The sequence below is a fragment of the Peribacillus sp. NPDC097895 genome (assembly GCF_050277555.1).
Lineage (GTDB): Bacteria > Bacillota > Bacilli > Bacillales > DSM-1321 > Peribacillus.
In genome coordinates this window covers 922742-1003893 of sequence record NZ_JBNNSH010000002.1, presented here as the reverse complement: position 1 = coordinate 1003893, position 81152 = coordinate 922742, and the positions used below count along the sequence as shown (strand labels likewise).

At 36.7% G+C, this 81152-nt stretch carries 71 protein-coding genes, 16 tRNA genes, 1 rRNA gene, 7 pseudogenes and 1 riboswitch (1 of these 96 cut by a window edge); of the genes and pseudogenes, 74 read left to right on the top strand and 21 right to left on the bottom strand.

Annotation, left to right across the window (positions count from 1 at the left end; genetic code table 11):
- The 17 genes from rrf to ACQKMH_RS16190 form a co-directional block, all read left to right on the top strand.
- Positions 1–104 (top strand): 5S ribosomal RNA (gene rrf / locus ACQKMH_RS16270); the annotation flags it as partial.
- 9 nt (positions 105–113) lie between these two features.
- Positions 114–188: transfer RNA gene (locus tag ACQKMH_RS16265), tRNA-Asn, on the top strand.
- A 5-nt stretch (positions 189–193) separates the two neighbouring features.
- Positions 194–285 (top strand) — tRNA-Ser (locus ACQKMH_RS16260).
- Positions 286–295: 10 nt separating this feature from the next.
- A tRNA-Glu gene (locus ACQKMH_RS16255) sits at positions 296–370 on the top strand.
- Positions 371–385: 15 nt separating this feature from the next.
- A tRNA-Val gene (locus tag ACQKMH_RS16250) sits at positions 386–461 on the top strand.
- Between the two features lie 104 nt (positions 462–565).
- Positions 566–639: transfer RNA gene (locus ACQKMH_RS16245), tRNA-Met, on the top strand.
- Between the two features lie 5 nt (positions 640–644).
- Positions 645–720 (top strand) — tRNA-Asp (locus ACQKMH_RS16240).
- A 12-nt stretch (positions 721–732) separates the two neighbouring features.
- A tRNA-Phe gene (locus ACQKMH_RS16235) sits at positions 733–808 on the top strand.
- Positions 809–815: 7 nt separating this feature from the next.
- A tRNA-Thr gene (locus tag ACQKMH_RS16230) sits at positions 816–891 on the top strand.
- Between the two features lie 16 nt (positions 892–907).
- A tRNA-Tyr gene (locus ACQKMH_RS16225) sits at positions 908–991 on the top strand.
- A 6-nt stretch (positions 992–997) separates the two neighbouring features.
- A tRNA-Trp gene (locus ACQKMH_RS16220) sits at positions 998–1071 on the top strand.
- Between the two features lie 17 nt (positions 1072–1088).
- Positions 1089–1164, top strand: a tRNA-His gene (locus ACQKMH_RS16215).
- 37 nt (positions 1165–1201) lie between these two features.
- Positions 1202–1276: transfer RNA gene (locus ACQKMH_RS16210), tRNA-Gln, on the top strand.
- Between the two features lie 3 nt (positions 1277–1279).
- Positions 1280–1354 (top strand) — tRNA-Gly (locus tag ACQKMH_RS16205).
- 8 nt (positions 1355–1362) lie between these two features.
- A tRNA-Cys gene (locus ACQKMH_RS16200) sits at positions 1363–1436 on the top strand.
- 8 nt (positions 1437–1444) lie between these two features.
- A tRNA-Leu gene (locus ACQKMH_RS16195) sits at positions 1445–1525 on the top strand.
- Positions 1526–1688: 163 nt separating this feature from the next.
- A complete protein-coding gene (locus tag ACQKMH_RS16190; protein ID WP_427588481.1) occupies positions 1689–2642 on the top strand; it encodes a tyrosine-type recombinase/integrase in 954 nt (317 codons plus the stop codon).
- Positions 2643–2964: 322 nt separating this feature from the next.
- On the opposite strand, the gene ACQKMH_RS16185 is transcribed toward ACQKMH_RS16190, so the two are convergent.
- Positions 2965–4155 carry a hypothetical protein gene (locus tag ACQKMH_RS16185; protein WP_427588480.1) on the bottom strand — a complete coding sequence of 397 codons (1191 nt, stop codon included), beginning with the start codon at positions 4153–4155 and terminating at the stop codon, positions 2965–2967.
- Positions 4156–5125: 970 nt separating this feature from the next.
- Between ACQKMH_RS16185 and ACQKMH_RS16180 the strand changes: the two genes are divergently transcribed.
- The 6 genes from ACQKMH_RS16180 (at position 5126) to ACQKMH_RS16155 (ending at position 12326) form a co-directional block, all read left to right on the top strand.
- Entirely contained in the window at positions 5126–6271 is a 1146-nt protein-coding gene (locus ACQKMH_RS16180; protein ID WP_427588479.1) for a hypothetical protein, read from the top strand.
- Between the two features lie 461 nt (positions 6272–6732).
- A complete protein-coding gene (locus ACQKMH_RS16175; protein ID WP_427588478.1) occupies positions 6733–8220 on the top strand; it encodes an HNH endonuclease in 1488 nt (495 codons plus the stop codon).
- A 489-nt stretch (positions 8221–8709) separates the two neighbouring features.
- Positions 8710–9612: a retron St85 family effector protein gene (locus tag ACQKMH_RS16170; protein WP_427588477.1), complete on the top strand. Its 903-nt coding sequence runs from the start codon at positions 8710–8712 to the stop codon at positions 9610–9612.
- 185 nt (positions 9613–9797) lie between these two features.
- Positions 9798–10964 carry a retron St85 family RNA-directed DNA polymerase gene (locus tag ACQKMH_RS16165; RefSeq protein ID WP_427588476.1) on the top strand — a complete coding sequence of 389 codons (1167 nt, stop codon included), beginning with the start codon at positions 9798–9800 and terminating at the stop codon, positions 10962–10964.
- Between the two features lie 209 nt (positions 10965–11173).
- Positions 11174–11258 (top strand) — tRNA-Leu (locus ACQKMH_RS16160).
- Between the two features lie 651 nt (positions 11259–11909).
- Complete coding sequence (locus tag ACQKMH_RS16155; protein ID WP_427588475.1) at positions 11910–12326, top strand: hypothetical protein; 417 nt, start codon at positions 11910–11912, stop codon at positions 12324–12326.
- Between the two features lie 703 nt (positions 12327–13029).
- Here the strand turns inward: ACQKMH_RS16155 and ACQKMH_RS16150 are convergent.
- The 5 genes from ACQKMH_RS16150 to ACQKMH_RS16130 all read right to left on the bottom strand — a co-directional run bounded on the left by ACQKMH_RS16150 (position 13030) and on the right by ACQKMH_RS16130 (position 14258).
- Positions 13030–13347, bottom strand: coding sequence for a hypothetical protein (locus ACQKMH_RS16150; protein WP_427588474.1), 318 nt, complete (start codon positions 13345–13347; stop codon positions 13030–13032).
- 62 nt (positions 13348–13409) lie between these two features.
- Positions 13410–13613 (bottom strand): hypothetical protein, encoded by a 204-nt coding sequence (locus ACQKMH_RS16145; protein ID WP_427588473.1) that lies wholly within the window; start codon positions 13611–13613, stop codon positions 13410–13412.
- A 78-nt stretch (positions 13614–13691) separates the two neighbouring features.
- On the bottom strand, positions 13692–13901 hold the full coding sequence (locus tag ACQKMH_RS16140; RefSeq protein WP_427588472.1) for a DNA-binding protein: 210 nt from the start codon (positions 13899–13901) through the stop codon (positions 13692–13694).
- Positions 13902–13932: 31 nt separating this feature from the next.
- Complete coding sequence (locus tag ACQKMH_RS16135) at positions 13933–14100, bottom strand: hypothetical protein (protein ID WP_427588471.1); 168 nt, start codon at positions 14098–14100, stop codon at positions 13933–13935.
- Complete coding sequence (locus ACQKMH_RS16130; RefSeq protein WP_427588470.1) at positions 14097–14258, bottom strand: hypothetical protein; 162 nt, start codon at positions 14256–14258, stop codon at positions 14097–14099. Before ACQKMH_RS16130 ends, ACQKMH_RS16135 begins: the two co-directional genes overlap by 4 nt.
- A gap of 295 nt (positions 14259–14553) precedes the next feature.
- Between ACQKMH_RS16130 and glsA the strand changes: the two genes are divergently transcribed.
- Positions 14554–15495: a glutaminase A gene (glsA, locus tag ACQKMH_RS16125; protein WP_427588538.1), complete on the top strand. Its 942-nt coding sequence runs from the start codon at positions 14554–14556 to the stop codon at positions 15493–15495.
- Between the two features lie 57 nt (positions 15496–15552).
- Here the strand turns inward: glsA and ACQKMH_RS16120 are convergent, their stop codons facing one another.
- Both ACQKMH_RS16120 and ACQKMH_RS16115 read right to left on the bottom strand, forming a co-directional pair.
- Complete coding sequence (locus ACQKMH_RS16120; RefSeq protein ID WP_427588469.1) at positions 15553–15747, bottom strand: hypothetical protein; 195 nt, start codon at positions 15745–15747, stop codon at positions 15553–15555.
- Positions 15744–16314, bottom strand: a pseudogene (locus tag ACQKMH_RS16115) (tyrosine-type recombinase/integrase). Before ACQKMH_RS16115 ends, ACQKMH_RS16120 begins: the two are co-directional and overlap by 4 nt.
- 207 nt (positions 16315–16521) lie before the next feature.
- Between ACQKMH_RS16115 and ACQKMH_RS16110 the strand changes: the two are divergent.
- The 3 genes from ACQKMH_RS16110 to clpP all read left to right on the top strand — a co-directional run bounded on the left by ACQKMH_RS16110 (position 16522) and on the right by clpP (position 18308).
- Positions 16522–16656 carry a hypothetical protein gene (locus tag ACQKMH_RS16110; RefSeq protein ID WP_427588468.1) on the top strand — a complete coding sequence of 45 codons (135 nt, stop codon included), beginning with the start codon at positions 16522–16524 and terminating at the stop codon, positions 16654–16656.
- A gap of 326 nt (positions 16657–16982) precedes the next feature.
- On the top strand, positions 16983–17693 hold the full coding sequence (locus tag ACQKMH_RS16105) for a sigma-70 family RNA polymerase sigma factor (RefSeq protein ID WP_427588467.1): 711 nt from the start codon (positions 16983–16985) through the stop codon (positions 17691–17693).
- A 30-nt stretch (positions 17694–17723) separates the two neighbouring features.
- Positions 17724–18308, top strand: a complete 585-nt coding sequence (gene clpP, locus ACQKMH_RS16100; protein WP_034305312.1) for an ATP-dependent Clp endopeptidase proteolytic subunit ClpP — start codon at positions 17724–17726, stop codon at positions 18306–18308.
- Between the two features lie 180 nt (positions 18309–18488).
- Here clpP and ACQKMH_RS16095 read toward each other — a convergent pair whose 3' ends face one another.
- The gene (locus tag ACQKMH_RS16095) at positions 18489–19658 is read right to left on the bottom strand and encodes an ATP-binding protein (RefSeq protein WP_427588466.1); all 1170 of its coding nucleotides are present in this window, start codon (positions 19656–19658) and stop codon (positions 18489–18491) included.
- A gap of 419 nt (positions 19659–20077) precedes the next feature.
- On the opposite strand from ACQKMH_RS16095, the gene ACQKMH_RS16090 reads away from it, so the two are divergent.
- Positions 20078–21010, top strand: coding sequence for a glycerophosphodiester phosphodiesterase (locus tag ACQKMH_RS16090; protein WP_427588465.1), 933 nt, complete (start codon positions 20078–20080; stop codon positions 21008–21010).
- A 223-nt stretch (positions 21011–21233) separates the two neighbouring features.
- Positions 21234–21332, top strand: a pseudogene (locus ACQKMH_RS16085) (DDE-type integrase/transposase/recombinase); the annotation flags it as partial.
- Positions 21333–21337: 5 nt separating this feature from the next.
- On the opposite strand, the pseudogene ACQKMH_RS16080 reads toward ACQKMH_RS16085, so the two are convergent.
- A pseudogene (locus tag ACQKMH_RS16080) lies at positions 21338–21482 on the bottom strand (IS6 family transposase); the annotation flags it as partial.
- A 397-nt stretch (positions 21483–21879) separates the two neighbouring features.
- Between ACQKMH_RS16080 and ACQKMH_RS16075 the strand changes: the two are divergent.
- From ACQKMH_RS16075 to ACQKMH_RS16030, 10 genes and pseudogenes are all read left to right on the top strand, one after another.
- A complete protein-coding gene (locus ACQKMH_RS16075) occupies positions 21880–23169 on the top strand; it encodes an extracellular solute-binding protein (RefSeq protein ID WP_427588464.1) in 1290 nt (429 codons plus the stop codon).
- Positions 23170–23228: 59 nt separating this feature from the next.
- The gene (locus ACQKMH_RS16070) at positions 23229–24179 is read left to right on the top strand and encodes a carbohydrate ABC transporter permease (RefSeq protein ID WP_427588463.1); all 951 of its coding nucleotides are present in this window, start codon (positions 23229–23231) and stop codon (positions 24177–24179) included.
- Positions 24180–25007, top strand: a complete 828-nt coding sequence (locus ACQKMH_RS16065) for a carbohydrate ABC transporter permease (protein ID WP_376105225.1) — start codon at positions 24180–24182, stop codon at positions 25005–25007. It begins immediately after the preceding gene.
- Between the two features lie 36 nt (positions 25008–25043).
- A complete protein-coding gene (locus ACQKMH_RS16060) occupies positions 25044–25691 on the top strand; it encodes a ThuA domain-containing protein (protein WP_427588462.1) in 648 nt (215 codons plus the stop codon).
- A gap of 57 nt (positions 25692–25748) precedes the next feature.
- Positions 25749–26876: a Gfo/Idh/MocA family protein gene (locus ACQKMH_RS16055; protein WP_427588461.1), complete on the top strand. Its 1128-nt coding sequence runs from the start codon at positions 25749–25751 to the stop codon at positions 26874–26876.
- Positions 26877–26914: 38 nt separating this feature from the next.
- Positions 26915–27876, top strand: a pseudogene (locus ACQKMH_RS16050) (sugar phosphate isomerase/epimerase family protein).
- Entirely contained in the window at positions 27864–29039 is a 1176-nt protein-coding gene (locus tag ACQKMH_RS16045; protein ID WP_427588460.1) for a Gfo/Idh/MocA family protein, read from the top strand. Before ACQKMH_RS16050 ends, ACQKMH_RS16045 begins: the two are co-directional and overlap by 13 nt.
- 39 nt (positions 29040–29078) lie before the next feature.
- Positions 29079–29246, top strand: coding sequence for a hypothetical protein (locus tag ACQKMH_RS16040; RefSeq protein WP_427588459.1), 168 nt, complete (start codon positions 29079–29081; stop codon positions 29244–29246).
- Positions 29243–29584 carry a hypothetical protein gene (locus ACQKMH_RS16035; protein ID WP_427588458.1) on the top strand — a complete coding sequence of 114 codons (342 nt, stop codon included), beginning with the start codon at positions 29243–29245 and terminating at the stop codon, positions 29582–29584. The genes ACQKMH_RS16040 and ACQKMH_RS16035 overlap by 4 nt, the downstream gene beginning before the upstream one ends.
- Before the next feature lie 140 nt (positions 29585–29724).
- Positions 29725–29853, top strand: a complete 129-nt coding sequence (locus tag ACQKMH_RS16030) for a hypothetical protein (protein ID WP_427588457.1) — start codon at positions 29725–29727, stop codon at positions 29851–29853.
- A 236-nt stretch (positions 29854–30089) separates the two neighbouring features.
- Here the strand turns inward: ACQKMH_RS16030 and ACQKMH_RS16025 are convergent, their stop codons facing one another.
- Complete coding sequence (locus ACQKMH_RS16025; RefSeq protein WP_427588456.1) at positions 30090–31265, bottom strand: ROK family protein; 1176 nt, start codon at positions 31263–31265, stop codon at positions 30090–30092.
- A gap of 417 nt (positions 31266–31682) precedes the next feature.
- On the opposite strand from ACQKMH_RS16025, the gene xylB reads away from it, so the two are divergent.
- From xylB to ACQKMH_RS15995, 6 genes and pseudogenes are all read left to right on the top strand, one after another.
- Positions 31683–33182, top strand: coding sequence for a xylulokinase (gene xylB / locus ACQKMH_RS16020; RefSeq protein ID WP_427588537.1), 1500 nt, complete (start codon positions 31683–31685; stop codon positions 33180–33182).
- Between the two features lie 33 nt (positions 33183–33215).
- The gene (locus tag ACQKMH_RS16015) at positions 33216–34325 is read left to right on the top strand and encodes an ABC transporter ATP-binding protein (RefSeq protein ID WP_427588455.1); all 1110 of its coding nucleotides are present in this window, start codon (positions 33216–33218) and stop codon (positions 34323–34325) included.
- 180 nt (positions 34326–34505) lie between these two features.
- Positions 34506–35834, top strand: coding sequence for a xylose isomerase (xylA, locus tag ACQKMH_RS16010; protein ID WP_427588454.1), 1329 nt, complete (start codon positions 34506–34508; stop codon positions 35832–35834).
- Between the two features lie 277 nt (positions 35835–36111).
- Positions 36112–37524 carry an MFS transporter gene (locus ACQKMH_RS16005; protein WP_427588453.1) on the top strand — a complete coding sequence of 471 codons (1413 nt, stop codon included), beginning with the start codon at positions 36112–36114 and terminating at the stop codon, positions 37522–37524.
- Positions 37525–37569: 45 nt separating this feature from the next.
- Entirely contained in the window at positions 37570–39171 is a 1602-nt protein-coding gene (gene xynB, locus ACQKMH_RS16000; protein ID WP_427588452.1) for a xylan 1,4-beta-xylosidase, read from the top strand.
- Positions 39172–39200: 29 nt separating this feature from the next.
- A pseudogene (locus ACQKMH_RS15995) lies at positions 39201–39598 on the top strand (DDE-type integrase/transposase/recombinase); the annotation flags it as partial.
- Positions 39599–39806: 208 nt separating this feature from the next.
- Here ACQKMH_RS15995 and ACQKMH_RS15990 read toward each other — a convergent pair.
- On the bottom strand, positions 39807–41276 hold the full coding sequence (locus tag ACQKMH_RS15990; RefSeq protein ID WP_427588536.1) for a GntP family permease: 1470 nt from the start codon (positions 41274–41276) through the stop codon (positions 39807–39809).
- 276 nt (positions 41277–41552) lie between these two features.
- Positions 41553–43541 carry a YjhG/YagF family D-xylonate dehydratase gene (locus ACQKMH_RS15985; protein ID WP_427588451.1) on the bottom strand — a complete coding sequence of 663 codons (1989 nt, stop codon included), beginning with the start codon at positions 43539–43541 and terminating at the stop codon, positions 41553–41555.
- Positions 43542–44065: 524 nt separating this feature from the next.
- On the opposite strand from ACQKMH_RS15985, the gene ACQKMH_RS15980 reads away from it, so the two are divergent.
- The 10 genes and pseudogenes from ACQKMH_RS15980 to ACQKMH_RS15935 form a co-directional block, all read left to right on the top strand.
- A complete protein-coding gene (locus ACQKMH_RS15980; RefSeq protein ID WP_427588450.1) occupies positions 44066–44833 on the top strand; it encodes an IclR family transcriptional regulator in 768 nt (255 codons plus the stop codon).
- Between the two features lie 74 nt (positions 44834–44907).
- Positions 44908–45801: a fumarylacetoacetate hydrolase family protein gene (locus ACQKMH_RS15975; protein ID WP_427588449.1), complete on the top strand. Its 894-nt coding sequence runs from the start codon at positions 44908–44910 to the stop codon at positions 45799–45801.
- 172 nt (positions 45802–45973) lie between these two features.
- Entirely contained in the window at positions 45974–47440 is a 1467-nt protein-coding gene (gene gucD / locus ACQKMH_RS15970; RefSeq protein ID WP_427588448.1) for an alpha-ketoglutaric semialdehyde dehydrogenase GucD, read from the top strand.
- A 475-nt stretch (positions 47441–47915) separates the two neighbouring features.
- Positions 47916–49313 (top strand): MFS transporter, encoded by a 1398-nt coding sequence (locus ACQKMH_RS15965; protein ID WP_427588447.1) that lies wholly within the window; start codon positions 47916–47918, stop codon positions 49311–49313.
- A gap of 131 nt (positions 49314–49444) precedes the next feature.
- A complete protein-coding gene (locus tag ACQKMH_RS15960) occupies positions 49445–51058 on the top strand; it encodes a glycoside hydrolase family 43 protein (RefSeq protein WP_427588446.1) in 1614 nt (537 codons plus the stop codon).
- A 977-nt stretch (positions 51059–52035) separates the two neighbouring features.
- A complete protein-coding gene (locus tag ACQKMH_RS15955; RefSeq protein ID WP_427588535.1) occupies positions 52036–52695 on the top strand; it encodes a GntR family transcriptional regulator in 660 nt (219 codons plus the stop codon).
- 853 nt (positions 52696–53548) lie between these two features.
- Positions 53549–54835, top strand: coding sequence for an MFS transporter (locus ACQKMH_RS15950; protein ID WP_427588445.1), 1287 nt, complete (start codon positions 53549–53551; stop codon positions 54833–54835).
- A gap of 342 nt (positions 54836–55177) precedes the next feature.
- Positions 55178–56713 carry an MFS transporter gene (locus ACQKMH_RS15945; protein ID WP_427588444.1) on the top strand — a complete coding sequence of 512 codons (1536 nt, stop codon included), beginning with the start codon at positions 55178–55180 and terminating at the stop codon, positions 56711–56713.
- Between the two features lie 17 nt (positions 56714–56730).
- Positions 56731–58140, top strand: a complete 1410-nt coding sequence (gene uxaC / locus ACQKMH_RS15940; protein WP_427588443.1) for a glucuronate isomerase — start codon at positions 56731–56733, stop codon at positions 58138–58140.
- Between the two features lie 386 nt (positions 58141–58526).
- Positions 58527–59084 (top strand): annotated as a pseudogene (locus ACQKMH_RS15935) (IS6 family transposase); the annotation flags it as partial.
- A 42-nt stretch (positions 59085–59126) separates the two neighbouring features.
- On the opposite strand, the gene ACQKMH_RS15930 reads toward ACQKMH_RS15935, so the two are convergent.
- Complete coding sequence (locus ACQKMH_RS15930; RefSeq protein ID WP_427588442.1) at positions 59127–59381, bottom strand: helix-turn-helix domain-containing protein; 255 nt, start codon at positions 59379–59381, stop codon at positions 59127–59129.
- Between the two features lie 97 nt (positions 59382–59478).
- On the opposite strand from ACQKMH_RS15930, the gene ACQKMH_RS15925 reads away from it, so the two are divergent.
- From ACQKMH_RS15925 to ACQKMH_RS15905, 5 genes are all read left to right on the top strand, one after another.
- Positions 59479–59931 (top strand): hypothetical protein, encoded by a 453-nt coding sequence (locus tag ACQKMH_RS15925; RefSeq protein ID WP_427588441.1) that lies wholly within the window; start codon positions 59479–59481, stop codon positions 59929–59931.
- Positions 59932–60200: 269 nt separating this feature from the next.
- Entirely contained in the window at positions 60201–60734 is a 534-nt protein-coding gene (locus ACQKMH_RS15920) for a histidine phosphatase family protein (protein ID WP_427588440.1), read from the top strand.
- 171 nt (positions 60735–60905) lie between these two features.
- Positions 60906–61694, top strand: a complete 789-nt coding sequence (locus tag ACQKMH_RS15915) for an HAD family hydrolase (RefSeq protein ID WP_427588439.1) — start codon at positions 60906–60908, stop codon at positions 61692–61694.
- Between the two features lie 115 nt (positions 61695–61809).
- Positions 61810–61925, top strand: a riboswitch (TPP riboswitch).
- A gap of 136 nt (positions 61926–62061) precedes the next feature.
- Positions 62062–63843, top strand: coding sequence for a phosphomethylpyrimidine synthase ThiC (thiC, locus tag ACQKMH_RS15910; RefSeq protein WP_427588438.1), 1782 nt, complete (start codon positions 62062–62064; stop codon positions 63841–63843).
- A gap of 22 nt (positions 63844–63865) precedes the next feature.
- Positions 63866–64036 (top strand): hypothetical protein, encoded by a 171-nt coding sequence (locus ACQKMH_RS15905; RefSeq protein WP_427588437.1) that lies wholly within the window; start codon positions 63866–63868, stop codon positions 64034–64036.
- A 146-nt stretch (positions 64037–64182) separates the two neighbouring features.
- Here ACQKMH_RS15905 and ACQKMH_RS15900 read toward each other — a convergent pair whose 3' ends face one another.
- The 4 genes from ACQKMH_RS15900 to ACQKMH_RS15885 all read right to left on the bottom strand — a co-directional run bounded on the left by ACQKMH_RS15900 (position 64183) and on the right by ACQKMH_RS15885 (position 65975).
- Positions 64183–64548 (bottom strand): carboxymuconolactone decarboxylase family protein, encoded by a 366-nt coding sequence (locus ACQKMH_RS15900; protein ID WP_427588436.1) that lies wholly within the window; start codon positions 64546–64548, stop codon positions 64183–64185.
- Between the two features lie 102 nt (positions 64549–64650).
- Complete coding sequence (locus ACQKMH_RS15895) at positions 64651–65097, bottom strand: cytochrome c oxidase assembly protein (RefSeq protein WP_427588435.1); 447 nt, start codon at positions 65095–65097, stop codon at positions 64651–64653.
- On the bottom strand, positions 65039–65467 hold the full coding sequence (locus ACQKMH_RS15890) for a cytochrome c oxidase assembly protein (protein ID WP_427588434.1): 429 nt from the start codon (positions 65465–65467) through the stop codon (positions 65039–65041). Before ACQKMH_RS15890 ends, ACQKMH_RS15895 begins: the two co-directional genes overlap by 59 nt.
- Position 65468: 1 nt before the next feature.
- Positions 65469–65975, bottom strand: coding sequence for a DUF2243 domain-containing protein (locus tag ACQKMH_RS15885; protein ID WP_427588433.1), 507 nt, complete (start codon positions 65973–65975; stop codon positions 65469–65471).
- Positions 65976–66455: 480 nt separating this feature from the next.
- Between ACQKMH_RS15885 and ACQKMH_RS15880 the strand changes: the two genes are divergently transcribed.
- The 7 genes and pseudogenes from ACQKMH_RS15880 (at position 66456) to ACQKMH_RS15850 (ending at position 71119) form a co-directional block, all read left to right on the top strand.
- Positions 66456–66731, top strand: coding sequence for a zinc-binding dehydrogenase (locus tag ACQKMH_RS15880; RefSeq protein WP_427588534.1), 276 nt, complete (start codon positions 66456–66458; stop codon positions 66729–66731).
- 221 nt (positions 66732–66952) lie between these two features.
- Entirely contained in the window at positions 66953–67720 is a 768-nt protein-coding gene (locus tag ACQKMH_RS15875; RefSeq protein ID WP_427588432.1) for an arylamine N-acetyltransferase family protein, read from the top strand.
- 233 nt (positions 67721–67953) lie between these two features.
- On the top strand, positions 67954–68190 hold the full coding sequence (locus ACQKMH_RS15870; RefSeq protein WP_427588431.1) for a hypothetical protein: 237 nt from the start codon (positions 67954–67956) through the stop codon (positions 68188–68190).
- Between the two features lie 67 nt (positions 68191–68257).
- Positions 68258–68884, top strand: coding sequence for a hypothetical protein (locus ACQKMH_RS15865; RefSeq protein WP_427588430.1), 627 nt, complete (start codon positions 68258–68260; stop codon positions 68882–68884).
- A gap of 603 nt (positions 68885–69487) precedes the next feature.
- A pseudogene (locus ACQKMH_RS15860) lies at positions 69488–69580 on the top strand (hypothetical protein); the annotation flags it as partial.
- Between the two features lie 262 nt (positions 69581–69842).
- Positions 69843–70400 carry a YdhK family protein gene (locus ACQKMH_RS15855; protein WP_427588429.1) on the top strand — a complete coding sequence of 186 codons (558 nt, stop codon included), beginning with the start codon at positions 69843–69845 and terminating at the stop codon, positions 70398–70400.
- A 236-nt stretch (positions 70401–70636) separates the two neighbouring features.
- Positions 70637–71119 carry a GNAT family N-acetyltransferase gene (locus ACQKMH_RS15850; protein ID WP_427588428.1) on the top strand — a complete coding sequence of 161 codons (483 nt, stop codon included), beginning with the start codon at positions 70637–70639 and terminating at the stop codon, positions 71117–71119.
- 388 nt (positions 71120–71507) lie between these two features.
- Here ACQKMH_RS15850 and ACQKMH_RS15845 read toward each other — a convergent pair whose 3' ends face one another.
- The gene (locus ACQKMH_RS15845; protein WP_427588427.1) at positions 71508–72362 is read right to left on the bottom strand and encodes a DUF4915 domain-containing protein; all 855 of its coding nucleotides are present in this window, start codon (positions 72360–72362) and stop codon (positions 71508–71510) included.
- 497 nt (positions 72363–72859) lie between these two features.
- On the opposite strand from ACQKMH_RS15845, the gene ACQKMH_RS15840 reads away from it, so the two are divergent.
- The 6 genes from ACQKMH_RS15840 to ACQKMH_RS15815 all read left to right on the top strand — a co-directional run bounded on the left by ACQKMH_RS15840 (position 72860) and on the right by ACQKMH_RS15815 (position 78174).
- Positions 72860–74044 carry a glycosyltransferase family 4 protein gene (locus tag ACQKMH_RS15840; RefSeq protein WP_427588426.1) on the top strand — a complete coding sequence of 395 codons (1185 nt, stop codon included), beginning with the start codon at positions 72860–72862 and terminating at the stop codon, positions 74042–74044.
- A 20-nt stretch (positions 74045–74064) separates the two neighbouring features.
- Positions 74065–74388: a hypothetical protein gene (locus ACQKMH_RS15835; RefSeq protein WP_427588425.1), complete on the top strand. Its 324-nt coding sequence runs from the start codon at positions 74065–74067 to the stop codon at positions 74386–74388.
- A 38-nt stretch (positions 74389–74426) separates the two neighbouring features.
- Positions 74427–76217, top strand: coding sequence for a hypothetical protein (locus tag ACQKMH_RS15830; protein WP_427588424.1), 1791 nt, complete (start codon positions 74427–74429; stop codon positions 76215–76217).
- 371 nt (positions 76218–76588) lie between these two features.
- Positions 76589–77074 (top strand): PaaI family thioesterase, encoded by a 486-nt coding sequence (locus tag ACQKMH_RS15825; protein ID WP_427588533.1) that lies wholly within the window; start codon positions 76589–76591, stop codon positions 77072–77074.
- Between the two features lie 225 nt (positions 77075–77299).
- Positions 77300–77755, top strand: a complete 456-nt coding sequence (locus ACQKMH_RS15820; RefSeq protein WP_427588423.1) for a LytTR family DNA-binding domain-containing protein — start codon at positions 77300–77302, stop codon at positions 77753–77755.
- Positions 77752–78174, top strand: a complete 423-nt coding sequence (locus ACQKMH_RS15815; RefSeq protein WP_427588422.1) for a DUF3021 domain-containing protein — start codon at positions 77752–77754, stop codon at positions 78172–78174. The genes ACQKMH_RS15820 and ACQKMH_RS15815 overlap by 4 nt, the downstream gene beginning before the upstream one ends.
- 192 nt (positions 78175–78366) lie before the next feature.
- Here ACQKMH_RS15815 and ACQKMH_RS15810 read toward each other — a convergent pair whose 3' ends face one another.
- Together ACQKMH_RS15810 and ACQKMH_RS15805 are read right to left on the bottom strand one after the other, a co-directional pair.
- Complete coding sequence (locus tag ACQKMH_RS15810; RefSeq protein WP_427588421.1) at positions 78367–79725, bottom strand: MFS transporter; 1359 nt, start codon at positions 79723–79725, stop codon at positions 78367–78369.
- 329 nt (positions 79726–80054) lie between these two features.
- A complete protein-coding gene (locus tag ACQKMH_RS15805; protein ID WP_427588420.1) occupies positions 80055–80849 on the bottom strand; it encodes an IclR family transcriptional regulator in 795 nt (264 codons plus the stop codon).
- A 265-nt stretch (positions 80850–81114) separates the two neighbouring features.
- Between ACQKMH_RS15805 and ACQKMH_RS15800 the strand changes: the two genes are divergently transcribed.
- Positions 81115–81152, top strand: the beginning of a protein-coding gene (locus ACQKMH_RS15800) for a lyase family protein (RefSeq protein WP_427588532.1). Its footprint extends 1315 nt past the window's final position; only the first 38 of its 1353 coding nucleotides appear in the window; the start codon lies at positions 81115–81117; the stop codon falls past the right edge of the window.

Genomic DNA, 81152 nt, shown 5'->3' with positions numbered 1-81152 from the left:
AGCGAAGAGGTCACACCCGTTCCCATTCCGAACACGGCAGTTAAGCTCTTCAGCGCCGATGGTAGTTGGGGGTTTCCCCCTGTGAGAGTAGGACGTCGCCAAGCTTGTATTGTTCCGCAGTAGCTCAGTGGTAGAGCATTCGGCTGTTAACCGAACGGTCGTAGGTTCGAGTCCTACCTGCGGAGCCATTATTGGAGAGCTGTCCGAGTGGCCGAAGGAGCACGATTGGAAATCGTGTAGACGGGTAACCCTGTCTCAAGGGTTCAAATCCCTTGCTCTCCGCCATTTTATACCTGGCCCGTTGGTCAAGCGGTTAAGACACCGCCCTTTCACGGCGGTAACACGGGTTCGAATCCCGTACGGGTCACCATTAAGACAACATAGTGGAGGATTAGCTCAGCTGGGAGAGCATCTGCCTTACAAGCAGAGGGTCGGCGGTTCGATCCCGTCATCCTCCACCATTTTTCAACAAGAACAAGTTGTTTCTACATAATGGGTTGGATTATTCATCCTATTGAAACGTTAAACACGAAAACTTGATTCCTAATAGCAACATTATTAACGTCGCGGGGTGGAGCAGTCCGGTAGCTCGTCGGGCTCATAACCCGAAGGTCGCAGGTTCAAATCCTGTCCCCGCAATCTATGGTCCCGTGGTGTAGCGGTTAACATGCCTGCCTGTCACGCAGGAGATCGCGGGTTCGATTCCCGTCGGGACCGCCATTTTCATTGTTTGGCTCAGTAGCTCAGTCGGTAGAGCAAAGGACTGAAAATCCTTGTGTCGGCGGTTCGATTCCGTCCTGAGCCACCATAGTAGTGCCGGTGTAGCTCAACTGGTAGAGCAACTGACTTGTAATCAGTAGGTTGGGGGTTCAAGTCCTCTTGCCGGCACCATGTTTCATCCATATGCGGAGGGGTAGCGAAGTGGCTAAACGCGGCGGACTGTAAATCCGCTCCTTAGGGTTCGGCAGTTCGAATCTGCCCCCCTCCACCATCTTATAGGGGTATAGTTTAAAGGTAGAACAGAGGTCTCCAAAACCTCCAGTGTGGGTTCGAGTCCTACTACCCCTGCCAATTTTAATCTTATAATGGCGGTTGTGGCGAAGTGGTTAACGCACCTGATTGTGGTTCAGGCATTCGTGGGTTCGATTCCCATCAGTCGCCCCATTTTTCAATAAATGTGATATAATGAATACAACGTTAATGGGCTATAGCCAAGCGGTAAGGCAACGGATTTTGATTCCGTCATGCGAAGGTTCGATCCCTTCTAGCCCAGCCATATGCGAAAGTAGTTCAGTGGTAGAATACAACCTTGCCAAGGTTGGGGTCGCGGGTTCGAATCCCGTCTTTCGCTCCAAAAACGTTGGCGGCATAGCCAAGCGGTAAGGCAGAGGTCTGCAAAACCTTTACCACCGGTTCGATTCCGGTTGCCGCCTCCAACATACATGCCGGTGTGGCGGAATTGGCAGACGCGCACGACTCAAAATCGTGTTCCTCTGGAGTGCCGGTTCGACCCCGGCCACCGGTATCAATCTAAAGGGTTTAACCCTTATAAGTCAATGCTTTGAGACAATCTCAGCATTGGCTTTTTTTGTGTTTAATTGACTAAAGCAGAATGCTAATCGTGTGGACAACAACTTCGATTATTAAATGCCTTTAAGAGTACAAATATCTTAAAGGGAGTGTATGTAATGGCTAAGATTCGTGAATGGCAAAAAGGGAGTAATGAGAAAACTGTTAAAGAGTTATATGAGGACTTTCAGTTAGAAAACAGAGTGAAAAATTTATCTGTTATGACAATAAGGTTTTATGAGCAAAACCTAATTCATTTCCTTCGTTATTTAGAGGAAATAGGTATAGAACAGGTAAGTGAAATTGAAAAAAGGTTGGTCGATAAGTTTATTCTATCTTTAAAGAAAAGGGAACTAAAGGCAACAACGATTAACACCTATATGAGGGCTACAAGAGCATTTCTTTATTTTGCTATGAAAGAGGGATTTCTTAGTCAATTTGATATTAGTCTTATTAAAGCAGATAAAGAACAAAAAGAACCTTATACAGAAGAAGAGATATTGAAATTGATTAAGAAGCCTGAAATAAGAGGATGTGGCTTCGTAGAGCATAGAAATTGGGTGTTAGTAAATTACCTATTGGAAACAGGAAACAGGTTAAACACAATTCTTAGTTTAAAAGTAGAAGACCTTGATTTAGAAAATGGTATGGTGGTTCTGACAACGACTAAGAACAGAAAGGCTCAATTCAATCCAATCAGTGAGTACATCATTAAAATATTAACCGAATATCTTCGAATGTACAGATTCAAAAAGGATGATTTTCTATTTATCAATGAATTAGGAGAACAGATGACAAGGAACTCTATTCAACATGCTATTGCTCGTTATAATAAGCGTAGAGGTGTCAGTAAAAGATCCATACATGCTTTTAGGCATACATTTGCAAAACATTATGTAACGAGCGGTGGAGATGCTTTTAAGCTCCAACGCTTACTTGGTCACTCTACATTGGATGTTACTTTAAACTATGTTAATTTGTACTCTGAGGATTTGAAAAATGGATATGAAAAGCATAGTATATTGGCCAAGTATTCTGAAAGTCCAAGAAAGAAGAGAGGGCGAAGAGTCTAAAGATTTCCCTTACACTATTTTACAGCACTAAAACGCAAAGAAATGCACTCATTATCGGATGAGTGTGTTTCTTAATAGGGGGCGTGGATATCACCAGAAACGGGGGAATATTTCTCAATAAAGCTAGTAGTACAGTAACCCTCGCAATCTAACCTTATTTTCATCATTAGATTTTATTCTCTTGCGGTTGCTACTCAGTTCCCCGCTCCTTCCTAGACATTCAAAAACGGAACATCAAAACCCTTTCGCATTTAAGAAAGGGTTTTAATACTATTTAACTTCTTCATTTGTCAATGGAATAACTTCAACACTTATGTATGTATTAAGCTGATTTATTTGCTTCTTGTCCTTCTTCAATTTGTAATATTCTCCTTCCATTATCGATAGCTTCTGTATAAGAATTGCTCGTCTGCAACTGAATTATTTCATTATCTTTCACATTTGCTAAATCATAAAATGTTAAAAGTTTCTCCCACATTGGTACATATTCTCCCAATACCTTATGTTGCTTAATCAAATCATGGTCACTATTATTTTTATGTTCTTGTCTATCTATGGCACGTTTTACTGCATGTTCACCATATAAACCTTTGAAATCATTTATCATCATAGCAATGTTGATTTCACTTAATCCATAACAGAATACCAACTCATCTTTTTCAATCAGTTTGTCAAAATATCTTTCTATATCTTTATCAGCAACCTGCACAACTGCTCCATGAGCTTCATATAAATACTTGAAGCCAAGTTCTTTTTGAAGGCGTTTATTATATTCCTTCCAATACTCCTGTACCTTTTTATCATTTTGTTTCCAGGTATCTTTTAAACTAATAACATATTTTGTTGCCACATCACGTTTTAAATCACCAACAGCAATAAATTCATTATCTGTTAATGGTCTATGATTCTCACTACCTATAACACAACCATACCATTCAACCTTATGCATAATAATTTTTTTATCTGCTAATTTTCTAAGTACAGATTTAATGTTATCTTTTAACGTGTTTAATTCTGTTTTAACAAAGTGGTCCAACATAACAATATCATCATCTATAAAAGTATCATTATACTTTTCTTTTAATTCATCATGACAATTTGTCTTCACCACATTGTTGTAGTATGAGACTGTAAATCTTCTATCAACCAATCCTGTTACTACTATCAATTGATTTAATGACATTGGTTTTGGCTTGTTTTTCAAGATGTAATCCAAGACAAGTGAATTGATTTCATATTCATATGGTGTTTTTGCACCGTTGTTTTTACGACCATCTTTCTTTGCTTGTTTTTCTTCATATTCTCCTTCACACGTAAATATTCTGTCAGCACCCTTACCTTCAGCTGTTACAGATTCAAAGTAGCACTCCATTTCACTAATTAATTGTTTTGTATATTTACCATCAATACTTCCTTTTTTCTTCTTACTACTTTCTTTCTTGCCATTGAATTGCTTAATCATAGCATCACTTCCAAATTCCATAACTGCTACTTCTAATGTAAAAACTTTCAAATCTTCATTCTCCATTCATTATATTATTTTTGGGGAAAAATCAGCTTTCTAATATAAATATATATTTGAAAGTTAATCTTTCCTCAAATTTTTTTGAACGTTATACTTAACAATTGCTTATCCAAACACTATTACAACATCTAAGTGTAATCAGCGATGTTTTTTGGCGTACCTTTTTTGCATCGCAACACGTTGAAATAAGTTGTGAAGCGATAGCTTTGCAACTTTTTTAACGTGCTTGTGTAAAAAAGGTACATAATGAACAATTCATTGAGTATTCAATTCATGTTTGCAGGCCAATCCTTTAATCATTTCAACATGTGTTAGTCGTTGCTTCTTTTTAATACCTTGTAGATGCTCATTGGGCGTGCTATTCACCAACTGCAATGAATCACTTCTACAAACATGATAATGCTGTACAATCCCCACACTCTGTTATGAATATGTTACTCGTGTGAATGTTACCTAAATGTTGTCAATAGAGATGACTTATACGTATATCATTAATGTTGGATATAATGTTCTTGTGGTATAGATAAAATCGGTGTTTTTTATCGAAGTTTATCAATTGTTTTATGTTGCGTGGTTTTATTAAAAAGTAATATTTTGATGTGTTGCCCCAAGAATTTGATGTTTTAGATAGAGGGGAGTGTCTTATTAATAATATTATATCACAATTATCGATATTTGTCAAATTATGTACTATTATCTATCTTTTGACAAAAGATAAGACGAATTAAAACTATACATTTCATAATCTAATAACAAAATTTTAAGTAAGTCATTTAGCTTCTGTTATAGCTATTCCTATAAAATGGATATTGTGATTTGTAACCTCCTATAAGTATGTTTATGGGTTTTATGTATTTTACAAGAAAATATTGGTACTACTTATGATATACTTTTTGTGAAAATAATTATAAGGGATTCTAGTATTTTTAGAGTCATATTGTAAAAGGGGGACAACGCTATGATTAAAATCGGGGAGAAAATACAGGTAAAATATAAGAAGAGTTTTGATGAATATTCACTATTGATTAATGATATGGAAGTACCTAGAGAATCTGGGTATATATCCGATTTTCCTATGGGAGAATTTACAGCAAAAATCGATGATTTGGAGTATCTTAAACTAGCCTTTAACTCAACTTTTATTGATGCAATGTCGGAAATCCCTATTATAAAATCAAATTACAAATATGAACTTATAGATTTAATTGATGGTATAAATATCGAAAAAATTCAAAATGTTGGAATCAATAAATATATTCTAGCTTTTGAAATAAGTTTTAATGATTTTCAAGATTGGAAAAATCCTTTTAGTATTCATGAATTTGCTGAGGTAATAAGTGAAAGAATAAATCGTGACAGAGATTTGGAATTTAAGTGGAGACAGCTGGATGAGGATGTGGTTATAAACGGTTGTGAGATAGTTTTTGAAATATATGATGGAAACGAAACAATTAATTCTTTTATTGAGGGTGGATTGTCTTCAATTAAAAAAATATATGATGAGGTAATTAATAAATTACTTTCTCAGGGTAAGAATACTGTCCTAAGTATATTTAATTTTCCTGAGCAAGTTCGAACGCCTTGTGAACAGTATCTCTTATATTTTGTTCAATTTCTTAAGGAATTAGGTATTGAAGCAACAGCTGATATTAAGCATGAAGCAGGAGATGTATTATTTTCAGTCAACCCTATCTCAGGTCATACAGCACTAATGCAAATTCGACAGGCCCTTGAGATTTATTTGCAAATGCCTGATATATTGTCTAACACTAATAATATGCAAATGCCTATAGACCCTAAAGTACAACAATTAATGGCTAACATTCAACATTTGAACGGTCAACTTATGCTAAGCAATGCCATTTCTCAAGCAAGGGAGGAAACTATTCAACATCAACAAGTTACAATCAGACAACAACAAGTAATAATTGATGCAACAATAATTCAACATTCACTTCTTTCTATTAGTCAAGGCGAAAATAATGAAAAAGAGGAAATACTCGGTGGTACAGTCTCCCTAACAAAAATTCAGGGTAAGGGTTTTGAGGTTAATCTTCCAACAATTTATCGTTGGATAAGGAATACGATTGTGGGAAATAGGTAGATACATTTGGAGGGAAAAAGATATATTACGCTGAATGTCTTATTTGATACTTGTAAAAAGGGATTTGAATTACTCTAGATTGGAGTATTAAGTGGTAAATTCAGATATTTTACATTTTGGATAATAATTGTAAGAGTGTTAACTCTTTTGTTTGTTCTGTTTTAATTAATATATATAAGTAGATAGCCAGGATGGATAAAAGAGAGGTTTTAACTACTTAATAAGAGTGATATAGGCACTTAATCAAGTTAAAAATATGTTCCGTGCAATTAGTAGTTTATCCTTATCTAATCACCTCTAATAACATGCTTCTTACGTGTGATAAATTTTTAATATAAATAACAGAATAATAATTAAAAATATAAATATTCCTTGTTCTTAGTTTGATTAAATGGGAAATAATCGTAAAGTAATTTTGACGTTTTTGACGTGTTTTAAACGCGGAAAGGGGATAGGGTGAAGTGTTTGATTCTGAAGAATACGAATTTTTCTTAGATGGGTTTATTGAATATGTGACTGAACAAGCCAAATTACAACCAAGTACAATATCAAGTTATAAAGTTATCTTGAATGATTATTTTGAAAATTATGTGATAGGTAAGGTAACTAAGAATGACTATGAGAAAATTTTTAATATTGAGAGACTCTCTTTGCTTAGAAGAAGAAAGTCAAATAATGTTCGTCCAAGTTTATTGCATTTTTTAGAGTTTTTACGGTATGAAGGTTTTTTAAAAGATTACTTATGTTTTCAACTGCAAAATAATATTAAGTCTGTCTTTGTTTCAGAAGAGCCATTAAGAAAGAAAGAGATTTCTTTTCTTACTCCAAATGAAATAAGAAAGTTATTTAGCAATAAAGTAGTGTATAAGTATGAATATGAAGAGAAGATTCTTCCTTTGCTTTGCGCTCTCTCTTTCTTTTACATGTTCAAACAAGAAGATGTAATAAAACTTAAAATGGAGGATATTGATTTTGAAAAAAATCGCATAAAAAATATTAGACGTTTAGCGTATAATTCAGATTTAGTAGAATGGATGTCTATAAACGAAATTACTGCAAATTATCTACAAGAATATCTTTCATACCGAGATACTCTCCACACCCAAGAGAATGCACTTCTAATCATGAACAATGCCCCATTAAATAATAAAAAAATTAATATGCTATTTAACTGTTTAAATAGAGTTGATAACCTAGCTTTATTCGAAGGGAAAAATATTTATCAAGGACTATTAATAAGAAGTATGATGCTATATATACTTGTATCTACAAAGGGGAAGGGTATCTATCAAATATTAATGGAACAAGAAACTAATAGCAGAGCATTTGAATATGCCTTTAATGAGTATTTATCGATTATTAGAATTGAGAATAAAGATATTGTTAGTGACAGATATAATATTGAAGATATATTACCAGAAAAAAGACCAAAGACAATTATAGAAGGTGCTTATTCTGAAGGTAATGACTTAAATGAAGGAGATATTGGAGATTATGATATGAATAATATAAGAAATCTTGAGTTGAATAAAGTATCTATTCAGAGAATGGTACGAGACAGTAATATTTCAAGACGGTTAAGAACGATGTACGACAATGAATGTCAATTATGTGGGTATAGGTTAAGAAAATCAACTGGTGAGTATACTTCTGAAGCTCATCATATTCAACCTTATAATAAGTTGCATCGGGGCGACGACAATGGTCAAAACATAATAGTTCTATGTCCAAATTGCCACACACAATTTGACGATTTGTATTTTGCCATTAATCCCCAAACTCAAGAAGTTCATTGTATTTTCGGTGAGGAGGATGAGTATCACTTATCAAAACTAAAGATGAGAGAACAACATAATCTCAATTTGAAATATTTAGAATTTACTTGGGAACTTTTTGAAGAGAAAAAGAAAAAAGTAATTAATGTCTCTTTACATAACAAACAAACCTAAATTTGTTGTTATGAATCTGTTAAATACAAAAACTTAGCTTTTAATATATTCTAAGTTAATTCGTGGATTGTTTAGACAGTTTTGAATAAGGAAAGGAAATTACCGTTTGACCATTACCGTAATTATTAGCAAAATATGATTATACATAAGGGTTAATGGAGTTAATTGAAAACAATGTACGAGTAGGTAGTGAAGGGAAAAACATCGCTCGACAAAATAAATTAAAAGTAGCAGGGGTGTACAGTGTTTTTTATTGAAAAACTAAGCGGGCATCAATGGAGCGTTCAGAACTACAAAGAATGTTAGAACGGGAGGGATAAAATGGAAAGCTAAAATAATATACCTACAATTTTTTTGTATGGTATGATTTACCTTGTTGGATAAGATTTGGTCTAATTTTCATTTTTTCTTTAATGTTCAGATATAAATATAGTTGTCCAACAAACTAAAATTAAAGAGAGTTATGAGAGGGATATAAAGGGTGATTCTATGACAAAAAAGGAGAAATACTTTTACAATAATATCTTATTGAAAATACATGATGAGATTTTTAACAAAATGAGTCAGAAGTATATAGATGTTTTTTTGTGTGGGGGGGCAAGTAGTAAAAAGAAAACCTCAGTACGAGATAAGATAAGAGAAGGATTAAGGGAGTTTGAGAATATCAGGGTTTTATATCCAGAAGATTTATTCATTGATATGCTAAATAAAAATAAAGACTATGATTTATTAAGTCTAGAAAGATTTTTGGCAAACAATTGTGACATAATTTGTATAGTTTGTGAAAGTGCGGGTTCTTTAGTTGAATTGGGAGCTTTTACTAATAATGATAATACCGTTGATAAGGTTATAGCATTACTTGAAGAAAAAAGAAAAAGACAAAAAAGTTTTATTATGCTTGGCCCTGTAAAAATTTTGAGACATATAGGTAAAGAACGTGTAATTTTTTATAATGATGAATTAGAGGGTATTAATGAAAAGTTGAAAAAGACTTTTGAGAATAAAATGATAAAGACTAAGGGAAAAAAGGAAGGTAGTTATAAACCTATAAATACTCTAATTGGGTTATACTATTTTCTTCCAATAACTTTGTATTTTTTTAAAAAAATAGATGTTGAACTTTTAACAAAGTCCCTAAAAGTTTTATTTAATAATAAGGGTTATACAATTGAAGATTTTGATACTCTTTTCAGACCGACTTTAAAACTTCTATACAAAGGCAAGTTTATTAGCAAGAACATTATAGAAGGAAAAACAGCATACACATTAACAGAGAATGGGTATAAGATGGTTAATGAATTACTGGGAGAAATAGATATTAAAGACAAAAATGCTTTGTATGATAGAATAAGATTTGGTATCATTAGGAATGAGTATTACCGCTCCTCTTAGATGCTACTGACTAAATTTATAATAATGTACATGTTTTGTTTTATGGTTTAGTTATGTGGGAGACGGTTCGTCTTCTATTGTGCTACGTGGGAACTAGATTTACCAGAAGAGCGCCAGTTACTTCACTCTTGTGAAGCAACTAACTCTCTTCTAATAAAAGAATTTTAGGTAAGAGGAGCGGTGATATGAAAAAAGATTTTACAAATAGTTTTATTTTATATTCCTTAGACCTACCAATAATTAAGGATTTTGAATCACTTTCAAATTCTATTGGAATAAGTAAAACAATGTTATATTTATTATCTAAAAAACCTGAAATGTTTTATAATTCATTTTATATATTTAAAAGAAATGGAACTAAAAGAGAGATAAACAGCCCGAAGTATTCATTAAAACTAGTTCAGCGATGGATATTGGCAGAGATTCTTGAAAAAATAAAAGTAACGAATGAATCAATGGCTTTCCGAAAAGGAATTGGAAATGGTAGTAAAAAGAATGCAGAGCATCATAAATACAGTCTATATTTATTACAACTAGATATAAAAGATTTTTTTACTACTATAAAAAGAGAGAGAGTATTCTATTTCTTTAAAAGTCTAGGATATAATTCATTAGTTTCTAATATTCTAACAAACCTATGTACATATAAAGGCTATTTACCACAAGGAGGAGTATGTTCTCCTTATATATCTAATTTAATCTGTTATAAATTAGATAAAAGATTAAAAGGCTTATCTTCAAAGAGGGACGTCTTGTATACTAGATATGCGGATGACTTAACTTTTTCGTGTGACAATAAAGTAATATTAAGAAAAATGGAGAGTGTTATTAAGGATATAATTATTGATGAAGGTTTCATTATTAATCCCTCGAAAACAAGATTGCTTTCTCCTTCATCGCATAAAAAAGTTACTGGAATTACAGTAAATGATAATAAACTCAAAGCAAATAAACAATTAAAGAAAACAGTCAGAGCAATGATACATAACGCCCTGGTAAGTGGAGATTATTCTAAGAAAAATATAATAAGAGGTTATATTTCTTATATAGATTCCATAGAGGAAGGTTATGTAGAAAAAATAAAGACTTATACAAATAATTTGATAGAAAAAGATTACAAATATTTTAGTGAGACAGTAGAAGCCTTTAATAAAAATAAGATATTTAAGGATTTAAATGAAATGGTTTATAATGAAAATATACTTATGGGAATTGATGATGAATACGAGTTGCACCTATTTGAGCAAGAAAGGTATCAGTTTTTAAAAGAGAGACGATACATCGAGGAAATTATTGAAGAGACCCTTCAACAAACTGGAGCTACCAATCAAGAAGATGAGTTTAACTTTTAGCCAAGTAATAAACATGAAAGTTGAAACACTAGATGAAGCTGAGATTGTACACTCTACTTGAGAGTGTTTTTGTTTTGAGTTTAAAGGCATTTTGTCGCCAAGTTGACATTTAAAGTAGATACGAGTATTTTTAAATTAGGCACTTAATAATCGTATAGACAACAACATAAATTAACCAAATAAAAGTTCTCAAAACATTGATATATCAAGATTGTGGCGGAATTGGCAGACGCGCACGACTCAAAATCGTGTTCCTCTGGAGTGCCGGTTCGACCCCGGCCACCGGTATCACCAATAGCGAAGATACGCTATTACATCAAGCTTCACACTTAATTGTGTGAGGTTTTTTTGTGTTTACAACACACGATTATTTTCCTAACAGTCGTATTCCACGAGTCGTACGACCACAAGTTCAAAAGGGGCGTGTAAATTGGCTAGACGCGATAACTTTCTCTCCAGTGGTGAACTCTCCAAAGTGCATAAAAACTCCAAGTCCTATGACTTCTATGATTCCTTGAGTTGTTTATTAATGATTGCAAACTTAGAAACTTATTTTCACATTCGATTCGTTACTATTTGAACGAGTTGAAAGTGTTTGAACGTTACCTTGAGGTGCAAGATATAGTGTCACACCCGAATAGCGTTACTTACGAGATAATCCAACGGAATGTGATTCTTTATATAAAGCAGCAAGGCTTAAAAACTGTCACTATTAATACTAGATTGAGAGAAATTAAAAGCAAATTCCTTTCCTTTGGGGTTCTAGTGGGGAGCAGTCACACTCTTCTAGTAGGATTTAATCCACTTCATTATTATATAGTAAATATTTCCTTTGTTTTATAACTGTGTGATTTTAATATCTCAACAGTTTATTATATTGATAAAGGGGAATAACTTAAGCCATTACTATAATGAAGTAGTTCTTAAAAGGGAAGTGATAGTTAAATGATTTATATAAGCGATATCGAAAAGATAATTAAAAATACATTAAATGAGCACAATTTGGATATGATTTATGAATTTGACAATAATCTAAGTGCACCTATGAGTTATAACGTATCGACCAATACTATAAAATTTAATTATCTACAAGTTAACGGTTATAAAGGTAAAATTAGAATTAAAGAGACAGAGGAAGACTTTGTTAAAATTATTCTTTATCGTATGATTGGTTATTATTTAGATTTTAAGAAAAACAAACATGATTTAAGGATTTTAATGTATGGTTACGAAGAAGAAAAAGAAAAGCTAAAATCTGAAATAGAAACTAATGCTTGGGATTATGGGAGAACATTGATACCTGAACAACTATTGGAGTCATATGATAAAGTCCGTGAATTAGATGAAATGTTAATAAATTAAAGTACTCAAAGAAAATGGAAATTAAGTTAGTTGCGACATGAGAATTTTATTTATTAATTCAGTGAGGTGAGCTGTTAGTTACAACTTAACACCACCTCATTTTTGTATGGTGAACCATATCAAAAAAAGAAACCGATAGCGAAGAATCGCTATTACATCAAGCACTACAGTATCTAAAGAATATGTACAAATAATGTGTGGTGGTAGTGTGCTATGGGTAAAAGAGATGAACTATGAATTGTTACAAAACCCTCATACGTTGAATCTGGTGAATGGGCGTTCAAATTATTTTTTGAAGACTGCCAATTAAGAAATCTCCGTCCTCACACTTTGAAATATTACCGAGAACAATTTAATGCCATTAAACGAACATTGGTAACAATGACAGGAAAGGATATTAAATTCTTGATAGTAAATATGCAGGTAAGTGGATTGAAGGTAACCACCATTCATTCAAGATTGCGGGCGATAAGGAGTCTCTGCAATTTTCTTCACAGATCAAAACACATCAAAAAGAATCCGATGGCGAATATTAAACTGCTGAAAGAACGGATACAAGCAGTAAACTCTTTATCGAAGGAGCAATTGCAATTAATATTCTCTTTGTGTGATAAACGGACGTTTACTGAACTTAGGGATTATACCATTTTGATGCTGTTTATTGATTGTGGAGTTCGGTTGAATGAATTGGCGAGTTGTCCTCTTAATATTCATCGTTTTCATTTCCGCCTTCAAAAAGGTTAAATTCCGATGGCTCATTTGGATCGAATGTGGGCTCATCTTTATAATCAACATAATTTGATTTTTTCTCATCTTCTGCTTGTTTAATATGTTGATATTCTTCTTTGCTCATGCCTTCCCATATTTTTGATTGCCCATGGTCAACTTCAGTTGACTTAGGATTTGTGTATGGAGTAGCATCCAAAAATGCACTAAAGAACATTACTCCGTAGCTGAATACCATGAGCATGATGCTCAAAATGAAGCCAACTATCCTGATCTTGTTTATGTATTTTTTCATTGGTTGCATATCCCCTGTGTTTTGTAATTGGTCAAAGGTGCGAAACGTTGTTTCGCACCTTATTAACTGTATAAAAGCCGACTTTCCACATTACGCAATTCACCAGAAGCGATTTTATCCGCCACAATTATTTGTAAGGTTCTCGTAGCTGTCATTCGTTTGTCTGGATACTTCAATTGCAAGTGAGCTTGAATCGCTCGAATGAGTTCATTATTTTCTGGTCGGTTGGCATTATAAATTTCTTGTAAACTCTTAAACTCATCCATTGCTTGACCTACTTTCGATTCAATGTGAAATACGTGTGGTACGTTGGTAAAATCCATGTGCACTCACATTCACTTCATTCATGCTCCCATGGTCGAACTTCTTCTGAGAGCGATTAGTTCTTTCTTTTTCTCGATTAAATCTCCTCTGAGGAGTAGCGATGTGGCTCCAGATGATTTACAAGCCGTGATTTTTCCACTTGTCATCCAACTATGGAGACGAGCTCTCGTTATTCCAAGCAGTTCAATAGCTTCAGAAGTTAAAAGTACATCGTTTTTTATGAACCTCATTTATCAAAACATTTAATCTCGTAAAAATCTGTTATGGTTTCACCTCCGGATTTTCTTCATAATGTACAAACAACATCAAGTAGGTTGCGAATAGAAGATGCAAATAAAGTGGAATATTCTTATCGCTTTGAATGGAAACAAATATGAAAATTCCATATAGCAAAATTGGAATGGTTAAAAGGATTCTGAGCTTAGTCACATGTCATCCTCCCTTTTATCCTCAATTATTAATGCATCAAGCATTTGAGCCACTTGAAAATCCTTTTCTGCTATTGCGCTTATTAAACGTGTACAATTATTTTCCCTGAAAACATCTGCTAATAATTGTAAATCCGATGTCATTACTGTTGGTTTCATAAGTTTCACCCTCCTAATTGACTAAATATTCTGTTACATCTATTACTATAGAAGTATGAAGTACCATAATTATGCTGTCAATCAAAAAAAATCCATCCCTTTCGGAGTGGTCTAAAAGTTTGGCATACCTGATTTATCCGTATGAGCCCTCAACATCAAGCTCATGACCATCCATTATTATCCGCTTCGTAGTTTTTTAAATAATATCGATGAAATATGGTAATAAATAATAAGACCATTATCTAAGAGCACTTCGCATGACAAATTTTCTAAGGGGCGGAAAATTGTGAATAATATGGGATGTCAATGCAGGTCAAATGAAGAATTACAGCAACTGGTCGATATGGCAAAAAAATATGCAAATATGGGAAGAGTGGCAGACTATATACCGGCTCTTGAAAAGGCGAATCCTGGGGAATTGTCTGTTGCTATTTACTATCCTGACGGAAAAGGATATTGTGCGGGGGATGTAAGCGGAAAAATGACCCTGCAAAGCATATCAAAAGTTTTGACACTTGCACTGGTATTAATGGAAAAAGGGGAGGAATACGTCTTTTCCTATGTAGGAAAAGAACCCACTGGGGACCCTTTTAATTCGATTGCCAAGTTAGAGACAAACAAACCATCTAAGCCGTTAAACCCGATGATTAATGCAGGAGCATTGACTGTGACCCATATGATTGCAGGTGACAGTGTAAATGAGCGATTCAAGCGGATATTACATTTTATCCGGGAGTTGACGCAAAATCCTACTATCGGTTTTAATGAAGATGTTGCCCGGTCAGAATACAATACAGCAGACTTAAATAGGGCGTTGAGTTATTTTTTAAAGCAGCATAATGTAATAAATGAAGATGTGGAGGAATTAATCGAATTGTATTCGAAGCAGTGTGCCATTGAAATGGACAGTCAGGATTTGGCGAGGATAGGCTGTGTGCTGGCCATGAATGGGAAAGATTTGTTGACAGGAAAGCAAATCATCCCCGGGGATATTGCCCGTATTTGCAAGACATTCATGGTTACTTGCGGCATGTATAACGCATCAGGTGAATTTGCCATTAATGTTGGCATTCCGGCTAAAAGCGGTGTGTCAGGGGGAATCATGGGTGCCGTCCCCGGAAAATGTGGGATTGGAATTTATGGTGCAGCGCTGGATGAAAAGGGGAACAGCGTTGCCGGGATAAAAATCTTGGAAATGATGGCGAAAAAGTATTCCTTAAGTATGTTTAATTTGTAAACATTGACACCATTAGTAAAAAAAGACCTCTGCACAATAAGGGCAAGGTCTCATCGATCATAATAAGTTGGATAGAAGAGTTACTTTTTTATATAAAGCATGTACTTCTTTATTCTGATGTTCCCCGATTTCATTGTTTAGATGCCCTTCCATATCCATCATTAAATCAGATAATTTCAATGCCTTTTGTCTGTCGGACATATTGCTGCGTATGATATATTCGTATTTTGCGTTGTATTCGGCCAGTGTCATGTTTCTTCCGTCCTCCTATAATACAAGTCATGTAAGCTGTCGTCTGTTCCTTCATCTCATTCCAATGTACTTTAACGTAGCTTCAGGGTGTGAATGGTTAAGGATGATTTGTAATTCTGCTACGTCCATACTTCGTTTATAGAGCCAGTAGCCATATGTCTTGCGCATGGTATGAGTTCCCACGCTGCCGATGTCTACCATATCTGCGGCTTTATTAAGCTGTCTGTAGGCTTGTATATGGCTTATTGGCTTATCACCTTTGCGTGAAGGGAATAGCCATTCACTATCAATGGTATCTATATAAGCTGCTAATTCATGGCATACATTGTTAAGCGCTATTATTCTAGGCTTCTTTGTCCTGCCTTCCTTAACGGTGATCTTCACTTTGCCTTTAATATCCTTTACCTTCAATGATAATAAATCAGATACACGCAAGCCGGTATTGATGCCTAACAAGAACAATATGTAATCTCTTTCGCTGCAATGTCTTTTCAATGACCATTTCATATCGTCTATTTTATCCAATGATTTGATTGGTTGAACATCAATTAAATGTTCTTTTGGCATTGTGGATCATCCTTTTTTCACGCTAGTGGAGTCAGTGTTTTGAATGTATACTTTTTAGTTAATTTAAGGGTAACACTTGAAAAGGATAGAAGTCAACGTGAGGAGTGTTTTAAATCCAGTGGATGAATGTAGAAAAATGCAAACGCGGCCTTTTCTTATTTTTTTCAAAAGAAAGGCCGCACTTTTTACGATACAAGAATATCGTCATTGCATGCTTCGAATGCATTAACTTTAAGCGGGATTTTGCCAAGGGATAAACAATTATTCATCGATGGATTGAATGATTTCATTGAAAAAACGGAAGCTGATGAATTCCAGCGTAGCATCAATAGTAGTGCATGAAGGCTTTAAGTGAATATTACGGATTCAGCACTCATCCAGCTTTACAGAAAAAATTTTAAGTGTTTTAGAAAATAAATGCCTAGCTGAAATGATTGGTGACGAACCAGGTACACCGCGGATAGGCAGAAGAGCGTCTATTTGCTTCATACAGAACAAGGACATTAGCCTGTTTGGATATTAACAAACAGGTTTTTAGTATGAAAGGAAATCCACTGGAAAAAATGGAATAGAATATAATGAAGAATGAAGGAAAATTTTTTCACCCCCATATCTTTTTCTCTTTCTGAAACGTTTAGAGGATAGAGGGTGTTGAAGGAGTGAGAAAAATGATAAATAAGTTGAGGGAAGATATTTCTGAAGAAAAGGATAACGGCATGATTTTGCATGAAGTCTATCCTGAATTGCTTCGGTTTTGCCGATTCCTTACCCAAAATAATTGGGATGGTGAGGATTTGGCACAGGATACGGTATTAAAGGCAATGAAGGGCTATGGGAATAAAACGGAGATAACGACGGCTTTATTGAAGACGATAGCCCGCCATTCCTGGATTGATACGATACGAAAAAGAAAAAAAGAATCTTTAGAAGATCCGTTGGATACGGATATACAGGGGGCAATTGGTGAGAATGCCTATGAAACGGTTGAATATATGATCAAATCCCTTACCCCGAAACAAGCTGTAGTGTTCATGTTAAAGGAAGGGTTCCTCTATCGATCTAAAGAGATTTCGGTCTATTTGAACACTACGGAAAGTGCTGTAAAGGCCATCTTGAATCGTGTGAAAAAGCGTTTTGACAATGATGGTGTTGATGAGCGTAAGTTGTCCTGTGTGGAAGATTGGCAAGATGATGAGGAACAGAGGCTGATGTCACTGATGACACAGGCTTTGAAGACCCAAAATCCTGATCTCCTCATTAGAAGCATTCCATTTTTCAAATCTCTGAACAGTGAATCCATGATTCCTAAACTAACGAATCGTTCGATTTCTTCCAAAGCATGCTTCACTCCTTCAAACACACTCTCAATGGCTGCATAGCCAAAAAAATTGTTAGGAGGAAGAAGAGATATGACTACCATTCCATATGTAATTGAGCAATCAAGCAAGGGTGAACGCTCATACGATATTTATTCCAGACTTCTAAAAGACCGTATCATTATGATTGGGGAAGAAATCACCGATCATTTAGCCAATAGTGTGGTTGCCCAATTGTTATTCCTGGCAGCAGATGCACCTGATAAAGAAATTACCATCTTCATTAACAGTCCTGGGGGATCAACTAGTGCCGGTTTTGCCATTTATGATACGATGCAATATATTAAGCCTGATATCCGGACAGTATGCACGGGTATGGCTGCATCATTTGGTGCCATGCTTTTATTGGCGGGTACGAAAGGGAAAAGGTGCGCTTTGCCAAATAGTGAAATCATGCTTCATCAACCTCTTGGAGGGGCAAGGGGGCAAGCTACGGAAATTGAAATTTCGGCGCGTAGGATTTTGAAGCTAAAGGATCATATCAATCAGATCATCTCGGAAAGAACCGGGCAGCCTATCGAAAAGGTTGCAAAGGATACAGATCGTGATTACTTCTTAAGCGCAAATGAGGCGAAGGATTACGGTATAATCGATGAGATAATCGTTCAGGATAATTAATTAAATACACCATCAGTATATAAGCTGGATGAAAACGAAAAGAAACGATCGATATACGCATATCGACCGTTTCTTTTTTTGCCCTTTTTACCGTTTGTCCGCTTTTTAGAAAATGGCAAGGTAGCGTAAAGCCTAATAGAAAAGGATGAGCGCCGGTAATGGGTGGTCATCCTTTTTTGTTTATTGCTTTTCTTTATATAAGGGCAAATAAATGGTGAAGGATGTTCCTTTGTTCAATTCGCTTTGCACCACGATTTTCCCTTTGTATTTTTGAACGATCGTATAACAAACGGTCAGACCGATACCAGTTCCCCTCTCTTTAAGTGAATAAAATGGAGTGCCGAGTATTTCAAGCTGAGCTTTGGAAAGGCCGATACCTGTATCCGTTATTCGTATTTTTGCCATATTGCGTTCCTGCTCTGTTTCCACCTGTATGAATCCGGGATTGTTCATCGATTCAATCCCGTTTTTCATGATATTGACAAGTATTTGTTTAAGCTCGATCGGATTCATATTAATTTGCAGATCGTCGCGGAAATCAAGGAGAAAGCCTATATTGCGATTATTGGCAAAACTGGTTAACAGATCGGAAATCTTTTGGATTTCATTATTTAAAGGAATGACCTGCATATTATCCGTTTGTGGTTTTGCCAAAGACAAATAGTCATTGATTATTACCTGTGTATATTCAAGTTCAGTAAGCATGGTTTGTACGTAAAATTTTTCCGTTTCATTCAGTTCCTTTTCTTGATCCAATAACTGTGCAAACCCTTTCACGACAGTGATGGGGTTCCGTATCTCATGCGCAATCGTGGCAGCAAGCTGTCCAACTGAATTCAATTGCTTGGCCTGTTGAATTTCTTTATGGAATGCATTGGTCGATTCCATCCTGTTATTGGTGCCTATGAATACGAATACTAATATGATTTGGATAGCTATGAAATTCAGCGTATTGCCGAAACTATCCAAAGCAACATATTCATACCTGTATTGAAGATCTGTATGCGAAATGATCAAGATGGAAGCAGGACCTAAAATGAGATTTAAAGTAGCAACAATATAAAATCCAATTTTATCAAAGAGAAAAATGGGGATCAAAGGTGCTATTGCAAATAAAGCTAGCATGATTGCAGTATCTGGGAATACCCAAAATTTACTATATGAATAAACAGTAATTAAGGAAATGAATAGGGTTTTATAGAAATTGACTTCTGTTTTAATGAAAAATAGCAAAGAAATTATCATTCCGGATATAAGAATGACCTGGAAAGTCATATCATAAGGATTCTCTTTCCAACTTATTGGTGAAACAGAAATGCCAACCAATAGTAAAAAAGATATCATTGCCATGAATGCCCTCATTATAAATCGGTGTTTGTTTTGGTAATATTGATAATTTTTTAGCATAAATCCCCTTAACATTCATATTCTATTTTGTTTAATAGTAATCTGTTACTAGTTTTTTGTAAATCATAAAAAATAGATTTATCCATCAATTGTCCCTATTTCCATATTCAAATAGGGCAAATAACTACACCATGCCCTTCTTGCGTTCAACAAACATATGTTACTAAGCTTGCAACCCAGAGTGAAAATGGATGATAGAACTCGGTGTGGGTATAACTAACTGTGAATTTACTCTATGGGTGTTTTGCGTCGTGGGTTATTATGCCTATTTTAGCAAATATATTGTTTCTTTACATTATATTTGCTGTAGATTCACATTCCCCTTCTAAAATGATGGTAATAACAGGAGGGGGAGAGAGAAAATGAAGACGAATCTGAGCATTAAGAAATTCGGTTTAAGTATGATGAGTGCTGCCTTTATCTTGCAGGCTACATCAGTGGGGGCCCTTGCTGCCAATGAAAATCATGCGAATTCATCTATTTATGAAAAGAAAATTGTGAATATTGCACATCGGGGGGCTTCTGGTTATGCTCCTGAACATACCATACCTGCCTATCAATTGGGAGAACAAATGAAGGGTGATTACATAGAAATCGATCTTCAGATGACGAAGGATGGAAGATTGATAGCGATGCATGATGAAAAAGTGGATCGTACGACGAATGGTACGGGTCTTGTGAAAGATTTAACGCTGGCTGAAATCAAAAAACTGGATGCCGGTACATGGTTCAATGAAAAATATCCGCAAATGGCAAAAAAGAGTTATGAAGGGTTAGTTGTTCCCACTCTTGAAGAAGTCTTCAAGAAATTCGGGAGACAGGCCAATTACTATATTGAAACAAAGTCTCCGGATGTTTATCCAGGAATGGAAGAAGAACTTCTGAAGGTTTTGAAAGATTACAAAATGGTAGATTCAAAGGGTCGTACCAAAAATGTTCTTATTCAATCGTTCAGTCAAGAAAGCCTTTTGAAGGTTCATGACATGAATCCAAAGTTACCGCTGATGCAACTTTTTTCCTATAAGAATCAAGCAACCATTTCTGATGAAGAATTGGATACGATTAAGGAATATGCAATTGGCGTTGGTCCGAACTTCAATAAGGTGGATGGACATTATGTGGAGATGGTCCGAAACCATGACCTTCAATTCCATCCATATACCGTAAATGAAAGAGCGGATATGAAAAAGGCTCTAGAATGGGGGGCAACAGGGTTGTTTACAAATTATCCGGATGTCTTTAACGAGGTACTAACAGAATATAAGCATGATAAACACAATAAAAACGAGAAATGATGAGGATTAACTAAATAAAGTGTTCCAATGGTGAGCCTCGGTTATCCGGGGTTTTTTTGTTTATCAAATTGTGATATGTAATTTTGGGGGAAAGTAGGTGTGCATATGACTATTGTTCTTTTAGCTGGGTATACCAAATGCACTCTTAAATTGCTATAGGATAGGCCGGATCTTATCAACCGTCATGACACGAGGCTTAGAAACATGAAAAACCGCAAAGCTTTATATCAAAGTAAAAGATCAATGGATGTATCTGTATCGTGAAGTGCATTCCAAAGGAAACACAATTTATTTTTATCTCAGTAAAACAAGAGTCAAAAAGCCGTGCCCCTCCATCTAATTCCGGTCTATATATGAACCCAACGTATAACAGTTGTGTGAGCCATCGATAAGCCGCGTTCTTCCATCATCTCCACTACATTACGAAAGCTCAAGTTGTACCACAGGAACCTTCTCACTGTTAACAAATCATGTCAGGCTGATAATGCTTCCACTTGAATAAATTTTGTTTTTACATACTGATCACACACCTTTTTAGAGTAATAGTAACCGTATCTCTATGATTTAGAAAATAATTGGATTATCTTGGAGTTTTTGTACTAAAACCCGAAAGGAATCAACCAATCAAAGAAAAGAAGCATTCCTCCAGCTTTTGCTTCCAATCGAAACACCGAACGCCTTGAGGGAAAAACATAATATACTAAATATTCAAAACTTTATTGCAAAAAACAAAAGAGTAATTTAATATAAGATTAATAGTTTGTCTATTGGATAAACTTAGTTTTGGTCATTAAGAAAAGGACGTAGGAGGTAGGATTGTTAAGTTTAATAGTGAGAAATGAAAGCGTTAACAGTTCAGGGGGGATAATATGCTTAAAAGAAAATCTTTAATCGTTATTTTACTATCATTGATTTTACTAGTAGCTTGTCAAGCGCCAAATGCAAACCCATCCAGCGGATCATCATCTGAAAGCAATAGGGGTAAAAAAGAATTGACAGTATGGCATATTGAATCTCAAGGTGGAGAACCAGGGCTGAAAGATGCTGTCAAGCGTTTTGAGGATAAACATCCAGGAGTTTCAGTTAAATTAATCAAACAAGAAAATGATCCTTATAAATCGAAATTGGTCGTTGCGATGGGGGGGGGCAACCCGCCGGATGTGTTCCATTCGTGGGGCGGCGGATGGCTTAAAAATTTTGTGGATGCGGGACAAGTTAGAGATATTACAAATGATATTGATAAGGATAGCTATCTAGAAGCCGCTTTATCCGAATCAACTTTCGATGGCAAAGTGTATGGTGCTCCAGTAGGTATGAACGTCGTGCCAGTTTGGTACAACAAAAAAATATTTAAAAAATATAATATCGAAGAGCCAAAAACCTATGAAGAATTGCTTAAGGTCATTAAAACGTTAAAAGCAAACGATGTTATTCCATTCTCTCTTGCCAACAAGTCAAAATGGACGGGTGCATTTTATTTAATGTATTTTGCCGAACGTTTCGGGGGGCCTGATCTTTTCAACGAAGCATTTAGACGTACTGGTAGAACATTTGATGATAAAGCCTATATTGAAGCAGGAAGAAAGATTCAGGAATTAGTTAAACTTGGTGCATTTCCGGAAGGAATGAACGGTATGAACTATGATACAGGACAATCAAGACAGCTCATCTATACTGAAAAGGCTGCGATGGAAGTGATGGTTAGTTCGTACCTTGGTAATGTACGCAAAGAGTTCCCAGAAATTGAAAAAGATATAGGCTTCTTTCTCTTCCCAGCTGTTACAGGCGGAAAAGGGGCAAAAAATCATGTCGTAGGTGGTATAAGCCCAGTATTTTCTGTATCAGAAAAAAGCGAAAATGCAGACCTTGCAGTAGAACTTGTCAAAGAATTATCCAGCAAAGAAACAGCAGAGAAGTTAGCAAATATGAAGGGCACAATTTCAGCAGTAAAAGGGGTGTCCTATGAAGATGAATACACTGAAAAACTTAGCAAAGTACTGGAAGATGCAGAATACTTGCAAACATTTTATGATCAAACGCTCCCTCCTGAGTTAGCAGAAGTGCATTTAAATACAACACAAGCGCTGTTCGGCCTGTCGATCACGCCGGAAGAAGCAGCTGCTAAAGTAGAAGAAAAGGCTAAAGAGGTATTAGAATAATGAAATGCTGCATGGTTTGATATGTAAACCATGCAGCATTTACAAAAGGGGTGAGATAATTGCATAAAAGAGTAGAAGAAATTCCTATATCAGTACCTAAATCAACGGTTGTAAAACAAATAATAAAAAAAAGAAAGCGCGGGAATGCTCTTGTTATTGCAGGATTTATGGCACCTGCCTTGCTTTTTTATGGCGTATATGTGGTGTACTCCATCGCAATGACTTTTTACTATAGTCTTTTTGAATGGTCCGGAATTGACAATAATTTCAACTTTATTGGAATTGGAAATTATGTTCAGTTGCTTGGAGATGTCGTATTTTGGCAATCACTGAAAAACAATGCTTTGCTGGTAGTCACATCTTTGGGGTCACAGTTACCAATTGGTTTGATCATGGCTTTGCTTTTATTCAGTCCGATTAAAGGAATGCGTTTTTTTCGCTCTATTTATTTTATGCCATTTCTAATGTCAACTGTAGCAATCGGTATTTTGTTTTCATTTATTTATGATGGCAGCTATGGGATCGTGAATCAGCTATTAGGTGCAGTTGGATTAGAGTCCTTGCAGCGCCCTTGGCTCGGAAATGAGTCTACAGCTATATGGGCTGTCATTGCGACGATTTGTTGGCAGTTTGCTCCTTTTTACATGATTTTATTTAGAGCAGCAATCGTAGGCATACCAGAGGAATTATATGAAGCAGCTGATATGGATGGCGCCAACAAGTGGCGACGCTTTGTGAACATTACCTTGCCACTCCTTATGCCGACGATCGTTACCTCAGCTATTTTATCCATTATTGGTTCGTTAAAATATTTTGATTTGATTTACGTTATGACCGGCGGTGGACCAAATAATTCAACAGAACTAATGGCTACTTATATGTATAAGCAGACATTTACGAATTTTAACATGGGGTATGGAAGCAGCGTCTCTTTCTTAATGTTCGTTATCGCCTTTTTAACAACGCTGGTGATTATAACTTTGGATAACAAAAGGAAAGGAGCATCTTAAATGAAAATCGTACAAACATTAAGCAAGATGCCATTGTATGTACTGGCTATCGTCATTTTAGTACTGACAGGTCTCCCTTTTTTAATCATGATAAATACATCTTTCAAAAGCCAATTTGAATTTATGACCGCTCCGTGGTCTCTACCTGATGTATTTACAATGCAAAACTATAAGGTGCTTTTTGCTTCTGACTTTTTCAGCTATTTCCTCAATAGTGTCATTGTCGCAGTCATCTCGGTTGTGCTCGTTGTCGTTCTGTCAGCCATGGCAAGCTACCCGTTGGCACGGATGAAATTCAGGTTAAACAAACCATTATTTTTGCTCTTTTTAGTCGGAATGATGATACCGATTCACACAACGCTCATTCCGATTTATTTGTTGACAATCAACCTAGGCCTTTATGATACGATTTGGGCACTAATTGGTCCAGGTGTCGCATTCTCACTTCCCGTTTCAATAGTAATCTTCACGCAGTTTTTAAAAGATCTTCCGAAAGAATTGGAAGAATCAGCTGAAATGGATGGATGCGGCCACTTTACGATATTTTGGAAAATTTTATTCCCGTTGCTTACACCTGCTATTTCAACAGTAGCGATCTATAATTTTATTCACATTTGGAATGAATTTATCTTCGCTCTAGTTTTGACTAGTTCACCTGAGAACTACACTCTTCCACTTGGATTGAGAGATTTTTATGGTGATTTTTCCGTCAATGTACCAGGCATAATGGCAGCATTGACAATGACGAGTCTTCCGTTATTACTCGTTTATTTAGTAGCTCAGGAAAAAATTGTGAAAGGTGTTGCAGCAGGATCCGTCAAAGGATAATGGCTACATTATAAATAGGGAGAGGAGATTTTTTACATGAAAAAAGCACTAATCTTTCAAGGGGGATGGGAAGGACACGAACCGGCAGAGGTTGCTGATATTTTAGCTGGTATCTTGCGAGAAGAACAGTTTGATGTGAAGGTGACTGATACATTGAAATCACTCGAAGAAGACTTGACAGTATACGATTTAATTGTGCCTAATTGGACGCAAGATTCGATTTTGCCTGAACAACTTCAGTCTTTACTAAGAGTAGTAGAAGGTGGAACCGGGTTGGCAGGTCTTCACGGCGGCATGGGTGATTCATTTAGAATGGCAACGGAATATCAGTTTATGGTAGGAGGGCAATGGGTTGCACATCCTGGCGATGATAGCATCGAATATCAGGTGAATATAAAGGATAGAAATCACCCACTGACAGAAGGAATGAAGGACTTTACCGTCAAGTCTGAACAGTATTACATGCATGTGGATCCAGCCGTGAAGGTGCATGCGACAACTCGCTTTCCAATCGCTGATGGTCCCTATAAAGTAAATGGTGAAGTGGATATGCCTGTCGTTTGGACAAAGGGGTGGGGGAGAGGCCGCGTATATTATTGCGCGTTAGGGCACGTTGCTGAAATCGTCAGGATGCCGGAAGTCATTGAACTGATGCGTAGAGGAATGAAATGGGCTGCGCGATAAAAAATGTCGAAATGAAGAAGTCCCATCTAAATTATGAAATGAATCGAGGCTATGATAATGAAAAAAGTTAGAGTCGGTGTGGTGGGATGTGGCTTTATAAGTAAAATATATTTCGAAAATTCAAAAAGATTCAATGTTTTTGAGATCACAGCTTGTGCAGATTTGGATATTAATAGAGCGAAAGAGAAGGCGATGCAATACGGGATCTTGAAAGCCTATTCAACAGAAGAGCTTATTGCTGATCCTGATATTGATTTGGTTCTTAACTTAACTATTCCATCTGTTCATGCTGAAGTAGCCATCAATGCACTGAAGTCAGGAAAACATGTATATGGTGAAAAACCTCTTGCTGTCACACGGGAAGAGGCGCAACAAATTATGAGAATAGCAGAAGATAAAGGCCTTCATGTCGGAAATGCACCAGATACGTTTTTAGGAGGCGGCTTACAAACAGCCCGAAAACTAATTGATGATGGTTGGATTGGTACACCAGTGTCAGCTGTTGCTTTTATGATGAATCATGGGCATGAACATTGGCATCCGGATCCCGGCTTTTATTATCAAAAAGGCGGCGGGCCAATGTTTGATATGGGTCCTTATTATATTACAGCACTCATCTCGCTTATGGGCCCTATTAAAAGAGTAACTGGTTCAACAAATATTACATTTAATGAAAGAACCATATCGAGTGAGCCAAAAAACGGAGAAAAAATCCAAGTACATACGCCAACTCAAATCAACGGCGTCATGGACTTTGAAAACGGTGCAGTTGCTTCTATCATTACAAGTTTTGATACTTGGTATCATCAATTGAATAATATTGAAATTTATGGAACAGAAGGAAGCATCGTCGTTCCTGATCCGAATACGTTTGAAGGGCCTATACATATTCGTAGGCAGGGACAGGAAGAATGGTCGCAATTCCCACTCACGCATGGGTTCGCAAATAACAGTAGAGGAATTGGCCTGGCCGATATGGCCCATTCAATCTTGAATAATAAAACGCCTAGAGCAAACGGTGCTCTTGCGTACCATGTGCTTGATATTATGCATGGCTTTCATGAAGCATCGGAAACGAGTCGGCATTACGAGACACATAGTAAATGTGAACAGCCTAAGCCATTGCCAACAGGCATATCAGAACATAATTTTAATGAATTGATGGACGCACCAAAGGCGGAATAACCACTTACACAAGAAATTGAGGGAGGGTTTATCTTGAAATAGGTGTTTTTTCTATTTTATTTGGAGATCGTTCATTTGAAGAGGCCTTGGATGTTATAGCTGCGAATAAGCTTGAAGCGGTCGAGATTGGCACAGGAGGTTTTCTTGGAGACGTACATTGTAAGGTGGAAGAGCTTCTCTATAACGAAGAAAAGCTGCAATCATTCAAACAGGCTATAGAAAGCCGCGAATTAACTATCTCAGCCCTAAGTTGTCACGGTAATCCGCTTCATCCTAACATAGAAATTGCTAAAACTCATCATAATCAGTTTCAAAGTACAGTAAGGCTAGCTGCTAAGCTTGGCGTTAAAACAGTCGTGACCTTTTCAGGTTGTCCAGGGGATTCAGAATCATCCCGCTTCCCTTCATGGGTAACATGCCCATGAAGGGAAGATTTTTTGGACGTATTGAAATGGCAGTGGGAGGAGTGTGTGATCCCATACTGGGAGGAGCAAAGCCAATTTTTACGAGAATATGATGTGCGTGTAGAAATTGAGCCACATCCTGGTTTTGTTGTGTATAACAATGAAACAGCACTAAGATTAAGAGAAGCATGCGGTAACAATATAGTGTGAATTTTGATCCGAGTCATCTTTTTTGGCAGGGGATGGATCCGGTTGTGTCAATTAAAGAACTGGCGAAACATGGTGCACTCTATCATTTTCATGTAAAAGATACTGCCATTGATCATTACAATACAGCAGCGAACGGCGTGCTGGATACGAAATTATACAAAGATGAGCTGAACCGATCCTGGGTTTTCCGTACAATTGGCTACGGACATGGAGAAGAGACGTGGCGCAAAATCATGTGTGCCCTTCAACTTGTTGGGTATGACGGGGGCGTCAGCATTGAACATGAAGACGGTTTGATGGCTGCAGAAGGAGGTTTCCAAAAAGCAGTGTCATTTTTACATAAGATTTTAATTAAACAAAAGGCTGGTGACGTATGGTGGGCGTAGAAAAAACAGAAGTAAGGATTGGTATGATTGGGTATCAATTTATGGGGAAAGCCCATAGTCATGCGTACCGTGATATCCCATTCTTTTTTAAAACAAACGCAAAGCCAGTATTGAAGGCTATTTCCGGTAGAAATGAAGAAGCGCTTAAAGAAGCAGCTGAGGATATGGGATGGGAATCGTACGAAACGGATTGGCGCAAACTCATCGAAAGAGAAGACATTGATGTGATCGATATCGTTACGCCGAACCATACCCATGCCGAAATAGCGATAGCTGCGGCAGAAGCTGGAAAGCATATTATTACTGAAAAGCCCCTTGCATTAACACTTGAAGAAGCAAAAAGAATGCATGAGGCTGTCGAGAAGTATGATGTCATTCATATGATTTGCCATAATTATCGATTCGTTCCAGCTATTCAATTTGTCAAAAAGCTCATTGAAGACGGAAGGTTAGGGAAAATTTATCATTTTCGAGCCAATTATTTGCAAGATTTTATTATGGATCCCGAATTTCCCTTAATCTGGCGCTTAAAGAAAGAGATATCCGGATCTGGATCGCTCGGTGACATTGGCGCTCATAGTATCGACCTCGCCCGTTTTTTAGTTGGAGAAATTAAGGAAGTGGTTGGGACGACTGAAACTTTTATTAAGGAGCGTCCCCTTGGAGAAATGACGGGAGGGTTACGAGCTCAAGTAAAAAGTAATGCCACTGGCGAAGTAACAGTAGACGATGCAGTGGCGTTTATCACTCGGTTTGAAAATGGAGCATTAGGTACCTTTGAAGCGACCCGCTTTGCTGGTGGGAACCGCAATAAAAATACATTCGAAATTAACGGTGAAAAGGGATCGGTTCGATGGAATATGGAAAGTATGAATGATCTCGATGTGTATTTTTCTGATGACGAGCAGGGACTTCAAGGTTTCCGAACGATTAACTGTACAGAAGTACAGCATCCGTATGCAGAGGCGTATTGGACAGCTGGCCATATTATTGGCTATGAGCATACCTTTATTCACCTCCTTTACGAATTTTTAAATGGCATAGTGACTAATATCCAGCCGGAGCCTAACTTTAAGGATGGGGTAAAGAATCAAGCAATCCTGACAGCAATCGAACAATCATCCAACAACAGACAGTGGGAGAAAATATCGTCTTATGAATAATAGATTGATATTTTCAGTGCCGAGCGAGGTGGATAGATAATGAACTATGTAGAACGGTGTAATTTCTTACAAGAGCAACCAGCCATTAAATTAGGGGATAAATGGATTGAAGTCATTGTTTTACCGGACTGGGGTTCTAACATAATATCGATGGTCAAAAAAAACGAATATGGAACTGTTAAAAGACTTCCAAAGAAGAATTTTTGAAAAATCCATATTTGTATGGAACACCCATTTTATTTCCTCCAAATCGGATCAATAATGTGTGCTTCACGTTCAACAACCGTCATTATCAATTTGAGATAAACGAACCGGAACATGGAAATCATATTCACGGGCTTGTCTATAATAAAAATTGGAAAGTGAAAAAGTATGAAGCGAATGGTGATCAGGTTCTTCTTGTCACAGAATTTAATGCTGTCCTCCATCCGGACGTAATAAAGCAGTTTCCACATGCTCTCGTCATTGAGATGCGTTTTGTGCTAAGTGGAAGCAAACCGCATTCATTAAAAATAACAGTGAAGAATGTTTTCCATGGGAGCTAGGCTATCATGCTGCTTTTCTATTTAATGAAGAATCAAGTTTATTTTCGCTTACAGCGGCAAAAAAATGGACTTTAAATGACCGTTTTTTGCCAATAGGTGAATGGGAGGTCATTCTTTATAAGAATGAATTAGAAGAAGGAATGAGTCTGAAACAAATAGCACTCGATGATGCTTTCTATTCCTCTTTTGGAGAAGATGGACGAAACGAAGCGATTTTGTATAACGAATCAACAGGAATAAATTACTTATATAGCAGATTCGAACTTTAAAAATTGGGTCGTATATAATTCCAATGGACAGAAAGGCTTTGTCTGTTCAGAACCGTATACTTGGATAACGGATGCACCTAATCTTCAATTGCAGCATGATGAAACAGGTTTGCAGACACTAAATCCAAGTGAAATCAAGAGCAGCTATAAGAGTATTTCAGTTGGGTATCGATGAAATAGAGAAGCTGTCCCACACTCGGGACAGCTCTTCTATTCAGGCACTGCGTTGTACTGTATTATTCCTGTTTGAATAGGTAAGAATTAAGAAAATTTTCAGTCGAAATAGCAGAAGCTCCTAATGTGGAGGAATGGATCGGTAAGCGAGAGAAAGCTATTTCTGTATTGAATTGATAAAGCGGTAGAATGTGTTTTTTGATCGTGGATTCAACCTGATCTTCCAAAAATGTTTGAGCATTGGCCATCCGGTTTCCAATAATGATTTTTTCTGGGTTAAATGTATGAATAATATTAATCATGCCGATTCCGAGGTAATGACCGATTTCATCAAAGCTACTAAGAACGGAAGGATCAGAGCTTCGTGCTAACTCCAGCACATCATCCAAATGTAAATAATGCTGCTTTTTTCCTTTGTTTACTTTGTTTAAAAGTGCTTTTTCAGATGCATACAACTCCCAGCAGCCTTTATTCCCACAGCGGCATTTCGGTCCGTTTGTATCAATCGTCATATGACCGAGCTCTCCAGAAAATCCATTATTCCCCTTGTAAAGCTCACCGTTAATAATGATGCCGGAACCTACTCCAATTCCCATACTAATGTAGATTAGATTTTCAATCCCTTGCCCACTACCGAATTTTTTTTCACCATACGCTCCTAAGTTTGCTTCATTCTCTATTAAAACAGGAATGAGAAAAGCGGCTTCGAGTTCACCCTTTATTGATACGTCTTTCCATCCAAGATTCGGTGCCAAGAGAATGTCGCCATCCTTATTTATGATCCCTGGTGCCCCAATGCTGATGCCGACAATGCCATATGATGAGTGCGGAGCAGCTTTAATTAAGTAGGCAATCAACTCTTTTAATTGCTTCATCGTTTCTTCGACTGATTGCTGGCTATGGGGATCATTTTTCTCAATTATGATATTTCCCTGAAAATCGGTTAATATACCGAGAATGTAGTTAACTTCAAGGGTGATGCCAATTGAATAACCAGCGACCTGGTTGAACAAAAGCAACACAGGGCGCCTGCCCCCGCTAGAAACACCTGGTCCGGACTCCGTAACAAGGTGATCTTCAATTAACTCAGCGACGAGTGAAGAAACGGTCCCTTTATTTAAGCCGGTTTTTTGAGCTATTTCAGCACGAGAGATAGGGGACTGTTCTTTGATTATGTTAATAACGATTGCTTTATTTTCTTTTTTTACTAAATGTTGATTCCAAGTTGTTTGAGTCATATTAACCCCACCCTCCACAAATAAGTTCTTCTTTTATTATAACATTTTCTTTGTTTGTTCGATAGACAAACGAACAAAAGAGTGTTAAGATTCAATTGGATTTAAAAATCTGTTTTTTCTAATTATTTTAATCTATTGTTAAATATAAGCGATAACAACATAAGTTTATCATTTAAAGGAGAGGAAGAGCATGGAATACTTTGAGGGCATTAATAAAATTTAATTTGAGCGAGCATCTTGAGCAGTATGCCCTTAGCTTAACAAGGGTAAATCAGGAAGACAGGAATACCTGAAAGGAATTGTGAATCAATACTTGCTGGAAACCCTTTCTTCAGTAAAAGTTTAATAGGGTAGAATGTGCTGGAGAATGCTTTTTTCAGTACTTTTTTAAAATTTAAAAGAGGCGGAGTGGACAATGTGAAGTATGTGATTGGGGTGGACCTTGGAACGAGTGCCGTGAAATTGCTACTTGTGAATCAAGAAGGTGACGTTTGTCTGGAAGTATCAAAGTCGTATCCTCTTATTCAAGGAAAATCTGGATATAGCGAACAAGATCCAGAACAGTGGGTAGAAAAAATGGAAGAAGGGCTTGCGGAGCTCGTACAGAAGTTTCCAGGAAACGTGAATGACATTGAGGGAATGAGTTTTTCAGGACAAATGCATGGGCTCGTACTGATGGACGAAAAGCACCGAGTACTACGGAATGCAATTTTATGGAATGATACACGTACAACAAAACAGTGTCGTGAAATCGAAGAAATCGTTGGTAAGGAGCAGCTTCTTCAAATTACAAAAAATCATGTGCTTGAAGGGTTTACCCTACCAAAGCTTTTATGGGTCAAGCAGAACGAACCGTACATCTTTGAAAGTACAGCTGTCTTTATGCTTCCGAAAGATTATTTGCGTTATTGTTTAACAGGTAAGATCCACAGTGAATATTCAGATGCAGCTGGAACACTTCTTTTAGACATGAATGAAAAGAAATGGAGCCACTGCATTGGCGAGCTTATGGGCATCAATATGGCCATTTGTCCCCCTTTAGTTGAATCTCATGAATACATTGGGACGATAACAGATAACGTTTCGAAACGGACGGGACTATCTGGAAAAACGAAAGTCTTTGCCGGAGGTGCTGACAATGCGTGCGGCGCAATCGGAGCAGGGGTTTTATCAGAAGGAAAAAGTTTATGTAGTATTGGAACTTCAGGCGTTGTCCTCTCTTATGAAAAGCAGAAGAACCAGGACTACGGAGGAAAAGTACATTATTTTAACCATGGAGAAGAAAATACATACTACACAATGGGTGTCACACTTTCTGCTGGACATAGTTTAAGCTGGTTTAGAAGCACATTTGCTCCAGATGAACCGTTCGAGGATTTAATGGAAAAGATTGAAAACGTTCCAGCCGGTTCAAATGGGTTGTTGTTCACCCCTTATTTGTCCGGTGAGAGAACCCCTCATGCAGATTCTGTTATTCGTGGGAGCTTTATCGGCGTCCATTCTCGCCATTCTAAAAAAGAGTTCCTTCGTTCAGTTGTAGAAGGTATTACGTTTTCATTAAACGAATCAATCCAAATCTTTAGAGAAAATGGCAAAAAGATCGATACCATTGTTTCCATTGGCGGCGGTGCGAAAAGTAGCATATGGCTGCAAATACAGGCGGATGTATTTCGAGCAAAAGTTGTCAAACTGAAGAACGAACAAGGACCAGGAATGGGCGCTGCGATGCTGGCTGCTTATGGAAGTGGCTGGTTCTCATCATTGCAGGAGTGTGCGGATACATTTTTAGATATTCAAGAGGTATATAATCCGCAAAAAGAACAATCAGATAGGTATGCAGCAATTTTTGAAGTGTATAAAACCGTGTACGAAAAAACGAAACAAATAAATGAGGACATGAAAGCGTTCAGGCAGTAAAGATAATAATACCTTTTGAGGGGGATATTCATAATGGCGGAGTTGAAATTAGAACATATTTATAAAATATATGATAAAGATGTAACAGCCGTTAAAGATTTCAATCTTGAAATTGAAGATAAAGAATTTATTGTGTTCGTTGGCCCTTCTGGCTGTGGTAAATCTACAACATTACGTATGGTAGCTGGGTTAGAAGAGATTTCAAATGGTGACTTTCTTATCGATGGGAAACGTATGAACGATGTTCCTCCTAAGGATCGCGATATCGCTATGGTTTTCCAAAACTATGCTCTTTATCCTCATATGAGTGTATATGATAATATGGCATTTGGTTTGAAGTTGCGTAAATTCCCAAAAGATGAAATCAATCGTCGCGTAAAAGATGCTGCCAAAATTTTAGATCTTGAGCAATACTTAAATCGTAAGCCGAAAGCTCTGTCAGGTGGTCAACGTCAGCGTGTTGCATTAGGTCGTGCAATTGTTCGTGATGCAAAAGTTTTCTTAATGGATGAGCCATTATCCAACTTAGATGCCAAGCTTCGCGTACATATGCGTGCTGAGATTACAAAACTTCACCAACGTCTACAAACCACTACAATCTATGTAACCCATGACCAAACAGAAGCAATGACAATGGCAACTCGCCTTGTTGTTATGAAAGACGGAATCATACAGCAAGTTGGTGCCCCTAAAGAGGTGTACGAAAAACCTGAAAATGTCTTCGTTGGAGGTTTCATAGGCTCACCTTCAATGAACTTTTTCAAAGGTACTCTTTTGGATGGAACAATTAACATTGATAGTATGTCAATTTCGATTCCTGAAGGTAAAATGAAATATTTACGTGACCAAGGCTACATAAACAAAGAAATTATTTTAGGTATCCGTCCTGAGGAATTCCATGACGAACCTGTATTCATTGCGTCATCTCAAGGTTCTAAAATTAATGCGAAAATTGAAGTAGCTGAATTAATGGGAGCAGAGACAATGCTATACTCTCAAATCGGAAACCAACAATTTATCGCACGTGTTGATTCTCGCTCAGACTTCAAACCAGGTCAAGTGATCTCACTAGCATTAGATATGAACAAAGCCCACTTCTTCGATAAAGAAACAGAGAATCGTATTCGACCGGTAGGCAAATGAGAATAATAGGGAAGGAAGTCTGTGTTTAATTATGGGTGGGAGCTACCTCTATATAAAAACTTAGTTTATATGATGGACAAACTAAGTTAACGTTGATATAATCTTTATATTCACTTGAAAACAATTAATGAATCCGTTTACAAATCAGCAAGTTTATAAACTATTTTTGGAGGTATGGAAATGAGCTATTTCAAAAATGTTAACCATGTAAAATATGAAGGTCCTGGTTCTTCAAATCCTTTAGCATATAAATATTACAATCCAGAAGAAATCGTTAATGGTAAGAAAATGGAAGAATTATTACGTTTTGCCGTATCTTATTGGCATACCTTTACAGGAGATGGTACAGACCCATTTGGACAAAGTACAATGGTACGACCTTATAATGCATTTTCCGGAATAGACTTAGCTAAAGCCCGTGTGGAAGCTTCATTTGAATTTTTTGAAAAATTAAATGTTCCATTTTTCTGTTTCCACGACTTTGACATTGCACCTGAGTCAGATTCATTAAGGGAAACTTTTAAGGCACTAGATGAAATCGTTCCCATGATAAAAGAATATATGAAAACAAGTAAGACCAAGTTATTATGGAATACCGCCAATATGTTTTCACACCCACGCTGGTTAAGCGGTGCAGCAACTTCGCCAAATGCTGATGTATTTGCCTATGCAGCAGCCAAAGTAAAGAAAGGTCTAGAGATTGGTAAAGAATTAGATTCAAAGAACTATGTGTTTTGGGGTGGCCGTGAAGGATACGATACATTGTTAAACACAAACATGAAGCTTGAGCTTGACAACCTTGCTAGGTTCTTCCATATGGCTTTAGATTATGCGAAAGAAATTGGTTTTGATGCTCAATTTTTAATCGAACCAAAGCCGAAGGAACCAACAAAACATCAATATGATTTTGATGTGGCAACTAGTCTTTCATTTTTACAATCATATGGTCTGAAAGACCATTTCAAATTTAATATTGAAGCTAACCATGCAACACTTGCTGGTCATACGTTTGAACATGAATTACATGTAGCACGTATTAACGGTATGTTAGGTTCAGTAGATGCAAATCAAGGCGATACATTGCTTGGTTGGGATACGGACGAGTTTCCAACAGATTTATATTCAACAACACTAGCAATGTATGAAATTCTCAAAAATGACGGTCTTGGATCAGGCGGGCTTAACTTTGATGCAAAAGTGAGAAGAGCATCATTTGACCCTGAAGACTTGTTCTATTCTCATATTGCAGGAATCGACAGCTTTGCTATCGGTACAAAAGTAGCCCAACGTTTAATCGAAGATAAAGTGTTGGACAACTTTGTTGCAGACCGTTATAGCAGTTATATAGAAGGAATCGGACTTGAAATTGTTGAAGGAAAAACAAACTTCCATAAACTAGAGCAATATGCATTGCAGCTAGATGGTATTCAAAATAAATCTGGAAGACAAGAATACTTAAAAGCAACTTTAAATACGTACATTTTAGATGCAATTGCGAGTTATCGGTAAAATAAAAATTATTTACAACCAATATTAAATATATCAAGTACATGTACCGGAATACTTTCATGTATTCCGGTACATTCATATTAAAAAATCATTATTTTCTCTATAGTCCATAGTTTTAATTAAGTTGTTTTTGAAAGCGCTTTATATTTATAGCTAAATTACGCTTAAAGAATCATTTATAATATGTGCTATATGAATAGGGTTTGTTTTCAAAATATTTAAACATATTCTATTCAAGGTCATTTCGTTTCATGGGCTTTTTAAAGGAGGAAAGATTATGACTAGTGAAAACTTAAAGAAAATTAGTATATTTGAAAAAGCTGGATATGCTTCTGGAGATTTAGCATGTAATTTGATTTACACAACGGTTTCCACCTATCTTTTATTTTTCTATACTGATGTATTTGGTTTATCAGCAGCAGCTGCTAGTACAATGTTTTTAGTAGTTAGAATAATTGACGCACTTGCTGACCCTTTTATTGGAACCATTGTAGATAGAACAAATAGTAAATTTGGACGTTTTAGACCGTATCTTTTATTCGGAGCATTTCCATTTGCAATATTAGCGATACTCTGTTTTACAACCCCAGATTTTTCTGATATGGGTAAATTAATATATGCCTATTTTACGTATGTTGGTTTGTCGCTTATATACACAACGATAAACGTTCCATATGGTGCATTAACTTCTTCACTGACGAGAAATAATCAAGAAGTCGTTAGTATTACATCTGTTCGTATGATCTTTGCCAATCTTGGTGGCTTGATAGTAGCTTTCTTTGTTCCATTATTATCTACTTATTTAGGTAATACTTCTGGAAACACAGCTCTTGGCTGGCAACTAACGATGGGTATTTTATCTGTAATTGGTGCCTGTCTATTACTGTTTTGTTTTAAAAGTACAAAAGAACGAGTAACTCTTCAAAAGTCTGAGGAGAAAATAAAATTCTCAGATATCTTCGAGCAATTTCGGGTTAATCGTCCATTAGTTGTATTAAGTATTTTCTTTATTATTATTTTTGGCGTCAACTCAATAAGTAATTCTGTCGGAATCTATTACATTACGTATAACGTTGGTAGAGAGGACTTAGTGAAGTGGTACGGTTTACTAGGGAGTTTACCCGCTTTCGCTATTCTACCTTTTATACCGAGAATTAATAAATGGCTGGGAAAGAAAAAACTATTAAATTATGCATTATTACTAAATATTATTGGTCTTTTAGCTCTTCTAATTGTGCCACCTAGTAATGTGTTTCTAGTTCTCCTCTTCCGTGTAATTGCTGCTGCAGGAAGTATTACAGCAGGGGGGTATATGTGGGCACTAATTCCTGAAACAATCGAATACGGAGAATATAAGACGGGAAAACGATTGGGGGGATTAATTTATGCGATTATCGGTTTCTTCTTTAAGTTTGGTATGGCTCTTGGCGGGATTGTACCAGGATTAGCGTTGGATAAATTTGGGTATGTCGCGAATCAGATACAAACCCCTGAGGCATTGACAGGAATTTTAATGACGGCAACTGTTGTCCCTATTATTTTCCTTATCTTAGCTATGATTGACATTAATTTCTATAATTTAGATGAAGAAAAATATGAAAAAATGGTTCGTGAATTAGAGAATAGAGATAAAGTATATATTGATAATATTGATGAATTTAAAAATAAGAAAATTGGTAGATCCAGTTAAATGTAAAAAAGACTTATAAATGACATTATCTGAGGAGGAATTAAGATGAAGATTATCAATCCAATACTTAAAGGTTTCAATCCAGATCCAAGTATATGTAGAGTAGGTGAAGATTATTATATCGCTGTATCCACATTTGAATGGTTTCCGGGTGTTCAAATCCACCATTCAAAAGATTTAGTGAATTGGCAATTAGTCGCACATCCATTACAAAGAGTTTCACAATTAGATATGAAAGGAAATCCTAATTCAGGCGGAGTATGGGCACCTTGTTTGAGCTATAGTGATGGGAAGTTTTGGCTTATCTACACGGACGTAAAGGTTGTCAATGGAGCTTGGAAAGATTGTCATAACTATTTAGTTACTTGTGCAACAGTTGATGGTGATTGGGGAGAACCAATTAAATTAAATAGTTCTGGATTTGATGCTTCATTGTTCCATGACACTGATGGAACAAAATACTTACTAAATATGTTGTGGGATCACCGAACTGACCGCCATGCATTCGGGGGAATTGTGATGCAGGAATATTCTACTGAGGAGAAAAAATTAATTAATAAACCGAGAATCATTTTTAAAGGTACTGATATAAAACTAACAGAAGCACCACACCTTTATCATATCGGAGATTATTACTATTTATTAACAGCAGAAGGTGGGACACGGTTCGAGCACGCTGCTACAATTGCTCGTTCAAAAAATATTGAAGGCCCGTATGAAGTACATCCGGATAACCCAATTTTAACGTCTTGGCATGAACCTAGAAACCCATTACAAAAATGTGGTCATGCATCAATTGTCCAAACACATACAGATGAGTGGTATTTAGCCCATTTGACGGGGCGCCCACTTCATCCTGATGATGATTCGATTATTCAACAAAGAGGATATTGTCCTTTAGGTAGAGAAACTGCAATTCAAAAACTCGAATGGAGAAATGGATGGCCTTACTTAGTTGATGGAAAAGAAGGTAGCTTAGTAGTAGAGGCACCTCAGATTTCTGAAACTAAGTTTTCAGAGACATATCCAGAAGTTGATAGATTTGAAGACTCGACACTAAATATTAATTTTCAAACATTACGAATCCCATTTACGAAGGAACTAGGATTACTAACTGAACGACCAAATCATTTACGCTTATTTGGCCATGAATCACTAACATCTACATTTACCCAAGCATTTGTAGCAAGACGTTGGCAAAGTCTAAATTTTGAAGCGGAAACTGCTGTTGCATTCAATCCAGATAACTTTCAACAAGCAGCAGGATTGGTGAATTATTACAACACTGAAAACTGGACAGCTCTTCAAGTAACACATGATGAAGACTTGGGTCGCATTCTAGATTTAACAATATGTGATAACTTTACTTTTTCACAACCATTAAAAAATAAAATTGTCATTCCACGTGAAATAGAATATGTTTATTTAAAAGTAAATATTGAGAATGAAACCTATTATTACTCTTATTCTTTTAACAAAGATGATTGGCATATAATTGAGATTATGTTAGAATCCAAAAAGTTATCAGATGATTATATTCAAGGTGGAGGATTTTTCACAGGAGCGTTTGTGGGAATGCAGTGTCATGATACAAGCGGTCAAAATCTTGCTGCTGACTTTAGCTATTTTGGTTATAAGGAAAAATAATATATGATGAAATAAAAAAATACAATAGTGAAGTTTATTTAAGTGAATCAAGAGATAAACAAGCAGCCAAGCGCTTTTTCAAGAAAGCCTTGGCTAGTTCTCATGTTTGTAAACCTCGTGTCATAACAGTGGATAAAAATCCAGCCTATCCTGTATCGATTCAAGGGTTAAAAGAAGAGAAACTCATGCCTGAAGGCATGCAAATAAGGCAAGTTAAATATCTCAATAATATGGTAAAACAGGATCATCGTTTTATAAAGCAGCGAGTGCGTTCGATGTTAGGATTCCAATCATTTCGTTCAGCTACATACATAAGAGTGGTATAGAAGCCATGCAAATGATTAAAAAGAAACAGGTTCATCAAGGGGTGAAGTCTGCCCAAAATCAAAAAGAATTTATTCATAAATTGTTTGGATTAGCTTCATAAGTTAGCAATTAATCGGAAAACACACTTTTTTTTCTAACAACGAGTGATTTTTGCACCAGAACCAGAAGTTGTAACAGACATTATCATCAATACACTCAAAAAAAAGAGAAGTTGATTATCTACAAAATAGTAGGTTATCAGCTTCCCTTTTTTCTTTAAATAGACTTTTTCACTGGTCTCAAACCGATATCTTGTTTTCCAAAAGGTTTTATGCCTTTATATCCCCAAAAGCATTTCTTTTATCCTTAGATTGGTCAAACATACTGAAATATATTGCTACTATACTAATGAGAATTATTACTGCTCCCGAGATAATTAAGGATGCATCTAATAATAAAATAAACCCTAATCCTGCTACAGAAGTAATAGTGGAAAGTATTGTCCATGTTGAAAATGTTTCCTTCATGCTTAACCCAAAATATTCTTTAATCATCCAAAATCCTGCATCATTAACATGCGAGCAAATTGAGCTGCCTGCTCCAGTTGCAAGAGTTACTAAGGCTAAATTAACATCGTATTGAGCCAACATTGGAATTACTAATCCTGCAGTGGACACAGCTGCAACTGTGGCTGATCCTAAAGATATCCGTAATATTGCAGCAACTAACCAAGCAAGTATGATAGGTGACATTGAAGTTCCTGTAAATAATTCTGCTACATAATCCCCTACACCACCATCAATTAATACTTGCTTGAAAGCGCCTCCACCTCCAATAATTAATAGCATCATACCAATTGCTGCAATTGATGACGTACAAGAATCCATCACTTCTTTTATTGGAGTATTTCTTGCTATTCCCATTGTATAGAATGCAAGAAATAAAGATATCAACATTGCAGACGAAGGGTTTCCTATAAGACGAACAATTTCTATTAATGTATTATCTTCAAATCCTACTGATTTTTGAATCATATCAAGAATTGTAGATATAGCCATTAATAAAACGGGGAACATCGCAGTCAATACACTTATACCGAAACCTGGTGTTTCTTCAAGTCTGAATGTTTTTTGTTCGCCTAAAGAAGCTATATTACCTGTTTTGTTGAATGCATCAGGTACAACTTTTTTAGCAATCTTAGTATATAGAGGACCTGCTAAAATGACGGTTGGTATTGCGACGATAATACCGTAAAGTAAAACTAATCCAATATCTGCACCATATTCACCAGCTATTACTGTTGGCCCTGGATGTGGGGGTAAGAAACTATGAGTTGCTAATAAGGCTGCAGCCATAGGAATACCAAGGTGCAAAATAGAAACTCTTAATTCTTTCGCAATTGAAAATACAATTGGAATTAATAAAACTAATCCTACTTCAAAAAATAGTGCTATACCCACAATAAACGAAGCAACTACAACAGCCCACTGAATTCTTTTTTTCCCAAATTTATTAATTAAGGTCATTGCAATACGCTGGGCTCCCCCTGCATCAGCAATTAACCTACCAAGCATTGCACCAAGTCCAAATATTAAAGCTATATGACCAAGTGTACCTCCTAATCCACCTTCAATTGATGTAACAACATTTTCTAGAGGCATTCCTAGTGCTAAAGATACAATAAAAGAGACAATAATCAATGAAACAAATGTATTTAATTTGAATCCAGTAATCAAAATTAGCAACAGGATAATCCCAATCGCTACTATAAGTAATGGCATAATAAACCTCCAAAAAATAATTAAAATATTTCTATTTGCTCAACTTACTGAAATGCTGACCTTATATTTTAATTAGTAAGTAACTCTAGGATGCTTATGCTATTTTGTTTACTAGTCATAAAGTGTAGTAATTTGAAAAAACGGTATATAGAAATCGCTTTCATTTGAAGCTATAACTAAATTTTAATGTACACCTAAAACCCATTCTCCTAACTATTTAATAAATTGGGAGAATAAACGATGAAGCTTAAAAAGCAAGGTCTTAAATGTACTTTAAAGTTGTGCAATAATAGATTAATTTTGAACTAGTGTTTTTTCTTCACCTAATGCTTTTACTCCAGCTTTTAGAACTTCAATAATTCGATCTGTATCATAGATATTTCCGCGCCAAGTTCCTCCACTTACTGATTGAAGCGCAGCCCATAAGCGAGTATCATCTGGAAGACCAGGATCCGGTTTGAGGTCTGGATGAAGGTCACGTTCTTTCAAGACTTTAGTTGCCTTTTCTAAAGAAAGTCTTTCATTCTCAGTTCCAACAAAATTAACGGAACCCACTAACTGATTGCGATCAACAATGATTTCAATTACATCTCCATCACGCAATTTTCCAATCGGTCCCCCATCCAATGCCTCAGGTCCAATATGTCCAATACATGCGCCAGTAGAAACTCCCGAAAAACGCGCATCAGTAATCAAGGAGACATGTTTTCCAAAAGACAAATGTTTTAATGCCGATGTTAGTTGATATGTTTCCTCCATCCCGGTTCCTGAAGGACCACCGCCCATAACAACCATTATATCTCCTGCTTCAATGCCTCCTGTTTTAATAGCTTTTATAGCTGCCTTTTCTGAAGTAAAGACTTTAGCTTTTCCTGTATGTCGATACACTCCGTCTTCACCTACCACAGATGAATCAATGGAAGTTGATTTAATTACTGATCCTTCAGGAGCAATATTTCCTTTCGGGAATGTAACAGTAGAAGTTAGACCTTTTTCTTTTGCTTTGATTGGATCCATGATAATATCATCAGGATTAATCCCATCAATTTCCAACAATTGTTTCTTCATCATTGCACGTCTTTCTGATTTTTCCCACCAATCGAGGTTTGCACCAAGAGTTTCCCCGGTAACTGTTAGTGCATCTTCATGCAAGACACCTAATTTTCTTAAATGAAGCATAACCTCTGGAACCCCACCTGCTAGGAATACCTTAACGGTTGTGTGACCAACAGGACCATTTGGTAGTACATCGACTAAGCGAGGAACTTTCTTATTGATTCTAGTCCAATCTTCAACAGTGGGTATCTTACAATTAGCTGCATGAGCAATTGCTGGGATATGAAGTAATAAATTTGTTGAACCTCCGAAAGCTGCGTGAATCACCATAGCATTTTCTATCGCTTTATCCGTAATAATATCTTTGGTAGATATCTTTTTCTTTTCCAATTCTAAAGCTGCACGTGCTGATTGCTTAGCCATCTCCATCCATATTGGCTGACCTGAAGGTGCTAGTGCTGAGTGAGGTAAAGCCATTCCAATGGCTTCTGCAACTACTTGGGAGGTGCCAGCTGTACCAAGAAATTGACATCCTCCTCCCGGTGTAGCACAAGCACGACATCCGAGATCGGCAGCTTCTTGTAAAGTAATTTCGTTGTTTGCGTATCTTGCCCCAATTGTTTGAATCTTTCCTGCGTCCTCTCCATTTGTAGGTGGAAGAGTAACACCTCCAGGGACAATGATAGTTGGCAAGTTGTGCATGGACGCTAGAGCGACCATCATTGCTGGAAGACCTTTATCACATGTAGCTACCCCAATAATTGCACGACGCGTAGGCAATGAGCGAATTAATCTTCGATAAACTATAGCTGCATCGTTTCGAAAAGGAAGGGAATCAAACATACCGGTAGTTCCTTGAGAACGGCCATCACATGGATCACTTACGAATCCTGCAAAAGGAACCCCTCCTTGTCTACTAATCTCTTCAGCTGACGCCTTCATTAATAAACCTATTTCCCAATGGCCAGTATGATAGCCTAATGCAATTGGAGTACCATCATCATTCCTAATTCCACCTTGAGTACCGAGGATTAGAACTTGTTTTCCAAGGAGGTTTGAAGGTGCCCATCCCATTCCAACATTTTGGGATAATCCAAAAAGGTCACCACTTGGTGAATCTAGCAACATTTCTGATGTAAGTGGGAGTGAACCATCTGCCCCTTTTGAATGAGTTTGAACTTTGTAAAGAGATACATCCTCTTCGCCAATTATCGATTGCAATGACATATGTATTCCTCCGTTAATAAGATTTTTTTATTTTTAAAAAATGTTGCTCACATAATTTTCTGTTAACTTTTAACTTTTGTTTTATATTATAAAACGAAGTTTATCTATATTAAACTTTTGCTGCTATTTAAAATAATCACATTTTTTCTGAAAAGTCAATTAACTTCACAAAGCCAAATATAGTGTAAGATTTCATGTTAGTTACAAGAAACTCTTCATTTAACTCGTATCTACGTTAGTATCTAATTGTTTTAAAAAAACAGAGGGTATAATTGTAAAAAATACTACTATTAAAATTTTAACTTTTATAAATCTTACGTAGATAATTGTATGACTTAATAACCCTTGCTTTGTGGAATGAGAATGATAATGAATTCTTTACAATTTTTCTTTGGCCGAAAGATATCCATTTATTTAATTATGTTACTTGACTTTTTTTAAAAACTAGTATTATATTTGAATTGTAAGAATAGTTTGAAATGGTAGAAGTGAGTTTTATAATATAAAACAAGTAGGTGAAATTCATGCCTGTTATTCAATCAGTAGATCGTGCTCTTCGTATTCTCGATTTGTTTGACGAGCATACAACAGAATTGAAAATAACAGATATAAGTAATCAGTTAGGACTTCACAAAAGCACTATTCATTCTTTATTGAAAACGCTATTAAATCATGGCTATATCAGTCAAAATCCTGAGAACGGAAAGTATGGATTAGGAATGAAGCTCTTTGAAAGAGGAAACTATGTCATTCAGTCTTTAGACGTTAGAGATTTATCAAAAAAATACTTAATGGATTTATCGGTAAAAACCGGACAGACTGCCCACTTAGTTATACTAGACGGCAAAGAAGGAGTTTATATTGATAAAGTTGAAGGTCCTATGGCTGTTATTCGTTATTCAAAAATAGGGAAACGAATTCCACTTCATTGCTCCGCGGTTGGTAAAGCTCTAATAGCTTTTAAAGACCAGGAAGAAATTAAAAAAAATCTAAATGAATATGTTTATTTTAAACAAACTGAATTTACCATTACAGGTGAACCTGAATTTTTGCGTGAGCTTCAACAAGTTCAATCTCAAGGGTACGCAGTTGATAACCAGGAAAACGAGCCAGGTGTTCGCTGTATTGCAGCACCTATTCGAAATCATGAGAATAAAGTTATTGCAGCTATTAGCCTTTCTACACTTATAGCTAGTATAGATGAGGCTCAGCTAGGAATTTTTATTGAACAACTGAAACAGGCAGCTTTCCAATTATCAGAAGAAATGGGAAATGGGATACCAATTTCATAGAAGTGGTTCCCTTCTCTTTTGTCTATATATCAAAACTTAGTTTTATAATATAAAACAATTAGGAGGCTATTTTTATGCGTATTATCCGATATTTAAATGAGCATTCAAAAACAATTCTAGCTGCTGTTACAAATGAGGGAAAAGTATACCCTCTTCCTCAAGAAGGATTGATTGAATTAATCCAACAGGCAAACGAACAAAATGTATCTCCACTCTCTTTTGTGGAATTTACTATTTCCAAGTCAAAGCCTATTCCATACTCTGTGGAAGATTTATCGTTAATGGTTCCTATTGTAGCTGAAGAAGTATGGGCCTCCGGTGTTACATATGAGCGTAGTCGCGATGCACGTAACTATGAAGCAACAGGTGGAAAGCTTGATGCAACTACTTTCTATGACAAGATATATGAGGCTGAACGTCCAGAAATTTTCTTTAAGTCTACGGCTGCTCGTACAGTTGGTCCAGGACAGGATGTTTATATACGTAGTGATTCTAATTGGCAAATTCCTGAGCCAGAACTGGGCCTTGTTATTAATCGAGATGGTGAAATTCTTGGATATACGATTGGAAATGATATGAGTTGTCGTGACATTGAAGGTGAGAATCCTCTTTATCTACCACAAGCAAAAATGTGGAAAAATTCTTGTTCCATTGGACCGGCAATTCTCCTTGCAGAGTCTGTGGAAGATCCTTACAATTTCGACATCACATGTCGAATCTACCGCAATGATGAGCTTAAAGTAGAGGGAAAAGCGAATACTAACCAGTTAAAAAGGAAATTTGATGAATTAATAGCTTTCCTCATTCGCGACAATGAAATTTTTGACGGTACAGTATTATTGACTGGTACATGTATTATTCCATCAAATGACTTTACCTTATTAGATGGCGATCAAATTGAAATTGAAGTCTCTAACATTGGTGTCTTGAAAAATAGTGTAAAGTTACCCAATAAAATATTAGTTTGAGTAAATCAGATAATACACTAATCATACAGAAAGATCCTCATTGAATTCTAAGAGAAACACTGGTTTAACGATAGTTATCTAACTATTCAATGAAATTAACTACAATAAAGACGTTGGCATTCAATGTTTCAGGATTAAGCAAACTATTTCAAGAAATATGGGGGTATATAAGATGAACGTAAAAACTGACGAAAAAACGTATTTAAACTATATCAATGGTAAATGGGTAACTGCTTCTATTCAAAAGGTTGAAACTAGTATCAATCCAGCCAATCATCATGAAATCATAGGTTATGTACAACAATCTGAAAAAGAAGATTTAGATTACGCTGTTCTTGCTGCGAAGGAAGCACAAGCTTTCTGGGGGAAGCTATCTGGTGCTGCCCGTGGAGAGTATTTGTATAAGGTCGCGAACGCACTCGAGCAACGTATTGATGAAATTGCGGAAACGATGACTCGTGAAATGGGAAAAACTTTTCTGGAAGCAAAAGGGGAAACAGCTAGAGGTGTCGCTATCCTTCGTTATTATGCAGGAGAAGGGATGAGAAAAATAGGTGATGTGATTCCTTCATCGGATTCTGAAGCACTGATGTTCACTACTCGTGTTCCCCTTGGAGTTGTAGGTGTTATCACCCCTTGGAATTTCCCAGTGGCAATCCCTATCTGGAAAATAGCACCGGCACTCATCTATGGAAATACAGTTATTCTTAAGCCAGCTAAAGAAGCCGCAGTAACCGCAGCCAAAGTAATAGAATGTTTTGACGAGGCAGGTCTTCCGATGGGTACTATTAATATGGTAACAGGCCCTGGGTCTGTCATTGGTCAAGCGATTACTAATCACCCGGATATTAATGGAATTACATTCACAGGATCTGATGCGGTTGGTAAATTAATTGGACTAGGAGCTCTAAAGCGTGGCGCTAAATATCAGTTGGAAATGGGTGGGAAGAATCCTGTAATTGTAGCCAATGACGCTGATTTAGAAGAGGCAGTAGAAGCAACTATTAATGGAGGCCTCCGTTCTACGGGACAGAAATGTACAGCTACAAGTCGTGTAATCGTACAAAGTGGAGTTTACGAGCAGTTCAAAAATAAACTTATTGAAAAGATAAAGGAAATAAAAATTGGGAATGGTTTAAAAGAAGATGTATGGATGGGGCCATGTGCAAATGAGAACCAGCTTAATACAGTACTTTCTTACGTAAAGAAAGGAATAGAAGAGGGCGCAACATTGATTTATGGCGGTAAACGTATGGAGGAATCTGAATTAGGCAATGGATTCTTTATGGAACCTACTGTCTTTGAAAATGTTAGTAATAGAATGTCTATTGCCCAAGAGGAAATTTTCGGACCAGTGCTTGCCCTTATCAAAGTTGAAACTTTAGAAGAAGCATTACAAGTTGCAAATGACGTGAAATTTGGACTAAGTGCTTCTATTTTCACAAAAAATATTGGTCACATGCTTTCTTTTATTAATGAGATGGATGCTGGTCTCGTACGTATTAATGCTGAATCTGCTGGAGTTGAACTGCAAGCCCCATTCGGGGGAATGAAACAATCTAGCTCCCACTCTCGTGAGCAAGGACAAGCTGCAATTGAGTTTTTCACTTCTATTAAAACCGTATTTGTAAAGTCATAAATGATTTTTTTAGAAGACTGTCTTCTATATACAATACAGATATGTTCTTGCTATTAATTATGTTCTCATGAAATAAACCTAGTTAAAAAACAAACCCTCAAAAACTTATAATTGATACTTAGAAAAGTGCATAAAAGCAATAACTCTTATGCACTTTTCATAGTGGAGGTGTACCTACTTCTGGTAGTAACATCATGATAATTATGCTTTTTCAATTCTTGATCCAAAGCACTTTGAACTTTTGAAGTTTCTTGGAAATGTCTATGATGTAGACCGTATTATAGAGATTTTAGAAGTTGGTAAGAAAGCGTTTACAAATAATTCGCATACACGTGAGGAAATTTCGAAAAAATTAAGTTAAGTAAAATTGAAAGCTATTTTAAACTTAAGCAACTTAATGATAAACGATCTATGAGATGTAATAATAATTTCAAATTAGTTTATGCCTTTAATTGATCGATAAGGAGGAGAAAAAATGGCTGAAAACCTAAAGATAGAAGAATTAACATCATCAGGCCAAACCCCAACTGTACCAGGGGAAAATATAGGGCTGGTAGAAAAAATAGGATATGGTACTGGAGATTTAGCAAGTAACTTTATATGGACAGCAATGACTACTTTTATCGTTTACTATTATACGGATGTTATTGGCATTGCAGCAGGTATAATAGGTTCGATTATGCTATTCTCTCGTATTTTTGACGGTGTTGCGGATGTCCTGATGGGATACATTATTGATAAGACAAAGTCTAAGCACGGGAAAGCACGTCCTTGGTTGTTATGGTTATCGATTCCGTTTGCTATCTCAGCAGTGCTCCTATTTATGGTGCCTAATGTTAGTACAGTTTGGCAAGTTATTTATATAACTATTACATATAATGTTGTTAGTTTGGTCTATACAGGATTAAATGTCCCTTATGGAACAATGAATTCGTTAATTACGCAAGATCAATACCAAAGGTCAGTTTTGAATGTCTTTCGTATGAGTCTTGCATTAGTTGGTACACTGATTGTAAGTAATTTAACACTGCCATTGGCAAACTTTTTTGGTGGACAGCGATTTGGTTGGGTATTAACCTTTTTAATCTTTGGATTGATAGGTAGTTCTTTATTTTATCTTTGCTTTAGAACTACCAAAGAGAGAGTTAGGCCTGCAAACAAGGAACAACAAGTTAAAACTGTTCCACTCAAAGAAAGTCTAAAAACATTAGGGAAAAATAAATATTGGGCTCTTGCAACAATCTTCATTTTACTCACATATATTTTCAATGCACTTAACTCAGGGTCGGTAATATATTACGCTGAATATATTTTAGATAATACGTTATTAGTAGGATTAGTTACGACAGCTTATACGATTTTCATTCTTGTAGGAATGGTTATTGTTGCCCCAATTACCAAACGGTTTGGTAAAAGGAATGCTATTATTGTCGGTGAATTAATTACGATCTTGGGATATTTAGTTATGTTAATTGACGTCACTAGTGTGACCTTTATTGTGGCTGGAACAATAATTAGAGGGATAGGCAAAGCTCCGATTAACGGAAGTATGTTTGCATTGCTTGGCGATACAATTGAATATGGCGAATGGAAAACAGGTATTAGAAATGAAGGAATGGTCTATAGTGGCGGCAGTATGGGGATAAAAGTAGGTAGTGGACTTGGTGCTGCGATAATTGGTTGGGTACTAGCCTTTGGTGGTTATGTTGGTAATAGTGCAGTACAAACCGATGCAGCATTGCTTTCTATCCAAACGATATTCATTTACATCCCAATGGGTATCACCATATTGATTCTTTTCATTATGCCTTTCTATGACCTAGATAGAAAATACCCACAAATCATTTCGGATTTAAAAGCACGAAATGCCTAATATCAATTTGAAATTATAGATCAATCCAAAATAATTTGGTTAGGGCCTAGAACCTTAGGAATCTTTTAGATGCCATTTAAAGCTGATTTATATGAACTCTAGGTCCTACCTAGGAGAGGGGAAAATAATTAATGAGCAAAATAATAAATCCAGTACTCCCAGGCTTCCATCCAGATCCATCCATTTTAAGGGTAGATGATGATTATTACATTGCCGTCTCCACGTTTGAATGGTTTCCGGGGGTTCAAATCTATCATTCAAAGGATATGGTAAACTGGAGACTGCTTACCTATCCGCTGACACGCGAATCCCAATTAAACATGATTGGAAATATGAACTCTGGCGGTGTTTGGGCACCTTGTTTAACCTATTCCGATGGACTCTTTTATTTAATTTATACGGACGTAAAAAGTAGAATGGGGGCCTTCAAAGATACTCACAACTACATGGTAACCGCTGAAAATATCGAAGGTCCATGGTCCGAACCAATATACTTAAATAGTAGTGGTTTTGATCCATCTTTATTTCATGAAGACGATGGTACAAAGTGGTTAGTAAATATGATTTGGGATCATCGTAAAGGGAACAATTCTTTTGCAGGAATTGCGCTTCAACAATATTCTGTTGAAGAAAAGAAACTCGTAGGCCCAGTTAAAAATATTTTTAAAGGTTCAAGCATAGGGTTAACCGAGGCACCTCATATTTATAAAAGAAATGGCTACTATTATTTAATTACTGCGGAAGGTGGCACATGGTATACACATGCTGTGACTGTCGCCAGATCTAGATCCTTATTTGGTCCTTATCAACTAGATCCTAAGAACCCGATACTGACATCGAATCAGGATGAATTGGATCAATTACAAAAGGGTGGACATGGTAGTTTAGTAGAAACACAAAATGGTGAATGGTATATGGCTCATTTATGTGGACGGCCGGTTGTTGATAAAAAATGTATATTAGGCCGTGAAACGGCGATTCAAAAATGCTATTGGACGGATGATGATTGGATTAGAGTAGAAGGTGGTCCATACCCGCAATTGGTAGTAGAGGCACCAGATTTACCAGCCCATCCATTCGAACAGGAAAGTAATTATGATGACTTTAATGGGAATACGTTAAAAAAATACTGGAATTCATTGAGGAGAGCATTTTCAGAAGATTGGGTATCCCTTATCGAACGTCCTGATTATTTACGGTTAAAAGGTGGCGAATCGATGCAATCGATGCATCACCAAAGCCTTTTAGCGCGAAGATTAGAAAGTTTTTATATTGAGGCTGAAACAGCTGTAGAATTTAAACCTGAAAATTTTCAACAAATGGCTGGCCTGATCGTTTATTATGACACCGATGATTATGTATATCTTCGTGTTACAGACCATGAGCAATATGGTAAGTGCTTAGGAATTATTGAAACAAAGCATGGAAACTATGATGAATTGTTAAAAGAGGATATTCCACTAACTGCTAATTCAACAACATTAAAAGCAAGGATTGAAAATGAACGGCTACAGTTTTCCTTTGCTGATGGACAAGGTGAATGGCAGTCGATTGGACCAAAGATAGACATCAGTCATCTTTCGGATGATGATGCAGACTATATTCGTTTTACTGGTACATTTGTCGGAGTTTGTGTTCAAGATTTGAGTGGTCAGGCATTAAATGCTGATTTTGAGTATTTTCATTATAAAGAGTATAGAAATGTAGAGGAAAAAAGCGAGAAGCTCTTTAGAAGTTTAAGTTAACTTCCCTATTTAAATTGTGGAAACTAGTGTTGCATTAATCAAATTGATTATTAAAAATACTGGCTCTAGTGCAAATTATGACCTGTTAGAAACATAAAATCAGATGAGCTATTTGTTCAGACTAGTGATGAAGAGAAAAAGATATTCGTTTTGGAGGAAATAAAAAGACGTATCCCGTGCTTACCATAAGTAGTTTTAAAACAAGTATAGAAGAGGACGATAGGATGTTCCATCAACGTTGGGGACTGTTTACCGGGGTGCTTTTAACATTAAGAAAAAAGAATTTTTAGAGAATTATTGACATTTTCAAGTGGAATAAATATATTAAACCTATATACTTTATTGGAATTAGAATGTGTTGGCTAACTGGAAAACCGGAGGCTCCTAAATTCACCGAATGGTGAAAGTGGGGGTCTATTTTGTTTACTAAGGAGGGGAATATCCGATCATGTTTTATACATATCGGTCCAATAGAGTGGGATAAGATGTAATCAGTCTTTAAGTGGACCTTCATTTAGACTCTGAAATCATATTCGAATAGGATGCCGACTAGACTACTGGAGGCCTTCGTTTAATTGAAAAATTAATCGAGGGTCTTTTGTGTTTAAGAGCCTCATTAATAAAGGAGATTAAAAAAATGAAAATGACTCGACAGGCCTTATTTTTAGCATGGATTGGTGCATTGCTTGTACTGGCTGGATGCTCGGCAGGGAAGGCCGTAGAAAAAAAAAGATGGGTATGAAAAAGTGGAACTGAAGTATCAAAGGATAAAAGCTGTAATCAACATACAAAAGTGCAATAATTGTATTGAAAATCCTTTTATACTTCAACTAATCTCCACTTCTATTGAATAAGCAGTAAAAGAATTTTTCGGAATATTTCAACCTTTTCAAATGAATACTAATATGCTACCATACAAGTAGTTGTATCGTGATATATTAAGCGAAGAGGGTGGGAATTTGAATATTGATTCAAAAATGCAAACTGGCTCAACAAGAGATCACATCTATTCTCTATTAAAAGAAGAAATATTAAAATTTCGACTTTTACCGGGTGATAAGATTTCTGAAAAAGAAATCTCGGATAAATTTAAAGTAAGTCGAACACCAGTTAGAGAGTCCTTTATTCAGCTATCACAAGAGGGATTATTAGATATTTATCCTCAAAAGGGGACATGCGTTTCGTTAATTGATTTAAATCTTGTAGAAGAAGGACGTTTCATGAGAGAGCATTTAGAGATTGCAGTTATTCAATTAGCTTGTGAGGTATTTCCGCAGGAAAAGCTATTCTCATTAGAAATGAATTTAAAGATGCAAGAAATGTGCATGCAGGAAAAAAATTATGAAAAGCTCTTTCAACTAGATGAGGAATTTCATCAAACAATTTTTGAAGGTTGTAAAAAAGGAAGCATTTGGTATGTTATTCAAAACATGAACATGCATTTTAAACGATTACGTATGTTAAGATTAGCAACAAATTTAAATTGGGGAGGGATATATAACCAACATGTGCTTATTGTAGAAGCCATTAGAAATAAAGAGCCGGAAGTCGCTGTAAAAATGATGAAGGAACACTTAACAATGGTTATATTTGATCAAGAAACACTTAGAAAAGAATACCCTACGTATTTTAAGTAACAAATTTCAATGAAATAATATCTCTGAGTTTTTTTGTAAGCGTTATCTTTTGCGTTCAATCACAAAAAGCTTAAAAATTGTTACGGTTATTAGGTGTTTTATCATTTAGAACTAGTCAAGTATTATTGAATCTAGGGTGTATACGAGTCTTAGAGGCCTTAAGTTATGAAAATGGTAAAATCATCAAACATCGCTTTTGGACATAAAATATGGTGAAAGTGAAGAAGATGTAGATTAATATTAAGTCAATATGGAACCTCCAATCTTTTGTCACGATCCTCCTTCATGAAATTAGAGTTCCCGCAATATCAGTAAGACCAGGCAAAGTTTCTTCCATTTTTTTTGATTTAATTTAAAGAATATTCACGAAATTAAAGATGGCCAATGATGGAATGAAAATTTGGTTGAATGGGTTGTCAAAAACGACTCTTATACGATCATCGACAAGGTATACGAGGTTGAAATCTTTTCAACGCTTATTCCTTTCATTTTCATAGGTGAATCTATAGAAAAAAGTCTATCGGGTTAAGGAATAATTATCCATGCAGCAACTTTATTAAATCTTCTATGTAAACAACTAGATGAGGTTTTACGTCGTTAATTATATATGTACAAAACTCATTGGTGGCAATCTTCTTGATGGAAGTCTCCAAAAACAACTACCATACAAGTATGTTAGTGTGGTAGTTGTTGCTTTATAGGATTCAGGATAACTAGCTATTTTAGCGATATTTGTTAGCGGCATTAGTTTTTTGCGGTCTATAAATACTTAACAAAATTAAGTAATTTTAGTTAGAAATTCATTTTGAAAGGTTTTCCTTTCAAGACATTTATCAGATTAGGGGGAAGAATAATGTTCAGGAAATATCGATGGTTTATCATCTTTTTATTGTTTCTTGCAGGAGCTTTTAATTATATGGATCGGGTGGCCTTTTCGGTAGCGGCTCCCTTTATCTCAAAAGAATTCAATTTAACTCCTTCACAAATGGGGTTATTATTCAGTAGTTTCTTTCTAGGTTATGCCATTTTCAATTTTATTGGTGGATATTTAGCCGATCGTTTTGGACCACGAAAAGTGTTTGGGGGGGCTTTGGGACTTTGGTCGATTTTTGTTGGTGTTACGGCAGTAACATATAATTTTACTTCGTTATATATTTCTAGATTATTCTTTGGTTTTGCAGAAGGACCTGTTGCAACAACGTCAAATAAAATGGTTAACAACTGGTTTCCGGCAAAAGAAAGGGCCAGTGCTATAGGAATATATACAGCTGGAATGCCATTGGGTGGAGCAATAGCAGCACCTCTTGTAGGTCTGGTTTCTATTCAATATGGATGGAGAACAGCTTTTATTGTTTTAATGATTTTAGGACTAATTCTAACCTTTTTTTGGATGAAATTAACAAAAGATTATCCGAAACAGCATCCAAAAGTTTCGGAAGCTGAGTTAAAGGAGATTCTACAAGGTCAAGATACTGTTTCGGACCCATCAAGCGCAGAAAAATTAAGTCTTTGGAAAACAATTAAACACCCGACGATTTTATTTACTGCTGTTGCATTTTTTGCCTACAACTATAATAATTTCTTTTTCCTCACTTGGTTCCCGAGTTATCTAACAGATGCAAAAAATTTAACTGTCCATGACATGAGCATTGTAACCATTATTCCTTGGCTAGTTGGGGCAATCGGATTATTCTTTGGTGGATTTATTTCTGATTACATTTATAAGAAAACAAAAAAATTAATGTTTTCGCGTAAGGTGATTCTAGTGACAGGGTTATTTGGATCGGCTATATGTGTAGGTTTTGTGGCTATAGTTGAGACTGCAACTGCTGCTGTAGCATTGATGGCAATTGCTGTCTTTTTCCTTTACCTAACAGCTATGATCTATTGGGCAATTATTCAAGATACGGTTCCTAGCAATAACGTCGGAACAGCTGGTGGTTTTGTCCATCTTATTTCAAATATATCTGGGATTATTGCACCAACGGTTACAGGCTTTCTTGTACAAAGTACAGGAAGCTTTAGCATCGCCTTTTATTTAGCAGCCACTTTAGCGATTTTGGGGGCATTGGTAGTAGTCTTTTTTGTAAAACCGATTAAAACAGCAAAAGAGAAAAAACTCAGCCAAATATCTATGTGACCCGATGAAATCACCAAAAAAGAAATTAGTGATTCCAATATTTAGTCATAAAGCAGATGAAATGGTATGAAAGAGTTTTCTATAAATAACATGTGGATGAGCTAGATTTAAAAAAGAGAGCCAACCTTTAAATGAAGTGATCCCAAAAAGTTAGACACTTTATTTAATTAGGCAGCCTTGCAGGCATGAACCCTGTCATCTACCCGGCTCATGCCTTATCAATGGTGAAAGTAGAAAAGGAATAAAATCATTTTGTTCCTTTTCTTACAGAAATTTATCTAAAAATGAAAACGTTTTACCTATTTCAGTTTTACATAACTATTTATATAGGAGGCGTTACAAATGGTTAGAAAGAATAAAGAAGTTACACTCACGAGGAGCGTTGGCTTCGGGTTAACGGATATGATGGGCGGAGGAGCATTTACAATTATTGGAGCTTGGCTATTATTTTTTTATATCAAGTTTGCTGGTTTAACTCCAGTGGAAGCCGCTTCCATTATTGCCATTGCCCGGATTGTGGATGCAGTCGTAAGTTTATTTATGGGGAGCTTTTCCGATAACTTTTTCAAATTTAAATTGGGAAGAAAATTTGGCCGACGAAGATTTTTCTTACTGGTTGGTTCGCCGTTAATGCTTGTTTACGGTTTACTATGGGTAACAGGAATGAATTATTTCTACTATCTCTTCAGTTACTTAATGTTTGAAATAATAGCAGCGATGGTGCTGATTCCTTGGGAAACCCTTCCTTCAGAAATGACAAAAGATTTTAATAAAAGAACGAAATTATCAACAGCTAGGATGTTTATTTCAGGTCTTGGTACTTTTTTGGCAACCTTTATTCCAGGTCAATTATTTAGTGCTTTAGGACAGGACAATCCGAGGGCTTTCCTAGCCAATGGCGCATTTTTTGCGGTTGTTTTTGCGGTTTGTGTATTTATTTCTTTTCGCTCGACATGGGAAAGGGAAGTTTCACCTGAAGCTATGCAACAATACATCGATCAAAAGAAAGTGAACAAAAGCTTTGGTGAGAGTTTAAAAGCAATTGGTCAAACATTAGTTGATTTTGCTTCCACTTTCAAAGTGAAAAGTTTCCGTAAACATTTACTCATTTATATTTGCTCGATGACGGCTAAAGATGCTTTTAATGCTGTGTTCGTCTTCTATTGTGTATATGCATTGAATAGTACAACAGCCGTTGCAGCAAATTTACTTTCATTTAGTGTTATTGGACTCCCAGGTGCAATCGTTTATGGATTTTTAATGATTAAGATTGGACCGGCTCATTTATTTAAAATTTCCTATTCTACCATGATTCTTTGTCTATTAGGATATGGAGCTGTTTATTTACTCCATCCAAGTAACCTAATCCTTACTTTAGGTATTATCTCGTTCATCTATCAAATCGGAAGAAGTATGTTAGAATTTATCCCTTGGAATGTATTTCCGTTTATTCCGGATGTTGATGAAATGATTACGCAACAAAGACGGGAAGGTATTTTTGCATCAGTAATGACATTTTTCAGAAAATCTTCCGTTGCACTTGCCACTTTACTAGTTGGGGCAATCCTGGAGAGTGGAGGATTTGTTCAAAAAGCTGCCACACAGCCAGTTAGTGCTGTTCACACCATTGTAGGTATTATGATTTTTGGGGTAATTGGATTACTTCTAATTGCTTTGATTGCATCCTTCACATTTAAATTAAATAAAGAAACACATGGTATTCTTGTTGATGAAGTAAATCGCTTGAAAAACAACGGTTCCAAAGAAAATGTTGATCCAAAAACAAAAGAGGTCGTAGAAGCACTTACTGGCTATAAATATGACAAGCTATGGGGTGGCAATACTTTAGATGTCCTTCCTCGTGCGAAGACTAATTAATAGGAGGAATCAATCATATGAAAACTTTTATGAACAAAGATTTTTTACTGCAAACCGAAACAGCAAAAAAATTATATCATGACTATGCTGCTAAAATGCCGATCTATGATTATCATTGCCACTTAAACCCACAAGAAATCTATGAAAATAGAACATATAAAAATATGACTGAATTGTGGTTAGAGGGCGATCATTATAAATGGCGTGCGATGCGGGCAAATGGCGTAGATGAATATTATATTACAGGTGAAGCCGATGACTATGAAAAATTTGAAAAATGGGCTGAAACCGTTGAAAAATTAATTGGCAATCCGCTTTATCATTGGACACATATAGAATTAAGAAAATACTTTGATTTGAATACTATCTTAAAAAGAGCTACTGCAAAAGAAATTTGGAATACATGCAATGCAATGCTACAGAACCCGGATTTTTCGTCAAGAGGTTTGATTGAACGCTCAAATGTAAGGTTGATCGGTACGACTGACGACCCGATTGATGATTTACGTTATCATAAGTTGTTGCAAGAAGTTAAAGAATTTTCAACAACTGTTTTGCCAGCGTTTCGGCCGGACAAAGTCATGGCGATTCAAGATCATTATTGGGCAGATTATGTAGGAAAGCTAGGAAATATGACTGGAATTCAGATTACAAATTATTCAAAACTAGTGGATGCCTTAGAAAATAGAATGGATTACTTTACTGAAATTGGGTGTAGATTATCTGATCACAGTATAGAGACCGTTGTTTATGAAATCTCCACGTTACAAGAAGTAGATGCCATTGTGGAAAAGGCTTTGAATAAACAGGCCATTTCATTAAAGGAAAACAATCAATTTTTAACGCGATTACTAGTAAGTTTGGGGAAAGCTTATAGCAGGAGAGAGTGGGTCATGCAATATCATATCGGAGCATTAAGAAGTGCCAATTCCCGTCTTTTCCGTGCGTTAGGTCCAAATGTGGGATGTGACTCCATGAAAGATGACCCAATTGCTGTTCCTCTATCCCAATTGCTGGATGAGCTCGATAAGGATCATCACCTACCTAAAACGATTTTATATGGTCTGAATCCCAATGATAATGAAACGTTGGCTACCATGGCAGGTAATTTTCAAGAAGGTGGAACCCCGTCAAAAGTTCAGTTTGGTTCAGCATGGTGGTTCAATGATCATACTGATGGCATGGTTGCTCAAATGAAAACACTCGGTAATTTGGGGGTGTTATCTAGATTTGTGGGAATGTTAACAGATTCCCGTAGCTTTTTATCATACAGCCGCCATGAGTATTTCAGAAGAATTTTGTGCAATATCTTTGGGAATTGGGTTGAAAATGGGGATTATCCAAATGAAATAGAATGGTTAGGTGAAATTGTCCAGGATATATCCTACAACAACGCATTAAACTATTTTGAGTTTCAACTAAAGTGAACAATTGCGTCATTGGTTTAAAGATAAATAGTTAAAACTAATGACGTAAAAAATGAAATGGGGTAATCCAATTGCTTCTATCTACCAGCTTGTTCAAATGGACGAGCTAATTTATTCTTCATATTACCTGATTTTTTTCCTGGTGTAACACCTTTTGGATAAGATTTTCTACGATTTTAATCAATAGTTAATAGATATACCTTGGGATAATGGAGGTTATCAGCTGTAGAATAATGTCTCTTTTATGGTCTAAATCTGCAAATTTTTTAGTTCTGGCGCAATAACTTCAAGATAATTCCAATTAATCGCTATATCTTGGACATACTGATACTATTACTCTTAAAAAGGTGTATGATCGGTATGAAAAAAGAAGATTTGCTCAAATGAAGCGTGGCTTATCCCTGGCCCATACAACTATTATGCGTTGGGTTCATCAATATGGAACTCAATTAGATAAAAGAGTACGTCGTCATCTTAAGCCAACAAATGACTCTTGGAGAGTCGATGAAATGTATATCAAAGTAAAAGGTCAATGGATGTATTTATATCGTGAAGTCGATTCAGAAGGGAATCCCATTGATTTTTACCTAAGTGAATCAAGAGATAAACAAGTAGCCAAGCGCTTTTTCAAGAAAGCATTGGCTACTTTTCATGTTTGTAAACCTCGTGTCATAACAGTGGATAAAAATCCAGCCTATCCTGTAGCGATTCAAGAGTTAAAAGAAGAGAAACTCATGCCTGAGGACATACAAATAAGGCAAGTTAAATATCTCAATAATATGGTAAAACAGGATCATCGTTTTATAAAGAAGCGAGTTCGTTCTATGTTAGGGTTGAAATCATTTCGTACAGCTACTTACATACTGAGTGGTATAGAAGCCATGCAAATGATTAAAAAGAAACAGGTTCATCAAGGGGTGAAGTCTGCCCAAAATCAAAAATAATTTATCCATAAATTATTTGAAGTAGCTTCGTAAGTTAGCAATTTAAAGGAAACCACACTCTATGTTTCTAACGATTATAGAAGGATTTCTTACAAGAAATGAACCGAATGGGATTTGTAGTCCAGCAGCTATTTTCCACAGTATCGCTACAGTTGGATTCGAGCTACCTCGTTCAATTTGTCCGAGCATAGGTTTACTAACACCAGTCAGTTCAGCAAGGTCGTCCAAGGATAATTTACGCCGTTGACGATAAAAACGTAAACGTTGACCAATTTGAATTGATAAATTTTTTTCCATATAAAACCCTACACGTCTTGTTCACTAGGTGCTTGTTCAGCCCCCCAGATGAAGTATTTATATTATATAATGATAGTGACAAAAGGAGGATGTTCAGATGGTATATAACTCGGCAGCAGAACTTTGTGAAGGGTTTGGTTATCCGCCCGTTCACGTTAAATTGACGATAGAGATCATCGATAAGAGATTGGGACCTGTAAAGGCAGAAGCGGAGATTGCCATCAAGCCTGTTAAGGCAAAGGGATATCTGGAAGTATTGGTGGAAGAATTGGAATCAGAGCATATCTTTGCCGATGAAAATGGCAGTATCTATGGCAGCTTCGGCATCGATCAAAGCATCCAGATATATGATGAAGTCCTGACTACCATTCCGTTCGAAGAGATAATGGGAAATGAAAATTGGAAAAAGACAGTTGAGGAATCCATCACGGTGGATAAACTAAAGGATCAACTGGGGAAATCCCTAAATGATTATCAATTCAGTGATTTGAGCGGGAAATATAAATTCAGGAAAAGATGTACGATAACAGAACTCCAATTCATAGATTAAACGATAAAAGGAGAAGGCGATATGCTTTCTCTTTTTTCGATCATTTTACATATGCTCTTGCCCATGATATCTTTCCCTATCATAATCAAGTGCTTGCAGTGACTCAATCTGTGAGAACCTTTAACCATACACAATGTCAAGGAGAGCTCAATAAGGTTTTTAATGGTTTCAACTTGCATTTATTATATAGCTTTACATAGGTTAATATATTGTTAAGGGGTTTTACAAGAAAAAGAAACGAATATTTTAAAAGATAATAAGGAGAATATATGAAAATTGGTTTGGTACGTCATTTTAAGGTGGCACATGAATTCCCAACAGGGAAATCCGTGACTGCGGATGATATGAAGCAATGGTTCATGGACTATGATGCAGCAGATATAATTTACGGAACGACTTTATTACGAGCTGAGGAATGGCAGGAATGTTATTGCAGCGATATGTCGAGAGCGGTCAAGACTGCAAAACATATCTACCCTGGCACGGTTCATCGGATGGAGGAACTGCGGGAAATACCTTCCCCCCCCCTTAAAGGAAAGGTAAAGCTGCCGTTCATCCTTTGGGCCATCTGGATTCGATCCTGCTCGTTGATTAACAAGCAGACAAGAGCGGAAATTAAAATCGCTGAGCGACGGATCAATAAAGCATTGGACGAAATTTTTGCAAAGGGGGAAAGGGATGTTCTGATCGTGAGTCATGCCGCACTCATGGTATATATGAGAAAAGAGCTGATAAGACGGGGGTTTGCCGGTCCGAAATTCAAGATTGCCAGCAATGGAAGGCTGTATGTATTCGAAAGATAATCAAGGATATCCCGACAAAAAAAGTATGTCTGGTACACGTTGAACATTTAATGATCTTAAGAAAGATATAGTCATTTTCCGAATAGTTATTCTTTTTCCGATGGTTGTGGTTTATTATTGTAATAGTGTAATTTTTATCGAATTCAATAATAGGGGAAGAGGGTGTGCATTTTGGTGAAGGCAGTTTTTTTTGACTTAGATGATACATTGCTTTGGGATCAGAAAAGTGTGAAAGAGGCTTTTGTAGCCACATGTGAAGTGGCTAGGGAAAAATATGATTTAAATGTCGATGAGTTTGAAGAAGCGGTTCGGAAAGAAGCGCGTGAGCTTTACTCTTCTTACGATACATATGCATTTACTCAAATGATCGGAATCAACCCATTTGAAGGACTATGGGGGAATTTTCAAGATGATCATGATGAATTCCGGAAGATGGCAGGGATTGTACCGACATATAGGAAAGAAGCGTGGACGAGAGGCTTGAAGGCATTAGGGATCAATGACCCTGCATTTGGGCTTGAACTGGCAGAACGTTTCCCTGCAGAGAGACGTAAAAAGCCATTTATCTATGAAGAATCATTCCGTGTGTTAGATGAATTAAAAGGGAATTACAAATTGCTTTTGCTGACGAATGGTTCGCCTGAACTACAAAATACTAAACTTGAAATTACGCCAGAACTCGTTCCTTATTTCGACCAAATCGTCATTTCAGGAGCATTTGGACGCGGTAAACCGGATGCATCCATCTTTGAGCATGCTTTGGAAATCATGGAGCTGGATAAGGATGAAGTATTGATGGTTGGCGACAATTTAATGACCGATATCCTTGGGGCATCACGAGTGGGCATAAAGTCGGTTTGGATAAATCGACATGATAAGGAACGGAATGAAGTGCTTCCAACCTATGAAATCAAGCATTTGGAGGAGCTTTTCCCCATCCTTGAAGGTTTGGAAAAATAATGATGGGTCCCCTCCAAGTAACAAATTTTGGAGGGATTCATTAAAATATATAGGCCTTTGCAATTATTTACAGAATCAAAAGGGTGATATATAGTTACCCTGTAATCAATTAAATTATTCAGACTAGGGGTGTCCAATATAAGTTGGGCTGAGAGAGAAGCGCGTAAAGCTTCTTAACCCTCAGGACCTGATCTGGTTCATACCAGCGTGGGGAAGTTAGAATCTACTTAACAATGACATTTCATTTGGTCATTTCTGTAGTCATACTAACGTTAGCCGGGTCTTAATTATGAGATCCGGCTTTTTCGTGCGAAATGGATTGGATTTTGTCCTTTTTAAATGAAACTTAAAAAGGAGAAATGAAATCATGATGAGTAATTCAGTAAATGACATGAACGTTTCAATTATGTCCAGTTTTGCAGGGAGTAAAAAAGTGTACGTAGAGGGATCTAGACCTGATATTAAAGTGCCTATGCGTGAAATTAAGTTAAGTCCGACTACAGGGGCATTCGGTGAAGAGGAGAATCCACCTTTACGAGTTTATGACACAAGCGGTTCCTATACGGATTCCGAATATCCGATTGATATTCAGAAAGGTCTTGATCCGATTAGACGCAACTGGATCCTGGAACGTGAGGATATTGAAGAGTATGAAGGACGTGAAATAAAACCCGAAGATAACGGTTATAGAAAAGTGGAGCCACAATCCAATGCCGATATTTTTCCGGGATTGAAAAGGAAACCTTTGCGTGCAATGAAAGGAAACAATGTAACCCAGCTCCATTATGCACGTAAAGGAATCATTACCCCTGAAATGGAGTTCATTTCAATCAGGGAAAATGTTGCCCCTGAGTTTGTAAGAGAAGAGGTAGCCAGCGGGCGGGCCATCATTCCGGCAAATATTAACCATCCTGAAAGTGAGCCTATGATCATCGGGCGTAATTTTCACGTTAAAATAAATGCGAATATTGGAAATTCAGCTGTTAGTTCATCGATCGAAGATGAAGTGGAGAAAATGACTTGGGCTACACGATGGGGAGCCGACAACATAATGGACCTTTCCACCGGCAAGAATATTCACACAACACGTGAATGGATTATCAGGAATTCGCCTGTTCCAGTTGGGACCGTTCCTATATATCAAGCATTGGAAAAAGTGAATGGAGTTGCGGAAGATTTAAATTGGGAAGTTTTTCGGGATACTTTAATCGAGCAGGCCGAGCAAGGTGTCGATTACTTCACCATACATGCTGGAGTGTTATTGCGATATATCCCATTAACGGCAAAGCGGGTTACGGGAATCGTTTCCCGAGGGGGATCGATCATGGCTCAATGGTGTTTGGCCCACCACCAAGAAAGCTTCCTTTATACTCATTTTGAAGAGATTTGTGAAATCATGAAGGCATATGATGTTTCTTTCTCATTAGGAGATGGTCTTCGTCCTGGATCGATTGCAGATGCAAACGATGAGGCGCAATTTGCAGAATTGGAAACACTGGGGGAACTGACGAAGATTGCTTGGAAACATGATGTTCAAGTCATGGTGGAGGGACCCGGGCACGTGCCGATGCATTTGATTAAGGAAAACATGGATAAGCAGCTGGAGGTCTGTCAAGAAGCCCCGTTCTATACCCTTGGGCCTTTGACAACGGATATAGCTCCTGGCTATGATCATATTACATCTGCGATCGGTGCTGCCATGATTGGTTGGTTTGGTACGGCGATGCTCTGTTATGTGACACCGAAAGAGCATCTTGGACTTCCGAATAAAGAGGATGTTCGAGTAGGGGTCATTACCTATAAAATTGCTGCACATGCAGCTGACCTTGCAAAAGGCCATCCGCATGCACAAAAAAGAGACGATGCCCTTTCGAAGGCCAGATTCGAGTTTCGTTGGAGAGATCAATTCAATCTTTCTCTCGACCCTGAACGTGCGGTTGAATATCACGATGAAACACTACCGGCTGAAGGTGCCAAAACAGCTCATTTCTGTTCCATGTGCGGACCTAAATTCTGCAGTATGAGAATCTCTCAGGATATCCGTGATTTGGCAAAAGAAAAGGGTCTCGGTTTTGAGTCTGTAATCGATGAAGGACTTAAAGAAAAAGCGAATCAATTCAGGAAAACGGACGGAAAAATCTATCAATGATTTGGACGAAAGGGAGAATTCGATGAATCGGGTAATCCAGATAAAAGATGAAATGAAACAGTTGGAAAGCCAATTAGATCAGCTGAAAAAAGAGCTGAACATCTTTCGGGAAAATTGTAATCATGAATTTGTAAAAACTGATTATAGTCAAGAATGCACAAAGTGCCACTTAATCGAAAGTCTGCAATGGTAGTGATTCCTTAATCTGCTTTGTTTGTCATATTGGAATATCAGTCATCATGATGAAGGGATTGTTTGTAATTTTTCCACATATGGCAATTAATTTCGGCTTCGAGCAAATAAAGAGGGATAGGACAAACTGTCCTATCCCTTACTCCATTATTGTTTCATTTGGTTTATTTCCTGGATGCATTCCTGGACGAGAGTTACGGCCTGACTCATGGTTGCTCCTCCGCCAAATGCTGCAGTCACTCCAATGGCTTCAAGGATTTCCTGTTCTGAACAGCCTTGGTCAAGACATCCTTTAGTATGGTAGATAATGCAGTATTCATCTTGAGAATATAAGCTTATTCCGAGGGCGATAAGCTGTTTTTCTTTCTGGGTTAATTGGCCTTCTTTAAAGCACTCTTCCGTAAACGAGTTGAATTTCTCAGCGAGATCTGGCATTTTTTCCGTAAAGACACCAAGTCCAACTTTATAATCGTAAAGAGCATTTTCAGTAGAACTCTTAGCTTCAAATTCCATTTTCCATTCAGCTCCATCCTAAATTTTTTCATCAAAAATTAGTATGAGCTAAATAATGTATGATTAATCAGGAACGAGGAGTTTACCGAAGTAATCATTGAACTATTCCTGCAACTGGACAAGTGATTCCCGAGGGCGGGTGGCTCTAAACCATTGATGGCAAAGTATGCAGATAAGTAAAAGGTCGATGGCATCGCCTGCATAGTACATTAACATTCCGCCATTCTCCGCTTGTGCCTTTATGACTCCGCTTGGTGGATGGGCATAGATATATTTAGAAAGAATATCATGTCCTGCCAGTGAAATGGCAAATACGATAGCTCGAAACATGAAGCTGAACTGATGTGACGTCGGGTCCATATATATCATCGAGGCAGTGAATAGATAGCCAGCAATGAACACGTGAACATGCACCAAAGCATGTAAAAGGATATTCTGTTGCATCAAACCATACAATCCAGTCGTATAGAGTATCCATAGCCCTCCAATATTAAGGATGGAGGCTATGATGGGGTTGCTTAAAATTACGAATGGCCAACTTCTCAGCACCCCCGAAAGGCCAACTTCTCAGCACCCCCGAAAGGCGTCTGGCCGATTGGACATCCAGTGTTCGCAGAAGAAGAGTAAGGGGGGCAGCGAACATCAGTAAAATGGGTGCAATCATTCCAAGAAGTAAATGACCAACCATATGTGCCGTGAAGTCCAAATGCGCTCGATTGGCTATGGGGCCGATAATGGCAGAAGCGGCACAGATGATGCCTAGAATCCAAAAGAATGTACGGGATAATGGCCATTTTCTATAACGGCGTCTCGAAATAACGGCAGCAGCTATATAGATCACTATTATAAGCACAAATAGAATCAATAAAATCGTTTCAAAGCCAGCTCCATTATCATGAATATGATCATTACTGTGCATGTCAATCGTCTGCTTTCGTTTTAAGTAAGTTGCGACGTGTTCGAATGACGAGGGTGATGCCGATCAAAACCATCGCGATGGCTGTAACGTTCCAAATCAAGTCATATGGGAGAATATCGACATTGTAACGAATCTGATGGAGTCTTAGTAGCTTGTGCTGGATGATTCCATCATATAATTGAAAAGAACCTGCCCCGAGCAATACTCCCCCTGTCCACCTTTTCAGCCATATTCCTTTTCGGCGGCGAAGGTCGGCGAACATGAACAAAGACCCGACCGTCGCGAACCAACTAAGAGCATGAAATAAACCATCCGAGACAAGCCCGATATTGGATGTGGATTTATCATAGAAGTGATGCCAATGTAATAGTTGATGAAAGATGGCCTCATCGATGAATGCCACCAATCCGATCCCGAATAGTAAACCGGACCATAGATTACGAGCGGAATAAGTATAACGTAATTCTGAAATGGATTGATCTTTTTGATTACGGGGCTTGAAATCCAATTTCCATCCTCCTTATAGGTTTCTTTGTTATGGATAATTTTTCTATATAAGGTTCCTTCTACTTTACCCTGTAAAGTGAAGTTATAGACAGGTAAATGGACCTTTTATCTCTTTCTTTATTATCGAGAATTTTATACATTCAGTTCCCGCATAGCATAATGGTATCTTAATCATTTGCTTGTTGATATTTTTTGGAGTAGCATAGTTTCCAACTTCATGACAAACCAGGTAAACACAAATTGTTAAATTGTAAGGGGTGGGGGAAATGAAAGATGTAGAGGTTAAACAACCGGGTGGGGCAGAACAGTTACTATTTCAGGAATTTTCTAAGCTCATGCTGGAAAAAAGCGGAATGCTCCGCCGTTGATAGAACGGATATATTCTTTCGACGAGGAAGTACCAAAAGCTACAAATCATCAAGGCGTGGATGTCATTCTGGATTTTATCGGTGCTTCATAATGGGAGAAAAATCTTAAAAGCATAAAGACTGATGGTCGCTGGGTACTTATCGGCATCCTCGGTGGAACTCTTTTAAAACGGTTTCAATTAAAAGGCACCCTATTAACTCCCAGGTGTGATGCATATAAAAAAGAAATAACGGAAGAATTCGTTACAAAGGCGATGCCTTTGTTCCTCCAAAATGAAATGAGGACAATCGTCGATCGAGTTTTCCCTTTTGAAGAAATAAAAAGGGCGCATGAACATATGGAAGCCAATAAAAACTTAAGTAAAATCATTTTACAGATAAATGAATGATTCAGAAGTTGCTTCAAAGATGAATGGAAGAGGCTGCCCGGGAATACAACATTATGGGGACCTTTTTTTATTGGGGAAGATAAAAACAGTGTGATATAATCCCTTATCTGTATGGCGGTACTGATAACGGCAGAGGATTGAAGAATGAAATGCAAAGAATAATAAATATAAAAAAAGTCCAGATACTCTTCATCTGTGTCTGACTTAAGGAGGGAATCGGGATGAATGATCTGAATGCATTATTCAGGAAAAGAATAGGAATCACTGGACATGAAAAACTGACGTTTGATAAATTAGATGAAATTCTTGATAAGACAGCGAGAACCATTCCTTTTGAAAACCTATCCATCATGGCATCTCATCTAAGTGATATCAACAAAGAGAATGTCGTGAACAAAGTCCTCGTGAGAAATGAGGGGGGATTATGTTATGAATTGAATACGGCCCTTTATTTTTTCTTGATGGAAAACGACTTTGATGTTTCCTTGGTCAGGGGTGTCATCTACAATCAAGGATGGATGACAATAGGCAGGACCCATGTCGTCATTCTTTTGAATCATGAGGGCCAAACCTATTTGGTCGATACGGGCTTTGGGGGGAATCTACCTTTAAAACCGGTGCCGTTAAAAGGAGAAGTTGTCATTTCTCGAAATGGTGAATTCAGGATAAAAAGAGAAGTTACCGACCATGGGGATCATATCCTTGAATTAAAACTGAAACATAAAGATCTCGATTGGAAAATGGGGTATGCTTTTGATTCTTCCATACATGTAGGGAATGTTGTGGAACTGAATGAGATTCAAACGATCATCAGGGAAAATCCCCAATCGCCTTTTAACAAACATCCATTAATCACCCGTCTGACAAACAGCGGGAATATCACTTTAACCGATACATCCTTTACACAGTGGGAAAATGGGAAAATGACGAAAGAAGAAATAGATGGCACACGATTCAAAGAGTTAATGAAACAATATTTTAATAGATAAGAGACAACAAAGACTGTCGAGGATCCTTGACGGTCTTTTAATGGTGGCATGTTGTAGTGTATCGATTAGTTGATATTCTTTTTTATCAGCTTGAGGACTTAAAAAGGCCCCTATTGATTTGAATGATGGGATTTACGTCATTAATCAAATTGAAAAAAGGCAATCTGATTTTGTGAAAGCAGGACAATAGTCAATCCTTGTCGAATTAAGTAGTAGAAAAGAGGCTGATGAAAATGAGTAATGCGAAATATAAATTTTTTTATGTGAATGGTGAAACAGAAGAATTAGAGACGAATGAACAATATTCGCATGAAGCCGATAATATCCTGAAATTGCAATTAATTCAAAATGCGACATGGCTGCAAGCAGGTGGCAAACATATCAACTTAGCTAATGTAATTAGTATTGAATATACGGGAGACAAAGATAATCGTAATATGGATCCAATCAAGTTTAGACCTAATAAATAAAAGCATCCATTAGGGTGTTTTTTTCCTTATTTGCATATTAGATATGAATGAAAAGGGGGGAATGGCTATGGAAAGGAAGAATAGGTTGGTTTTTACCAGATCGAATGATGGTACTAAACGAAAATTCGATGAAGCCATTACAATTTTGGAATATAGTATTATGCTTGTTGAATACTTTGAATTGGAAGAATTCAATAATATAATTGCCGGGCAGTTAAAACTCATTTTAGGTGAAACGAAACATACAAGAATAAAGAGGGAAAAAGTCACCATAGATCATTCCTTGATAAAGAAAATCAATCCTAATCCGAAATTGTACCCTGTGAAAGATTCCATTCGATTTAGCAACGATGGACGTGCAGAGCTGCCTGAAGAGCTCTTCGATTACACTAAACAGAGGATCGATTTAAAAATTTGGAGAAAACAAGTTATCTATAAAGCCATTATTGGAGGAAAACTTCATGAAATTACACTCATCGGCTTTATTAAGGAAACTGCTGATAAAATCGGTGGGGCACAAGCTGAATCTAGTCTTCCATATAAGTCCATCATTTCGGATGTGCATACGAAAGAAATATTAAGGGAGATAGCGAAGGGGTTATTCAAGTCCATCGGCAGGGATTATAAAGAACATTCTTCAAAGAACCTTTCGCATATCATACGTAAAATTGAACAATCACAAGCCTCTGAATAGAGGTGTTAATAGCAGTAGCAAAAACTTTTTCGGTACAAGTTGAATCCAACAAGCCACAATTTCAATCATATAATGAAAAATCCATCCTTTTGGGAGGGACCTTACCGATATTTTGCTATTTATCATAGAATTGTAGAATTCATTTTCGAAGAAAAGGGGATTGGTCATGACTTCCTACGTAGAAACTGGTTGGTGCTTATGATTTTGGAATCCAGACGTAAGAAGTCAAGTCCTTCTTTTTAGTTGTATGAGTGAGCAGTTTAAGCAATTTCCAGCAGTTCATGAAATGACACTTTCAACTAACCTCTATCAATCAACCATCTCTTTTTACCCCAGCCAAATCACTTTCGTTAGCATAGCAATCACACTTTGCGCTTTTTATCAAATAATTTACTGGTTTTTACTATAGAAGAATGGGATAAATTAAAATGAGATTCCGGGTTTAGTTTTTATTGCTTGCTCGGTACTCGCTAATCGGGTCCATTATCAAATAGAGAATGAAAGGTTGAATGGAAATAAGGTTCTTGTAAAAACACTCCTCCTTAGGATGCCGATAAATGTCTATGAAGGAGAATGATGACTTGAAACCTTCCTGACGAATGGCTTGAATTAGTAACATTGGCAATGAAATCGGATGTTACGAAAGAGGAGTTCAAAGAGTTTCTGGAAGAAAAGGCGAATTGCGATAAAGGGTAGCATTTGTTAACAGTCTCGATTAGGTATAACGAGAAGAAAGACGATTTTTCTATGTAGAAAAGTTCGTCTTTTTTTTCATACCCAGAAATAGCTGATCTCATCGTACATGTGGGATGAACACTATCTGGTTAAGTTCATATAAGGGTGTGCCTATATGCATATTAAGCATGATTTGCTCCCGTTCCTTGACCACGAATGACCTCCACAATTTCTGCATATTTAATTGGTAGGATGGATGTAAATGTTAAAGGAGGTTTTATCGATGATGAAAAAAAGAACCAAAATCCCGATGATTTTCTCATTATTAGCTGCTCTGCTTTTGGTCCTTGGCGCATGTTCCAACACCGATGATAAAGAAGAAAAGGAACATCATGAAATGGACATGAACCATTCTAGCTCAGGGGATGTTCCTGACGGCTTAAAAGCTGCAGAAAATCCAACCTATGAAGTTGGAAGTCATGTGATTATCGAATCAGGTCATATGGAAAGTATGAAGGGAGCGAAGGCAACGATAGTGGGTGCCTTTGATACGACTGCATATGCTATTTCCTATATGCCAACGACTGGCGGAGAAAAAGTGGGAAATCATAAATGGATCATTCACGAAGAGATTAAAGATGCAGGTGAGAAAACGTTTGAGCCTGGAGCGGAGGTTATAGTAAATGCCTCTCATATGAAAGGGATGGATGATGCAACCGCTGTAATTGAATCAGCTGAGAAAACGACTGTTTATATGGTTGATTTCACACCGACTAATGGTGGAGAAGAAGTTAAAAACCATAAATGGGTAACAGAAAGTGAGTTATCAGCAGCCGAATGATTTAAGAAGAAAAAAAGGAGTGGCAAACCAAGCCATTCCTTTTTTATATAATATGTTTTCTTAAAATCGTTGTTTGCAATGAATTGTAAAACTTTAATATCTGTTAATATAGAATCATCGATGAAGAGGTATGAAAAACATAAGATAAATCATGGGTTGGTTATGATAAATGGTTTATTTTTGACAAATCTATAGCGAGGATAGGGGTCTGGATTATAAATGATGGTGGTGAAGGTATGAGAACTGGATTACATATTCGACCTTTTATGAAAAAAGATTATGCAGCGCTGAATAACTATTGTTTACCAATAGAACAAGCAATCTATACTTCTTTACCTATGAAAGTTATCGAAGACTTCAGGAAGGATCAATATAATCTCCCCATGGTCATATATGTAGATGATGATTTGATTGGTTGTTTTGCTTTATATACAGATAAAGCGGGAAATCAATATACAAGTAATGAGAATGCCATTCTTCTAAAATCATTCTCATTGGATTCACGTCATCAAAAAAAGGGGCTAGCTTTTAAAGCTTTAAAAGTCTTGCCTGATATGATCAAACGAGATCATCCTGATAAAGATGAGATAATTCTAACGGTGCACCATACGAATATTCCAGCGATCAATTTATATAAAAAAGTTGGATTCGTTGATAATGGATACAGATTTAATGGGGAAGACGGGGAAGAATTGGTTTTCCATTATGCTCTGGATTAAGGCAGCTTTAGTTAATTTCCGGAATGAATGGAGGGGAGGATCCAGGAGTGGCACCTTTCATTGATTGCAGCCTGAAATAGGTTTGTTAAAAGCTCCCGGACAGCCCGTGGAAAGCGAGTGCCCTACGCTCCAACCAACGTTCGAATTTTTACAATCCCTAAAAAAAACTGTAGACAAACTCGATTTAAGTTTGTCTACAGTCTGAAATCAGCATCTTAAATATGCTTATTTTTAAAAATCCAAACCAGGAGAATTTTCCTATGCTCGAAAGAAATGATATGGGCTGAAAACTCCTTTATTGTGCGTAATTATTGAAGAAGATGCTGCCAAAGGAAAAAACATAGTTCTTTAAGCTCTGCTTTTTTTATGCAGATAAGGGGGCAGGTTTTCAAATAACCAATATTCCATAAATTTCTTCAGACGGAATATGGATAAAAGATGAAAGTTTCGTAGAGATGTCATGAACATAAATCCCGCAATCTAGCAATACGTTCGTATGTTTTTTTAATAATTTCGATATGTGCCTACTCTCACTTTGGCCAATAAACATCGTATGATTCTTAACTGCTAAACCGCGAGTATAACCAAGGCCTTTAAAAATATCTTCCTCATTTCTTTTTACTAGGAACTCACCTGAAACACAATAATACAGGTTATTATCATGATGTAGTACACTGTGAGGTTGAAATAATTTATCATGACAAATCTTTACCACTTTTCTTTCCTGTAAAGAATATTCTAGAATCACCCCTCGGCGGATTGTTATATGAGGGAAATAGCTTGCGAAAGAGGTCCATTTTTTCCTTGGAGGATTCGAAAACATTGATACATATAACGTATCATTTACTATATACAAATCGTTGACGTGGGAAACATCGTCATTTTTCGGTGAAAATCTAATTTCATCCATTCTTTCCAAATCGTTTTTTAAATCATAAATACCAATTGAGTTAGTTTTGGTTTCAACAATATAAGCTTTATCGTTGTCTATTGCTATACCATGTAAATCTAATTCTGTAGATAACACTTTATTTTTTATAACCTTTAAGTTTTCATCCAAAATAAAGATTCCATGAGAATTTGAAATTACGACAAAAGAGCTGCCGTATTTAGTAATACCTGTGCATCCAACATGTAAAACCTTTTTTATTTCATATTGTTGTTGTATTATTTGGACTAAATAAAGACCACCTTTATGATTGCAGCATGAAATTAATAATTTACAATCGTCTATTGGTATCATGTAAGGTCGAACCACCTTTATGGATAATTCCTTTTTAATATAGTATGAATTTTTTTTGTCATGGTATAGACAAGCTATGTAGGAAAATAGTGGGCTTTTATATCAATTTATAAAGGTTGTTCCATTCACAAAAAATACAATAGTTTATATGTACGAGGACGGTTCCGTTAATAGGGATCGTTCTTTCTTTTTTTGTTAAGATTATCATCCTCTATTAAGGTAAATGCCTGAAATATTCCCATACCTGAAATAATTTTTAAAAATGGTTCTATATTGCCCTTTTCCTATACAAAAATATATAAAAGTTCATGAAAACTTTACTTTTATTTACATACTTCTCGTATTGATGTCAATATTCAGTAATACATGTTTGTTATAATCGATTCACAGTTTTAAAAGGAGAAATGGACTTGGGAAAGATGTCTTATAAATCCTTTATTTACAGATGAATAAGCAGGCTGATTGAAGATGACTGAAAATAGTAGGAGTGAACAAAAATGGAGCAATCTATAAACCTAAATGAGCTTACATTTAGCGAAAAAGATAGATATGTAATCATTACGAATGCTTATCCACATGAAAAGCAGTTATATCGGAATGGGTTTATCCACCGAAGAGTCAAGGCTTATCAAGCAGAGGGTTTGAAGATTGATGTCTTTGTTTTACATCCTGCTTATAAAAAAGCAGAAAAGTATACCTATGAAGATGTGCCTGTTTATCGAGGAACTGAACAGCATCTGCGCATGTTCTTAAATCATAAAGTACATAAAAAAGCGCTCATTCATTTTGTTAATTCTACAATGGTACAAGCGATAAAAGAAACAAGCAAAGATTTACCGATTATTACATGGATACATGGATTTGAAACGGAGGCTTGGCATAGAAGATGGTTTAATTTTCTTGAAAGCCCTGAAAGCTTAAGAAAGATACTTGAAATGGCGGACGACTATTATGTAGCACAGCTTTCTTTTATGAATTGGTTTTATCAAACGAATGAACTGAATACTACTTTTGTTCATATTTCCAAATGGTTCAAAGAACATATAGCGGAATGTGACGCGAGGGCTGAATCGGAAAATTCAGTAATCATTCCCAATGTAATAGATGATAATCTGTTTTCCTTTATAGAAAAGCCAGTCGATATGCGGACAAAAGTCCTTTCAATCAGGCCATACGCTTCTCGAAAATATGCCAATGATTTATCGGTGAAGGCTGTGCTGGAACTTTCAAAAAGACCCTATTTCGATAAACTGGAATTTGCTTTTTATGGTGATGGGAAGTTGTTCGATCAAACAGTTGAGCCAATTTGTAATTTTGAAAATGTAACGATTCATAAAGGCTTCATATCACAAGAGCAAATCGCTGCTCTACATAAGGAGTATGGAATTTTCCTTTGCCCAACCCGTTTGGACTCTCAAGGGGTTTCAATGTGTGAGGCCATGTCCAGTGGGCTAGTGCCGATTTCAACGGATATCACGGCAATCCCGGAATTTGTTAAACACGATGTTTCTGGCCTTCTTACAAAGCCTGAGTCTCCTATTGAAATTGCGGATGCAATAGAACGTTTATATTATAATCCGGACGTATTCTTAAGGGTATCAGAACAAGCATCACAATCGATTCGAGATAAATGCGCCGTAGATGTTGTTATTAAAAGAGAATTAGAGATAATCCAAGGTTAATGGAGGGGAGTTTTTTCAATATGGACGGTCGAAACGAATATTGGAAAACTATGTATGAAGAACTGGAATTACAAATGAAAGACATGATGTCCATGACATTAGAACTCATAGAAAGCAATGGTACTGAAAAACAAAACATCATTGAGAATCTTACAAAAGAAAATGCTAGGTTGCGAGAAGAATTAGAAAAAAGTAAGTTAGCCCAAAAAGAAAACATTCAGTTGAACAAAGAGATACGTAGACTTAAGTCATTAGAACATAAATTCAACGTTACATATATAGGGAAATTCACGTTAAAATACCTTGCACTCAAATCATCTATGAAAGAACAAATGAAAAAATAGAAATTCATATAACATTTCAGTCATTGGAGTGAATACTTTTGAGTTCACATGAATTAGTGCAAAACAGAAAAATGAAGGTGCTTCTATTTGGCTTTATTGACATGAATTCAATGGATGGTTCTGCAGTATTTTTATCTTCCTTAGCTTCGACTCTTGCGTTAGATTCCAATATCGAGATAGACTTACTTTTAGCTAGTCCAGTTAAGCGAGATATATTAATTCGTCCTCTGGAGAAATGTGACAATATTAAGATTCTTAATCCATTTGTTGATCCTTTTTTTAATGCCACCGATGAAGAATGGGTAAAAAAAGGTGTGATGAATTTTGATATTGCTGAAATGCTCATTTCTCATTATTGGAGCCAAAATGAATATGATTGGCTATTTGTAAGAAGCATTGAAACTGTTGAAAAAATAGCAAGGCATAAGCATATCATAAGGAATACATTGGTGTATGCTACAGGATTGACTCATATAGGTCAGGATGTTAATGGAGAAAAGTTTGAGAGCATCAAAAATATATACAATCAATGTGCCTATTTCTTATGTCAAACAGAAGAGATGTGCGAATTTGTCATCGAGATTCTTAATTTAGATAAAGAAAAAAACAAAGTTTCCCTGCTAACCCCGATGATACCAAACGTTGAATCAGCAGGAGGGGACGCCAAGTTAAAACATAAACTCGTATATACAGGGAAGTTTGATCCTGATTGGAAGACGATTCCTATCATTACAGCTTTTAAAGAATTAAAACGTGAGATTCCGAAACTTTCACTTAATGTTGCCGGGGATAAATTCAAATGGGTTCAAGGTGATTCTCAGTTTAAAGAAGAAGCTAAATATCTCCTGGAAAATACAGAAGGGCTTGACTGGTACGGGGCATTGACCAGGGAGGATGCACAACAATTAATCGTGAACAGTGATGTTGGGATAACCTGGAGAAGTGAGGAAATGGACAGCAGTCTGGAACTGTCCACGAAGCTGTTGGAATACGGAATTTTAAGAAAGGCCGTAATAATGAATCCAACCAAAATGCATGTAAAGCTTTTTGGCGAAGATTACCCGTTATATGCGGTTACAGAGAAGGATTTCCGTGATGCAGTCAAAGTAGCTTTATGCAATAAGGATATATATGAGTTTGCAGCCAAACGAATGTATCATGTTAGCAGGCAGTTTTTGTTTTCGGAAGCAATAAAAAAACTGCAAGGGCTATTATGGAGCAGGCATATTACTGATTATTTAGATGAAAGTGGAAACGTGTATTATATGGATGAAGATGACTTTTATGAGCTGAATAAGCATGTACGATCACATCAGGTGAAAAAATTGCCTGCAGATTTAAATGACGAAGAAGTTTTCAACTATATTTTTAATAACATGCCTGAAGAATTAAAAAAAGTAGAAAAACTAGTCAAACTATCTGGCTTTGGTCAAATCATTCAAGCAGAAAAAGCAGGATGCTTCACTTTCCTACAAATCCATAAAAGTGATCAAAGTTTTGAACAAAATTTTCAAAATAACTTGCCATATCTAAAAACTATAGGATTTGAAACAAATAGCAGTCCGAAATTAAGACCAAAAGACATGGAAATTCCATTGAAAGAACGGATAATTGTCGATAATAAAAACAATGAAATAAAAGTGAAAAACAAAGAATTGGTTAAAGAAGTAAAGCAATTAAAAAAATTGAACGCAGTGCAACTTAAACAGATGAGCAAGTTAGAAAAACAAAACCTGGCGCTTGGACGTAAATACGATTCACTTTCGAAGTCAAAAATGGGTAAGATGACATGTAAATATTGGGATTTAAGAAAAAGGCTTAATTTTTAACAAGAGGGGAAGACTGCAGCATACCTATTAAAATCAAAATCAACTCTTTTCCAGACAAAAGCCCCTGAATGCTACTGAGCGTTCAGGGGCTTTTGTCAGCAGGATAATTCACTAAAGAAATAGAATAAAATATATATCGAATATATTTAGAGATGAATTATGGGGATTGAAAAAGCAAAGATAGAGGATTGGAATTCATATCAGAGTTGCTAAACCAGCTGGAATCCAGATACTGAAATCTTATATATTTCAGTTAGCGCTAAGCGAAAGTTGTCCACTTGAAGTTCATTGCCTTAAAGAAGAATGGATGTACATAGATTTAATTCTCACTGAATCACAAAATACTTTATAAAAATTAAGGGGGAGAAATGATGGAGGAGAAAGTGCTAAAAGCGATTCAAGATGATTATCCAGATGCATTTGCATGGTGTTATGGATGCGGTCGATTAAATAAAGATGGGCATCATTTTCGAACAGGTTGGCAAGGAGAACAGACAAGGACAATTTATACGCCACTCCCAGAACATATAGCGATTCCAGGCTTCGTTTATGGCGGTATAATTGCATCATTAATTGATTGTCACGGAACAGGTTCTGCCGCTATTGCATTGCATCGGAAAAATGGGCATAAATTTGGGGATGGTGTCGAGCCGCCCAGGTTTGTAACTGCTTCATTAAATGTGGAATTTGTAAGGCCAACCCCAAATGATGTTCCATTAATAGCGATTGGGAAGATTCAAGAGATTCATCCTAAAAAGTGGAAAGTTGATACAGAGGTATTTGCAAATGATACACTTTGTGCTCGTGGAGAAGTTGTTGCTGTGGTGATGCCAAGTACTTTTACAACTAAGAAGTAAATGTAACTGTAAAAAAGGTAAAGGTGTAAACGCATCCATCGTATGCATTCAGGTTTTTTATATTGAAAAGACAAGGGACCGTCCAGCTATCTGGACGGTTATTTAGTGTATTTGAGTGCTCATTTCGAACAAGTTAGAGCTGTTTAGTAACATGTGGCTGGAAATTACAAGCGAAATTCCAGTTTTTCAATATACTTAAATTATAAGCAAAGGGAGGTCGCAAAGATGAAAATACAGGTAGAGATAGATGAGGGGGTCCAAGCGATAGAGGTGCTTATCCGAAATCATGAATGGAATGAAGAAGTCCAGGAACTGATGGAGCGCTTAAAAGAGAGGAAAAGACCGTATTTTGTTGGCAAGAAAGGAGAGATGCAGCATGTTTTCCGGCCAGAAGAAATAATCTGTTTGTTCACAGAGCAGGATTCCATAATGGTACGTACGAAACAGGGGACTTTCGAAATGAAAGAAAGATTATATGAGCTTGAAAGGGATCTTCCTGGTAATCAGTTCGTTCGATTATCCAAGTCAGTGATAGCCAACCTTGATGAGTTAAGCAGATTTGAGGCATCTTTCAACGGGACGTTATGTGTGTATTTCCGATCAGGAGAAAAAGAATATGTTTCTCGGCACTATGTTCAAGGAATCAAGAAAGCATTTCAATGGAAAAGGAAGGGATTATGATGATGAAAACACTTTTATTCCGTAGCTTTGTAGGGATTTGCTTTGGTGCACTCGTGATGGTGTTGACGTGTTTTGGGGTCATTGGCTTTGGGGAGGTCACATCATTAGACAGTGGAATATTCGTGAAAAATGCGATAGGATGCCTATTATGTGGCTGGTTTTTCAGCACAGCAACCATTTTATTCGAAATGGATAAATGGAGCTTATTATTTCAGACCATCCTGCACTTCCTGACTGTCAGCATCCTATACTTCCTGCTATCTTTTTTTGTTGGTTGGATTCCATTCAGTGCAAAAGGATTAGTGACTGGAATAGCGATTTTCGTGCCATTCTATATGATCATATGGATCATTTTCTATCTCTATTTCCGCTATCAAGTGAAAGTATTGAATGATGGACTTGATAAAAGAGGGAACTGAGGGGGATGACCAGTAATTTTTTTAGGTAAGAGAGGTAGGGCGTTTCAGAATAGCAATTGAATAGAAAATATGATCAACGAAATGCCTCCATATAGGGAATGAAGGAAAGGTGCAGTAGAGTTAATAGAAGTAAAAGAACCAGGCCCAGCGTAAAAATCAGCTGTTGCCTGGTTGAAAAGGATGTATATATACTTATGAATGGGTCTTTCCACTATTACTTGCTTCACTAAGCGATAGTGATTTAGTTTCAGGAGCCCATGCCATTGATACAATTGCTCCAATAATAAGTACACCTGTGAGACAAAGCATGGTAAATTGAATTCCAATATTTGCAATACCAATTGGAAGTAGGAACGTACCGATTGCTGATCCTAATCTGCTTATGGCTGTCGCAAGTCCAACGCCGGAAGATCGAATCTCTGTTGGAAAGCTTTCGGCTGGAAATACGCCAACCAAGTTGCTGACAGCAGACATAATCAAGGTGAAGATGGCGAAAGAAAGAATCATTAATACTGTTGCACTGCTAGGTAAAACACTTAGAAGAGTGAGGGTGACGATCAATACCATGAATGAGCTGATCAAAAATCCTCGGCGAGTAAATTTAACCGTAAACCAAATACCTAAAAGGGCACCTATAATGAGCAGCCCGTTTAATAGAAAATCGGTTCCATACCCTTCACTCAGTCCGATTGCATCTAGAATACTTGGCAAAAAGGTGTAAATGGCGAAGTAAGGGATAACGAGACAAACGAAAAATATACAATTGAAAGCCGTGCGTTTTCTTATATCTTTACGGAATAAAGTGGTAAAACTGCTATTAGTTTGTACAGGTTTTTCATCATCCAGTACTATATTGGGGCCGACATGTTTCTTGACAATTTCCCTGGCTTCTTTAACCCTGCCTTTACTAATCAGCCATCTAGGTGACTCGGGTGTACCCATTCGCAAAACCAAAATGATGACAGCTGGAATCGCAGATGAAGCAAGCATCCACCGCCAAGCGTCCGGAGCGGAGTCAACCGCAAAAATACCGATCAAGTTTGCCACTACGTAGCCAAACGTCCAGACTACACTGAACGATCCTAATAAAACACCACGATGTTTACGTGGTGAAAATTCAGCTAACATCGTGTGTCCTACGCTATAGTCGCCTCCAAGCCCAATTCCAAGTAAAATTCTGTATAATACAAGCTCTGTGGGGCTGTCTGCGAAAAACTGTAAAATGGATGCAGCGGTAATGACGATGAAACTAAAGACAAATATTTTTTGCCTTCCAACATAATCAGATACCCATCCTAATACCAAACTGCCTAGAAAAAGCCCTATTAAAGCGGAACTTCCGATTAACCCAATCCAAAATGGAGTTAAATCCATTTGCGGTGTCAGCAGAGATAGCGCAAATGCAATAATCCCTAAAATATATCCGTCAGTGAAATGCGCCCCGAATGTAAGTCCTGCAATTTTAATATGGAATTTATTTAATGGTGCATCATCTAATTTAATTGTATGGCTACTGGCATTATCATTAATTGCTACATTCTTATTTTCCATTGAATCTCCTCCTGATTGATACTGCTAGACCTCGACGGTTACTTGTAGATGAAAAAAGGTGTATATGAAGCCGCTTATAGAGGGAAGCGTTTTCATTGTGGAGAACGAAAGATGTTCATAATATGAACTCTAAGTACGTTATATGAATACATTTGAATTATAATTGCGTATTTGAGTTTTTGTCAAACTTTTATAATAAATTAAAAATCTTCAGTTTAAGAATTGAAATGAGAAAACCGAACAAAAAGAAAACGATGCAGCCATTTACAATCAGTAATTGGCTGCATCGTTTATTTTGTTTCAAATGCGATTGTTTACCCCTTTTTAGCTCAATCTAACTGCTCTTCAATTTTTTTAGCGGCTTCTAGCATTCGATCACTTAAAAGTAAGAGATCGTTTTCTGTTAGGCGAAAACTCGGACCACCTAGCGTGATGAAAGCGACTAGATTCTTTTTCCTGTCAAAAATAGGAGCTGAAATGGCATTTTCATTTTCATCTAGTTCACCAATCGATGTTCCAACCATTTGAACGGAAATCTTATCAAGTTCTTTACGCAGTTCTTCTGGATCAGTAATTGTATATTTGGAAAATGGTTTAAGAGTCTGCTCTAAAAAAATGTTCAACTCCTTCTTGGGTAGCAAACTTAATAAAATTTTTCCGTTGGATGTGCAGTGTAAAGGTGACATGGTATGGGTATAGTCGACTAATCTAACGCTATGGTCGGTATCTATTTGATCAATGGTAAGAGTCCCATCATGCTTAGGGACACTAAGTAGAACAGTTTCCCCCACTTCTTCTTTCAATTCTTCCAGCGTTCTTCTAGCTCTTCGTATAAGTGAACCATATGGATCATGTTGTGAAGTTAAACGATAAAGGGCATATCCGAGCTGGTACCCTTTTGAAACAGGATCCTTTTCTACAAAGCCCTGATTTTCGAGTGTGCCAATCAAACGCCAGGCCGTGGTACGATTCAGGTCAGCTTGTTTGGCCAAATCACCGACTGAAAGGGGTGAGGGGCTTTCTCCGATAAACTTCAAAAGCAATAAAGCACGTTCAACGGCCTGTACAGAAGAACTTTCTTTATTATTGGTTTGTTTAGTTGTGGTCTGATTATTATTTTCCATCTTTTTATTATAGCGTAAGAGAACAAAGGAATGTCAATCATTTCAATTTGAAAAAGAGGGCATTTAATTCACCCTAATCAAAAATATTTAGAAAAATTCATTAATTGTCATTGACTGATAAATTACCTGGTCATATAATAGCTATAAGTTCTTGATATGAACTTTATGTTCGTTATATGAACAAAGAAGTGATTATAACCATCTTGTAGAATAGAGGCTACATCGATGACATCGCTTATAGAATAAAAGAAGTTTTGTAGGAGGGATTTCAATCAGTCAGAGTGACAAGTTTGAAAAACGGAC

What these genes read in the sequence shown, in the direction of transcription:
- ACQKMH_RS16170 (WP_427588477.1), top strand. Translation starts at nt 8,710, where the DNA reads ATGACAAAAAAGGAGAAATACTTTTACAATAATATCTTATTGAAAATA.
- ACQKMH_RS16145 (WP_427588473.1), bottom strand. Translation starts at nt 13,613, where the DNA reads ATGGATGAGTTTAAGAGTTTACAAGAAATTTATAATGCCAACCGACCA.
- ACQKMH_RS16065 (WP_376105225.1), top strand. Translation starts at nt 24,180, where the DNA reads ATGAAAATCGTACAAACATTAAGCAAGATGCCATTGTATGTACTGGCT.
- ACQKMH_RS15835 (WP_427588425.1), top strand. Translation starts at nt 74,065, where the DNA reads ATGGACGGTCGAAACGAATATTGGAAAACTATGTATGAAGAACTGGAA.
- ACQKMH_RS16025 (WP_427588456.1), bottom strand. Translation starts at nt 31,265, where the DNA reads ATGACTCAAACAACTTGGAATCAACATTTAGTAAAAAAAGAAAATAAA.
- ACQKMH_RS15815 (WP_427588422.1), top strand. Translation starts at nt 77,752, where the DNA reads ATGATGATGAAAACACTTTTATTCCGTAGCTTTGTAGGGATTTGCTTT.
- ACQKMH_RS15905 (WP_427588437.1), top strand. Translation starts at nt 63,866, where the DNA reads ATGAATCGGGTAATCCAGATAAAAGATGAAATGAAACAGTTGGAAAGC.
- ACQKMH_RS16045 (WP_427588460.1), top strand. Translation starts at nt 27,864, where the DNA reads ATGGTGGGCGTAGAAAAAACAGAAGTAAGGATTGGTATGATTGGGTAT.
- ACQKMH_RS15875 (WP_427588432.1), top strand. Translation starts at nt 66,953, where the DNA reads ATGAATGATCTGAATGCATTATTCAGGAAAAGAATAGGAATCACTGGA.
- ACQKMH_RS16015 (WP_427588455.1), top strand. Translation starts at nt 33,216, where the DNA reads ATGGCGGAGTTGAAATTAGAACATATTTATAAAATATATGATAAAGAT.
- ACQKMH_RS15925 (WP_427588441.1), top strand. Translation starts at nt 59,479, where the DNA reads ATGGTATATAACTCGGCAGCAGAACTTTGTGAAGGGTTTGGTTATCCG.
- ACQKMH_RS16130 (WP_427588470.1), bottom strand. Translation starts at nt 14,258, where the DNA reads ATGAAACCAACAGTAATGACATCGGATTTACAATTATTAGCAGATGTT.
- ACQKMH_RS15960 (WP_427588446.1), top strand. Translation starts at nt 49,445, where the DNA reads ATGAGCAAAATAATAAATCCAGTACTCCCAGGCTTCCATCCAGATCCA.
- ACQKMH_RS16040 (WP_427588459.1), top strand. Translation starts at nt 29,079, where the DNA reads ATGAACTATGTAGAACGGTGTAATTTCTTACAAGAGCAACCAGCCATT.
- ACQKMH_RS15975 (WP_427588449.1), top strand. Translation starts at nt 44,908, where the DNA reads ATGCGTATTATCCGATATTTAAATGAGCATTCAAAAACAATTCTAGCT.
- glsA (WP_427588538.1), top strand. Translation starts at nt 14,554, where the DNA reads ATGGGATGTCAATGCAGGTCAAATGAAGAATTACAGCAACTGGTCGAT.
- ACQKMH_RS16105 (WP_427588467.1), top strand. Translation starts at nt 16,983, where the DNA reads ATGATAAATAAGTTGAGGGAAGATATTTCTGAAGAAAAGGATAACGGC.
- gucD (WP_427588448.1), top strand. Translation starts at nt 45,974, where the DNA reads ATGAACGTAAAAACTGACGAAAAAACGTATTTAAACTATATCAATGGT.
- ACQKMH_RS15890 (WP_427588434.1), bottom strand. Translation starts at nt 65,467, where the DNA reads ATGCACAGTAATGATCATATTCATGATAATGGAGCTGGCTTTGAAACG.
- ACQKMH_RS16120 (WP_427588469.1), bottom strand. Translation starts at nt 15,747, where the DNA reads ATGACACTGGCCGAATACAACGCAAAATACGAATATATCATACGCAGC.
- ACQKMH_RS15930 (WP_427588442.1), bottom strand. Translation starts at nt 59,381, where the DNA reads ATGGAAAAAAATTTATCAATTCAAATTGGTCAACGTTTACGTTTTTAT.
- ACQKMH_RS15810 (WP_427588421.1), bottom strand. Translation starts at nt 79,725, where the DNA reads ATGGAAAATAAGAATGTAGCAATTAATGATAATGCCAGTAGCCATACA.
- ACQKMH_RS16165 (WP_427588476.1), top strand. Translation starts at nt 9,798, where the DNA reads ATGAAAAAAGATTTTACAAATAGTTTTATTTTATATTCCTTAGACCTA.
- clpP (WP_034305312.1), top strand. Translation starts at nt 17,724, where the DNA reads ATGACTACCATTCCATATGTAATTGAGCAATCAAGCAAGGGTGAACGC.
- ACQKMH_RS15855 (WP_427588429.1), top strand. Translation starts at nt 69,843, where the DNA reads ATGATGAAAAAAAGAACCAAAATCCCGATGATTTTCTCATTATTAGCT.
- ACQKMH_RS15920 (WP_427588440.1), top strand. Translation starts at nt 60,201, where the DNA reads ATGAAAATTGGTTTGGTACGTCATTTTAAGGTGGCACATGAATTCCCA.
- ACQKMH_RS15845 (WP_427588427.1), bottom strand. Translation starts at nt 72,362, where the DNA reads ATGATACCAATAGACGATTGTAAATTATTAATTTCATGCTGCAATCAT.
- ACQKMH_RS16055 (WP_427588461.1), top strand. Translation starts at nt 25,749, where the DNA reads ATGAAAAAAGTTAGAGTCGGTGTGGTGGGATGTGGCTTTATAAGTAAA.
- uxaC (WP_427588443.1), top strand. Translation starts at nt 56,731, where the DNA reads ATGAAAACTTTTATGAACAAAGATTTTTTACTGCAAACCGAAACAGCA.
- ACQKMH_RS16090 (WP_427588465.1), top strand. Translation starts at nt 20,078, where the DNA reads ATGAAGACGAATCTGAGCATTAAGAAATTCGGTTTAAGTATGATGAGT.
- ACQKMH_RS15840 (WP_427588426.1), top strand. Translation starts at nt 72,860, where the DNA reads ATGGAGCAATCTATAAACCTAAATGAGCTTACATTTAGCGAAAAAGAT.
- ACQKMH_RS15805 (WP_427588420.1), bottom strand. Translation starts at nt 80,849, where the DNA reads ATGGAAAATAATAATCAGACCACAACTAAACAAACCAATAATAAAGAA.
- ACQKMH_RS15900 (WP_427588436.1), bottom strand. Translation starts at nt 64,548, where the DNA reads ATGGAATTTGAAGCTAAGAGTTCTACTGAAAATGCTCTTTACGATTAT.
- xylA (WP_427588454.1), top strand. Translation starts at nt 34,506, where the DNA reads ATGAGCTATTTCAAAAATGTTAACCATGTAAAATATGAAGGTCCTGGT.
- ACQKMH_RS16075 (WP_427588464.1), top strand. Translation starts at nt 21,880, where the DNA reads ATGCTTAAAAGAAAATCTTTAATCGTTATTTTACTATCATTGATTTTA.
- ACQKMH_RS15825 (WP_427588533.1), top strand. Translation starts at nt 76,589, where the DNA reads ATGGAGGAGAAAGTGCTAAAAGCGATTCAAGATGATTATCCAGATGCA.
- ACQKMH_RS15965 (WP_427588447.1), top strand. Translation starts at nt 47,916, where the DNA reads ATGGCTGAAAACCTAAAGATAGAAGAATTAACATCATCAGGCCAAACC.
- ACQKMH_RS15945 (WP_427588444.1), top strand. Translation starts at nt 55,178, where the DNA reads ATGGTTAGAAAGAATAAAGAAGTTACACTCACGAGGAGCGTTGGCTTC.
- xynB (WP_427588452.1), top strand. Translation starts at nt 37,570, where the DNA reads ATGAAGATTATCAATCCAATACTTAAAGGTTTCAATCCAGATCCAAGT.
- ACQKMH_RS15985 (WP_427588451.1), bottom strand. Translation starts at nt 43,541, where the DNA reads ATGTCATTGCAATCGATAATTGGCGAAGAGGATGTATCTCTTTACAAA.
- thiC (WP_427588438.1), top strand. Translation starts at nt 62,062, where the DNA reads ATGATGAGTAATTCAGTAAATGACATGAACGTTTCAATTATGTCCAGT.
- ACQKMH_RS16140 (WP_427588472.1), bottom strand. Translation starts at nt 13,901, where the DNA reads ATGAGGTTCATAAAAAACGATGTACTTTTAACTTCTGAAGCTATTGAA.
- ACQKMH_RS16095 (WP_427588466.1), bottom strand. Translation starts at nt 19,658, where the DNA reads ATGGCAATGATATCTTTTTTACTATTGGTTGGCATTTCTGTTTCACCA.
- ACQKMH_RS16150 (WP_427588474.1), bottom strand. Translation starts at nt 13,347, where the DNA reads ATGAAAAAATACATAAACAAGATCAGGATAGTTGGCTTCATTTTGAGC.
- ACQKMH_RS15955 (WP_427588535.1), top strand. Translation starts at nt 52,036, where the DNA reads ATGCAAACTGGCTCAACAAGAGATCACATCTATTCTCTATTAAAAGAA.
- ACQKMH_RS16155 (WP_427588475.1), top strand. Translation starts at nt 11,910, where the DNA reads ATGATTTATATAAGCGATATCGAAAAGATAATTAAAAATACATTAAAT.
- ACQKMH_RS15980 (WP_427588450.1), top strand. Translation starts at nt 44,066, where the DNA reads ATGCCTGTTATTCAATCAGTAGATCGTGCTCTTCGTATTCTCGATTTG.
- ACQKMH_RS15870 (WP_427588431.1), top strand. Translation starts at nt 67,954, where the DNA reads ATGAGTAATGCGAAATATAAATTTTTTTATGTGAATGGTGAAACAGAA.
- ACQKMH_RS15820 (WP_427588423.1), top strand. Translation starts at nt 77,300, where the DNA reads ATGAAAATACAGGTAGAGATAGATGAGGGGGTCCAAGCGATAGAGGTG.
- ACQKMH_RS15850 (WP_427588428.1), top strand. Translation starts at nt 70,637, where the DNA reads ATGAGAACTGGATTACATATTCGACCTTTTATGAAAAAAGATTATGCA.
- ACQKMH_RS15865 (WP_427588430.1), top strand. Translation starts at nt 68,258, where the DNA reads ATGGAAAGGAAGAATAGGTTGGTTTTTACCAGATCGAATGATGGTACT.
- ACQKMH_RS16030 (WP_427588457.1), top strand. Translation starts at nt 29,725, where the DNA reads ATGAGTCTGAAACAAATAGCACTCGATGATGCTTTCTATTCCTCTTTT.
- ACQKMH_RS16180 (WP_427588479.1), top strand. Translation starts at nt 5,126, where the DNA reads ATGATTAAAATCGGGGAGAAAATACAGGTAAAATATAAGAAGAGTTTT.
- ACQKMH_RS16190 (WP_427588481.1), top strand. Translation starts at nt 1,689, where the DNA reads ATGGCTAAGATTCGTGAATGGCAAAAAGGGAGTAATGAGAAAACTGTT.
- ACQKMH_RS16005 (WP_427588453.1), top strand. Translation starts at nt 36,112, where the DNA reads ATGACTAGTGAAAACTTAAAGAAAATTAGTATATTTGAAAAAGCTGGA.
- ACQKMH_RS16060 (WP_427588462.1), top strand. Translation starts at nt 25,044, where the DNA reads ATGAAAAAAGCACTAATCTTTCAAGGGGGATGGGAAGGACACGAACCG.
- ACQKMH_RS15950 (WP_427588445.1), top strand. Translation starts at nt 53,549, where the DNA reads ATGTTCAGGAAATATCGATGGTTTATCATCTTTTTATTGTTTCTTGCA.